Annotated in this window: 97 protein-coding genes, 1 tRNA gene and 1 pseudogene; 46 read left to right on the top strand and 53 right to left on the bottom strand. The window is 67.1% G+C overall.

Going from position 1 to position 115,343, the window contains the following annotated elements; translation table 11 throughout:
• The first annotated feature begins 522 nt into the window (after positions 1–522).
• Positions 523–1,605 carry an ATP-binding cassette domain-containing protein gene (locus IEY68_RS22555; protein WP_082681340.1) on the top strand — a complete coding sequence of 361 codons (1,083 nt, stop codon included), beginning with the start codon at positions 523–525 and terminating at the stop codon, positions 1,603–1,605.
• Between the two features lie 59 nt (positions 1,606–1,664).
• The gene (locus IEY68_RS22550) at positions 1,665–2,459 is read left to right on the top strand and encodes an ABC transporter permease (protein WP_058854875.1); all 795 of its coding nucleotides are present in this window, start codon (positions 1,665–1,667) and stop codon (positions 2,457–2,459) included.
• Between the two features lie 6 nt (positions 2,460–2,465).
• On the opposite strand, the gene IEY68_RS22545 is transcribed toward IEY68_RS22550, so the two are convergent.
• A complete protein-coding gene (locus tag IEY68_RS22545; protein ID WP_058854843.1) occupies positions 2,466–2,672 on the bottom strand; it encodes a hypothetical protein in 207 nt (68 codons plus the stop codon).
• 190 nt (positions 2,673–2,862) lie between these two features.
• Here IEY68_RS22545 and IEY68_RS22540 point away from each other — a divergent pair, with 190 nt between their 5' ends.
• Complete coding sequence (locus IEY68_RS22540) at positions 2,863–3,741, top strand: rhomboid family intramembrane serine protease (protein WP_058854874.1); 879 nt, start codon at positions 2,863–2,865, stop codon at positions 3,739–3,741.
• 117 nt (positions 3,742–3,858) lie between these two features.
• Here IEY68_RS22540 and IEY68_RS22535 read toward each other — a convergent pair whose 3' ends face one another.
• The 3 genes from IEY68_RS22535 to IEY68_RS22525 all read right to left on the bottom strand — a co-directional run bounded on the left by IEY68_RS22535 (position 3,859) and on the right by IEY68_RS22525 (position 4,934).
• The gene (locus IEY68_RS22535; RefSeq protein WP_058854842.1) at positions 3,859–4,320 is read right to left on the bottom strand and encodes a PH domain-containing protein; all 462 of its coding nucleotides are present in this window, start codon (positions 4,318–4,320) and stop codon (positions 3,859–3,861) included.
• A gap of 93 nt (positions 4,321–4,413) precedes the next feature.
• The gene (gene crgA / locus IEY68_RS22530) at positions 4,414–4,680 is read right to left on the bottom strand and encodes a cell division protein CrgA (RefSeq protein WP_058854873.1); all 267 of its coding nucleotides are present in this window, start codon (positions 4,678–4,680) and stop codon (positions 4,414–4,416) included.
• A gap of 38 nt (positions 4,681–4,718) precedes the next feature.
• Positions 4,719–4,934, bottom strand: a complete 216-nt coding sequence (locus IEY68_RS22525) for a hypothetical protein (protein WP_058854841.1) — start codon at positions 4,932–4,934, stop codon at positions 4,719–4,721.
• Between IEY68_RS22525 and IEY68_RS22520 the strand changes: the two genes are divergently transcribed.
• Positions 4,933–5,574 carry an aminodeoxychorismate/anthranilate synthase component II gene (locus IEY68_RS22520; protein ID WP_058854840.1) on the top strand — a complete coding sequence of 214 codons (642 nt, stop codon included), beginning with the start codon at positions 4,933–4,935 and terminating at the stop codon, positions 5,572–5,574. The two genes, IEY68_RS22525 and IEY68_RS22520, sit on opposite strands and share 2 nt — an antisense overlap.
• Before the next feature lie 85 nt (positions 5,575–5,659).
• Here the strand turns inward: IEY68_RS22520 and pknB are convergent, their stop codons facing one another.
• The 7 genes from pknB to IEY68_RS22485 all read right to left on the bottom strand — a co-directional run bounded on the left by pknB (position 5,660) and on the right by IEY68_RS22485 (position 15,578).
• Positions 5,660–7,564 carry a Stk1 family PASTA domain-containing Ser/Thr kinase gene (gene pknB / locus IEY68_RS22515; protein WP_058854839.1) on the bottom strand — a complete coding sequence of 635 codons (1,905 nt, stop codon included), beginning with the start codon at positions 7,562–7,564 and terminating at the stop codon, positions 5,660–5,662.
• Positions 7,561–9,054, bottom strand: coding sequence for a serine/threonine-protein kinase (locus tag IEY68_RS22510; RefSeq protein ID WP_058854838.1), 1,494 nt, complete (start codon positions 9,052–9,054; stop codon positions 7,561–7,563). The genes pknB and IEY68_RS22510 overlap by 4 nt, the downstream gene beginning before the upstream one ends.
• A 37-nt stretch (positions 9,055–9,091) precedes the next feature.
• Positions 9,092–10,558 carry a peptidoglycan D,D-transpeptidase FtsI family protein gene (locus IEY68_RS22505; RefSeq protein WP_058854837.1) on the bottom strand — a complete coding sequence of 489 codons (1,467 nt, stop codon included), beginning with the start codon at positions 10,556–10,558 and terminating at the stop codon, positions 9,092–9,094.
• On the bottom strand, positions 10,555–12,033 hold the full coding sequence (locus tag IEY68_RS22500; RefSeq protein WP_058854836.1) for an FtsW/RodA/SpoVE family cell cycle protein: 1,479 nt from the start codon (positions 12,031–12,033) through the stop codon (positions 10,555–10,557). Before IEY68_RS22500 ends, IEY68_RS22505 begins: the two co-directional genes overlap by 4 nt.
• Positions 12,033–13,517 (bottom strand): PP2C family protein-serine/threonine phosphatase, encoded by a 1,485-nt coding sequence (locus tag IEY68_RS22495; protein ID WP_058854835.1) that lies wholly within the window; start codon positions 13,515–13,517, stop codon positions 12,033–12,035. Before IEY68_RS22495 ends, IEY68_RS22500 begins: the two co-directional genes overlap by 1 nt.
• Positions 13,514–13,981 (bottom strand): FHA domain-containing protein FhaB/FipA, encoded by a 468-nt coding sequence (locus IEY68_RS22490; RefSeq protein WP_030524421.1) that lies wholly within the window; start codon positions 13,979–13,981, stop codon positions 13,514–13,516. The genes IEY68_RS22495 and IEY68_RS22490 overlap by 4 nt, the downstream gene beginning before the upstream one ends.
• 202 nt (positions 13,982–14,183) lie before the next feature.
• Positions 14,184–15,578, bottom strand: coding sequence for an FhaA domain-containing protein (locus IEY68_RS22485; protein ID WP_062999111.1), 1,395 nt, complete (start codon positions 15,576–15,578; stop codon positions 14,184–14,186).
• A gap of 249 nt (positions 15,579–15,827) precedes the next feature.
• On the opposite strand from IEY68_RS22485, the gene IEY68_RS22480 reads away from it, so the two are divergent.
• Both IEY68_RS22480 and IEY68_RS22475 read left to right on the top strand, forming a co-directional pair.
• A tRNA-Leu gene (locus IEY68_RS22480) sits at positions 15,828–15,910 on the top strand.
• A gap of 211 nt (positions 15,911–16,121) precedes the next feature.
• On the top strand, positions 16,122–16,889 hold the full coding sequence (locus tag IEY68_RS22475) for an SDR family NAD(P)-dependent oxidoreductase (RefSeq protein WP_058854834.1): 768 nt from the start codon (positions 16,122–16,124) through the stop codon (positions 16,887–16,889).
• Positions 16,890–17,725: 836 nt separating this feature from the next.
• On the opposite strand, the gene IEY68_RS22470 is transcribed toward IEY68_RS22475, so the two are convergent.
• On the bottom strand, positions 17,726–18,715 hold the full coding sequence (locus IEY68_RS22470) for a stage II sporulation protein M (protein ID WP_058854833.1): 990 nt from the start codon (positions 18,713–18,715) through the stop codon (positions 17,726–17,728).
• Positions 18,716–18,893: 178 nt separating this feature from the next.
• On the opposite strand from IEY68_RS22470, the gene IEY68_RS22465 reads away from it, so the two are divergent.
• Positions 18,894–19,694 carry an RDD family protein gene (locus IEY68_RS22465; RefSeq protein WP_058854872.1) on the top strand — a complete coding sequence of 267 codons (801 nt, stop codon included), beginning with the start codon at positions 18,894–18,896 and terminating at the stop codon, positions 19,692–19,694.
• 16 nt (positions 19,695–19,710) lie between these two features.
• Here the strand turns inward: IEY68_RS22465 and IEY68_RS22460 are convergent, their stop codons facing one another.
• The 5 genes from IEY68_RS22460 to IEY68_RS22440 form a co-directional block, all read right to left on the bottom strand.
• Entirely contained in the window at positions 19,711–21,006 is a 1,296-nt protein-coding gene (locus tag IEY68_RS22460; protein ID WP_058854832.1) for a DUF58 domain-containing protein, read from the bottom strand.
• Positions 21,007–21,009: 3 nt separating this feature from the next.
• Positions 21,010–22,014 (bottom strand): AAA family ATPase, encoded by a 1,005-nt coding sequence (locus tag IEY68_RS22455; protein WP_058854831.1) that lies wholly within the window; start codon positions 22,012–22,014, stop codon positions 21,010–21,012.
• Positions 22,011–23,033, bottom strand: coding sequence for a DUF4129 domain-containing protein (locus tag IEY68_RS22450; RefSeq protein ID WP_058854830.1), 1,023 nt, complete (start codon positions 23,031–23,033; stop codon positions 22,011–22,013). Before IEY68_RS22450 ends, IEY68_RS22455 begins: the two co-directional genes overlap by 4 nt.
• Positions 23,030–23,944, bottom strand: a complete 915-nt coding sequence (locus IEY68_RS22445) for a hypothetical protein (protein WP_082681337.1) — start codon at positions 23,942–23,944, stop codon at positions 23,030–23,032. Before IEY68_RS22445 ends, IEY68_RS22450 begins: the two co-directional genes overlap by 4 nt.
• A 134-nt stretch (positions 23,945–24,078) precedes the next feature.
• Positions 24,079–25,746, bottom strand: a complete 1,668-nt coding sequence (locus IEY68_RS22440) for a DUF4407 domain-containing protein (RefSeq protein ID WP_229718925.1) — start codon at positions 25,744–25,746, stop codon at positions 24,079–24,081.
• Between the two features lie 915 nt (positions 25,747–26,661).
• Between IEY68_RS22440 and gltB the strand changes: the two genes are divergently transcribed.
• From gltB to IEY68_RS22425, 3 genes are all read left to right on the top strand, one after another.
• Positions 26,662–31,314, top strand: coding sequence for a glutamate synthase large subunit (gene gltB / locus IEY68_RS22435; RefSeq protein ID WP_058854828.1), 4,653 nt, complete (start codon positions 26,662–26,664; stop codon positions 31,312–31,314).
• A 56-nt stretch (positions 31,315–31,370) separates the two neighbouring features.
• A complete protein-coding gene (locus tag IEY68_RS22430) occupies positions 31,371–32,840 on the top strand; it encodes a glutamate synthase subunit beta (protein ID WP_058854827.1) in 1,470 nt (489 codons plus the stop codon).
• A 387-nt stretch (positions 32,841–33,227) separates the two neighbouring features.
• Entirely contained in the window at positions 33,228–34,127 is a 900-nt protein-coding gene (locus tag IEY68_RS22425) for a cutinase family protein (RefSeq protein ID WP_058854826.1), read from the top strand.
• On the opposite strand, the gene IEY68_RS22420 is transcribed toward IEY68_RS22425, so the two are convergent.
• The 3 genes from IEY68_RS22420 to lysX form a co-directional block, all read right to left on the bottom strand.
• A complete protein-coding gene (locus IEY68_RS22420; RefSeq protein ID WP_058854870.1) occupies positions 34,128–34,739 on the bottom strand; it encodes a histidine phosphatase family protein in 612 nt (203 codons plus the stop codon).
• Between the two features lie 149 nt (positions 34,740–34,888).
• The gene (locus IEY68_RS22415; protein ID WP_156426168.1) at positions 34,889–35,314 is read right to left on the bottom strand and encodes a hypothetical protein; all 426 of its coding nucleotides are present in this window, start codon (positions 35,312–35,314) and stop codon (positions 34,889–34,891) included.
• A 130-nt stretch (positions 35,315–35,444) separates the two neighbouring features.
• Positions 35,445–38,780 (bottom strand): bifunctional lysylphosphatidylglycerol synthetase/lysine--tRNA ligase LysX, encoded by a 3,336-nt coding sequence (lysX, locus tag IEY68_RS22410; RefSeq protein ID WP_082681335.1) that lies wholly within the window; start codon positions 38,778–38,780, stop codon positions 35,445–35,447.
• Between the two features lie 257 nt (positions 38,781–39,037).
• Between lysX and IEY68_RS22405 the strand changes: the two genes are divergently transcribed.
• A complete protein-coding gene (locus tag IEY68_RS22405) occupies positions 39,038–39,259 on the top strand; it encodes an RNA-binding S4 domain-containing protein (RefSeq protein WP_058854825.1) in 222 nt (73 codons plus the stop codon).
• 48 nt (positions 39,260–39,307) lie between these two features.
• Here the strand turns inward: IEY68_RS22405 and rraA are convergent, their stop codons facing one another.
• The 8 genes from rraA to IEY68_RS22365 form a co-directional block, all read right to left on the bottom strand.
• Positions 39,308–39,796 (bottom strand): ribonuclease E activity regulator RraA, encoded by a 489-nt coding sequence (gene rraA / locus IEY68_RS22400; protein WP_058854824.1) that lies wholly within the window; start codon positions 39,794–39,796, stop codon positions 39,308–39,310.
• A gap of 80 nt (positions 39,797–39,876) precedes the next feature.
• On the bottom strand, positions 39,877–40,239 hold the full coding sequence (locus IEY68_RS22395; RefSeq protein ID WP_058854823.1) for a DUF5313 family protein: 363 nt from the start codon (positions 40,237–40,239) through the stop codon (positions 39,877–39,879).
• Between the two features lie 56 nt (positions 40,240–40,295).
• Positions 40,296–40,673: a DUF5313 family protein gene (locus IEY68_RS22390; RefSeq protein WP_058854822.1), complete on the bottom strand. Its 378-nt coding sequence runs from the start codon at positions 40,671–40,673 to the stop codon at positions 40,296–40,298.
• Positions 40,674–40,682: 9 nt separating this feature from the next.
• Positions 40,683–41,609 (bottom strand): CopD family protein, encoded by a 927-nt coding sequence (locus IEY68_RS22385; protein WP_063916347.1) that lies wholly within the window; start codon positions 41,607–41,609, stop codon positions 40,683–40,685.
• Positions 41,606–42,160: a copper resistance CopC family protein gene (locus IEY68_RS22380; RefSeq protein WP_058854821.1), complete on the bottom strand. Its 555-nt coding sequence runs from the start codon at positions 42,158–42,160 to the stop codon at positions 41,606–41,608. Before IEY68_RS22380 ends, IEY68_RS22385 begins: the two co-directional genes overlap by 4 nt.
• Entirely contained in the window at positions 42,157–42,810 is a 654-nt protein-coding gene (locus tag IEY68_RS22375; protein ID WP_058854820.1) for a YcnI family copper-binding membrane protein, read from the bottom strand. Before IEY68_RS22375 ends, IEY68_RS22380 begins: the two co-directional genes overlap by 4 nt.
• Complete coding sequence (locus IEY68_RS22370; RefSeq protein WP_156426167.1) at positions 42,771–43,400, bottom strand: hypothetical protein; 630 nt, start codon at positions 43,398–43,400, stop codon at positions 42,771–42,773. Before IEY68_RS22370 ends, IEY68_RS22375 begins: the two co-directional genes overlap by 40 nt.
• Before the next feature lie 147 nt (positions 43,401–43,547).
• Positions 43,548–44,186, bottom strand: a complete 639-nt coding sequence (locus IEY68_RS22365; RefSeq protein WP_058854818.1) for a DUF6474 family protein — start codon at positions 44,184–44,186, stop codon at positions 43,548–43,550.
• 265 nt (positions 44,187–44,451) lie between these two features.
• Here IEY68_RS22365 and IEY68_RS22360 point away from each other — a divergent pair, with 265 nt between their 5' ends.
• From IEY68_RS22360 to IEY68_RS22350, 3 genes are all read left to right on the top strand, one after another.
• Entirely contained in the window at positions 44,452–46,140 is a 1,689-nt protein-coding gene (locus tag IEY68_RS22360; RefSeq protein ID WP_373293002.1) for a TM0106 family RecB-like putative nuclease, read from the top strand.
• Between the two features lie 15 nt (positions 46,141–46,155).
• Positions 46,156–48,114, top strand: coding sequence for a molecular chaperone HtpG (htpG, locus tag IEY68_RS22355; protein WP_058854866.1), 1,959 nt, complete (start codon positions 46,156–46,158; stop codon positions 48,112–48,114).
• A 76-nt stretch (positions 48,115–48,190) separates the two neighbouring features.
• Positions 48,191–49,009, top strand: a complete 819-nt coding sequence (locus tag IEY68_RS22350; protein ID WP_058854817.1) for a class I SAM-dependent methyltransferase — start codon at positions 48,191–48,193, stop codon at positions 49,007–49,009.
• 1,068 nt (positions 49,010–50,077) lie between these two features.
• Here IEY68_RS22350 and IEY68_RS22345 read toward each other — a convergent pair.
• The 5 genes from IEY68_RS22345 to IEY68_RS22325 all read right to left on the bottom strand — a co-directional run bounded on the left by IEY68_RS22345 (position 50,078) and on the right by IEY68_RS22325 (position 54,505).
• Entirely contained in the window at positions 50,078–50,845 is a 768-nt protein-coding gene (locus tag IEY68_RS22345; protein ID WP_058854815.1) for an SDR family NAD(P)-dependent oxidoreductase, read from the bottom strand.
• 112 nt (positions 50,846–50,957) lie between these two features.
• Positions 50,958–51,698, bottom strand: coding sequence for a TMEM165/GDT1 family protein (locus tag IEY68_RS22340; protein WP_058854814.1), 741 nt, complete (start codon positions 51,696–51,698; stop codon positions 50,958–50,960).
• A gap of 541 nt (positions 51,699–52,239) precedes the next feature.
• Entirely contained in the window at positions 52,240–52,767 is a 528-nt protein-coding gene (locus IEY68_RS22335) for a hypothetical protein (RefSeq protein ID WP_058854813.1), read from the bottom strand.
• 172 nt (positions 52,768–52,939) lie between these two features.
• Positions 52,940–53,563 (bottom strand): superoxide dismutase, encoded by a 624-nt coding sequence (locus tag IEY68_RS22330; RefSeq protein WP_058854865.1) that lies wholly within the window; start codon positions 53,561–53,563, stop codon positions 52,940–52,942.
• A 303-nt stretch (positions 53,564–53,866) separates the two neighbouring features.
• Positions 53,867–54,505, bottom strand: a complete 639-nt coding sequence (locus IEY68_RS22325) for a hypothetical protein (protein WP_058854812.1) — start codon at positions 54,503–54,505, stop codon at positions 53,867–53,869.
• 490 nt (positions 54,506–54,995) lie between these two features.
• Between IEY68_RS22325 and IEY68_RS36365 the strand changes: the two genes are divergently transcribed.
• From IEY68_RS36365 to IEY68_RS22305, 4 genes are all read left to right on the top strand, one after another.
• Positions 54,996–55,358, top strand: a complete 363-nt coding sequence (locus tag IEY68_RS36365) for a rhodanese-like domain-containing protein (protein WP_058854811.1) — start codon at positions 54,996–54,998, stop codon at positions 55,356–55,358.
• An 81-nt stretch (positions 55,359–55,439) separates the two neighbouring features.
• Positions 55,440–56,432, top strand: a complete 993-nt coding sequence (locus IEY68_RS22315) for a DUF4328 domain-containing protein (protein WP_082681333.1) — start codon at positions 55,440–55,442, stop codon at positions 56,430–56,432.
• On the top strand, positions 56,429–57,214 hold the full coding sequence (locus IEY68_RS22310; RefSeq protein ID WP_058854809.1) for a glycerophosphodiester phosphodiesterase: 786 nt from the start codon (positions 56,429–56,431) through the stop codon (positions 57,212–57,214). The genes IEY68_RS22315 and IEY68_RS22310 overlap by 4 nt, the downstream gene beginning before the upstream one ends.
• A 50-nt stretch (positions 57,215–57,264) precedes the next feature.
• Positions 57,265–58,185, top strand: coding sequence for a DUF5926 family protein (locus IEY68_RS22305; protein ID WP_058854808.1), 921 nt, complete (start codon positions 57,265–57,267; stop codon positions 58,183–58,185).
• A gap of 273 nt (positions 58,186–58,458) precedes the next feature.
• Here IEY68_RS22305 and IEY68_RS22300 read toward each other — a convergent pair whose 3' ends face one another.
• The 5 genes from IEY68_RS22300 to IEY68_RS22280 form a co-directional block, all read right to left on the bottom strand.
• A complete protein-coding gene (locus tag IEY68_RS22300; protein ID WP_058854807.1) occupies positions 58,459–59,010 on the bottom strand; it encodes a ferritin in 552 nt (183 codons plus the stop codon).
• Between the two features lie 92 nt (positions 59,011–59,102).
• Positions 59,103–59,657 (bottom strand): ferritin, encoded by a 555-nt coding sequence (locus IEY68_RS22295; protein ID WP_062999117.1) that lies wholly within the window; start codon positions 59,655–59,657, stop codon positions 59,103–59,105.
• 919 nt (positions 59,658–60,576) lie between these two features.
• On the bottom strand, positions 60,577–61,953 hold the full coding sequence (locus IEY68_RS22290) for an LCP family protein (protein ID WP_082681611.1): 1,377 nt from the start codon (positions 61,951–61,953) through the stop codon (positions 60,577–60,579).
• A gap of 105 nt (positions 61,954–62,058) precedes the next feature.
• On the bottom strand, positions 62,059–62,835 hold the full coding sequence (locus IEY68_RS22285; protein ID WP_058856579.1) for a CPBP family intramembrane glutamic endopeptidase: 777 nt from the start codon (positions 62,833–62,835) through the stop codon (positions 62,059–62,061).
• Positions 62,836–63,499: 664 nt separating this feature from the next.
• Positions 63,500–64,264, bottom strand: coding sequence for a DUF2470 domain-containing protein (locus IEY68_RS22280; RefSeq protein WP_058856605.1), 765 nt, complete (start codon positions 64,262–64,264; stop codon positions 63,500–63,502).
• A 184-nt stretch (positions 64,265–64,448) separates the two neighbouring features.
• Between IEY68_RS22280 and IEY68_RS22275 the strand changes: the two genes are divergently transcribed.
• From IEY68_RS22275 to IEY68_RS22265, 3 genes are all read left to right on the top strand, one after another.
• Positions 64,449–64,862, top strand: coding sequence for a hypothetical protein (locus IEY68_RS22275; RefSeq protein WP_063916348.1), 414 nt, complete (start codon positions 64,449–64,451; stop codon positions 64,860–64,862).
• 156 nt (positions 64,863–65,018) lie between these two features.
• Entirely contained in the window at positions 65,019–65,936 is a 918-nt protein-coding gene (gene pheA, locus IEY68_RS22270) for a prephenate dehydratase (protein WP_058856580.1), read from the top strand.
• Between the two features lie 64 nt (positions 65,937–66,000).
• Complete coding sequence (locus IEY68_RS22265; RefSeq protein WP_058856581.1) at positions 66,001–66,663, top strand: histidine phosphatase family protein; 663 nt, start codon at positions 66,001–66,003, stop codon at positions 66,661–66,663.
• 7 nt (positions 66,664–66,670) lie between these two features.
• Here IEY68_RS22265 and IEY68_RS22260 read toward each other — a convergent pair whose 3' ends face one another.
• From IEY68_RS22260 to IEY68_RS22240, 5 genes are all read right to left on the bottom strand, one after another.
• The gene (locus tag IEY68_RS22260) at positions 66,671–67,501 is read right to left on the bottom strand and encodes an ESX secretion-associated protein EspG (RefSeq protein ID WP_058856582.1); all 831 of its coding nucleotides are present in this window, start codon (positions 67,499–67,501) and stop codon (positions 66,671–66,673) included.
• Positions 67,498–68,664 (bottom strand): PPE domain-containing protein, encoded by a 1,167-nt coding sequence (locus IEY68_RS22255; RefSeq protein WP_058856583.1) that lies wholly within the window; start codon positions 68,662–68,664, stop codon positions 67,498–67,500. The genes IEY68_RS22260 and IEY68_RS22255 overlap by 4 nt, the downstream gene beginning before the upstream one ends.
• 107 nt (positions 68,665–68,771) lie before the next feature.
• Positions 68,772–69,104, bottom strand: a complete 333-nt coding sequence (locus IEY68_RS22250) for a PE family protein (protein ID WP_058856584.1) — start codon at positions 69,102–69,104, stop codon at positions 68,772–68,774.
• Positions 69,105–69,271: 167 nt separating this feature from the next.
• A complete protein-coding gene (locus IEY68_RS22245) occupies positions 69,272–69,622 on the bottom strand; it encodes a metallopeptidase family protein (protein WP_058856585.1) in 351 nt (116 codons plus the stop codon).
• Between the two features lie 12 nt (positions 69,623–69,634).
• Entirely contained in the window at positions 69,635–70,882 is a 1,248-nt protein-coding gene (locus IEY68_RS22240) for a septum formation family protein (RefSeq protein ID WP_082681607.1), read from the bottom strand.
• Positions 70,883–71,029: 147 nt separating this feature from the next.
• Here IEY68_RS22240 and serS point away from each other — a divergent pair, with 147 nt between their 5' ends.
• The 4 genes from serS (at position 71,030) to IEY68_RS22220 (ending at position 76,780) form a co-directional block, all read left to right on the top strand.
• The gene (gene serS / locus IEY68_RS22235) at positions 71,030–72,292 is read left to right on the top strand and encodes a serine--tRNA ligase (RefSeq protein ID WP_058856586.1); all 1,263 of its coding nucleotides are present in this window, start codon (positions 71,030–71,032) and stop codon (positions 72,290–72,292) included.
• A 159-nt stretch (positions 72,293–72,451) separates the two neighbouring features.
• Positions 72,452–74,227, top strand: a complete 1,776-nt coding sequence (locus IEY68_RS22230) for a putative bifunctional diguanylate cyclase/phosphodiesterase (protein ID WP_229718923.1) — start codon at positions 72,452–72,454, stop codon at positions 74,225–74,227.
• 167 nt (positions 74,228–74,394) lie between these two features.
• Positions 74,395–75,738 (top strand): MFS transporter, encoded by a 1,344-nt coding sequence (locus tag IEY68_RS22225; protein WP_373293001.1) that lies wholly within the window; start codon positions 74,395–74,397, stop codon positions 75,736–75,738.
• Positions 75,739–75,808: 70 nt separating this feature from the next.
• A complete protein-coding gene (locus IEY68_RS22220; RefSeq protein WP_058856589.1) occupies positions 75,809–76,780 on the top strand; it encodes a DMT family transporter in 972 nt (323 codons plus the stop codon).
• 53 nt (positions 76,781–76,833) lie between these two features.
• Here IEY68_RS22220 and IEY68_RS22215 read toward each other — a convergent pair whose 3' ends face one another.
• The 4 genes from IEY68_RS22215 to IEY68_RS22200 all read right to left on the bottom strand — a co-directional run bounded on the left by IEY68_RS22215 (position 76,834) and on the right by IEY68_RS22200 (position 82,561).
• Positions 76,834–79,122: a heavy metal translocating P-type ATPase gene (locus IEY68_RS22215; protein WP_062999121.1), complete on the bottom strand. Its 2,289-nt coding sequence runs from the start codon at positions 79,120–79,122 to the stop codon at positions 76,834–76,836.
• A gap of 22 nt (positions 79,123–79,144) precedes the next feature.
• Positions 79,145–80,083, bottom strand: a complete 939-nt coding sequence (locus IEY68_RS22210) for a DUF8832 domain-containing protein (RefSeq protein ID WP_058856590.1) — start codon at positions 80,081–80,083, stop codon at positions 79,145–79,147.
• Between the two features lie 827 nt (positions 80,084–80,910).
• Positions 80,911–81,651, bottom strand: a complete 741-nt coding sequence (locus IEY68_RS22205; RefSeq protein WP_058856591.1) for a lysophospholipid acyltransferase family protein — start codon at positions 81,649–81,651, stop codon at positions 80,911–80,913.
• 139 nt (positions 81,652–81,790) lie between these two features.
• Positions 81,791–82,561 (bottom strand): lysophospholipid acyltransferase family protein, encoded by a 771-nt coding sequence (locus IEY68_RS22200; protein ID WP_058856592.1) that lies wholly within the window; start codon positions 82,559–82,561, stop codon positions 81,791–81,793.
• 140 nt (positions 82,562–82,701) lie between these two features.
• Here IEY68_RS22200 and IEY68_RS22195 point away from each other — a divergent pair, with 140 nt between their 5' ends.
• From IEY68_RS22195 to IEY68_RS22160, 8 genes and pseudogenes are all read left to right on the top strand, one after another.
• Positions 82,702–83,634: a hypothetical protein gene (locus tag IEY68_RS22195; RefSeq protein ID WP_058856593.1), complete on the top strand. Its 933-nt coding sequence runs from the start codon at positions 82,702–82,704 to the stop codon at positions 83,632–83,634.
• A gap of 44 nt (positions 83,635–83,678) precedes the next feature.
• Complete coding sequence (locus IEY68_RS22190; RefSeq protein WP_058856594.1) at positions 83,679–85,256, top strand: Rieske 2Fe-2S domain-containing protein; 1,578 nt, start codon at positions 83,679–83,681, stop codon at positions 85,254–85,256.
• Between the two features lie 176 nt (positions 85,257–85,432).
• On the top strand, positions 85,433–85,699 hold the full coding sequence (locus tag IEY68_RS22185; protein WP_058856595.1) for a type II toxin-antitoxin system Phd/YefM family antitoxin: 267 nt from the start codon (positions 85,433–85,435) through the stop codon (positions 85,697–85,699).
• Entirely contained in the window at positions 85,696–85,950 is a 255-nt protein-coding gene (locus IEY68_RS22180; RefSeq protein ID WP_058856596.1) for a Txe/YoeB family addiction module toxin, read from the top strand. The genes IEY68_RS22185 and IEY68_RS22180 overlap by 4 nt, the downstream gene beginning before the upstream one ends.
• 377 nt (positions 85,951–86,327) lie before the next feature.
• Complete coding sequence (locus tag IEY68_RS22175; RefSeq protein WP_058856597.1) at positions 86,328–87,212, top strand: helix-turn-helix domain-containing protein; 885 nt, start codon at positions 86,328–86,330, stop codon at positions 87,210–87,212.
• A complete protein-coding gene (locus tag IEY68_RS22170; RefSeq protein WP_058856598.1) occupies positions 87,209–87,400 on the top strand; it encodes a DUF397 domain-containing protein in 192 nt (63 codons plus the stop codon). The genes IEY68_RS22175 and IEY68_RS22170 overlap by 4 nt, the downstream gene beginning before the upstream one ends.
• A 53-nt stretch (positions 87,401–87,453) precedes the next feature.
• A complete protein-coding gene (gene hemC / locus IEY68_RS22165) occupies positions 87,454–88,380 on the top strand; it encodes a hydroxymethylbilane synthase (RefSeq protein ID WP_058856599.1) in 927 nt (308 codons plus the stop codon).
• A 577-nt stretch (positions 88,381–88,957) separates the two neighbouring features.
• A pseudogene (locus tag IEY68_RS22160) lies at positions 88,958–89,245 on the top strand (PIN domain-containing protein); the annotation flags it as partial.
• Positions 89,246–89,329: 84 nt separating this feature from the next.
• Here the strand turns inward: IEY68_RS22160 and IEY68_RS22155 are convergent.
• The 5 genes from IEY68_RS22155 to IEY68_RS22135 are packed head-to-tail and all read right to left on the bottom strand — an operon-like array spanning position 89,330 to position 95,654.
• Positions 89,330–89,986, bottom strand: a complete 657-nt coding sequence (locus tag IEY68_RS22155; protein WP_229718922.1) for a hypothetical protein — start codon at positions 89,984–89,986, stop codon at positions 89,330–89,332.
• Positions 89,987–90,024: 38 nt separating this feature from the next.
• Complete coding sequence (locus IEY68_RS22150) at positions 90,025–91,701, bottom strand: ABC transporter family substrate-binding protein (RefSeq protein ID WP_058856602.1); 1,677 nt, start codon at positions 91,699–91,701, stop codon at positions 90,025–90,027.
• Positions 91,702–91,744: 43 nt separating this feature from the next.
• Positions 91,745–93,652 (bottom strand): ABC transporter ATP-binding protein, encoded by a 1,908-nt coding sequence (locus tag IEY68_RS22145; protein WP_082681610.1) that lies wholly within the window; start codon positions 93,650–93,652, stop codon positions 91,745–91,747.
• Entirely contained in the window at positions 93,649–94,620 is a 972-nt protein-coding gene (locus IEY68_RS22140) for an ABC transporter permease (protein WP_058856609.1), read from the bottom strand. The genes IEY68_RS22145 and IEY68_RS22140 overlap by 4 nt, the downstream gene beginning before the upstream one ends.
• A 56-nt stretch (positions 94,621–94,676) precedes the next feature.
• Positions 94,677–95,654, bottom strand: coding sequence for an ABC transporter permease (locus IEY68_RS22135; RefSeq protein ID WP_058856610.1), 978 nt, complete (start codon positions 95,652–95,654; stop codon positions 94,677–94,679).
• Positions 95,655–95,785: 131 nt separating this feature from the next.
• Between IEY68_RS22135 and IEY68_RS22130 the strand changes: the two genes are divergently transcribed.
• The gene (locus IEY68_RS22130; RefSeq protein WP_058856603.1) at positions 95,786–96,652 is read left to right on the top strand and encodes a Cof-type HAD-IIB family hydrolase; all 867 of its coding nucleotides are present in this window, start codon (positions 95,786–95,788) and stop codon (positions 96,650–96,652) included.
• A 105-nt stretch (positions 96,653–96,757) separates the two neighbouring features.
• Here IEY68_RS22130 and IEY68_RS22125 read toward each other — a convergent pair whose 3' ends face one another.
• Positions 96,758–98,806: an N-acetylmuramoyl-L-alanine amidase gene (locus IEY68_RS22125; protein WP_062999123.1), complete on the bottom strand. Its 2,049-nt coding sequence runs from the start codon at positions 98,804–98,806 to the stop codon at positions 96,758–96,760.
• 304 nt (positions 98,807–99,110) lie between these two features.
• On the opposite strand from IEY68_RS22125, the gene IEY68_RS36360 reads away from it, so the two are divergent.
• The 12 genes from IEY68_RS36360 (at position 99,111) to IEY68_RS22060 (ending at position 115,233) form a co-directional block, all read left to right on the top strand.
• Positions 99,111–100,685 carry a SpoIID/LytB domain-containing protein gene (locus IEY68_RS36360; protein WP_229718921.1) on the top strand — a complete coding sequence of 525 codons (1,575 nt, stop codon included), beginning with the start codon at positions 99,111–99,113 and terminating at the stop codon, positions 100,683–100,685.
• Positions 100,686–100,779: 94 nt separating this feature from the next.
• Positions 100,780–101,553 carry a MerR family transcriptional regulator gene (locus IEY68_RS22110; RefSeq protein WP_058853049.1) on the top strand — a complete coding sequence of 258 codons (774 nt, stop codon included), beginning with the start codon at positions 100,780–100,782 and terminating at the stop codon, positions 101,551–101,553.
• Positions 101,554–101,693: 140 nt separating this feature from the next.
• Positions 101,694–102,371 carry a hypothetical protein gene (locus IEY68_RS22105; protein WP_058853050.1) on the top strand — a complete coding sequence of 226 codons (678 nt, stop codon included), beginning with the start codon at positions 101,694–101,696 and terminating at the stop codon, positions 102,369–102,371.
• A gap of 163 nt (positions 102,372–102,534) precedes the next feature.
• Positions 102,535–103,764, top strand: a complete 1,230-nt coding sequence (gene glf, locus IEY68_RS22100) for a UDP-galactopyranose mutase (protein ID WP_058853051.1) — start codon at positions 102,535–102,537, stop codon at positions 103,762–103,764.
• Positions 103,761–105,695, top strand: coding sequence for a glycosyltransferase (locus IEY68_RS22095; RefSeq protein ID WP_058853052.1), 1,935 nt, complete (start codon positions 103,761–103,763; stop codon positions 105,693–105,695). The genes glf and IEY68_RS22095 overlap by 4 nt, the downstream gene beginning before the upstream one ends.
• Before the next feature lie 5 nt (positions 105,696–105,700).
• Complete coding sequence (locus IEY68_RS22090; RefSeq protein WP_058853057.1) at positions 105,701–106,276, top strand: phosphatase PAP2 family protein; 576 nt, start codon at positions 105,701–105,703, stop codon at positions 106,274–106,276.
• Positions 106,269–107,195: a decaprenyl-phosphate phosphoribosyltransferase gene (locus tag IEY68_RS22085; RefSeq protein WP_058853053.1), complete on the top strand. Its 927-nt coding sequence runs from the start codon at positions 106,269–106,271 to the stop codon at positions 107,193–107,195. The genes IEY68_RS22090 and IEY68_RS22085 overlap by 8 nt, the downstream gene beginning before the upstream one ends.
• Complete coding sequence (locus IEY68_RS22080) at positions 107,173–109,131, top strand: arabinofuranosyltransferase AftB family protein (protein ID WP_058853054.1); 1,959 nt, start codon at positions 107,173–107,175, stop codon at positions 109,129–109,131. Before IEY68_RS22085 ends, IEY68_RS22080 begins: the two co-directional genes overlap by 23 nt.
• 170 nt (positions 109,132–109,301) lie before the next feature.
• Positions 109,302–110,387: an alpha/beta hydrolase gene (locus IEY68_RS22075; protein WP_082681083.1), complete on the top strand. Its 1,086-nt coding sequence runs from the start codon at positions 109,302–109,304 to the stop codon at positions 110,385–110,387.
• Positions 110,388–110,748: 361 nt separating this feature from the next.
• Positions 110,749–111,738, top strand: a complete 990-nt coding sequence (locus IEY68_RS22070) for an alpha/beta hydrolase (protein WP_229718920.1) — start codon at positions 110,749–110,751, stop codon at positions 111,736–111,738.
• Between the two features lie 439 nt (positions 111,739–112,177).
• Positions 112,178–113,200 (top strand): alpha/beta hydrolase, encoded by a 1,023-nt coding sequence (locus IEY68_RS22065; RefSeq protein ID WP_082681084.1) that lies wholly within the window; start codon positions 112,178–112,180, stop codon positions 113,198–113,200.
• A gap of 182 nt (positions 113,201–113,382) precedes the next feature.
• Complete coding sequence (locus tag IEY68_RS22060; protein ID WP_082681085.1) at positions 113,383–115,233, top strand: alpha/beta hydrolase-fold protein; 1,851 nt, start codon at positions 113,383–113,385, stop codon at positions 115,231–115,233.
• Positions 115,234–115,343: the final 110 nt, after the last annotated feature.

The following is a 115,343-nucleotide window of genomic DNA, read 5'->3' as shown; positions in this document are numbered from 1 at the left end:
CGCCGATCACAGTGCCCTGAGCGGGTCGGCGGCTCGATCTCGGCCTTGTTCAAAGCTGTTGCCGGGCAATCGAATTGACCTTCTGAACGGGTGTATTCCGCCCAGCGGAACAAGGGTCCGCGGGGGACTCTTCCGGAGCCGTTGCGCGGCGCTGCCGACGCCGGCTTGTCGGACCTCGCTGTCACTATGCCGTTGTGCACTGTGAGCGTGCGCACGGCCACCCCGACCGTCCGTGCTCCATCGCCGGATCGAGTAGTGCGCTACGCGCGATCCGGCGACCGGTTGTGGTGAATATGGAGGCCGCTGCACCTCGTACCGGCTCCCCCGACCAGGCCGGTACGAGGTGCGGTCCGCTGTCGGGCGGGGAGGTCGCCGCAGAACTGGATAAATCGGATGAAAACGTCGGCAGCCGCGACGATACTGCACAGTGTCGGCACGGTTGCCGAAGCGCCCGAGGTCGGTGGCCGATCCGCCACCGGCGATATAAGACTCGTCCTCGACACATACCCATTCAGGAGAATCATGCCCGACGCAATAGTCGCCGAGGGTCTCGTCAAACACTACGGCCGCCGGGTACGCGCACTCGACGGCCTCGATCTGACCGTCCCAGAGGGGACGGTCACCGCTCTGTTGGGACCCAACGGAGCCGGCAAGACCACCACCGTGCGAGTGCTCACCACTCTGCTGGTGCCCGATGCGGGCCGGGCGATGGTCGCCGGGATAGATGTACTCACCCGCCCGCGCGCACTGCGGTCCCTGATCGGTACTTCGGGCCAGTACGCGGCGGTCGACGAATATCTGACCGGTTTCGAGAACCTCGAGATGGTCGGGCGGCTTTACCACATGGGTACGCGGCGCAGTAAGGAACGCGCCCGCGAACTGCTGGAGCGGTTCCGCCTCAGCGATGCCGCCGACCGCCCGGTCCACGGCTATTCCGGCGGTATGCGCCGCAGGCTCGATCTGGCCGGTGCGCTGGTGGCCAATCCGCCGGTGCTGTTCCTGGACGAACCCACCACCGGCCTCGATCCCCGGGCCCGGCTCGACCTCTGGGACGTCATCGAAGAACTCGTCGCGGGCGGGACCACCTTGCTGCTGACGACTCAGTACATGGAAGAGGCCGATCGCCTGGCGGACGCCATCGCGGTGATCGACCGGGGACAGGTGATCGCCCGTGGTACCGCCGACGAACTGAAGAGCATGGTCGGCGGTGACCGCATCGAGTTGACGGTAGATCACGCCGACAACCTGGCCGTGGCACAACAGGCCCTCGCGCCGCTGGCCGACGGCGATATCCATCTCGAACCGGGCCTGCGCCGGCTGGTGGTTCCGGTGAGCGACGGTTCCCAGGCGCTGGTGGCCGCCATCGGCAAGCTGTCCGACAACAAAGTGAAGATCCAGGACGTAGGGCTGCGCCGGCCTTCGCTCGACGATGTGTTCCTCACCCTCACCGGACACGAGGCCGAGGAATCCGCGGCCGGCGCCGCCGAGTACGCGCAGTCGGGCGGCAACCGGCCGCGGGAGCCGGCCGGAGCCGGTAACGACGACGATGTCGATCCCGCGGGCGCGGTGGAAGTAATCGAGGCTATGGAAGGGAAGAGCAGATGACCGCGCTGGCAACCGTCGGCGATATCGGGGAGAACCCCGCCCTGGCCGAACGGCTGTCCATGGTGATCAGCGACAGCCTGACCGTCACCAAGCGCAATGTGATCAAGATAAAGCGAGTACCGGATGTGCTGATCTTCAGCACGCTCTCGCCGATCATGTTCGTGCTGTTGTTCGCCTACATCTTCGGCACCGCCATCAAGGTGCCCGGGATGGAGGGCGGCTATCGCGAATTCCTGGTCGCGGGCATCTTCGCGCAGACGGTGGTGTTCGGGTCCACGTTCACCGGTCTCAGCCTCGCCGAGGATATGCAGAAGGGCATCATCGACCGCTTCCGCTCGCTGCCGATGGCTCCGTCGTCGGTATTGATCGGGCGCACCGTCAGCGATGTGGTGATCAACGTGGTCAGCCTGGTGGTCATGTCACTGACCGGACTGGTGGTCGGCTGGCGGATCCGTGGATCGGTACTGGACGCGGTCCTCGCCTACATCCTGCTCCTGCTGTTCGCCTACGCGATCTCCTGGATCATGGCCGTGGTCGGGCTGATCGTGCGCACCCCTGAGGTGTTCAACAACGCCAGCTTCATGGTGATCTTTCCGCTCACCTTCGTGGCCAACACTTTCGTGCCGATGACCGATCTGCCGACTCCATTGCGCGTGTTCGCGGAATGGAACCCGGTCTCGGCCGTTGCGGAGGCCACTCGCCAGTTGTTCGGGAACACCGGTCCAGTGTCCACGCCCTCGAACGCATGGTCGATGCAGCATCCGGTGGCGACCACGCTGATCTGGGTGATCGTCATCCTGGCGGTATTCGTACCACTGGCGTTGCGGCAGTACCGCCGGACCGTCAGTCGCTGAGAACTGTCAGCTCTCGGTGGTTTCGGTATCGGCCGGAGCCACCGAGGCGCCGTTGCGCGTATAGCCGATCCGGGGCGGTGCCGGAGCCGGATCGGGTGGTTGCGGGCGCTTGCTGCGCACCAGCCACGCCGTACCGCCCGCCGCCGCCACCGCCGCGGCGGCCAGCAGCCGATAACGCGAACGACCGGATGGACGCAGTGGCCTCGAGCTCATGGCTCAACTCTGGCACAGCCTGGCGGATAACGCAGATCGGCAGGTCAGAGCATCGGACTCGGGTCCGAGTCCACAGCCTGCGACCCACAGGCCGCAGAACCTCGTGGCACGATGGGCACGTGAGTACGACACGCCCGGCCAGGCCGGGAGCGCGCCGCGGGACAGGTCCGACGATGCAGCGGAGTTCGCGGTGAACCCTCAGGAGCCGTCGCCCCCGGCCCAGGTCTGCGCCCGGCACGCCGACCGCCCGACCGGCCTGTCCTGCACCCGGTGCGGTCGTCCGGCCTGCCCGGAATGCCTGCGTCCGGCCTCGGTCGGACAACACTGTGTGGATTGCCTGCGTACCGATCAGCGCAGTACCCCGCAGGTGCGGACCGTATCGGGATCGGTCGCGGCACGCAGTTCGGTCCCGTTCGTCACCTACACCCTGATCGCGCTCAATATCATCGTCTACGCCGTCACCGCGGCGCAGTCGCGCAGCCTGATGGACAACCAGCGCGGGTCGGCGCTGTTCGTGGACTGGGTCATGTACCCACCGGCGGTAGCCGGGGGTGAACTGTTCCGGGTGGTCGGCTCGGGATTCCTGCACTACGGGCTGATTCATCTGCTGCTGAACATGTTCGCGCTCTATATCGTCGGTCGCGATATCGAACTGGTGCTGGGCCGCGCCCGCTACCTGGCCGTGTATCTCATCTCGCTGCTCGGCGGATCTGCCGCGGTGATGCTGCTGGCCCAGAACAGTCTCACCGCGGGAGCCTCCGGTGCGGTGTACGGGTTGTTCGGCGCGATCACGGTCATCCTGATCCGGCTGCGGCAGAGCCCGAACAATATGCTGATCCTGATCGCGATCAATGTGTTCATCAGCTTCTCGCTGCCCGGAATTTCGCTGTGGGGTCATCTCGGCGGGCTGGCCGCGGGCACACTGGCCACGCTCGGGATCATGTTCCTGCCCGGCTGGGTGCGGGCTCGGACACCGGAGCGGGCCCGGCTGGTCGGCGTGGTCGCGCTCGTGGCACTGACGGTCGTGGCCGCGGCGGTGATAGTGCTGGCGTCTTCGTCGTTGCGCTGACTCCCGGCACGCGAAGTCTTTTCGCACGGTATCCCGCTGGGCCGGAAGTATGTTTTACGTGAAACATGCTTCTGCACTCGGATGCCGGGTCGGCGGGACCATCGGTCGCCGGATCGCTCAGTGCGCGGAGCTTCCGTGCAGCCGCAGTTGCGTGCGCAGGGTGTCGTAGACGTCCTCGGGGTTCGTACCCAGATCCCAGCGTCCGAAGATCAGCAGTCGTTCGTAGCCCAGATGATCCACGTCGATCTCCAGCATCGGCGATTTGCGGCCGAGCCGGCGATAGCCCACCACCCGCGCCCGCAGGATCTGATCACGGGTGTACTCGGTGACCCCGGTGAGCGTGCGGAGCACCAGCCGCGGGTTCTCGCCGGGCACCACCGACAGCCGCGGCCGCTGCCGCAGTCCGAGCGCGGCGAGTCCGACGAGTGCCAGTGCGGCGAGACCGAGCAGGAATTTGCCCGGCACCTCGGTCGTCAGTACCGCCGCGATCGCGAGAACCACTCCGCCTCCGGCCGCGGCGATCAGCGCGGGCAAGGGGGTTGTCCAGGCAAGACGCGGTTCAGCGCTCTCGGACTGCACGCGGTGTCCTCCCCATTCCGGGTCGAGAGTTATCCACAGGCTTATCCACAGGTGTGTATTAATTACACCGGTGTAATCCCGGACGCGGTGCCGCTAGCGCCACCGCATCGTCATGATCAAACCGACCACCATCAGGCCGAATCCGATCAAGAAGTTCCAGGCGTTGAGGCTGCTCATCCAGCTGATCTGGTCGGCCGCGAGGTAATAGACAAGCAGCCATACCAGGCCCGCCAGCATGAAGCCGAGCATGATGGCGACGTACCAGACGGGCGATGGGCCAACTGCCTTCACCTTCACCGGCGTGCGGCTGGCGGGGTTGATCGTGTAGTCGGTCTTCTTCCGGACCTTCGACTTGGGCATGATGTCCTCGTGTTCAGCGTGCAGGTCGTATTCCAAGGCTATCCCACCAGGTAATCGGTGTGATGCCCAGCGGCCGAACCGCGCGTACCGGGCAGGTGGGGGATCCGCACCGCGTGGCTCGCCAGCCGGTGCGGCGCACTCGTGCGCGGCAGTGGCACGGTGCGGGCGGCCGAGCGGAGTTCCGGCACCCCGAACGAGGGTGACCGCAGGCCGGGCAGGGTGTTCCGGTCGGCGAACACGTAATCTTTGGGCATGCGTGTACTGGTCGTCGACAACTACGACAGCTTCGTGTTCAACCTGGTGCAGTACCTGGGCCAGCTGGGTGTCGAGGCAGTGGTCTGGCGCAACGACGACCCGGAACTGACGGACCTCGCAGCGGTGGCCGGCGATTTCGACGGAATCCTGATCAGCCCCGGCCCCGGCACCCCGGAACGCGCCGGTGTCAGTATCGACCTGGTACGTGCCTGCGCCGACCGCGGTACCCCGCTGCTGGGTGTATGCCTCGGGCACCAGGCCATCGGCGCGGCCTTCGGCGCCACGGTGACCCGGGCTCCGGAACTCCTGCACGGTAAGACCAGCTCCGTATTCCATGTCGGCACCGGGGTCCTGGCCGGACTGCCCGATCCGTTCACCGCGACCCGCTATCACTCGCTGACCGTGGTGGAGAAGACGCTGCCACCCGAGTTCGATGTCATCGGCCGCACGGAGAGCGGGATCGTGATGGCTCTGCGCCATCGCGATCTGCCGATCCACGGTGTCCAGTTCCATCCGGAGTCGGTGCTCACCCAGGGTGGTCACCGGATGCTGGCCAACTGGCTGGAGGTCTGCGGCGACCGCCCCGAGGAGGGGCTGGTGCAGATGCTGGAAGCGGAAGTCGCCTCCCTGGCCGTCTGACGCAGAAACCGGGCGGCCGATTCACGGCCGCCCGGTTTCTGCGTTCGGTAGCTCACTCGAGGTAGGCCCCGGGAGTGGGTCAGGGTTATCCCAGCGGCAGTACGCCGGTATTGACCGTCACCGTCGTCGAGGACGGGACCGTGGTTCCGGCGGAGGGCTGCTGGCTGAGCACCTTACCTGCCTGATCGGAGTTCAGCGTGATCTGCGTGATCTGCCGGACCTGGTTCACACTGCCCTGCCAGCCGCTCTCGCGCAGCTTGTCCACGACTTCGGCAGCGGTGAGGCCGACCAGGCTCGGCATCGAGATCCGATCGCTCTGTGCCACCTGGACCGTCACGGTGGAACCCTCGTCGGCGGTCGAACCGCCCGCCGGGCTGGTGGACAGGACCTCGCCGCGCGGCCGTGCGGACTGGACCTGCTCGATCACGATCTTGAACCCGGCACCTTCCAGATTCGGCTGCGCCACGTCGATCAGCTGACCGACCACATCCGAGACCCGGATCTGCTTGGGCCCGGTGCCGACGGTCAGCGTGACCTGGCTGCCCGCGTCCATCTCGATACCGGGCGAGGGATCCTGGCCGATCACCTTGTCCTTGTCCTGTGTGCTGGACGGTTCCCGCTTGACCTCCGGGCTCACCTGCAGACCGGCGTTGTTGAGTTCCTGTTCGGCGTCCTGCTGGGAAAGGCCGGTCAGCCGGGGTACCGGCACCTGCTGCGGTCCGGTGGACACCTGCACGGTGATGGTGCTGCCCTCATCGGCACGAGAGCCGCCCAGCGGCTGGGTCGCGATCACCTTGCCGGCACTGATCTTGCCGTCGGGTTTCTCCTGGACCGCGACATCGAACCCGAGCGAATCGAGCTTCTGCTGAGCCTCGCTGGCGGTGGTGTTCGACAGGTCCGGGACGGCCACCTGATCGGGCCGGCTACCCGGGCCGATCAGCATCCAGTAGATCCCGAAGGCCGCCACCAGCGCGGCGACCACACCGGCTGCGATATAGGCCGTCCGCCGCGAACGGCCTCCGGAATCGTCGTCGTCGTAGTCGTCGTAGTCGTCGTCTTCGCCCCGGCGATAGCCGCGGCCGGAGCCGTCCGCGGGGCCGAGCATGGTGGTGCGGTCCTCGTCGGTCATCACCATGGGCGCACCGGGTTTCTGGCCGCCCAGCACCCGGATCAGATCCGCACGCATCTCCGCGGCACTCTGGTAGCGGTTCGCGGGATTCTTGGCCATGGCCTCGAGTACGACCGAATCCAGTTCCCGCGGAACCCCCTCGTACACGAGCGAGGGCAACCGGGGATCCTCCCGGACGTGCTGATAGGCGACCGCGACCGGTGAATCACCGGTGAAAGGGGGCTGCCCCGTGAGGATCTCGAACAGCACACAGCCCACGGAGTAGACATCCGAGCGGGCGTCCACCGTCTCGCCGCGCGCCTGCTCCGGTGACAGATACTGGGCAGTGCCGATCACGGCCGCGGTGGCGGTCATCGGATTGGCGGCATCGGCGATGGCGCGTGCGATACCGAAATCCATCACTTTCACCGCACCGGCGCGGTTGATCATGATGTTGGCCGGTTTCATATCGCGGTGCACGATCCCGGCCTTATGGCTGAAATCGAGCGCCGCGCACACATCGGCGACGACTTCCATCGCACGCCGCGGCGCGATCGGGCCCTCGTTACGGACGATATCGCGCAGCGTATCGCCGTCCACGTACTCCATCACGATGAAAGGCAGTGGACCGCCGTCGATCTCGGCCTCGCCGGTGTCGTATACCGCGACGATCGCCGGATGGTTCAGCGCCGCCGCGTTCTGCGCCTCACGTTTGAAACGCAGATAGAACGTGGGGTCGCGGGCCAGGTCGGCGCGCAGCACCTTGATCGCGACATCGCGGTTGAGCCGCAGATCGCGGGCCTTGTGGACTTCGGACATACCGCCGAACCCGATGATCTCGCCCAGCTCGTAGCGAGAGGAGAGATTCTTCGGGGTCGTCATGGCTGTCCTTGCGGCTTATCGGCCGGCTCGATGATGTGGGTGTGGTTCCCGACCGTCGGGAAGGGGATATCGATATCGGGAACCGGCGGGCGGCGACGCGTGGTCGTCTCCTCTTCCTCGTCGGTGGTCTCTTCGCTGGCCGTCGTCTCGGTGGTGCTCGGCGTGGCCGACGTGGTGGTCGGCGGCTGGGTGGTGGTAGTGGACGGCGGGGGCGGCGTGGTCGTGGTGACCGGCGGCTGGGTGATCGTGTACTCCGGTGTCGGCGTCCAGACCGGGGGTTCGGTCACCTCATAGGTGGTGGTGACCGGTGGCGGGAGCTGGCGGGTGGTGGGTGCCGTGGACGAGGTGCCCGGCGGGGTTCCGTCCGGGTTCGTGTCACCGCCGAACAGCAGCCACAGCACAACACCGCCGAGCAGCAGCGCGCCGATACCCAGCGCGATCATCCACTTCTGGTTCTTGTTGAGGCCGCCGCCCGGATCGTCTCGATAGTCGTTGTCCCCGGGGGCGTTCATCCCGCGGTCGATCGCGGTGGTCGGCCCGGCCATCGCGGCGGGCGGCGTGTTGTAGCGCACGGTCGCGCCCTCGTCGAAACCCGGTTGCGGCGCGGCGATCACGCTGGTGGGCCCGGCCGCGGGGAGATTGCGCGGCGGGGGTGGCCGGCGGCCGGAGCGTACCGCGGCGACCGCCTCGGCGAATTCGCCGCCGTCGGTATACCGCTGGGAGGGGTCCTTGGCCAGGGTGATCTCGACCAGTTCCCGCACATTCGGCGGCAGGTCCGCGGGCATCGGCGGCGGCAGATCGCGGACATGTTTCATCGCGACGGTGAGCGCCCCGTCGCCGGTGAACGGCCGCTGACCCGCGAGGGCCTCGTATCCGACGACACCGAGCGAATACACATCACTGGCCGCGGTGGCGTCTTCACCGACTGCTTGTTCGGGCGCGATGTACTGCGCCGTACCCATCACCATGCCGGTCTTGGTGACCGGTGAGGCGTCCACCGCCTTGGCGATACCGAAATCGGTGATCTTCACCTGTCCGGTAGGGGTGACCAGGATATTCCCCGGTTTCACATCGCGGTGCACGACACCGGCCAGATGCGCCACCTGTAGCGCGCGACCGGTCTGTTCCAGCAGGTCCAGCCCCTGGGCCACCGACAACCGGCCCAGCCGGTTCAGCACGGTGTTGAGCGGTTCACCCTGAACCAGCTCCATCACCAGGTAGGCCGTCTCGCCGCCCTGCGGGTCATAGGTTTCGCCGTAGTCGTAGATTCCCGCGATACCGGAATGGTTCAGTTGCGCGGTGGTCTTGGCCTCGGTGCGGAACCGGTGCCGGAAGGTCGGGTCCGCCGAGAACTCGGATTTGAGGACCTTGACCGCGACCCGTCGATCCAGCCGGGTGTCCAGGGCTTCCCAGACCTGGCCCATCCCACCGGTGGCGATGAGCCGGTGCAGCCGGTAGCGGTCCGCGATCAACGCGCCGTTTGTCAGCATCGGGTTCCCCGCAGATTCACTCGCACATCCATCTCGTTCAGCGACCTCGCAGACCTGCGTCCAGGACCGCCCGGGCGACCGGCGCGGCGACCGACCCACCTGTTGCCGCCAGCGCCCGGTCACCGCCGTTCTCCACGATGACCGCGATGGCGATCTTCGGGTTCTCGGCCGGGGCGAAGGCTATGTACCAGGCATGTGGTGGTGTGTTCCGCGGATCGGCGCCGTGCTCGGCCGTACCGGTCTTCGATGCGATCCGATAGGACGTTCCGCCGCTGCCCGCGGTGTTCTCCTCCGAGGCGACCATCAGGTCGGTCAGCGTAGACGCTACATCGGCGCTCACGGCCTGGCCGACCGAGACCGGTTCGGTGGTGGACAGTTCGCTCAGGTCCGGGTTCTGCAACTGGTCGACCAGGTAGGGCTCCATCCGGACACCGCCGTTGGCCACGGTAGCGGCGATCACGGCGTTGTCGAGCGGGGTGAGCGCGACATCACGCTGACCGATGCTGCTCTGCGCGAGCGCGGCGTTGTCCGGGATATTGCCCACGGTGCTCTCGGCGACCGGCATCGGGATACCGCGGTGCGGTCCGATCCCGAACGCCGCGGCCTCGTCTTCCAGCGCCGCCGCTCCGACATCGACCCCGAGTTCCACGAACGCGGTGTTGCACGAACGCCGGAACGCCTCGTAGAGGCTGGCGGTGGCGCCGGAGCCGCAGGTGGAACCGTTGTAGTTCTCCAGAGTCGTGCTGGTGCCGGGCAGGGTGATGTTGGGGGCCGCGGTGAACTGGGACTGCGGATTCGCCTTCCCGTTCGACAGCGCGGCCGCCGTGACGACCACTTTGAAGGTGGACCCCGGCGGGTAGGTCTGCGAGATCGCCCGGTTGATCATCGGCTGGTTCTCGTCGGCGCTCAGATCCTCCCAGGCCCGAGTGCCCTGGGCGCCGTCGTGTCCGGACAGCAGATTCGGGTCGTAGCTGGGGGTGGACACCATGGTCAGGATCTTGCCGGTGCTCGGTTCGATCGCCACCACCGAGCCGGTGTATCCCTTGCTGGTGAGTTCGTTGTAGGCGACCTGCTGCATCGCCGGGTCGATCGTGGTGACGACATTGCCGCCGCGGGGGTCGCGCCCGGAGATCAGGTCGATCAGCCGGCTGCCGAACAGTTGTCCGTCCGAGCCGTTGAGCACCGGATCCTCGGCCCGTTCCAGTCCGGTGCTGCCGTATTGCATGGAGTAGAACCCGGTCACCGGGGCGTAGGCCTGCGGATCGGTGGGGTAGACGCGCAGGTATTTGTACCGGTCGTCGGTGGCCACCGAACTGGCCAATACAGTGCCGCCGGCGGAGATCTGGCCGCGCTGGCGGGAGTACTCGTCGAGCAGCACCCGCGAGTTGCGCGGATCGGCTCGGTAGTCGTCGGCCTTGATGACCTGCACGTAGGTGGCGTTGAGCAGCAGAGCGACGATCATCGCCATGACGGCCATGGCCACCCGGCGCAATGGTGTGTTCAACGCGGGAGACCTCCTTGTCGTCGCGACACCATCACTGTCTGGGCTTCGGCCAGCGGCGCGGGGGCCGGCTCCCGGCGGCGGGCCGGAGCGGGTTCGCGCGCCGCGTCGGAGATCTTGATGAGCAGGGCGATCAGGACATAGTTCGCCAGCAGCGAGGAACCGCCGTAGGAGACGAACGGCGTGGTGAGACCGGTGAGCGGAATCAATTTGGTCACCCCGCCCACGACCACGAAGACCTGGATGGCGATGGTGAACGACAGTCCGGCGGCGAGCAGTTTGCCGAAACTGTCCCGGATCGCCAGTGCGGTGCGCATACCGCGCAGCACGAGCACCAGGAACAGGATAAGGATCGCGGTCAGACCGATGAGACCGAGTTCCTCACCGATGGTCGTCACGATGAAGTCGGTTTTGGCGAACGGCACCTGCGACGGACGCCCGGCGCCCAGTCCGGTACCCGCCAGCCCGCCGGTGGCCAGGCCGAACAGCGACTGCACGATCTGGTAGCCGGTGTTGTTGTAGTCGTCGAACGGGTTCAGCCAGGTCTCCACGCGCACCCGGACGTGCCCGAACATCTGGTAGGCGAAAACGAAACCGAGGGCGAGCAGCCCGCCGCCGATCAGTAGCCAGCCCACCCGTTCGGTGGCGATGTAGAGCATCACCAGCACCGTGCTGAAGATCAGCAGGGAGGTGCCGAGGTCCTTCTCGAAAACCAGGACGCCGATGCATACGATCCACACGGCCAGGATCGGGCCCATATCGCGGGCACGCGGGAATTCCATGCCCAGGAAGTGCCGCCCGGCCGCGGTGAACAGTTCGCGTTTCGAGACGAGTACCGAGGCGAAGAAGATGATCAGCAGGATTTTCGCGAATTCACCGGGTTGCAGACTGAGACCGGGCAACCGGATCCAGATCTTGGCACCGTTGACCTCGGACAGCGAACTGGGGAGGATCGCCGGGATCGCGAGCGCCACCAACCCGGCCAGGCCGAGCGTGTAGGCGTATTTGGCCAGTGTCCGGTAATCGCTCAGCACGATCAGGATCGCGACGAACAACACGATGCCGAACGCGGTCCACAGGATCTGCTGGTTCGCGTCCGGGGAAGGTATTTCCCACGAGTTGTAGGCGGCGGTCTGCTGATCGGCCAGATCGAGCCGATGGATCAGCACCAGGCCGACTCCGTTGAGCAGCGCCACGATCGGCAGCAACAGGGGATCGGTATAGGGCGCGAAGCGGCGCACCGCCAGGTGCGCGACGGCGAAAAGGCCGAGATAGGCCAGACCGAGCTTCGCGATATCCCAGGTCAGCGATTCTTCTTGGCTGGCTTCCACCAATGCCAGTGCGGCGGTGGTGATCAGTGCCGCGAATCCGAGCAGCATGAGCTCGGTATTGCGCCGGGTCGTCGGCGACGGCGCCGGAGCGAAACCGCCCGGGGGGCTCGGAAAAGCCCCGGCGGACGGTGGTGCCGGTGCGGACATCAGTCCGTCACCCGGCAGTTCTCCCCCGCGATCTGGGGCTGAGCGGTGGTCGTCGGAGCCGGGACGGTGGTGGTCGGTGGCGCGGGCGGCGCCGGATTGTCAGCGGGCGCGGGCGGCTGGGTGGCCGGGGCGGGAGCCGCCTCGGTGGGGGTCGGTGCGGCCGGGGCGGGAGCCGGCGCGGGCGTGGTGGTGACCACGCCCGGCTGGGCGGCCGAGGCGTTCTTCTTGCACACCGGCAGCAGTTCGCGGTCGGCCAGGACGGCCATCTGTTCGCGGGCCTTGTCCAGGGTGCCGGGCGGCAGCCCACGCTCGACCTGATCACGGCCGGTCTGTTCCAGATCGCTGACCTTCAGGACTCGACAGCCCTGCGGCAGCGCGACGCCGCTCTCGACAAGGCTGAGCTCGCCCTTGGTGGTAACGCAGCCGACGAGGTTCACCTCGTGGATGGAATAGCCGAGAATCGATCCGGGCAGCCCCTGCATGACCACGACGCTGTCGTTGTCCGCACCGACGTAGTAGTTGGTCCGGATCATCTTGTAGCCGACGGCCAGTCCCACCACGACCGCGAGGACGAGGGCGACCGCGAGCAGAAGCCAGCGGAGTTTATGGGATTTCTTCGGCTGCGGCTCGGGTTCGCCGGCGGCGCGGCGCGGCGCGGCAGCCGGTGGGCGCATGGCGGCGGCTCGGCCGGCCGCGGTGTTCGGTGGCGGATTGTCCTCCGCCTCACCGGATGCGGCGCCCGCGACGATCGGATGGCTCTGGCCGTAGTCGAGATCGATGACATCGGCGACGACGACGGTGACATTGTCGGGTCCGCCGCTGCGCAGAGCGAGTTCGATGAGCCGGTCGGCGCATTCGTCGGTGCTGCCCTCGCGCATGGTGTTCGCGATGGTCTCGTCACTGACGACGTCGGACAGGCCGTCCGAGCACAGCAGATAGCGGTCCCCGGCCCGGGCTTCGCGCATCACCAGTGTCGGCTCGATCTCGTTACCCGTGAGCGCGCGCATGATCAGCGACCGCTGCGGATGGGTATGAGCCTGTTCCGCGGTGATCCGGCCTTCGTCGACCAGCGACTGTACGAAGGTGTCGTCGCGGGTGATCTGGGCCAGTTCGCCGTCGCGCAGCATATAGGCGCGCGAGTCGCCGATATGGACCATGCCGAGTTTCTTGCCCGCGAACAGGATGGCGGTGAGCGTGGTGCCCATACCGTCGAGTTCGGGTTCTTCCTCGACCTGTTCGGCGATGGCGGCGTTACCGGCGTGGGTGGCCCGGTTCAGTTTGCCGAGTAGATCCTCGCCGGGTTCGTCGTCGTCGAGATGCGCCAGGGCGGCGATCATCAGTTGCGACGCCACTTCGCCGGCCGCGTGGCCGCCCATGCCATCGGCAAGGGCCAGCAGGCGGGCGCCGGCGTAGACGGAATCTTCGTTGTTGGCGCGGACGAGGCCGCGGTCGCTGCGCGCTGCGTAGCGGAGAACAAGTGTCACGATCGGAGCTCGATCACTGTCTTGCCGACCCGGACAGGAGTGCCGAGCGGAACGCGGACTGCGGTGGTGACTTTGGCCCGGTCGAGGTAGGTACCGTTGGTCGAGCCGAGGTCTTCGACGTACCAGTCGTCACCGCGTAGGGACAGCCGGGCATGTCGGGTGGAGGCATAGTCATCAGTGAGCACCAGCGTGGAATCGTCCGCACGGCCGATCAACACCGGTTGGGTACCGAGCGTTATGCGGGTACCGGCGAGAGAACCTTGAGTCACCACAAGATATTTGGCGCCCTTCTGGCCTCGGCGCATGGACGGCAGCACCGCGGAACCACGTGGTCCCCGGGTCTGGAGTCGTTTGCCGGAGGCCGCGTAGATATCACTGCGGAGGGTACGCAGGATTGCCCACACGAACAGCCACAGCAGCAGGAGGAACCCGGCACGGGTCAGCTGCAAGATCAATCCCTGCACGGCGCTCCACCTCCTGTTCGACCGTGTGTCGGTGCCGTAGGAGTGGTGCGACCCACCCCACAACGCTGCTCGTCCCCGCGGACCGCTGTGCGGTGCCGCGCGTGTGTTGGCACATCATAGGGCCGTCGGACGAGACCGATCACGATTAGGCCGCCTCATTATGCGAGAGGCACCTCGTGATCCGCACGGCGAGCCTACGGCATCAGACAATACGGATGAGGATCTCGGAGTGCCCGGCACGGATCACGTCGCCGTCGGCGAGTTGCCAATCCTGCACGGGGGAGCCGTTCACCAGCGTGCCGTTCGTGGATCCGAGGTCGGACAGCATCGCGGTCTGGCCGTCCCAGCGCACCTCGATATGACGCCGGGATACACCGGTATCGGGAAGTCGGAAATGCGCGTCCTGACCGCGGCCGATGATATTGCTGCCTTCCCGCAGCTGGTAGGTCCGGCCGCTGCCGTCGTCGAGCGCGAGCGTCGCGGAGAAGGCGGTTCCGCCCGCCGGGGCGTATCCGGCCGGGGCGCCGTAGCCGGGCTGCTGGCCGCCCTGCTGCGGGTAGCCCTGGCCCTGGCCCTGGGGCTGGCCGTAGGCCTGCTGGTCGTAACCCTGGTCGTAGCCGGGCTGTTGCGCGTAGCCCTGCTGGTCGTAACCCTGGTCGTAGCCGGGTTGCTGGGCGTAGCCCTGCTGGTCATAGCCCGGCTGTTGCGCGTAGCCCTGCTGGTCGTAACCACCCTGCTGGTCGTAGCCGGGCTGGCCCTGGTAACCCTGGTCGTAGCCGGGCTGGCCCTGGTAGCCCTGGTCGTAGCCGGGCTGTTGCGCGTAGCCCTGCTGGTCGTAACCCTGGTCGTAGCCGGGTTGCTGGGCGTAGCCCTGCTGGTCGTAACCGGGCTGCTGCGCGTAGCCCTGCTGGTCGTAACCACCCTGCTGGGCACCGTAGGCCTGCTGGTCGTAGGCGGCGCCGCCCTGCTGATAGTCGTAGCCGTTCTGATAATCCTGGCCGCCGTTATAAGGCGCGCCGGGACCGTAGTCCTCGGGGTACGCGCCGTTCTGCGGCCCGCGTCCCGCGGGTCCGGGAGCGTACCCGCGATTGCGTGGATCGGACTCCGCGTGCTCACGGCTCGGGTCGTAGCCAGAGTTCTGCGTCATGGGGCCAGCTCCTGGTTGCGGGTTAGCGGGTCGTTGTAGCGGTTCCGGGCGGCGAGCCGGTGCAGCTCCACGGCCGGCGTCGGGGTCGACGCGACCGCTCGTCCTGAACATTCCGGTGTGCAGCGTAGGTGATGCCTCGAACGCCACGTGCACTTCGCCATACGTCTGCCAGCCTTGATCGCGGATGTAATCCTGCAGATGTTTGGCGAAAGCGCGGGTGGTGAGGTCGTGATCGGCGTCGAGTTGCCGGTGGTCCGACGAGTTGATGATGATCACGTAACTGTTGGGTGCGAGCAGATGCCCACCGCCGACATCTCGGACGTTGTCGGCGGCCTCACGCTGCAGCGCTGCCTCGACCTCCTGAGGAACGACGTTCCCGCCGAATGCTCTGGCGAAGACGTCACCGACGGCGCCCTGTAGGCGACGCTCGAAACGCGAGACGATCCCCATGTGGGCCCTCCCTTCGGTGAGTCTCTCCTCATTCTTTACGACGACACGCGTATACGGCGTGTCGCACTACGAGCACGTTCTCTGCATGATATCCACGTTCGGCTATACCTGTAACTACCGGAACCGTGCCGGAGTTCCCCTCGGCCGGAGAATTCGCGCTCGAACCCTGGTCAGGAAGCCTTTCTGTAGGCCCGTGACCATGCGATTTCGTTCGCCGGACATCCCCGTGTTAGTGTCTTTCCGTCGCTCGGGCGAGTGGCGGAATGGCAGACGCGCTGGCTTCAGGTGCCAGTGTCCTTCGGGACGTGGGGGTTCAAGTCCCCCTTCGCCCACCGAGAAGAAGCCGTGGATCACATAGATCCACGGCTTCTTCTGTTTCCCCGGAAGCGTGGGTGGCGGGACCACCATGAGCGGCCGTCGGTGTGGCAGTGGTCACGTACGGTTCACACCTGCCGGGCAGGTGCCTGGAACGTGTTACAGAAACCTGCCACAAAATGGGCGGAACCCGTTGACTCTCTATTCGAACCTGTTCTAATTCACTCCATGCGGAGATATGAAGGCCGTCGAGTGCTGGTGACAGGTGCGGGTTCGGGAATCGGCCGGGGTGTGGCCCTGCGGCTGCTGGACGAGGGAGCCCACCTCGTCGCCGCCGATATCAACGAACCAGGTCTGGCCGGCACGGTGGAAAAGGCCGGCGACGCGGCCGACCGACTCAGCACAGTCGTCGTGAACATCGCCGATATCGAATCCGTGCGCGCGGCCGCCGATGCCGCGCTGCGGGATTTGGGTGGGCTGGACGTGCTGGTCAACTGCGCGGGCATCCTGAAACCGGCCCGGACGCACGAGATGCCGCTCGACGAGTGGAACCGGGTTATCACCGTGAATCTCACAGGTACGTTTCTGATGACCCAGGCGCTGCTGCCACCGCTGCTGGAATCCGGCCGGGGTGTGGTGATCAACCTGTCGTCGACCTCGGCCTTCCAGGCGGCCCCCTATCTGGCCGCCTACGCCGCGTCGAAGGGCGGTGTGGCCTCCTTCACCCACGCGATCGGCCTGGAGTACGCGAAGCAGGGATTGCGGGCGGTCAATATCGTCCCCGCCGGGATCACGAGCGGGATCACCACCGAATCCATCACCGAACAGCCCGAGGATGCGGACTGGACCCTGTTCGCCCGGCTGACCGGATGGCTCAACGGTGGCGCACTGGGGAATCCGGAGGATATCGCCGGGGTGGTCGCGATGGTGGGTTCCGATGACGGCCGCTACATCACCGGTACCGAGATCCGGGTCGATGGCGGCGCGCTCATGTGATCTCCGACGATATATCCCGGGCCGCAATGGGGCCACGCCGAGCGTGACCCCCATTGCGGCCCTTTTTCTTCTGTCGTCCCGGAGTGAGCTGTGCCAGAGCACGTTCGGCCAGGTCTCGCGGGGTCCTTCTCGACGGGGGAGTGAACCGCGAACAGCTCACCGTACTCTCGGTATGCCTGAATGAGACCAAGGTCACACAAGAACTTTCCGGTTGCGGCGCCGGTGCTGAGGTTTGCCTCAGTAGGCGCCGCCGGTGACCCAGTTCACGTCTTGGAACCACCTTGGTTAACTACCGCGAGGCGCCTCCGGGCCTGTTGTTCGGGGGGTGCGGCAGGTTTGTCCGCAATAAACAAACTCTGGGTATTTTTCGGTTCGATCGCCTGTCCGGCAACCGTGTTAACGGCGCGCGAATGCGCTGGTAGCCGTTGGGACGGTCGAGTTAACGGGGGTTCGGGCGAACGTCTCGGCGAACCCGGCACCGATTGCACGTAACCACGGTTACGGATATGTCCGTGACCAGTAAAAACCAAATGTACTTGCAAATGAAAGCACCGTTGCAAGTCTGCGGGTGCCTGCTGAAAGTTAGCTGAGAGAGGTCCAACCGGGGGGTTTCTGGATGTTTGCTCAACCTCGACACATACCTGTGACCTCAGCCGCAACGGGTTGCGTAGGGGTAACGATTGTGTAGAGTCGACGGTAACGCTGGCCGCAGCTAGAGCGGCGACTCGCTGCGGCCAGCGGAATTCAATGGGGGAATTCACGCAGGTCATCCAATTCGCGTTGCTGTCATCTCACAAACTGGGCTCGAGCGCTGTGTGCTCGAGGTTGTCTATCCGTTACCGCGCGAGATACGAGACCTCGGCTACCGCTGTTGTCGGGCCTGTCGGGCGTGTGGCCCGTCGTCCGGCGATGAGGATATAGGCGAGAAAGGCTGATTCGGCGAGCAGTCCGATCGCGATCCGGGCCGGGGCGGCTAGGGCGCTCGGGGTCACGAATCCCTCCAAAAGCCCCGCCACCAGCAGCGTAGGGACCAGGCCGAGTGCTATCGCGGCGGTAATACGTCCTTGACGGGCGACGGCCTCGGCGCGGCTCAGCCGGCCCGGATCGATGAGGGTCCAGCCGAGTTTCAGTCCGGCGCCGCCCGCGATGAAAATGGCTGTCAACTCCAGCATTCCGTGCGGAAGCAGGAAACCGAAGAACGAGTCCAGCCGTCCGGCCTCGGCCATCAAACCCGCTGTTATGCCGATATTCAGGGCATTCATGAAGAGCAGGTAGACCACGGGCACGATGAGCACGCCCAGGAACAGGGCCAGTGCGGATACCCAGGCATTGTTGGTCCAGACCAATGCGGCGAAAGCGTCGTTGGAATGCTCGGTGTAATAGGTCTCGAAGGCCCCGCCCGGCGCGGTGAGCGCACCGGTGTTCCCTTGGAGCCCAAGAGTTTCGCGAGCCGACGGGTCGTAGGTGATCCAGGTCGCGAACCCGGCCGCGACACCCAGGAACGCCACGGCGACGCCCAACCACCACCCGAGGACGCGGTACACCGCGCCGGGGAAGCCGTGGGTGAAGAACCGGATGATCTCGGTCCACGTGTTCGGCGCGCTGCCGACGATCTTGCCGCGAGCACGGGCGATCACCGCGCTGAGTCCGGCCACCAGTTCGGGCTCGGGACTGTGGGTCTGTAACCGGGCCAGCTGCTGAGAGGTACGCCGGTACAGCAGCACCAGTTCGTCGGCCTCTGCGCCGGTGAGTGTGCGCTTGCGCGACAACGTATCCAATCTGGCCCAGGTGGGCCGGTGCCTCGCGCTGTATGCGTCCACGTCCATGGGCTCGCCTCCCGCTCCCGCCTGTACCGTCGTCGCGTTCGCAGCGCCGGCGCCCGCCGAGGATCTCCCGAGCGCGACGACAGCCGTGGCTCGTGCTCGGCGCTCTGATGGGTGCCCGGACCCCGCGCCACCGACTACCGGGTCGGAAACCGGTCGCCGTGGAAGAATGCTATGCGATATGGCCGAATTCACGACGGGCGAAGCCGTGGCGATCGAGCTACCGGTCGCCCGCATCCCGACCCGTGCGGCGGCGTTCGTGCTCGACCTGATGCTGCAGGCCGTGCTGGGGACCGCGTTGTTCACCGGTGTGCTGCTGCTGCTCGGTGGAAACGACTCCAGCCCGTGGTCCACCACCCTGACACTGGTTTCGCTGGTCACCGTGCTCGTCGGATACCCGGTCGCGTTCGAGACGCTGCTGCGCGGCGCCACACCGGGCAAACTGGCCCTCGGGTTGCGCGTGGTGCGCGCCGACGGTGGACCGGTGGACTTCCGGCACGCGTTGACCCGCGGCCTCACCGGCGCGATCGTGGATTTCTGGATGCTCGGGCTCTTCGGCGTGATAGCCGTGGTGAGCTCGATATGCTCACCGAATGCGCGCCGGGTGGGCGACGTACTCGCGGGGACCGTGGTGGTACATATCCAGCAGCGGCTCTCGGTGCCCGCGCTGGCCGTGCCACCGGCTTGGCTGACCGGCTGGTCGGCCGAACTGGATCTCACAGACCTTCCGGAGGATCTGGCCCTGGCCGTGCGGCAATATCTGACGCGGATCAACGCGTTGACCCCGGCCGCGCAGTACGAACTCGGTGGCGCGCTCGTCGCCGCGGTGTGCGCTCGATTGCGGGTCGCCCCTCCGGCCGGTTATCCGCCCGTGCAGATCCTGGGCAGTGTTATCGCCGAGCGTCAGCGGCGCGCGCTCCCGGCGCCCCCGCCTTCGTGGCCGCTCGCTTTCCCACCTGTCTCATTCGCTGCCACACGCTGAGGCTGCCGCGGCGGAGTCAGAGTGCGCCGGACTGTTTGAGTTCCAGGTATTCGTCCGCCAGGGCCGCGGGCAGATCCGCTCCGGCCGCGGCCACCACCGCGATCCCCCGCCGGCGCAGCGACTCCTGCAGTACCGCCTGCTCGGCGATCCTGGACTCGGCGGCGGCGGCCCGGTACAGCTCCGCCAGGTTGCCGCGCTCGGCTGCTGCTGCGGCAATACCCGGATCGGTCACCGAGACGATCAGCACGCGGTGCCGTTCGGCGAGAACGGGCAGCACCGGCAGCAGGTTCTCGGTCACCGCGGCACCATCCAGGCTGGTGAACCAGACGATGAGACCGCGCCGGCGGGCACGCTGGATCGCGGCCCGGACCAATCCCTCGGCGTCGGTATCGACCAGCGCGGGCGTGACCCCCGCCAGGGCGTGCATGAGCTTGGGCTGGATCCCGCGGCCGATACCGGTACGTACCTCGGCGCGCACCTCCCGGTCGTAGGCGAGCAGGCCGACCATATCGCCGCCGGCCGCGGCCAGACTGCCGAGCAACAGCGCCGCCTCGATCGCCGTTTCGAGCCGGGTGCCCTCGCCGACCCGGCCCGCGCTGATCCGGCCGGTATCGAGGAGCATGAGCACCTGCCGGTTGCGTTCCGGGCGCCAGGTGCGGACGAGTACATCGGTGGCTCGCGCGGTGGCCCGCCAGTCGATGGTGCGGACGTCGTCGCCCGGCACGTACTCGCGGAACGAATCGAATTCGGTGCCCTGACCGCGTAGATCGGCCAGGTTGCGGCCCTCCAGATGTTGCAGCCGTTTCACTTTGGCGGCGAGCAACCGCTCGCTGCGGAACGGCGGGAGGGCCCGGACCCGGGCGGGGACGGTGCGGTGGAACTGATGACCGGCCAGACCGAGCGGCCCGAACAGGCGCAGCGTCACCGGGCCGGCGGCGCGGTCGCCGCGGTAGGCGGGAGTGAGGGTGGTGTACAAACGGATCCGACCGGACACGGGCACGGATATGCGATGTTCGCGCTCGGTGGCCCCGGCGCTGGCGGGCCAGTCGTCCCAGATCAGGCCCCGCAGCCTCCGTTGCCCGGTATCGGTCACCGACAACTCGACCTCGACGCTCGCGCCGAGGCGCAGTACCGACAACTCCGGGCGGTGCAATGCGACCTCGTCGGGGCGGGCCGCCAGCAGCCGATCGGTCACGGCGAGCACGAGGATCAGCACGGTGGCCGCCAGGACGCCGATCCAGGACGGGGCCAGTAGCGCGACCGCCGCCGCCGCCGCGGCAGCGACGGCGACCAACCGGCCGGTGACGACCACGGCCTACACCGGGACCGGGATCGAGTGCAGCAGTGACGCCATGACCTGTTCCCCGGTGACCCCGTCCAGTTCTGCTTCCGGGCGCAGTTGCAGCCGGTGCCGCAGGGCCGCCACGGCAACCGTTTTCACATCGTCGGGTGTGACGAAACCACGTCCGTTCAACCAGGCCAGGGCGCGGGCAGCGGACATGAGCGCGGTGGCGCCGCGGGTGGACGCGCCGTGCTGGACGGCCGCAGCGGCCCGGGTGGCGCGGCACAGATCGACGATATAGGCCAGCACCTCCGGACGGACGGTGATCCCGGCGATCGCGGACCGGGCCGCCGCGATATGCGCGGGACCGGCCACTGGCCGCAACCCCGCCGCGGCGAGGTCGCGGGGATCGAAACCTTCGGCATGCCGCTGTAGTACGCGGAATTCGTCGTCACGGTCCGGGAGGTGGATATCGACCTTGAACAGGAACCGGTCCAGCTGCGCCTCGGGCAGCGGGTAGGTGCCTTCCTGTTCGATGGGGTTCTGGGTGGCGATCACGACGAAGGGATCGGGCAGCGGCCGGGGGCGACCGTCGACCGAAACCTGCCGCTCCTCCATCGATTCCAGCAGCGCCGACTGGGTTTTCGGTGGGGTGCGATTGATCTCGTCGGCCAGCAGCAGATTGGTGAACACCGGACCGTCGCGGAAGGTGAACTCGGCCGAATGCGGATCGTAGATCTGTGAACCGGTGACATCGGCCGGCATCAGGTCGGGGGTGAACTGCACCCGGCTGTGCCGCAGGTCGAGTGCGGTGGCGAGGGCACGGACCAGCAGCGTCTTCGCCACGCCCGGGACCCCCTCGAGCAGGACATGGCCGCGGCACAGCAACGCCAGTACGAGATACATGACGGCTGTGTCGTTACCCACCACCGCCTTGCCGATCTCGGCGCGCAACGCCGCGAACGCCGCGGCTGCCTCGGCCGAGGTAGGAGCCGCGGGATTTCCCGCGGCTGCCTTACCGGTGTCAATGCTGGTCATCCGACCTCCGCTTCGATCCATTCGAGTTGCGCGGCAACGAGTTCCAAGGTCTGCGCGTCGGGCACCGGACCGTACAGTGCCGCACCGACAGTGCCCGGATCGGCGCCGATACGCGCGGCGACCGCCGCTGTCAGTTCTTCCGGGGCGGCTCCGGCGCCGAGAGAGCGACGCAGTCTGCGCACGGTCGCGGCGCGCAACACACCCGCGATATGCGCGTAATCGCCGGACCGGCGGTAGAGACCCGCCTGACCCGACAGCAGTTCATCCGCCGCGACCTCCACCGGCCGGGGTTCGCCCACCACTGTGCCCCGGCGCCGCGCCCGCCACCACACCAGCAGGGCTCCGGCGATCAGGAACTGGAGCCCGCCGAAGGCGAGCCGGTCCGGACTGCGGTCGAAGATGGAATCGCCGCCTGTGGGCCGGGGGAGGTCGGGGTCGTAATCACCGTCGGGTGGTGGGTTCATCGGCGGCGCGTCCGGTGGACGCGGCGCACTGGGGCCGCTGCAGCCCTGCAGTACCGCGTACAGCACCAGCAGGATCAGGGCCAGCGCGGCGACTCCGCCCCAGAACCGGGGGTCGCGCAGGATCGTGGCCCATTCCCCGGACTCGCGTCGCGACCGCGATCTGCGCCGGGCGGATTCGATATCGACCGGCTCGGGCGCCGGAGGCGGTGCCGCCGCGGAGAACCGGTCGGCCTGCGTCAGGCGGCGGTATTCGTCCTCGCTCGCGGAACGGCCGCCGTAGACGACCTCGTCGAAAGCCTGCGCGGCGGCGGGGAGTTCGCCGGAGTGTGCGGTGGGCAGGCTCGCCGACGCCTCATGCGAAGTCTCCCGGGCCGTGCGCGACCGGCGTACCTCGAGCAGTCCTCGCTGTTCCATGCCGCGCAGCACCGCCCGGAAACGCTCGCGCAGCGCGGTATCGAAATCGCCGTGCGCGGCGGCCCGTTCGGCGGCGCTCCCGTGTACCGCGGCGGCATCCAGCCCGGGTTGCTCCGGGACGGTCCGATCGGGATCGGTCACCGTCGACCTCCGCTGGCGGTGGGGATCCGGATATCGGCGCCCTCACGGCGGCAGCGCAGATCCAGGTAGCCGACCACTCGGGCACTGGATTCCACGACCTCGGCGAACGCGGCCAGGAGTAGTCCGGTGGTAGTGACCAGTACGAGGAATGCCCACCGGTGGGTCCCGGAGATATCAGCGACGAAGAGCACGAGGCCCAGCAGCGGTGCCGTGAGCAGTGCGAACAGCAGGTGCTGGCAGATCCGCAGTCCGGCTCGCCGCATGCGCATGTTCCCTACCAGCAGTCCCGACCGCGTCAGCGCCGCGCCGGCACCGGCCCCCTCGGCGAACAGCACCGGCACGGCCGCGAGATGACGTGCCCGCAGCCATGCGAGCCAGAGCAGACAGCACGGGTAGGTGACCAGGAACCAGAGCAGACCACCGAGGTAGGTGAGCGGGAAGAGCAGCGCGCTGATACTGAGCACGGCGACCCCGATCGCGGTGAACGACAGCTGGGTGATCAGTAGCGGGCCCAGCCGCGTGACGGTCCGGCGCAGGCTCTCCCGCAGTCCGATCGGTCTCCGGGCGGCCCGGGCCAGGCCCGCGGCGACCGTGACACCGCGCAGGGTGAACCGGACGAACCATGCGGCGGCGAGCGTCGCGAACAGCGCGGCGAGGGCGGTCCCCGTATCCGAACCTCCGGTGAGGTGGGAGACCAGCCCGATCGAACCGGCCACCACCAGTTCACCGGCCACCAGCAGCACCGCAGCACAGCCCGCGAGTATCCGGATATCGGCCTGCATCAGGGCGAAAGGCACGTCGAGCAGCTCCCGGAAACTCAGCGGGCGGATCGGTACCGTCGCAATCTGGGGTCGTTCTTCCGGATGTTTTCCCGCCCCGACGGAACCGGCCGTATCAGCGGCAGGCTGCACGCGGCCGAGTCTAATGGCCGCAGTCGGGCCAAGCCCATCCGAAGCGCGCGCACGGCCGCGAATACGGAAGCACACCTGACCGGTGTGGCGGGTCGCGGTGCCGCGATGTGCGGCCGGAACGCGTTACGCGGTGATCAGCTGCCCGGAGGCAGCTCGCGGGGGCCGGACTCCGCCGCCACGCTGCCCGTGGGCAGCGCGGCCGTCGTCGCCGGTTCCAGGTGGGTCGTGGCGGAGACGATGGCGTCGGAGTCCAGGGTGATCTCGGCGTCCACCATATCGTCGCGGTGGCCGGTGGATGGGTGTCGAATCGATCGGGGACCGTCGATATCGCTGTCCACAGTGACTTTTCGTACCCGGCGCAGGGTGAAGGTGATCTCTTCGGCCTCGGTGAGCACATGGCGAGCGGTACGCAGCGGCTGACTCGCGGTATCGATGGCGGTATCGATGGCCGAGCTGACGAAATCCGGGACGAGCGGACGAATCCAGCGGGCGGCGGTATCGGTGAACGGGATGGTGCCGATCAACGGAAGTTCCAGACCCGCGGGCTGCCGGATCGCGATCTCCTTACCGAGCGGTACCGGTAGATCAGGTTCGCCGGGCGGCAACGCGTTGTCCCGGGCCGGTGGCAGCGCGGCGGATTCCGGGTCGCGTTCGGTGACGCCGATCTCCAACCCGCCGAGTGCGGCGATGACCCGGGTGCGCTGCCGTTCCCGATCGATAGTGGTGTCGGCTTCGGCCTCCAGCTTGGCCGCGGTGAGCTGCTGTTCGGCCCGGACGGCGGCGGTATCGGCCCGGACCGAGGCGGCTTTCTCGGCGATCGCCGCGTCGGCGGCGCGTTCGGCGCGGTCGCGGACGGCCTCGGCGGCTCGGCGTCGCTCCTGCGCGGTCTCACCGCGCCACCAGCGCAGAACCAGTGGCAGCAGTGCGAGCAGCGCGAAGACCGCCCAGGTGAGCAGACGCAGCGCCGATGCCCCCATCTGGCCGGTGGTGTACTCGTGTATCGCCGACCATCGAGCTCCGAACCCGCGGTCACCATCGGCGACCGCCGCCCGCGCGTTGTGCAGGGCCAGGCGGGTGTCGGTTACGTGCTGGTCGAGCGGGGCGACGCGCTGCTGCGCGGCGTCCAACGCGGTGCGGGCGTCGTCGAGCATCTCGTTGGCCGTCTGCGCCTCCGGCCCGCGGCCGGGCACTCCGGTGATCTTGGTTTGCGGGCACTGAGCGGTCGGATTGAACTCACATCGCGCGATGATCAGGGCGTTGTCGATATCCGTGGTGGCCGACGCGATGGTTGCGTCCAGCGCCGTGCGGTCGGCGACGGCACGGTCGAGTTCGTCCTGGGCGGTACGGACCGCCGGTGCGAGGGCGACCGCGTCCGCCGCGCGATCGTCCAGGATCCGGTCCACGGTGCCGCCGAACAGCACGGTGACAGCCATCTCGGCCACCACCACGCCGGCCAGGACGGCGCTGCCGACCCGGGCGGCGACGGCCGGGAGGTTGACGGTTCCGGCGGGCCGGTCGGGACGGGCTGTCGTTTCGGCCCCGGCCAATGCCCGGCCGAGCAGGCCCGCGAGGACTCCCGCCGCCAGCCCGATCGCCGCGACCGCGGCGGGGGGTTGATCGGCCGCGCCCATGGCGGTGGCAGTGACCGCGCCCGCGACGAGCGCGAACAGCGCCACGCCCGCGCCGGTGACGAGGTAGCCGGTGCGCTCGTAGCCGTCGGCGGTTTCGGCGGGCTGTCCGCCGCCGAGCCAGATGAGTATGCCGGTGACGCTCATGGGGCTCATATCCTCTGCAGCTGTCATCGATTCGTTGTCTCAGCGTGACAGGCCGCACGCCTGTCCATCGACCCTTGGCGATCGGGTGTGGGGATCTTCACAAGAGGTGTCGATCAGCATTCCACGGAGGCCCCGCGACCGTACTCCGGGCGCTTCGGTGGCAACGCCGAAACCCGCGCTGCCGCAATGGGAACGGTGCGCAATCGTGCCGGAAAAGTGTGTTGTAAACCACTCGATACGCGGTTTGCTGATCATGTGCTGGGGGTGCTGAAGGCAAAAACAGTCCGGACGGTCGGATCATGTTCTGTGCTTGTCACGACGCTGTCACGAACATCTCATCCGGGTGCGCAACAGTTAGCCGCAGGCTGATGGGTTTGCCTTCCGGCGTCGCCGGGAATTCATCTTCGATGCAGGTGAGCGTGGGTTCGGTGGATGCGGCGTGGCATCGGGAAAGGCTCGGAGCCGACGGATCGCCGCTGTTCGGAGGGTGGATCCGGGATCGATTCGCCCCCGAATGCTGCTTTACACTAGAAAACGCGCATATGTGGAGGAACGATTGAAGAAGCCCAGCTAGATCCGATTATTAGGGCAACCTTGGTTGGTTGGGTCCTGGACCTGGCTTATCGTTTGCTCTTACGCCGCACATACCAATGTCCGGCCGAGGGCATGCTCGGGCGACCACCGATCAGGCCAGCCTAGCGGGCGAAATCCCGCTCCCGAGTTCCGAACGCGTAAGCGTTTCGTTACCGGCGGGCACCTGCGCACAGCGACAGGTGAAAAAACTTCAGACGTGACTGCACGCCGAACACCATCAGCGCGGCTGGTGTCGGCCAACGTACGAACGCAGTCCAAGCAGGGAGCGTTCGACAGTACCGGCGTTCGACAGGGCGTACTCACCACAGGCCGCACCACGTCGAGGTCGACTTTTTCGAAGGCAGAGGCATGACGCAACTACCTGGCCACAGGTCCCCCGGACCCATCGGGCTCTACGACCCGGCGAACGAACACGACGCCTGCGGTGTCGCGTTCGTCGGTGATATGCACGGCCGCCGCAGCCGTGACATCGTCGACAAGGCTATTACGGCCCTGTTGAATCTGGAGCACCGCGGTGCCGCGGGCGCCGAGCCGAACTCCGGCGACGGCGCGGGCATCCTCATCCAGGTACCCGACCGGTTCTTCCGGGCAGTCGTCGATTTCGACCTGCCGGCGGAGGGCTCCTACGCCACCGGTATCGCTTTCCTGCCCCAGGCCCGCCGCGAGGCCGCGCGCGCCTGCTACGGCGTCGAGAAGATCGTCAAGGAAGAGGGCCTGGCGGTACTGGGCTGGCGTGAGGTCCCGATCGACGAATCGTCGCTCGGCGCGCTCTCGCGTGATGCCATGCCGCTTTTCCGGCAGCTGTTCATCGCCTCTCCCGCCGATACGGCCCAGCCGCTCTCCGGGATGGATCTCGAGCGGCGCGCCTATGTCGTACGCAAGCGGGTCGAGCACGAGCTCGGCCGCGCGGGTGCGGGTGAGGGTGCGGTTGGCCGGGAGTCGGTCTATTTCCCGAGCCTGTCCGGTCAGACCTTCGTCTACAAGGGCATGTTCACCACCCCGCAGCTGCGGGCCTTCTACCTGGATCTGCAGGACGACCGGGTGGAGAGCGCCCTGGGCATCGTGCACTCCCGGTTCTCCACCAACACCTTCCCGTCCTGGCCGCTGGCCCACCCGTTCCGCCGGGTGGCGCACAACGGTGAGATCAACACCGTCGCCGGTAACGAGAATTGGATGCGCGCGCGTGAGGCGCTGCTGCGTTCGGATATCTTCGGCAAGGATTCGGCCGGAAAGAACCGGCTGGAGAAGATCTTCCCGGTCTGTACCCCCGGAGCCAGCGATACCGCCCGCTTCGACGAGGTGCTGGAGCTGCTGCACCTCGGTGGCCGCACCCTGCCGCACGCGGTGCTGATGATGATTCCCGAGGCCTGGGAACGCAACGACAACATGGACGCCGAACGCCGGGCGTTCTACGAGTACCACTCGATGCTGATGGAGCCGTGGGACGGTCCCGCATCGGTGTGCTTCACCGACGGCACCGTTATCGGCGCTGTCCTGGACCGCAACGGGCTGCGCCCGAGCCGGATCTGGGTCACCGATGACGGCCTGGTGGTCATGGCCTCCGAGGTCGGCGTTCTCGATATCGACCAGTCCAAGGTCGTCCGCAAGATCCGCCTGCAGCCCGGTCGCATGTTCTTGGTCGACACCGCCCAGGGCCGGATCGTCGGCGACGACGAGATCAAGTCCACACTCGCCGCCGAACACCCGTACCGGGAATGGCTCGACGAGGGCATCAAGCACCTCTCCGATCTCCCGGACCGGCCGCATGTCCATATGTCGCACGATCGGGTGCTGATCCGGCAGCAGATCTTCGGGTACAGCCTCGAAGAACTGAATCTGCTGGTCTCGCCCATGGCCCGGACCGGCGCCGAGGCGCTGGGTTCGATGGGCACCGATACCCCGATCGCCGTGCTCTCGGCGCGGCCGCGACTGCTGTTCGACTACTTCTCCCAGCAGTTCGCGCAGGTCACCAACCCGCCGCTGGACGCCATCCGCGAAGAGGTGGTCACCAGCCTGCGCCGCCATATCGGCCCGGAATCCGATCTGATGCACCCCAGTCCGGAGTCGTGTCGCCAGATCGTCATCCAGCAGCCGATCATCGACAACGACGAACTGGCGAAACTGGTCCATATCAACGACGACGGCAGCCAGCCCGGCCTGCGCTCGGTGGTCGTACGCGGCCTGTACGAGGTCGCGGCCGGCGGCGAGGGCCTGCGCCGTGCGCTGAACGCGATCAACACCCAGGTCTCGGCGGCCATCGACGGTGGCGCCCGGATCATCGTGCTGTCCGACCGCGAATCCAACGAGAAGCTCGCGCCGATCCCGTCGCTGCTGCTCACCGCGTCGGTGCACCACCACCTCGTCCGCGAGCGCACTCGCACCATGGTCGGCCTGGTGGTCGAGGCAGGTGACGCCCGCGAGGTGCACCATATGGCCACGCTGGTCGGTTTCGGTGCCGCGGCGATCAACCCGTACATGGCCTTCGAATCGATCGAGGACATGCTCGAGCGGGGCGCCCTCGAGGTACCCGGCAGCACCGGCGACCTCCCGGCCGACTACCGCAAGGCTGTCGCGAACTACAACAAGGCCGCGAGCAAGGGTGTGCTGAAGGTGATGTCCAAGATGGGCATCTCCACCGTCGCTTCCTACAACGGCGCGCAGCTGTTCCAGGTGATCGGCCTGTCGCAGGAGCTGGTGGACGAGTACTTCACCGGTCTGCGCTCGCACCTGGACGGTATCGGCCTGGACGAGATCGCCGCCGATGTGGCGGCCCGGCACGCGGTCGCCTTCCTGGAGAACCGTAACGAGCGCGCGCACCGCGAGCTCGAGGTCGGCGGTGAGTACCAGTGGCGCCGTGAGGGCGAATACCACCTGTTCAATCCGGACACGGTCTTCAAGCTGCAGCATGCCACCCGCAGCGGGCAGTACTCGATCTTCAAGGAGTACACCAAGCTGGTCGACGACCAGTCCGAGCGGCTGGCCTCACTGCGCGGCCTGTTCAAGTTCAAGAAGGGCGCGCGCTCCCCGATTCCGATCGAGGAGGTCGAGCCCGCCGCCGATATCGTGAAGCGCTTCTCCACCGGCGCCATGAGCTACGGCTCCATCTCGGCCGAGGCCCACGAAACCCTGGCCATCGCGATGAACCGGATCGGTGGGCGTTCCAACTCTGGTGAGGGCGGCGAATCGCCGGCCCGGTTCGAACCGGAGGACAACGGTGACTGGCGGCGCAGCGCGATCAAACAGGTGGCCTCGGGCCGCTTCGGCGTGACCGCGCACTATCTGACCAACTGCACCGATATCCAGATAAAGATGGCTCAGGGCGCGAAGCCGGGCGAGGGCGGCCAGCTGCCCGCGCACAAGGTGTACCCGTGGGTCGCCGAGGTCCGCCACTCCACCCCGGGTGTCGGCCTGATCTCACCGCCGCCGCACCACGATATCTACTCCATCGAGGATCTGGCGCAGCTCATCCACGATCTGAAGAACGCGAATCCGCAGGCGCGGATCCACGTGAAGCTGGTCGCCGAGCCCGGTGTCGGCACGGTCGCGGCGGGTGTGTCCAAGGCGCACGCCGATGTGGTGCTCATCTCCGGCCACGACGGCGGGACCGGTGCCTCCCCGCTCACCTCGCTCAAGCACGCCGGTGGCCCCTGGGAGCTCGGCTTGGCCGAAACCCAGCAGACCCTGCTGCTCAACGGTCTGCGCGACCGGATCGTGGTGCAGGTCGACGGTCAGATGAAGACCGGCCGCGATGTGATGATCGCGGCCCTGCTGGGTGCCGAGGAATACGGTTTCGCGACCGCGCCGCTGGTGGTCTCGGGCTGCATCATGATGCGGGTCTGCCACCTGGACACCTGCCCGGTGGGTGTGGCCACCCAGAACCCGGTGCTGCGCGAACGTTTCACCGGCAAGGCGGAGTTCGTCGTGAACTTCTTCATGTATATCGCCGAGGAAGTCCGGGAACTGCTGGCGGAACTCGGGTTCCGCACCCTGGACGAAGCCATCGGCCGGGTCGATCTGCTCGACACCGCTAAGGCCAAGCGGCACTGGAAGGCGAGCAAGCTGGACCTGTCGCCCATCCTCGACGATGTCGAGACGGCATTCATGTTCCAGGATCGCCGCCGGACCAAGGAGCAGGATCACGGCCTGGACAAGGCGCTGGACAACGAGCTGATCGCGCAGAGCCGCGACGCGCTCGAATTCGGCAAACCGGTCCGGATCGATACCAAGATCACGAACGTGAACCGGACGGTCGGCACCATGCTCGGCCACGAGGTGACCAAGCTCTACGGTGGCGCGGGTCTGCCCGACGACACCATCGACATCACCCTCACCGGGTCGGCCGGTAACAGCTTCGGCGCGTTCGTCCCGGCCGGTATCACCCTGCGGGTGCAGGGTGACGCGAACGACTATGTCGGCAAGGGCCTTTCGGGCGGCCACCTGGTGGTACGCACGGCGCCCAACGCCCCGGCCGATTTCCGGGCCGAGGAGAACATCATCGCCGGCAACGTGATCCTGTTCGGCGCGACCAGCGGCCAGGCTTTCATCGGCGGTGTGGTCGGCGAACGGTTCGCCGTGCGCAACTCCGGTGCCACCGCGGTGGTCGAGGGTGTCGGTGACCACGCCTGTGAGTACATGACCGGCGGGCGGGTCGTCATCCTGGGCGATACCGGACGCAACTTCGGCGCCGGTATGTCCGGTGGCCTGGCGTTCGTCTACGACCCCGACGGCACCTTCGCCGGCCGGGTCAACCCGGAACAGGCCGAGGCCGTCGAAGCGCTGTCCGGTGACGATTTCACCTGGCTGCGCGACATCATCGGCCAGCACCGCGAGCAGACCGGCTCGGCGGTGGCCGAACGGATCCTGGGCGACTGGTCGCAGCAGGTCAACCACTTTGTAAAGGTCATGCCGCGCGAGTACAAGAAGGTGTTGCTCGCCATCTCCGAAGCCGAGAAGAGCGGTAAGGACGTCGACGAGGCGATCATGGAGGCCGCTCGTGGCTAGTAAGACAATTCCGCAGGTGGCGTCGACGAGGCGCTGTGACTATTCGGGGGCCGCTCATGGGTGACACCCAAGGATTTATGAAGCACACGTCCCGGGAGCTGCCCGAACGCCGTCCGGTGCCGTTGCGGTTGATGGACTGGAAAGAGGTCTACCAGGAGGGTTTCCCACATCAGACCCTGCAGCGGCAGGCGAGCCGCTGTATGGACTGCGGTATCCCGTTCTGTCACAACGGCTGTCCGCTGGGGAACCTGATCCCCGAATGGAACGACCTGGTCTACCAGGACCGGTGGCGGGAGGGCATCGACCGCCTGCACGCGACCAACAACTTCCCGGAGTTCACCGGGCGGCTCTGCCCGGCGCCGTGTGAGGCATCCTGCGTGCTCGGGATCAACCAGGATCCGGTGACCATCAAGCAGGTCGAGGTCGAGATCATCGAGAACGCCTTCGACGAGGGTTGGGTGACCCCGGTCTACGCGACCCGCCTCACCGGCAAGAAGGTCGCGGTCGTGGGGTCCGGCCCCGCGGGCCTGGCCGCCGCGCAGCAGCTCACCCGGGCCGGGCACACCGTCACCGTTTTCGAGCGGGCCGACCGTATCGGCGGTCTGATGCGGTACGGCATTCCGGAATTCAAGATGGAGAAGCGGTTCATCGATCGCCGGCTGGCGCAGATGGAGGCCGAGGGCACCATCTTCAAGGCCGGCGTGAACGTCGGTGTCGATATCACCGCCGACGAACTGCGCGAGCGGTTCGACGCGGTGGTCCTCGCCGGTGGCGCCACCCAGGCCCGTGACCTGCCCATCCCGGGTCGCGAGCTCGACGGTATCCATCAGGCCATGGAGTTCCTGCCCTGGTCCAACCGGGTGCAGCACGGCGACCCGGTGACCGACGGCAACGGCCTGCCGCCGATCCACGCGCACGGTAAGAAGGTCGTCATCATCGGCGGTGGCGATACCGGCGCCGACTGCCTCGGCACTTCGCACCGGCACGGCGCGGCCAGCGTGCACCAGTTCGAGATCATGCCGCGGCCGCCGGAGGAGCGCGCCGGCTCGACCCCGTGGCCGACCTACCCGCTGATGTACCGGGTGTCCTCGGCGCACGAAGAAGGCGGCGAACGGGTGTTCTCGGTGAACACCGAACGTTTCGTCGGCGCGGACGGCAAGGTCACCGGGCTCGAAGCGCACGAGGTCAAAATGGTCAACGGCCGGTTCGAGAAGGTCGAGGGCACCGATTTCACCCTGGAGGCGGATCTGGTGCTGCTGGCCATGGGCTTCGTCGGTCCGGACAAGCCGGGTCTGCTCACCGATCTCGGCGTCGGCTACGACCAGCGCGGCAATGTGCAGCGGGACAAGAACTGGGCCACCAATATTCCCGGTGTCTTCGTCGCCGGCGATATGGGGCGCGGTCAGTCCCTGATCGTCTGGGCGATCGCCGAGGGGCGGGCCGCCGCGTCGGCGGTCGACAAGTACCTGGAGGGTGAGACCGCGCTTCCCGCGCCGATTCCGCCGACCGCTGTCGCCCAGCGCTGATTCCGATGCGGCGGCGATGAACCGCTGAGTCGGCGGCTCCGCGGCACAATCGAATACCTTACGGCGCGGTGTTCCCGGTAAATTTCCGGGAACACCGCGCCGTTTTGTTCGGGGTTCGGGAGGAATCGGCGCTCCTGTCCTCCGATGAATCGCGCCCTCCGCGCATCTCCGGAGGTCGGAATGGGGACTGGGCTGGCGATACCAAGATCGTCGCTCTATTGTTATTTCCGGTGTGTCCCGGTACGAGATTGTGATCCGATCGTGTAATTGTGACGCGAGGTTGTTGTTCACCTGTTACACACATCGGTGTCATCGGCCGGGTTCAGCATCTTGGCGATGACTTAAACGGGAGTGTCCCGATCAGGGGCCAGGGTTGACTGGAGCAGAATGCAGTTCAAAAGGGTTGCCGCGGCGCTGGGCGCCTGCGCGGTCGTTGCGTCGGGATTGGCTTTCGGAGGGTCGGCGGCTTCGGCCGATCCCGGATGCCCGAGTCTGTATGTAGTGGCGATTCCCGGGACCTGGGAAACCGGCCACGACAAGCGTCCCACCCCGGGGATGCTCGCGAGGGTGACCAACGGCCTACCGTCATCGGCCGAGGTCGACTACGTCACTTATGCGGCTACCGCTTTCCCGTGGGAAGGCGATATCTACGCCGACTCCAAGAACGAGGCCGTGAGCAACGCGCGCGGTCTGATCACGAATATGGCCGAGCGCTGTGGCGCCACCAAGGTCGCGATCGTGGGTTACAGCCAGGGTGCCGACGCCGCCGGTGATCTCGCCGCCGAGATCGGCACCGGACTGGGCCCGATCCGACCGGAACGTATCGCCGGCGTCGGCCTCATCTCCGATCCGCGACGTGCCCCCGGCGATGTCCAGGTCGGCCCGCCCGCACCGGGCGCCGGCGCCGGTGGTCCCCGGGTCGGCGGATTCGGCTGGGTCAGCGACCGCACCCGCACGGTGTGCATCCCCGACGATCTCTACTGCGCCACCGCGTCCGATGATTTCATCACCCGGTTCGCCGGTTTCCTCGCGCAGAGCTCCGACGCCAACCCCGCCAATATCTGGCGCTACCAGATGGAAGTCGGCGCAATCGTCAGCGATCTGATGGCCAACGGCGGTCTGCCGACGCTGCAGGCACAGCTCACCGAGGGCGCCAACGAGAAGCGGGTCAAGGACCTCGACACCTTCTACAAGTCCGAGTCGCATATCTCCTACGGCAGCTACAAGGTCGGCGGCGGCCAGACCGCGCTGTCCTGGATGCACAACTGGATCTCCGATATGGCCTGATCAGCCGGAGATATTACGCGGGAGCAATTCCCAGACGTGTCCGTTCTCGTTCACGGTCGCCGCGGTGCGGCGACCGGTACGAGAGAACAGGATCCGGGTGATCGAGCAGTAGTCGATCGGGAAGGTCAGCGGCCGGGCCAGACCGAGGATGTCCTGCAGGGTGATGTTGATGACGCCGCCGTGCGCGAAGACCACCACTGTATCGGCCGCGGGCGTGGTGGAGGCGATCTCGGTGACGGCGTCGTGCACCCGGTGGCGGAAGGCGTCGGGGTCGATTTGCGGTGGCAGATGGCCGGCCTTGATCCGGTCGTAGGCGTCCCGGAATTCCACCTTGGCGTCCTCGATCGGGATATACGTCGGTAATTCCCGGTCGTATTCGGCCAGATCGTCCATGATGTCCACGTTCAGGCCCAGCTTCGCGGCAGTCGGCGCGGCGGTTTCCCGGGCCCGGCGTTGCGGGCTGCTGATCACCCGGACGATGCGATGGGGTTCCAGGGCGGCCGGCACCCGTTCGGCCTGCTCCACCCCGATGGGCGCCAGGCCGGGGTCGGCCGCCCGCTCGGCATTGTCGACCCGGAGCGGCTGGCCATGGCGAACGAGTATCAATTGCACGGGTCCACTCTGCCGCATCGGCCCGGCGGATCGTCAGTCGAGGTCGCGGTGCCGGGCCGCGGTCGAACCGGACCCGGAGGTTTCGCCGAAAGCGCAGGGCCCGGCTCGCCGAGACAGTGGTGGCGAACCGGGCCCTTGTGCTGGTGGAGTTACTGCCCGGAGGGCGGGTACGGTGGCTGACCGCCCTGCGGGGGGTTGGGGTAGTTCGGGTCCGAGGGATATCCACCCTGTTGTGGGTAACCACCTTGCTGCGGATATCCACCTTGCTGGGGGTAACCGCCCTGCTGTGGATAACCGCCCTGCGGAGGATAACCACCCTGCGGTGGCTGGCCGGGCTGCGGGAACTGACCCTGGGAGTTGTTGTCGCTCTTCTTCTTGCGCGCGAGCAGGATGACAGCCACGATCACGACCACCACGAGCACGCAGCAGATGATGCCGAAAAGACCGAATCCGCCGCCCTTGCCCTTGCTCTTCTTCCGAGCGGTCAGATCGATGGCGGACGCCAGCGTATCGGTGCTCGCCCAAGCGGAATAGTCCACCTGGCCGGCGTGGGTGAGCAGCTCCACGTAACTCAAATCGAACCCCGTTCCAAGAGTTGGCCCCTCCTCCCGGGGCCGAAGTGATTACACCGTACTTCCCCGAGCGGCAGCTGGGAAACATTCGATATGACCACCCGGCCGGCTCCGGTGGCCACCTCTCGAATGATCACCGCGGCCTGACCAGTGGGAACGTCTGGGTTTCGCGTAGTGGCCGGCCGGTCAGCAACATGATCACCCGGTCCACACCGAGCCCGAGCCCGCCGGTCGGCGGCATGGCGTGTTCCAGCGCGCACAGGAACTCCTCGTCGAGTTCCATCGCCACCCGACCGCCGTCGGCCGCGATCCGTGATTGGGCGGCGAGGCGCCGCCGCTGTTCCACCGGGTCGGTCAGTTCGCTGGACCCGGATGCGAGTTCGATCCCCCACGCCACGAGATCCCAGCGCTCGGCCAGTGTCCCGTCATGGCGGTCCGGCCGGGCCAGCGGCGAGACCGAGCTCGGAAAGTCTGTGTAGAAGGTCGGCTCCCGGGTGGCTTCGACGACCAGCCGCTGGTAGAGCGCGTACGCGGTGCGGCCCGCGTCCCAACCGGGTTGGGGCACGATATCGGCCTTCTCGCAGAGTTCCCGCAGCTCCGGCAGTGGGGTCCGTGGGGTGATCCCGATCCCGATCTCCTCCGCCAGCGCCCCGTACATCGACCGCACCCGCCACTCCCCGGAGATGTCCACCGCCGCCAGCGAACCGTCCGGAGTCGGGCGCATGGCGATCATCGAATCGTTCGCGGCGAGTGCGGCCTGCTGGACCAGTCGTCGGCACAGGGTCATCATGCGCCGATGGTCGCTGTGTGCCTCGTAGGCCTCCAACAGGGTGAATTCGGGCAGCTGGTGTGTATCGGCGCGGGTGTTGCGGAAACCGGGGCCCAGCTCGAACAGTTTCTCCACACCGCCGACGCACAATCGTTTCAGCGACAGCTCGGGCGCGACCCGTAGATGCAGATCGGTGTTGTCGGCATCGATCTGGGTGCGCAGGCTGTGGGTGGCCGAGCCACCGGGCCCGTGCTGCAGGACCGGCGTCGTGACCTCCAGGAAACCGTAGTCGTGCAGGGCATCACGCAGGGTACGCAGCACCGCGCTGCGCCGGGCCAGCAGTTCACGTGCCTCCCGGTCGATCATGAGGTCCAGATAGCCGCGGCGCATCCGGACCTCCGGATCGCTCAGGCCGCGCCATTTGTCGGGTAGCGGATGCAAGCATTTGCCTAGCATCCGCCAATCCGCCACCAGCAGGGACAGTTCACCGCGTCGGCTGTAACCCAGCTGTCCGCTGACCGACACCAGATCACCCAGATCGACGAGATCGCCGAATTCGTCCAGGCGTTGCCGACCGAGCCGGTCGCGGTCGAGCAGCAGCTGGATATCGCTGGTCCAGTCCCGGACCACCGCGAAGATCACGCCACCGTAGTCACGGCGGCGCAATAACCGCCCGGAAACCCGGACGGTGGTACCGCGCGGTGTGCGCCGGGCCGCGGCCACGGTATGCGTCGGGGGATAGGGCAGCGGGTAGGGGTCGATATTCGCGTCGGCGAGCCGCTCCAGTTTTCCGGTCCGCACCCGGACCTGTTCGGGGCGGTGCGCGGGGGCGGGCTCCGGATCGGACTCTCGAATCGCGGCGCTCGTGCCGGGTGGTGCGGGGGACGGGTGTTCCGGTGCGGTGCGATGGCGGCCGGTGTATGTGAACGCCGTGGATCTCGCGTCCGATCCGGGCATCAGGCCTTCGGCGTATGCCGCGGCGACGGCGATTCGCGCGAGATCACGCGGGGTATCGCACAGGACGTAGCGGGGTACCCATCGCGGCTGATATCGCATACTCGCCCGATGCAGCCGGGCCTGCTGCCACCAGCGGGAAAACGCCAGTGGCAGAGTGCGTGCGCTACGCGCGATCCCGGCCGCCGTGCGCAGTACCGCCAGCGGTGCTCGCGACACCGTGGGTGTGTATACGCGGTCCACCGCTTCGAATACCGACCGGAACAGTGTGAAGCTCAGCGATACCTGATGGATACCGTGCTGTTCGGCGCGTAATGCGAATTCGGCGATCAGCAGGTCCGTGGTCTCCGCGGGGCTGTCCGGCGCCCGGCGGAGCAATTCCATTGTCGCCCCGGTCTTCCCCCACGGAACCAGCGACAGCAGGCCCAGTACCCGCTCGTCGGGATCGACCGCCTCGATGAGCAGGCAGTCGCCGTCACGGCGGTCGCCGAGCCGGCCCAGGGGCAGCGGATAACCGCGTTCGGTCTCGCTGTGCCGCCAGTCCTCGGCGCATACCGTGAGCCGGGCGAGTTCACTGGTCCCGATATCGCGGTGGCGGCGGATCCGCACCGTCACACCTTGTTTGCGGAGCCGGGCGACGGACTGGCGGACCGGTTGGAGTTCCGGTGCGGCCAGGGAGAAGCTGCGGGTGTCGAGTACAGCCTCCGCCCCGGCGGTCATCGCGGTGAGTCCGGCACGCTGGTAAACCGATACAGCGGCTTTGCTCGCCCCGATCACCGCGACCCGCCAGCCGAAACCGTGAGCGTAGCGCTGCCAGGTCTCGACGGCCTGCGGCCAGGAGTCGCGCGCCCCGATCGGATCGCCGAGGGCCAGGCAGATCCCGTGCTCCACCCGGTAGCCGATGGCCGCCCTGCCGTTCGGCGTGAAGATCAGCTCCCGGTCGCGGCGGGTCGCGAGATAGTCGATCGAACCGGTGGGGTCCGGGCCCTCCAACAGATCGCGTAACGCGGCCTCGTCCGCGTCGGTGAGCGCGTATTCCGCGCGCCGGGTGCGGTGCAGGACCAGTACCGCCGCCGCGAACGCCAGCGCACCGAACAGTCCGACCAGGAACTGGGCCGGGAACGGCGGTGTCCCGGTCGATACCGATGTACCCGGTAGGAGATTCGCGGTGAGCTCGGAGACGACCCACAGCGCGCGCTGCGCCGCCGAAGGTACTGATCCCGGAAACACCTGGACCACACCACAACCGGCGACCGCCGCTATCAGCAGGCCCGCGGCCAGTGATAACGCGGCCGGCCGGGGTGCGCAGCGCCGGAAACGCGCGCCGAATTCCGAGCGGCTCAGGATCAGCAGCAGCAGTACGGCCGAATGGGCCAGTGCGGCGATCGCGGCGTGCCTGTCGTGTGCGCGCACGACATCGGTCAGGTTCACCGGGATCCAGCTCGCCAGGTAGAGCACCATTGCCCACCAGGCCACCCGCTTATGCCCGGTCAGTCCGATCGCCAGCCAGCCCGTCAGCCCGGCCCACAGCAGATTGGTATCCGGCGCGTACAGGTAGTACCGGTCCAGGTAGTGGCGGACTCCGCCGAGTGCCGCCGAAAGCGCCGGGGACAGGCTCCAGAGCAGGCAGGCCGTCGCGAGGACACCCGATATCAGTGCGGCGACACGCGGTATCGCCGCGAACCGCCCGGGCGTGCCGGATCGGCCGGGTGATTCGGGGTATCGCGGTTCCTGCGTGGATATCACCGCTCCAGTCTGCCGCCAGGAATCGCCGAATCATGGCTGTGGCCCGGCGTGTTAGCGGTATGTCCGGCCGGAAACACAGGTATTTCCCTGTGCGCGGGCACGGTTGGCCGATATGGGAAACCGGGCCCCGGGCGTGGCGTGCGAATCGGCTCCGAAATGTCGTAAAAGTCTTGTTGTTACATGACCGGGCACGTCGGCCGGCCCAGTTGACGGGGTCGGTCGGTACGCGCTGTGACCGGGGGAGTAAGCATGAACCTATGTCGGATCCAATCGATGTGCCAGTCGACGACGGCGCCATACGGCTCGGACAGTTCCTGAAACTGGCCAACCTGATCGAATCCGGGGCGGAGGCCAAGACAGTGATCGCGGCCGGGCTGGTGCGCGTGAACGACGAGGTCGAACTGCGCCGCGGACGGCAGCTACAGGCCGGTGACGTGGTCGCCATCGCCGGTCATTCCGCCAGGGTGAGCGCCGGTTAGTACCCGGGCGGAGCGCCGGGCCGCGTTCCACGGAGAGTGGTTCGCGTATCAGGGCTCGGCGCGGACCACGATTCCGTCGTGGTCGCTGTAGAGCATCTCGCCGGGGTTGAAGGTCACGCCACCGAACTCCACCGCGATGTTCTTCTCGCCGCTACCGGTCTGGGTGCTCTTGCGCGGATTGGTCCCCAGGGCCTTCACACCGATACCGAGAGTCCGCAGAATCGCGGAATCGCGGACCGCGCCGTTCACCACGACTCCGGCCCAGCCGTTGTCGACCCCGCGGCCGGCGATGATGTCACCCACCAGGGCGGTGTGCACACTCGCCCCGCCGTCGACGACCAGTACCTGCCCGGCACCGGGTTCACCGAGCGTCTGCTTGACCAGCAGGTTGTCCTGGAAGCAGCGGATCGTGGTGATCCGGCCGGAGAAGACCTGGTGGCCGCCGAACTGGATGAACTGGGTATCGCAACTGCGGATATCGGGCCCGATCTCGTCGGCGAGATCCGCGGTGGCTACCTGCTGCTCTGATTCGGTCACGTTTGACGATTGTGCCGGGTGGAACGCGGCTGCGGGCACCGACCCCGCCGCCGGGCGTGCCGCAGGGCGTGTGCGCAAAGCTAATGACGGTAGCGAAGGTTGTAGATCTCACGATCGAGCTGAGAGAACTTTGTTTCGTCGACCAGGTTCGGGTCCAGACCGTGCTGGACGAAGCGGAACCGGCGCCACACGTAACTGAGGGCGATTCCGAAGATGATCAGCGGCACGATCATCATCACGATCAGACCCAGCTTGAGTGTCATGGGCCCCGGGAACAGCAGGATCAGCACAAAGAAGGGAATGATCGGTATGAGGAAGCGGATCATGTACCGTCGCATGGCCCCGCGGCCGATGAGGTCCTGAACTACCCACTCATGCAACTCCGGGGGCAGTTCGAAGCCCACATCGTAGACGATCCGTTGCCTGAAGGTCGGCTTGTCCATAGCTCCAGGCTATGCCGGTGTGATATCTCTCACCAGGGGTAATTCGTCGCCCGGGTTCACGCGCGACCGTGCCGCTTCTCGTAGGCGGCGCGTTCGATCGCGGCGCGGCGTCGGACATCGGCGTCGGCCAGGGCCGGATCGAGCCCGTGTCCGACCAGCCGGTTGCGCCGGAAGACGTAGGTCAGCGCCACGGTGAAATAGATCAGCGGGAGCAGCAGCAGCGCCATCATCGATGCCCCCATCCACAGCGGTCCCGGTACCAAGAGGAACAGCAGCAGGACGAGCACGATCGGCACCAGCATCCGGACCAGATAGCGCCGGGTCGCCCCCGGTCCCGTGAGGTCGTTCAGTACCCAGTCCGAGTACTCGGTGGGCAGGGTCCGGCCGCAGATGTACCCGATCCGCTGAAGGAGATTCGGAGTCCGGGCAGGCATGAATCCAGCCTATCCGGTGACGGCGAGGGAGGCCGCCAGCCCGAAAACCACGGCCATCACCGACACTTCCAGCACCGCGCGACGTAGTGATGCCTCCGCGGAGATCCGGTGCGCGGCCGCCGCGACCACCCAGCTCCGGCGCCACCACCAGCCCAATAGCACCAGTGCCGCCAGCAGTAGCGATTTGGCCAGCATGATCCGCCCGTAACCGGTGGTGAAGAACGGTTCGACCCCGCCCAGGCGAACCAGACCGTTGATCACCCCGGTCAGCGCCACCGCCGCGATCATGGGCAGCGCGACCGCCGAGTACCTGGGCAGCGCGGCCGCCCAGCCGCGGCGACCACGGACCACCAGCCCCAGCGCCAGCAGCAGGCCCAGCCAGGTAGACGCCGCCAGGGCGTGCACCCCGGCCAGTACCGAACCGGCCAGCTGCTGCGACATATGGCCGGTAATCGGGCGCAGGGTCACGCTCACCGCCGCGAAGACGAGAACGAGATCGGGGGAACGCTGACCCGGCCGCCGGAAGGCGACGGCGGCATACACCGTGATCGCGGCCGTGGCGAGCAGGATGGCCAGGCCTATCTGGCCGGCGCTGATCCGCATCAGATAGGTGCCGAAATCGGCCGGACTCAGCGCCCGAACCCCCGAACCGACCACGTCACCGGCAGCGAAGGCCAGCGTCGCGAATTCGAGGCAACACCAGAGACCGGCCAGCACCGCCAGCATCCGCCAGGGCACCTCGATCCGGTCCGCCAGCCGGGGCAGGATCGTCAGCCCCAGCACGGCAGCGCCCGCGATATCGGCGCCGAACCGCACCGCCGCGGCCGCCGGGACACCGCCGAGCGCCCAGGCCAGCAGCACCCCGAGCAGGCCCGTCGGTATCACGAGTCCGAGCGCGATCCGTTCGTCGGTTCCGCTCGGGACGCCGTTTCTCACCGCTGGTTCTTACCCTTGCCCAGGTTCGAGCCGAACAGCGCGAACGCGAGACCGCCACCGAACAGCACGATCGCCCCCACGATGTACACCCACACCGGGATACCGTCGCCCGAACCGCCGTTCCCGCCCTGTGCGTTCGCCGCCGGGCCCGGAGTGCCGTTACCGGCCCTGCTCAGCGTGAAACCACGCTCACCGTCGACGACGTGGCCGTCTGCCGAGGTGACGCGGTAGGCCATCCGGTATCGGCCGGCCGGGCCGAGTTCACCGACCGCGACACTGAGCGTGCGGCCGTCGACGATCGGCTCGCCCTTGGACCAGAGGTTCCCGTCCGGGCCCACCACGGTCATGGCCGGGAAGTTCGGCTGCAGGGGTTCGTTGAAGGTGATGGTGGCGCGCTGTGGCCCCACCTCGACGGTCGCGCCGTCGGCAGGGTCGCTGCTCACCACCGCGGAATGCGCGGCTGCCGGTCCGGCCGCCGCGCCGAGGGTCACCATGAGGAGGGTGGCGACGAGCGCGAAGCGCCGGCCCCACCGGGTCGTCCCACGGATCATCGCCGGCTCCGGACTACGGCGCCGACTCCCGCGCCCAGGGCCAGCGCACCGAGTGCCAGCCCCAGACCACCGAGCCAGCGGGCTGTGGTGTCACCGCCGTTGTCGGCGGGGGCCGCGGACGCTTCGTCGCCGTGCGTACCGTGAGCGGCTTCCGCACCGGTCAGTGTGACCACGGGCGCGGGATGTTCGACCGAATCGTGATCGCCGGTTTCGTTCCAGCGCACGACGGTGCCGTCGCTGTAGGTCTGTTCGGCCGGGAAAGCGACCGAATCGGATTCCGGGAACGGTCCGAGCGAGACCGCGAAACGCTGGAACTCGCCCGGACGGATGCCGGTGCTTCCCGGATTCGCGGTCCACGTGACAGCGGTGACCTGGTCTTTGCCGTTGCGATCGATCTTCGCGGTCCAGCCGGGCACCGGTTCGGTACGGGCGGTGGAGAATTCCGGCACGGTGATCCGCACCGAGGTGGTGGCGGCGTTATCCGATTCGGTCGGCACGCTGAAGGTGGCGACAGCGCCGTGCCCGGGTTCGGCATCCGGTGCGGAAACACTCACGTGCGCGGCGGCGGTACCGGCTCCGGCCAATACGAAACCGGCGGCGCAGGTCGCGGTCAGACCCCGGCGCAGGACGGGGGAGATCCCGTGGGACATGTGTTGGAAGCTTTCTCTCCGAGGGGAACAGGGGTGTCGGGGGTGGGGCGCGCGGGCGGGGCGCGCGGACCCGACGATCCGTTCGGAGAGTGGTGGGCCGCGAGCGCGCCGGTCGTGGCGACGCGGACCCGAGGTGCGGCCGGTACGAGGCGCGGCGGTTCGAGTAGCGCTCGGACAACCGTGGACGCCGATCGGTAGAGCCGCTCGGCCGCGGTGATGGCCAGCGCGCAGACCGCGACGGCGACCAGATGGGCGGCGGTCATCGTTCCCGACGACAGCACGTCCGCCGTTGTATCACCGATGGTGTCGTGATGGCCGGTGAGCCCGGTCAGCGCCCAGTGCCCGGCGAACTGGCCGGTCGCGAGGAGGGCCAGGATGCTCCGGCCCGGTGCTGCCCACCGACCGGTATCGCCGATGATCGACCCGGCGGCAGCCCCGGTCACCAGCGCTGTGAGCAGCAGCAGCGCCGCTCCGGCGGAGGTGGGGTATCCGCCGCCCGCGGCGCCGTGCGCGGCAACGGCCAGCGCTCCGGTCGTCGTTCCCATCACGCAGCCCCGCAGTAGCGCGGGAGTCGAGTACGTGCTGGGCATCGCGAGCTTTCGGATTCGCCGACCTGACCGGGCCCGGCTGGTCGGGGAGTGGGCAGGGCAGAGTCAATAGTCGCCGACCGGGCCGCGGCCCGCGCACCCGGGCCGGGTATCCGGCGAGGCAGCGGGCCGATCGGTGCCGGGTCGCGGTCAGGCGACGCCGAGGCGGGCGAGTACGTCCGCTTCGATCCGGGACAGTTCCGTGGTGATGGAGGCGTACACCGCGCGCCGCCGGGCGGCGGGCATCTGGTCGGCGGTGCGTACGGCCGCGGTGAGGGCGTCGAGCCGGTTCCGGGTGCCGGTGACGAACTGCTGGGTGTCCTTGCCGTTCTTCCCGTCCGCGATCTTGCCCAGCGCGGCCTCGGTGTTGCCGATACGGGCCTGCAGCCGGCCACCGTGCCCGGCATAGTCGCCGAGCCGATCCACCCCGACACCGAGCTGTTTTGCCCGCCGGGCGTCGAGCTGTCCGCGCAGATAGGTCGCGCCGCGGTAGGCCAGCGGGGCGAGCACCGGAACCAGCACCCGCGCCACCCCGATGTACTTCTTGATCTGGCCGGGGCCGAACGGATCCCGCTCGGCCCGCGCGGCGGCTTTCAGCGCTGCCTTCTCCTCGGCCTGCAGCGTGGCGACCTGGGCTTTGGCGACCTTCTGCTGGGAACGGGCATCCGCGCGTTGCCGTTTCCGATCGTTCTTCGCGCCGAGTTTGGCCTCCATGGCGGCCTTGTGTTTGAGAGCCTTGGCCTCGGCCCGCCGACTCGGCCGCCGTTTGCGCTTGGTGAACAACCCCATCGAAGGCCCTCCGTAATGCTGGTTCGCTACGGCGATACGACACGGAAAACCGCACCGTCCACCCGTGTCACACGGTTCGCCGACACCCTATCGGGTTCGCGCCCGAACCGGCGAGAGACTCTGCCCGCATCGGTGCGGCGACGCTGTCCCCGGATGCTCGATTGGGTGGACTGTCGGGGTCAGGGACCATACTGCTTGCGTGCAACCGGGCAGTGTCGACAGCGAAGACCCCTCCGACGCCGAGAGCGAGCGGCGGGAGTCTCCCGTGCCCTCCGGGCGGATAACCGCCGGTGCGGGCCGGACGGCGTTCCTCGACGCCCGGGGCCTGATCGGTTGCCGCCATCGGCTCGGGCTGGATGCCGCGCATCCCGATCAGCTCGCCGAGGTACGCGAGGACACCGGGGTCCAGCAGCGGCGTGAATCGGCGCAGGCCCATCGCGAACGGGTGCGCGAAACCCTCGTCGCCGCCGACCCCGGCAGCTGGGTGGTCATCGACCCGTCGCTGCCCGCGAGCGCCCGCGCCGCCGCCACTCTGCGTGCTTGTGCGGCGGGCGCCGCCCGGATCTGGGGCGGGCTGCTCCCGCAGGAGCCCGATACCGGCCGCCGCGGTGGTGCCGAGATCCTGCTGCGTGATGTACGGAACGGCGGTTATATCCCGGTCATCGTCGTCAATCACAAAGTGACCGATCCGCGCCGCCCCGAACCGGCCGAATTCCATCCGCTGACCTCCGATCTGTTCGATTGGCACCCAGTCCCCGATCGCGCCCGCAAACTCCGCCAGCAACCGCGTGACCAGCAGCGGCTGGCCCATGTGTACCGGATGCTGGAACGTCACGGACTGGCGCCGGCCACCGCGATCGGCGGGGTCGTCGGGTTCCATTTCGACCGGATCCTCGTCCACGATCTGACCACCGTTCTCCCCGACTACGACAGCCGTTTCGCCGACCGGATCGCGGTGGTTCGCGGACAGGTGGAAACCGTTCCGTCGAAGGTTCCCGAATGCCGTCAGTGCATCTGGTGGACCCGGGGCGCGGAAGGCGGCTGCCAGGCCTGGTTGAACACCCACCGTGATGTGAGCGTGGTGGCGCCGGGTTCGCGCGCCGAGGTGCTGCGCGGGCACGGGGTAACGACCATCGACGAACTGGCCGCCTGGTCGGGCCCCGAACCCGAGGACTGGCAGCACGGCCCGTTCGAGGAAACCGTGGTCACCGCACGGGCTTGGCTGGTCCAGGCGCCGCTGGTACGCCGGTTCGACCGGGTCTGGGTGCGCCGGGCCGATGTCGAGGTGGACGTCGATCTGGAGAGCTATCAGGAGGACGGCGCCTACCTGTGGGGCACCCTGCTCGACGGGCGGTACCGGGCCTTCGTCACCTGGGATCCGCTGCCCACCGAGGACGAGGGCCGCTCCTTCGGCGAATTCTGGACCTGGTTGATGGAGATCAGGGCGCAGGCTCTGACAGCCGGGAAGACCTTCGCCGCCTATTGCTATTCGCGCAGTGCCGAGGACAAATGGCTCTACGAGTCGGCGCGGCGCTTCGCCGGGCGCCCCGGAGTACCGACCGAAAAGCAGGTCACCGAGTTCGTCGATTCGATCCAGTGGGTCGATATGTTCCAGGCGGTCACCGATCAGTTCATCTGCCCGAGCGGTAAGGGGCTCAAGAAGATCGCACCCGTGGCGGGTTTCGCCTGGCGCGATTCCGAGGCCGGGGGCGAGGCCTCGATGAGTTGGTACCGGCGGGCGGTCGGTTACGACGCCGAATCGGACCTCACCCAGCGCACGCGGCTGCTGGAGTACAACGAGGACGATGTCCGGGCCACCGCTGTGCTGCGCGAATGGATGAATCCGCGGATCCCCCAGGAGCACAGCGCCGAGCGTGAGGTTCCCGCGCTGAGCGATTTCGCGGCGGCGCCCGGAACACCGCCCGACCTGTGGACGAGTCCCGCACAGGCTTGATTACCATTGGCGATCGTGACTGAGCACGTCGAACAACTCGAGTTCCAGGCCGAAACCCATCAGCTGCTCGAGCTGATGATCCACTCGGTCTACTCCAACAAAGACACGTTCCTGCGCGAGCTGATCTCGAACGCCTCCGACGCGCTGGACAAGCTGCGGCTGGAGTCCTACCGGGATAAGGATCTACATGTCGACACCGATGACCTGCACATCGAGCTGGAGGTCGACGGAGCCGCACGGATCCTCACCGTCCGGGACAACGGCGTCGGCATGTCGCGTGCCGAGGTGGTGGACCTGATCGGAACCCTCGCCAAATCCGGAACCGCCGAGGTACGCCGGAAGCTGAACGAGTCGAAGTCCGAGGCCGCGACCGAGGAACTGATCGGCCAGTTCGGTATCGGCTTCTACTCGACCTTCATGGTCGCCGACAAGGTGGTGCTCACCAGCCGCCGGGCGGGCGAGACCACCGGGACCCGCTGGGAGTCGGCTGCCGGATCGGGCACCTACACCATCGAAACCCTCGACGAGGCCCCACAGGGCACCGCCGTGACATTGCACCTGAAGCCGGCGGATCCCGACGACCATCTCTTCGACTACACCCAGGAGCACAAGCTCCGCGAAATCGTGAAGAAGTACTCCGACTTCATCGCCTGGCCGATCCGGATGCAGGTCGAGCGCACGGTTACCGAGGGGGAAGGTGAGGAGAAGGAGGAGAAGACCGTCGTCGAGGAGCAGACGCTCAACTCGATGAAGGCCCTCTGGACCCGTCCGCGCAGCGAGGTATCCGATGAGGAGTACCTGGAGTTCTACAAGCACGTCAGCCACGCCTGGGACGAACCGCTCGAGATCATCCCGCTCAAGGCCGAGGGGACCTTCGAGTATCAGGCGCTGCTGTTCCTGCCCTCGCAGGCGCCGTTCGATCTGTTCACCCGCGAGCACAAGCGCGGTGTCCAGCTCTACGTGAAGCGCGTGTTCATCATGGACAACTGCGAAGAGCTGATGCCGGAGTATCTGCGCTTCGTCAAGGGTGTGGTGGACGCGCAGGACCTCTCGCTGAACGTCTCCCGCGAGATCCTGCAGCAGGATCGCCAGATCCAGATGATCCGCAAACGTCTGGTCAAGAAGGTTCTCAGCAGCGTCAAGGATCTGCAGCGTGCCGAGGACCAGGCGAAATACCGCACCTTCTGGCAGGAATTCGGCCGGGTTCTCAAGGAGGGCCTGCTCTCCGATTTCGACAACCGGGAAACCATCCTGGAGGTCTCGTCCTTCTCCTCCACCCATTCCGATACCGAGGCGACCACGCTGGCGCAGTACGTGGAGCGGATGCCCGAAGGCCAGGACGCGATCTACTACATGACCGGCGAATCCCGGGATCAGGTGGAGCGGTCGCCGCATCTGGAGGCATTCCGCGCCAAGGGCCGCGAGGTCCTGATCCTCATCGATCCGGTCGACGAGATGTGGGTCGGTTCGGTCACGGAGTTCGACGGCAAACCGTTCCAGTCGATCGCCAAAGGAGAGGTCGATCTGGAAACCGAGGAGGAGAAGAAGGAATCCGAGGCTCTGCGCGAACAGCAGGACAAGGATTTCGGCGAGGTGCTGACCTGGCTGGGGAAAACCCTGGAGGACAGCGTCAAAGAGGTCCGGCTCAGCGCGCGGCTGACCAGCTCTCCGGTATGCCTGGTGGGTGATGTCTTCGATATGACCCCGATGCTGGAGCGGATGTACCGGGCCTCGGGCCAGGAACTGCCGCAGTTCAAGCGCATTCTGGAGCTCAATCCGACTCATCCGCTGGTGACCGGTCTGCGCGATGCCTACGACACCCGCAAGGACGATGCCGACGCGGGCAAGGTCCCCGAGCTCACCGAAACGGCCGAACTCCTGTACGGCACGGCGGTTCTGGCCGAAGGTGGCGAACTGAAGGATCCGGCCAAATTCGCACAGATCCTCGCCGACCGCCTGACACGTACCCTCTGATCGGGACGGAGGCCGCGGTACGTCCGCGGCCTCCGTTCGTCTATCAGCGGCGAACCGAAGAGAACGGATACCGCTCGTGCCCGACAACCCGCTCGCCGCCGTGGACCCATGGGATCTGGTGGCCGAGGATTACGCCGGTTCCACGATCTCGGTGATGCGGCCGTTCGCGGTCCGGGCGTTGGAACTGGCCGGGCTCGCGGACCGACCGGTGCCGCCGCGGGTCGTCGATATCGCGGCGGGGCCGGGCACGCTGAGCCTGCCGGCCGCCGAATTCGCGGAACGGGTGGAGGCACTCGATTTCTCCGGGCCGATGATCGCGCAGTTGGAGAGCGCGGTGCGGGCGGCCGGGCTCGGGAATGTGGCGGCCCGGGTCGGCGACGGCCAGGCGCTGCCGTTTGCCGACGCCGAGTTCGATGCCGGATTCTCCATGTTCGGGCTGATGTTCTTCCCGGATCGGCCACGCGGGTTCGCCGAACTGTTCCGGGTGTTGCGGCCCGGTGGGGTCGCGGTGGTATCGAGCTGGGCGTCGCTCGAGCGGTCCACCTGGATGCAGATCTCGTGGCGTGCACTGGGCTCCGCCGATCCGGATATCCGGACACCGGCGCCGAACCCGGAGAGTTTGGAAAACCCCGAGGTGTTCGAGCGGGAAATGCGCGCGGCGGGATTCGAACAGGTGTCTGTCGTGCCACACACTGTGGAGATGGTCTTCGCCGACGCCGACGAACTGCTGGCCCGGCTCACTCGCGGTATCGCCCCACTGGAGTTGATGCGGCGCGCTGTCGGTGAGCGGGCGATGGCCGATCGCATCGAAGCCATGCGTTCCTACCTGACCGAGCACTACCGTCCGGGCAGCCCGCTGACCACCACCGCCTATCTCGGGGTCGGCCACAAGTAACGCCTTTCGCACAATCGATCCCGCGCATTCGCGAGCTGTACGGAGCGGGTCGCCGCCGGGTTCGATCGCTCGGATGCGTTGTGTGCCTGGTGATCCGACCGTTGGGCGTTCGGATTTCTCCAGGGGGCCGTTTACCTGCGGTTTGTAAACCGTCAGGGGGTATGAACGATAGATCGTCCGGAATGCGCGAATCGTGTTCCGGACAGGAGATCGATCATGTCGACCACTACCGTGCCGCGCCGCGGAGTGCGCAACTCATCGCTTCGGATCGCGTTGCTGGGCGCGCTGATATTCGCCCCCGTCGTGGCGGCGACGCCCGCGTCGGCGGAGCCGGGCGAGGTGCCGATCACGACGCGCCCCGCCCCCGCGGTCCCCGGGGCCGGTCGACCGGAACCGGCAGCACCGGCCACTCCACTGCCCGGGGCCCCCGATGTCACGCAACCGAGCGCCCCTGGTACCACCGCGCCGAGCGCCCCTGTAACGACTGCGCCGAGTGTTCCTGTAACGACAGTGCCGAGTGTTCCCGGAACGACAGTGCCGGGCACGCCACCGGAAGCGCCCGTACCACCCATCTCGTGTCCGGGCGGCGTGGTGCCCCACGGCGCGAATTGTCCCGCGCCGCAACCGCAGGATCCGTTCGGCCCCGACGGCTATGACGATTTCGGTTACGACTGCGCCGGTTTCGATCGATTCGGTTTCGATCGATTCGGTTACGACCGCGCCGGTTTCGATCGATTCGGTTACGACCGGCTTGGACGCGACCGGTTCGGAATCGATCGGTGGGGCTACGACCACGCCGGTTTCGACCGCTCGGGCCGTGACCGCGCCGGTTTCGATCGCGCCGGTTTCGATCGCGATGGATACACACGTGCGGGATGCAGTGCCGATGGTAAGGACCGGCCGTGGGCGGACCGCGCGGTCTGCGATGTATGGAGGGCGCGTCCGGCGACAGGCAGCGCCGGATGATCCGGGCGTGGTGCTGTCAGGCCACGCCCGGCCCCCGCAATACGAACGCCCGCCGTCCCGGCTTTCGGCCGGGCGGCGGGCGTCGTACGAAGGAGTGGCGGACTACCGCGGCGCCATACGCAGGGCGCCGTCCATGCGGATGGTCTCGCCGTTGAGGTAGTCGTGCTCGACGATGTATTGCGAGAGCTGCGCGTACTCGTCGGGCCGGCCCAAGCGGGACGGGAACGGCACACCGGCCTCGAGGCCCTGGCGGTATTCCTCGGTGACACCGGCCAGCATCGGGGTGTCGATGATGCCGGGGGCGATGGTGTTGACGCGGATACCGAACTGCGCGAGGTCACGCGCGGCCGGAACGGTCATGCCGTGCACGCCGCCCTTGGAGGCCGAGTACGCGATCTGGCCGATCTGGCCTTCGAACGCCGCCACCGAAGCGGTGTTGATGACGACGCCGCGCTGGCCGGCTTCGTCCACCGCGTCGGTCTTGGCGATGGCGTCGGCGGCCAGGCGCATCACGTTGAAGGTGCCGAGCAGGTTCACGGTGATCACCGTGCGGAACAGCTCCAGATCGTGCGGGCCGTTCTTGGACAGGATGCGTCCGGCCCAGCCGACACCGGCGCAGTTGACCACGATACGCAGCGGCGTGCCCGATTCGACCACCTTGGCGACAGCGGCGGCGACGTCTTCGTGGCTGGTGACATCGGCGGCGAGCAGGGTGACCCCGTCGGGCACGTTATCGCCGGCGCGCTCGATCGACTGCGGTACGTCGAGCCCGAAGACAGTGGCGCCCAGATCGGCGAAACGCTTGGCGGTGGCGGCGCCCAGACCGGACGCGCCCCCGGTGACGATGGCGGCGGAACCCGAAATCTCCACGATGGTCCTCTCGTTCGTGACAAGCCAGTTGGCCTAACGTCAATTGCACCCTAACCGGTGCGTATGGAGAGGGTTGTGGACGGTCCCCTTGCGCTGAGCGGCCAAATGATACTCAGTAAAGGTCCTCGGCCCGCTGCCCCGGGAACTCGGTGGCAGCGGCCCCGGTAGAGGGCCGATTCGCCGCCGCTCGGCGGGTCCGCAGCAGCCAGAGCGTGAGAGCTGCCATAGCCGGTACGAATAGGGCGATACCGGCCGCACCGGCGAGTCCCAGGGCGGGAATCGCGGTATCGATGCCGGTGAGCGTGCCGATGAAGAGGAACAGCAATCCGGAACCGAAGCCGATGGCGCGTTCGGGCAGGTGCTTGCCCACCAGGATGCCCACTCCGATGGCCAGGGCGTCGGCCGCGACCATCCCGATCGTCGAGCCCAGCCATACCGCCGCCCAGTTGTTGTCGGTGGCCAGGGCCGCGGTGGCGAACATGGTGCGATCGCCGAGTTCGGCCAGTAGGAACGCGGAGAGTACGACGAAGAAAGGCGCTGTGGTGGCGAACCGCGATGGTGCTGGTTCCTCGTCTTCCTCTTCATCGGTGACCAGTTCGCGCAGGGTCCACAGGCCGACGGCGAGGAAGGTGAGCGATGCCACCGCGGCGATGGCCGTGGTCGGCAGGGCCGATCCGAGGAAATGGCCGATCGCGACCGAGATGACATGTACCGCGGCGGTGGCTGTGGCGATTCCGCCCAGCACCACCCACCAGCGATAGCGCAGGGCGAACGTCAGGGCCATGAGCTGGGACTTATCGCCCAATTCGGCCAGGAAAACGATGCCGATGGCGAGCCCGATGGTGGCGATCATCCGACGAGTGCTCCCGATCCTCCGGTTCGCCGGCCGGACGGGTTCGCCTCCGGCCGACAACGAAATTGCTGTTCGGCCGAAGGTCTCGCCCACCGGTAGGACCGGTTCACGCGACCGGACCCACCGATGAGCGGCGGGTCAGTATGTCGACCGCGTGATTGGGGGCTACTCCCCTTCGCTGCTGGCAACTTTACCGCAGCGCGCGGTGAGCGGCAACAATCATGGTGCGAAAAACGTTTCAGGCCAGTAAGTTTGGGTCCGCTGCCATAAGATTCAGGTTACCCTTAATGCTCGTCATCGGTGCGCCGGAACGAACTGTTGGCATCGATCCCGCAAACAATATGGGAGTAGGAAACCACCGCTTGGGACACCCGGTGCCCGGAGTGCCCGGCGGATCGGGTCGGCGGACGTGACGAATTCGTCACGCCGGGCCGGGACGATGATCGGATAGCCGGAAATGACAGGCTTCGATCGTTCGGCGGATGGTCTCCGAGCGATGAGACAGATCCCCGGCGGGCCTACCCACCGCCCGGCGCCGGTATCAGGCTGCCAGCAGCATGGCCAGTACAGCGGTATCCGGGTCGCTGATCGGATCGAGTCCTACCCGGCTCACCAGCGAGGTGACGGTACCGTCCGCTTCCGCCTCGGCCCAGGCCGCACGATGTTCGAGCCCCAGATGCGGGATCCCCGGCAGCAGCACGCAGCCGGAGGCGGCGCCGGTGCACTCCGGCAGGGAGGGGTTGGTCTCGGCGGGCGGGTGGAGCATGAACAGGGCAGGCGGGATGTGCTCGGCGAATCGGCCGGGCCGCACACCGTCCTCGCCGAGTACCGGGCCCTCGGCTATCACCAGGCCGACCGTATCGGGCTCCGGCTCGTCGGGCAGTTCCTCGCGCACCCCGAAAACGGTGGAGGTGGTCAGCAGGCCGGGCATGGACGCGACCCGCACGGCCAGCACCAGCATCTGTGACCATTCCTTGGTGGTATCGGGCCAGCGCCCGGAGATGACGAACCCGCGCAGCGTGCCACCGGCATGAAACGGTGTGACGCCGATCGGACTGTTGCTGCGCATGATGCCTCCCGTGCGTTACCGGGGGCGGCTTTGCCCGTCCTCGAACTGTTGTGAAAGACGAGGATCGCGCACAAGTCATCTGGCACACAAGTACCAGAGAGTGCCAATTCGGGCAGAAAAGACGAAAGACCCGCGGAAACGGGTCCGCGGGTCGTTCGTAGCGTTCGATCGCTCAGCCGAAGATAAGGCCCTTCGCCTGGCTGGTCGCCTTGGCGAAACGCTCCTGAACGTCGGCCCAGTTGACCACGTTCCAGAACGCCTTCACATAGTCGGCCTTGACGTTCTTGTACTGCAGGTAGAAGGCGTGCTCCCACATATCGACCTGCAGCAGCGGAATGATGCCGAGCGGCACATTGGCCTGCTGGTCGTAGAGCTGGAAGGTCAGCAGTTTCTGGCCCAGGGTGTCGTAACCGAGCACCGCCCAGCCCGAGCCCTGCAGGCCGTTGGCGGCAGCGGTGAACTGCGCCCGGAACTTGTCGAAGGAGCCGAACTGATCGTCGATGGCGGCGGCCAGTTCACCGGTCGGCTTGTCGCCGCCGTTGGGGGAGAGGTTCTTCCACCAGATGGAGTGGTTGACATGGCCACCGAGGTGGAAGGCGAGGTTCTTCTCGTTCAAGAAGATGGCGCCGTGATCACCGGCTTCGCGCGCGGCTTCGAGCTTCTCCAGCGCGGTGTTCACCCCGGCCACGTAGGCGGCGTGGTGCTTCGAGTGGTGAATCTCGTTGATCTGCCCGGAGATATGCGGCTCCAGGGCGCCGTAGTCGTAATCCAGATCTGGCAGCGTGTACTCAGCCACGAATGTCCCTTCCTTGTCGGGTCGAGTGCGTCCTGTGCGGGATGCTCCCGACCATTCGTACACCCGATCGGTCCAACTCGCCCCGACGCCCCACCATTCCACATCGGGCAGAAACCGACCATCCGAGATCGAACCGGCGCCCGTGCCGGGTCCGCTTCGATCGGGCTCTGACCGGGCGGGTGTCCGATTTTCACACCATTGCCCAACCGTGCGCCCCGTCAACTGTTACCCCGCCGCCACCGCGGTGGTATCCGGCCGACACTCGGGCACGAATACCACCGGGACGCGTTCCGGCGCGGACCGCTACAGCGGCGGTGCGATATTGGGGTGGGTGGCCCGCGGGTCGCCCTTGGCGTGTGCGCGCCACCAGCGTGCGGATCCGGAGACAAGCTCCGGGAGCGGGATGACCCTACCCCCGGTGGTCTGCGCGGTGACCGTGTCGAACCAGACCCGGATATCGAGTTCCCGGGGATCGACGCCCTCCTCCTGGGAGAACTCCAGCACGTGCCGGGCGATCCTGGTGTCGATGGTGGTATCGAAACTGAGCAGCTCGCTCCACAGCGCCCAACCGCTGTCGTCCAGGTCGACGAACTCCCACCCGTGCAGACGGCTACCGCCGAAACTCGCGACGGCGGCGGGTAGTCCCGGCAGTTCCAGCGGCAGGATTCGCGGTTCCAGATCATCCCACCGCTGTATCCGCAATGATGCGGCAATCCTGGTGACCCCCTGGAAGACCAGCCGCACCCGCCTGCAACCGGTGCCCGCTTCCGGTGTTTCTTCCGATATGCCGGATATTTGCTCCGGCAAGCTCAGGACCTCGAGATCGAGTTCCAGTCGTTTGGCCTCGGAATCGACTTCCAATGCCAGACATCCGGCCTCCGACAGCGCCTTGTCGAGGCCGGCCGCGTCCAATCCGTCGAGTAACCCCCTGGTCGATGTCATGGCGCCAGATTACCGAGGTCAGTGCCCAGATCATGGGATTTTGCCGATTTCCGATCCGGTGGAACCGATCCGGGATGTCCCGCGTCCAAGTTCATATCGGGTCACGCAACGGCGCGTGACCCGATCGAGAGGCCGGACGGCCGCTCCGGGATTTTTGGAGGGGAGTACCGGATCGGCCGTACGGTAACACCATTACCGCAGGTCAGGCCTCTTGCGAGTGAGTGCCTGGGACAATCGTGCGCTGAATGATAGCTGATACCAGCGGGTTACGTAGTGGGTTATGCGTATAACTCATCAAAGATCACCGGCATCGCCATCGCATCGGGCATCTCCGCGGCGCGTGGCCCCGCCCGGCGAATCCGCCGCATCGTCCGGCGTGTCGGCATCGGCGGCTCCGAGCCCGTGGGGCCCGCACCGGGAGTTCGCGCCCGATCGCGCGCTCCCACGAGAGCCGGGCCGCCGCCCAGGCGGTTATGGCAGGATCAATGAGGTGACGAGCTTCGGAGTCCCGTCGGTACCGGTCGAGGCCGTACCCACTGAATTCGACCATCCGCCCGGGGAGGCGGCTGCCGCCGTCCTGCTCGATGTACGCGAAGACGACGAATGGCAGCTCGGCCACGCACCCGGCGCGGTGCATATTCCGCTCGCCGATGTGCCCGCCCGCTACGGCGAACTGGATCCCGACGCCGAGCTCTTTGTGGTGTGCCGGCAGGGCGGCCGTTCGCTCGAGGCCGTGAAGTTCCTCGCGAATGTGGGTTATGAAGCGGTGAACGTGGTAGGCGGAATGGTGGCCTGGCAACAGACCGGCCGTCCACTGACCGCCGAGGGTGACGAGCCCGCGAAGATCTACTGACGAAAAGCGAGGTGCGCGGTGAGTACGGTGGTGCAGCCATGTGCCCGCTGCGGTACACGCTGGGCGGTGCAGGGTCCGCCGATGCACTGGTGCCCGCGTTGCCGCGGCGTACTGCTCTCGCCGGGGCCGATCGACGCCCCGCCCGAACGCCGCAACTACCGCTGGGTCGCGCGCCGACCCGGCCGGCTCGATCGATCCGCCCGTACCTCGGAGGGCGGTCGCCGCGCCGCCGGGACGCCGCGGTACTCGGAGATCCCGCGCTGGGGTCTGCGGGATCGACCCGTTCCGGATCACGAATCGGACGGGCACCGGGCCCGCCCGCTGAGCGCGCTGACCCGCTGGACTCATGCCGCCCTCTTAGCCACCGCGGTCCTCTTCGCGGTATCCGCACTCGCCGAAGCGGGCCGCTACCTGATCCTGTTGCGCAACCGCACTCGCCTCATCGAACCGCCGCTGCTGTGGTTCTCCGACGCGCTGGTGAACACCGCGGCGCTGTTCGCGCTGATCATGGCTCTCGTTGCCGCGTTCGCCACTCTCGGATGGCTGATCGAAGCGAGGCGGGTCACCTTCGCCGCGGCGGGCGGTAGCGACCCCCGGTCGCCGCGCATGCTCGCACTGGGCTGTCTGATCCCGGTGATCAACCTGATCTGGCCCGGGGTATTCCTCACCGAGGTGGTGTCCGGCCACGCCGATCCCCGCGCCCGCACCGCCGTCCGCATCTGGTGGGCGGCCTGGGTGTTCGGCGGCATGGTCACCGTGGCGGCGCTGTACTGGCGGACTGCGGATTCGCTGCAGGCGAAGGCCGACGGTGTGCTCTTCACCGCATTCACCGATGTGGCCGCGGCCGGCGTCGCGGTGCTGACCCTCTGGGTCGTGCGCACGATCGAGGGTCGGGACCTGCGCGGTCGTAACCGGCTGGCCCGGCGCTGGGTGGTCGCCGTCGACCCGGCGACGCCGTTGATCGAACCGGTGCATCCGGGACCGACCGCTACGGTGAGCACCGCGGCGGACGCCGACGGCGCCGATTCCCCCGACGGCGCCGACCGAGCACCACAGGAGGTTGTGGCCAAGTGAGCGAGGGCAGTGACGAGTCGGTCCAGAACGGCCGTGCGCCGTTCGTGGTCGCGCACCGGGGCGCGTCGGCGGCGCGTCCCGAGCACACCCTGGCGGCCTACGAACTAGCTTTGGAAGAGGGCGCCGACGGGGTGGAATGCGATGTCCGGCTCACCAGGGACGGCCATCTGGTGTGTGTCCACGACCGGACGGTGGATCGTACGTCGTCCGGCAGCGGTCTGGTCAGCGAACTGACGCTGGCCGAGTTGAAGGATCTGGATTTCGGTGACGGCGCCCCGTCCGGTGTCCTCACCCTGAGTGAATTGATCGGCCTCGTATTGGACTGGCGCAGCCGTCCGACCAAACTGTTCATCGAAACCAAACATCCCGTCCGGTACGGCTCCCTGGTGGAGAGCAAGGTGCTGGCCGAACTACAGCGTTTCGGGATCGCCACGCCGGCCTCGGCGGCCCATTCCCGTGCGGTGGTGATGTCTTTCGCCGCCACCGCGGTCTGGCGGATCCGCCGGGCCGCACCCCTGCTGCCCACGGTGCTCCTGGGCGAATCATCGCGCTATCTGGGTGGCGGCGCGGCCACGACGGTCGGGGCGACCGCTGTCGGCCCTTCGGTGAAAACGCTGCGTGAGCATCCTGATCTGGTCGACAAGGCGGCGGCCGCCGGCCGGGCGACCTATTGCTGGACGGTCGACGAACCCGACGATATGCAGTTGTGCGCGGATCTCGGCGTGAGCTGGGTGGCGACCAATCATCCGGGCCGCGCGAAAGCGGTGCTGGCCAACAGCTGAACGTGTGGCCTGCGGCTGATCCGGTGGTGTGCCGTGTAGTTTGACCAGCCGTGGGTAAGAGCAAACGCAATAGTCCGAAACCCGGCGGCAACCGGGCTCAGCGTCTGGCCGAACGCCGCGCGGCGCTGCAGGAGGCCGAGCAGACGGTCGCCCGGCCCTTCCAGGGTCTGGCTTCCGAATGCGATCTGGTCGCACTGCGGGAGTTCGTGCCGTCGGCGACCGCCGAGCTGAAGCTGGCCGAGGGTGTCGCCGCCGAACGGACCGTGGTGCTGGCAACCGTTCTGCCCGGCGCGGTTTCCGCACTGGTACGTGCGGGTGATTCACCCACCGGGTACGTCGGTGTGCAGGTGCAGGCGCCGAGTTCGGATCCGGCCGCGGATATAGCCGCGTCCATCCTGTGGACCCAGTCGGCCGATCCGGGCGATTCGCTGGCCGTGGCGCACGCCGCGCCCGGCGGTCCCACCCTCGCCGATGTGCTGGTGACCGACGCCCCGCTCGAGCTGACAGTCCACCAGGATTTCGACTGGTGGGTTCCCGAAGGGGTACAGCCGGATCCGCAGATCGCGGCGACCATCGAGCAGGCGAAACAGGCCATCATGCCTTCGGATCGGCTGGATCTCGGAAAAGACAGCATCGGGGCCGCTTGGTGGGTCGATGCCGGGGACAAGGCGCATCTGCGCTGGGTACGTCCCGAGTCCGAGGACGATCTGATGCTGGCGCTCGCCCGGCTGCACGCCGCCGGCGGGCTGAACCTGGGGGAGGGGTCGCGTTTCGCGGGATCCTTCCGCACCCATGGGCTGCTGGTTCCGGTGTTCGATCTCGACCCGGACCGGCATGTGAGCGAATGGGCTTCCCCGGCAGCGGAATTCGGGGACAGGCTGGCCGAAGCGCTTGCCGTGGAAACCCCCCTGACCCCGGAACAGCGGCGCTCCCGGGACGGCCTCCGGTCGCGGCAGGTCACCCTCCGCTGAATAAACCGGAATATTTTTAGAAAAACTCTTCTTTCCGACGGCGATCTCGGCTAGGTTTCAGAGGTCGCCGTTTCTGGAACCCCCCGGCGACACACACGTCAGCCGACACAACGACCCGGCGCCGGCTGACGTAACGGAGCATCGGCCGCCCGACCTCGGCGCAGTGGGCCGGGACGGCCGATGCTCCAATCAATCATCACCCGGGACCGACGTCATCCCGCCTGGTTTCGTGTTCACGGAACTCATCGGCGGGTGGACGCGGGCCGTTACCGATCAGACATGGCCTCCGGCGGCCGACGGCGCACCCGAAACCTTCGAGGGGTCATCGCTCATCTCCCGGGCGATGAACTCCTCGAGATCGAACAGGTTCGAACCCGCCCGGTCGGCGACGGTGAGCAGAGTGGTCATCTTCGCGACTTCCTCCACCTGCTCCTTGAGGAACCACTGCATGAACTGCTCGCCCAGATAGTCGCCCTCTTCGCGGGCGGTGCTGGCCAGCTGGACGATCTGATCGGTGACCGTCTTCTCCTGATCGAGTGCCATGGCGATCGGCTCGCGGGCGTGCTCGAAATGCGACTTCGCCGCATCGATGCCCGTGAGATCGACGCTGATGTCCCGATCCAGGAAGTACTGGACGATCATCATCGCGTGATTGCGTTCCTCTACGGCCTGCGCGTAGAAACGCTTCGCGAGCTGCGGAAGGTCGGCATTGTCGTACCACACCGCGATGGCGATGTACTGGTGCTCGGCGTTGAACTCGTGCCGAATTTGATCGTGCAGCAATCCGTGGAATTTGCTGCGGGGGCTCTCCGGATGATTGGACATGCCTTGACATTAACGCTGAAAAGTGGCGCTGTCATGCAAGTGCAACCTTATTGAGGATAGTGTTGCCTTATCGAATTGAGGATAGTGTTGCCTTATCGATTACGGCCCGTTCCAGCCATTTTCGGAACGGAGCGGTTCTCCGCGGGAACGGTCGGTCGCAGTTCCCGCGCCACGAACTCCTCGACGTCGAAAAGGTTCCCGGCCGAGCGATCGACCACTGCCAAGAGTGTAGACATACCGGCCACATCCTGTTGCTGGCATTCGAGAAGCCAGCTCATGAATCGCTCCCCCAGGAAATCGGTCCATTCCCGCGCCAACCGTGCCAGCTCGGTTACCTGATCGGTCAGCGTCTCCTCTCTGGCCAGCAGGAAAGCTATTGCCGTACGCGGGGATTCGAAAGTCTGCCGGACCTCCTCCAAACCCCCGATGGTGATCTCGAGATCTCGATCGATCAGATACTGCACAATTCGCAACGCATGCCCGCGGTGCTGCTCGGAACGCAGATAACAATGACCGGACAATTGTGGTAACCGTTGAATATCGAAGTACACCGCGGCCGCCAGATACTGCTGCGAAGCGGTGAGCCCGTGCCGGACCTGCGCGCGCAGCTGGGCGATGAAGGGCTGAGCCAGATCGCTGTCGTGCATGTGATCGACGTTACTGTATTTTCGGCGTCGCCTGCGGCGCCGCGGGGCGGGGCCCTATTAACCCCGGTTCTTCACTCCTTCGCTCAGTCGCTGCGCTCCTTCGCTACGTCGCTCCAGAACCGGGGCGGGCCCCGCCTACTGAGGCGGACCGTCCGGAGTGGACGGGAGCTTCGTGTGGAGGTGCGCCTTGATCAGCCTGGGCAGGCTCACGCTCTGTAAGTGCTCGATGTTCGCGGATCTCTGGGCGGCCGACTGCACGCATTGGTCGCTGCGCTCCTTCGCTTCGTCGCTCCAGAACCGGGGCCGGGCCCGCCTACTGAGGTCGACCGTCCGGAGTGGACGGAAGGTTTGTGTGGAGGTGCGCCTTGATCAGCCTGGGCAGGCTCACGCTCTGTAAGTGCTCGATGGTCGCGGATCTCTGGGCCGCCGACTGCACGCATTGGTTTCGCTACGTCGCTCCAGAACCGGGGCGGGGCCCGCCTACTGAGGCGGACCGTCCGGAGTAGACGGGAGCTTCGTATGGAAGTGCACCTTGATCAGACCAGCGAGAGTGGACAGGAAGTTCGAGTGGAGGTGCGCTACGACCGGCCTGGGTAGTTATCTCGCCTTCGCGAGTGAGTCGGCTTCCGTGCCGAAGCCGGCCGGCGCTCCACCCCGCCGAGTCCGCTACACGCTTCGGCGGCCCGACATCGGTTGTGCCTTGCTCCACCCGGCCATCGGGCCGCCACCACCGTTGTCGTTTATGCCCACTTCTCACCTTCGGCAGGCGCACACAGATCTCCCCATGGCGGGAATCGATTGCGCACCCTTCGGAGGCGGGCCGACTGCCGGTGCCCGTTCGACCGAAGGCCGGTCGGATACGTGCACCACAGTGGCGTGTCGGCCCGGCGCCCGTACCTATGACCGGGCGCCTCGGCGCTCATTCTCCGGCGAGGTCTGCCGGGATCGGGTCGCCGTTGGCCAAAGCCTCGAAGAACCGGCCGGCGTCGGGGTCGGCCCACAGCAGTACATTTCCGCTGTCGGTGTCGGTGAAGCCGCCGACCGGGACTGTGGTCGCGAGGGTGTCGCCGCGCAGTGCCCAGGCGAGGCGGGCGAGGTCCCAGATGTGGTCGCCCTTGTCGACCGTCAGGGAGCCGGCGGTATCGCTGAGCATGGGCCACAGAGCGAACGGGTTGGCCAGTGTGGTGGGGCTGGTCGCCTTTTCGAGCAGGGCCGACAGGAACAGGCGCTGGTTGTTCATCCGGTCGATATCGGCCAGCGCGGTGGCGCGGCTGCGTACGAACCCCAGGGCCTGCGGGCCGTTCAGTTCCTGGCAGCCGGCCTGGATATCGATACCCGCCAGCGGGTCGTTGATGGCCTGCGGTACGCATACGTCGATTCCGCCCAGCGCGTCCACGACGCTCGCGAAACCGGCGAAACCGATTTCGCCGTAGTGGTCGATCCGCAACCCGGTGGCGGTCTCCACCGTCTGTGTCAGCAGCGGGGCACCGCCGAAAGCGAAGGCGGCGTTCAACTTGTCCTGGCCGTAGCCCGGGATATCGACATAGGAATCGCGCGGCAGGCTCACCAGGGTGGTGCGGCCCGATGGGGGGATGTGAACCAGGATGATGGTGTCGGTGCGCGGGTCGCCGACCTCGCCGCCGGTCGCCAGACCGTTGGTCTGCTCATCGGAGAGTCCGGCCCGGCTGTCCGATCCGACCAGCAGCCAGTTGGTGCCGGCGGTGCTGCCGACCCTGTCCTCGTAGTCGGAGAGCGCATCGATCCGGGTGAGCGAACCGTCGAGTTTCACGACCGCGTAGACCAGCAGGATCACCAAGGCCAGCAGGACGGCCAGAAACCAGCGACCGATATGACGTTTGCGCCGGGGCCGGCGGGGTGGGGGAGCGGCGGGCCTGCGTCCCGGGGGGTTCCCGGTCGGCGGTGGCCTGCGGCGGCCGTCGTGATGGGGGACCGGTCGCTGCGTGGCCGCGTATTCGCCTTCGCGGTACGGCATCGGTCGTTGCGTGGGTGCGTGCGTGGGCGGGTGCGGTTTGCCGCCGCGGCCGGGTGCGGGCGGGCGGGCAGGGGGAGCGTTGCGGCCCGGTGGCGCCTGCGACCAGGCCCGCGGCGGCTCGTAGCGTTCGGTGGGACGGCCGGGCTGCCCCGGACCGGGATTACGACGCATGACCTGCGGAGGTTCGGCCGGTGGACGACCACCCTGCGGGAGTGGCGGAGGTGGAGGGCGGCGCGCGCCGGATCGCCCGGGTCCCCCGCTGTGCGGCGGCACCCGGCGCATACGTGGGTCGTCGCCGTTCATCATCATCAGACTCTACTTATCGATCGGGGCCTGTTCTGTTATCACCGGTTGGCATCCGCTCGACCGCAGGTGAGCACACTGCCCCGGTATAGACGGCTTACCCCATCAGGGCAGCCAGGACACCCGGCCGTGCAACAGCCCATATCCGACATAGGCGACGATATCGATCACAGCGTGCGCGATGATCAGCGGCCACAACCGCCCGGTGCGCTGCCAGTACCGGGCGAAAACCACCCCCATCACCACATTGCCGAGCCCGCCGCCCAAGCCCTGGTACAGGTGATAGCTCCCGCGCAGCAGCGCCGACGCGGCCAGCGCGGAATTGTCCGACCAGCCCAGTGCCCGCAGCCGCGTCAGCAGGTATGCCACTACCACGATCTCCTCGGCGGCCGAATTCGCGCAGGCCGAGAGCACGAGGGCGGGAATGCGCCACCAGTGATCGCTCAGCGCGTCCGGCACGATTGTCACATTCACGCCGACCGCCTGAGCGGCGAGATACAGCCCGAGCCCCGGCAGCCCGATGACCGCGGCGAGGGCCAGACCGTGCAACCAGTCGGGCCGGAAGCGGGCCCGCGCCAGACCGATCGCACGCGGACCGATACCGCTGCGCCACAGCAGGTAGAGGGCCAGGCCCGCCCAGGCCACGAGCCGCAATACACCGAGCAACTGGAAGAGCAGGTCGATGAACGACTGGGTGGTGCGTGAGGTGTTGAGTGCGACGGTCCGCTCACCGACGCCGCCGGGCGCCAATGCGCTCTCCAGCAGCGACAGGGCCGCGTTCATCCCGCTCAGACCGAAGGTCACACCGAGGACGACCAGGATTTCGAGCCGGATCCCCCGCTGTTCCCGGATCCGGTCGTCGACCGGGCTGCTCTCACGCATTACCTGTGTATATTGCGTCGTCTTCGGCGCCGCGGGGGCGGGGCCCTGTTAACCCCGGGCTGTGTTTATTTGCGGCGCCTTCGGCGCCGCGGGGCGGGGCCCTGTTAACCCCGGTTCTTCACTCCTTCGCTCAGTCGCTGCGCTCCTTCGCTTCGTCGCTCCAGAACCGGGGCGGGCCCCGCCTACGGAGGTGGACCGTCCGGAGTAGACGGAAGGTTCGTGCGTACGTGCTTCGGCAGACAGAGCCGCCGCGGGCTTGAATCGCCGCCTGAGCACTTCAGCATGTGATATCGCCCGTCGACACCTGGAATACGTCCGGATGCGCGGCGACCGGATCATGCGGGGGTCGAACGCCGACTCGGTCGCCCGGCGGACCTCACATGTGCCGCCTTCACGAAACGCCGCATCCTCCCGGCGCCGAGCCTTACGAGGCGACCCGCGACGCCGCAGGCGGCGCCAGGAACACAGCACCTTCACGAGCCGGCCGCCTTCTTACCTTCACGGACCGTCTCACACAGCGGGTGGTGGCTTTCGGCATCTGCCATCGGAGCCGGGTCGCAGAGCGGTATTCACCTCGGCCGGATGCTTGCCCGGTTCCGGTGGTGGGTTTTCCGGCGGCACGGCGCCGGATCCGGCCGCCCGTTGCGGCGGGGTCCGGCGTATTTCAGCTGCGGCGGAGGCCGTTGAGGAAGGGGCAGCCCGCCAGGGTGCGGACCGCGCGTCCCAATGCGTCGATATCTTCGGCCGGGGCCGCGAAGGGGAGCCGGAAGTCGTGGTCGCCGTCGATGCTCTCGATCCGCAGCGTGAGGCCGTAGCGGTCGATGGCCAGGGGGTGGATGCGGCCGTGGCGCAGTTTCGCCGGCAGGTGCCGGGCGAGTTGGGCCACCACATCGGCATGGTCGGCATCGAGGTGTTGTAACCAGGCCGATTCCATACCGCAGAACGGATCGGGGGTGGCCAGGCGCAGTTCGTCGACGCAGACCGATTCGGCGCCGGAGGAGTCGGCCACCACGGCCGAATTCAGGACCAGTCGCAGCAGGGTGGTGGTGTGGCCGATATCGAGGAGGCTGGGGTGCGGGTGTTCCTCGGCGACGGCGGTGACCAGTGTGCGCTGAGCGCGGGCCGGTACGCCGCGGACCCAGCCGCGTAGCCAGACCAGGGCCCGAACCGGTTCGCGCAGGGGTAGTGGGGCGTGGTCGGTGAGTTCGAGAACGGCGGGTGCGCCCGCGATGGCCGTGCCTGCCGCGTACACCGCCGCGCTGTCGTTCGGTACCGCGATCACCACATCCCCGCACTGGCGCAGGAAGTGCACCGACACCGGAGTCGGGTCGGCGCCGGGCAGGGCGAGCACCGCCTGTTCGGCGTGCGCGCAGGCGCTGCGGACTCGTTCGGCGGTTGACGGGGCGGGTGCGGGGGCGGTCGGCGCCATCGGTACCTCCATTGCGGGGCGTGCCCGATTTCACAGGCGGTAATTAGGTTAACCTAAGCTAAGTTAAAGTCGAGTGCGGCGCAAGAGCGTCGGCCTCGCATCGCGGCCGGTCATCCGTGATCGGTGCGGAGAGGCAGTTGCGGGCGCGAGTCGGCCGGTACCGGCCGGCGCTTACGATCGGGGTGTGGTGACTGGTGAATCTCAACCGGTACTTGTCGAACTGACCGTCCCGAAGCGCGCAATCGAACGCGGACTCGTCGACGGCTTGGTGGTGCCGACCGGGACCTTCGCCGGGAAACGCATGGTCGAGCCGGCCCTTTCGGATGAGGGGGTCGCCGATCTGCTGGCAGAGGTCGCGCACAGCCCGGACGGTTTCGCCGCGCGCGGCGAAACCGGTGCCCGGGCGCTCGCGATCGTCGCCGCCACCGCGGCGGCGCTGTGCGGGGAGGATATTCGCGCCGCGCTGCGCGGTCCCGATATCGACTTCCTGAAAGGGCTCTCCAGCGGCGCGATCGACGCGGTACGCGAAATGTTGCTCGGTATCGAGAGCGACGAACCCGCGGTACTGGAGAATGCACTTCGCACCGCACTGAGCTGATGGGGGCACGGGTAGTCACACCCGCCGGGCGAAACGCGTGGTGGTGGCGGGCCGTGGATCCAGTACACCGCTGGGCCCCGGGGCTGAGCGGTTGTCCCCGATCTCCCGGATTCGGTGACCGGCGAGCCCGGCGTGCGCACCAGTAGTCTCGTAGACGTGCCGCGTATCGCGTATTTCGGTCCGTCCGGAACTTTCACCGAGATGGCCCTCGCCGAATTCGAGAACTCGGGGTCCTTCGACGGGCCCGTCGAGCGGATCGCCGCGCCCAGCCAATCCGCTGCCCTGGAACTGGTCCGGGCGGGCGAGGTGGTTGCGGCCGTGGTGCCGATCGAGAGTTCGGTGGAGGGCTCGATTTCGGCGACCCTGGATTCGCTGGCGATCGGACCCCGGTTGCAGATCATCGCGGAGGTCGAACTGGAGGTCACCTTCACCATCGTCGCGCGACCGGGTACCGCGATCGACGCGGTGCGAACAGTCGCGGCCTATCCGGTCGCGCTCGCGCAGGTACGGCAGTGGGTGCAGCGCACCTGGGGCGAGGTGACGCTACACACCTCGATTTCCAACGCCGCCGCCGCCGAGGATGTAGGGGCCGGGCTGGCCGATGCCGGGATCTCCACCACTCTGGCCGGGGAGCGGCTCGGGTTGGTCGCGCTCGCCACCGGAGTCGCCGACCACGAGCAGGCGATCACCCGGTTCGTACTGGTCACCGCCCCGCGGGTGGCGCCCGCTCCCACCGGCGCCGACCGGACCTCGATAGTGCTCGAGGAGCTGCCGAATATGCCCGGTTCGCTGATGCGCGCCTTCGCCGAATTCGCGACCCGCGGAATCGACCTGACCCGGATCGAATCCCGGCCGACCCGTACCGGTATGGGCACCTATCGCTTCTACCTGGACTGTGTCGGCCATATCGAAGACGCCGCGGTGGCCGAGGCGCTCAAGGCGCTCCACCGCACCGCGCGGATCCGGTTCCTCGGATCCTGGCCGGCCACCTCGGCGACCGGCACCCCGCCGCCGTCGGACGAGGATGCCGCCCTCTGGTTGACACAACTTCGCAAAGGGGTGGCCGACCTGTGATGCGATACCTCCGCGTTCGCTGCGGCCTCCGCGGGCCGCATGTACCGGCTTCGAAGGAGGCGCTATGACTGCGAAGCTGATCCTGGTGCGGCACGGCGAGACCGAAGGCAATGTCGCCAAGATTCTGGACACCAAACTTCCCGGCCTCCCGCTGACCGAACGCGGCGCGGCGCAGGCCAAGGCATTCGGTTCGGGCCTGCACACCCCGCCGCAGGCACTCTTGCATTCGCAAGCGCTACGCGCCCGGCAGACGGCCGGGTATATCGAGGCGGCGACCGGAGTGATCGCGATACCGCGCGACCACGTCCACGAGGTCCAGGTGGGTGATCTGGACGGGTCGAACAGTCAGGAGGCCCACGACCGGTTCCAGGCGGTATACCGCCTGTGGCACGAGGGCCGACTGAACGAACGTATCGACGGCGGTGAATCCGGACAGGATGTGCTGGACCGCTTCGTCCCCGCTGTTACCGGCATTCGGGCCGAGTTCCTGGACGGCAGCGACAGCGGGGATGTGCTCGTTGTCACTCACGGTGCCGCCATGCGGTTGGTCGGTAGATACCTGGCCGGGGTGGCGCCACCGTTCACCACCAACAACCATCTGGACAACACCGAAACGATCGAACTCGTCCCGCTGCCGGACGGCGGCTGGGAATGTGTCCGCTGGGGCCACTTCACCCCGCCGTTCGGTGTGCAGGCCGAAGCCGGCGCTGACGATCCGATGGGCTGAGGGCCCGTCAGACGAGTTTCGGGTGCCGCGGGAACGCGGCGCGTTCGGGCAGCGACTGGATCAGATCCTGCAGTGCGATCCGGAGCCGGGCGTCGGTACCGCTGCTGAACGAGGTCCATTTCGTGCCGTCGTCGGCCACGCTGGCCGTCGCGATGAAACGGCCCGCCCGGGTATCGAATACGGCGATATGGTTTTCCGCGATATCACGGCTGGCATCGCCGTACACCACGCCGACGATCTCCGCGTGCGATTCGCAGTGCGCCATCGCCGAGGCGATCGCCTGCGCGTCCCGCGGGGGATTGCCGACCTCGGCCAGCCGGGCCGCGGTGGCCGCCGGATCACCCGGGTCGTCGAAAATCGGCACCAGCTGTTCGGTGGGCGCGTTCATCCCGGTGAGTTCCAGCGGCTCGGCCGGGCCGAGCGCCATGATGACGGGGCCGGGCAGATCCTCGCCCGCCTCGTCGATCACGAAGGACTCCGGGCCGCGGAGGGCGACGGTCACGAGATCGTCACCCTTCGCCAGGCACATCCGGCTCGCTTGCCCCGCGACGAACAGCCGCAGCGCGACCACCCAGTGCGGCCGGTACAGGCCGCGTAGGCGATCCTCCAGCTCCGGATGGATTCGCTCGCCCTCCAGCAGATCCCGGTCGGTGAGCGATCGAGCCGCGGCATCCATCGCGGCGTCGTGGTCGACCTGGTTGTCGTAGCGACCTCGCGCGTCGAGTACGACGGGTACCTCGTCGATCTCCAGCGCCTCCAGGAGATACTGCATTTCGTCGAGGGACAGCGTGACCGCCGCGAGTGTCGACGGTCCGCGCCCTGCACCCAGCACTGTCACTTGTCCGCTCGTGGCGGTTCGCCGCCGATCACGCCGTCCGCGATGAAGCGACCGTCGGCGAAATGGTCACCGCGCAGGTACTCGGCACCGTCGTGTTCCTGATCGTCCTCGCCGGCAGTGCCGCGCGAGTTACCCAGCAGCGGGCTCGAGGACGAGCCGGTGCCGACCGGGCGAACCGGTGCGGTTTCACCGCGTGCCACCGCGATGCTCTCGGTCGCCGGGGCAGTGGCATTCGCGGCCGGGCCGCCCCAGCCCTCGGGCACTTTCAGGCCGCCGTTGTTCAGGCCGAGCGCCGAAGCACTGGGCATACCGCCCGCACGGGTGGTGGCCGCGGTGGTGGCCGCGACGGCCCCGGTCACCATCGAGGGCGCCAGAGGCGCCATGGCGGCCGGTGCCGGGGCGGAGCTGGTCGCCGCGACGAGGGCGTTGGCGCCGAGATTTCCGACGGTGGTGACACCGGTGCTCGCCACCGAGCCGGCCACATTCGCCGCCTGTGTTGCGGCGCTGGCCAATCCGGGGTTCTGCGCGAGCGCGGTTCCGGCCGCGGCCAGCATCTTCGCCGGATCGCCGTTGGCTTCCTTCATAGCGTCGTCGGCGGCGGAGGAATCGACCCGGCCGGCGCCGTTGGCGATCGGCGGCGGAGTGAAGAACTCACCGGGTGTGAGCACGGTGGCGGTGACAGCCGCCTCGTAGGTCTCCATGGTGAGCGCGGCACGCAGATCCAGTGCGACTTTGGCGGCCTCCGCGATCTCGGAGGTGCCGTTCAGGACACCGCCGGTGGAATGCGCCGCCGCGCGAGCGGTGTTCACCGCGATGATCTCGGGCAGGCTCGGCATGGCGATCGAGGCGACGGTATAGGCGGTGGCCTGCGAGGCGGCCTTGGTGCCGAGGGCGGCGGCCATGGTGCCCTGCTGCTCGGCCCATCCGGTGAACCCGACCAGCCGTGCGAGGGCACCGATACCGTTGATGCTCTGCATACCGACGCCGAGTTCGGCCATCACTCGGACGACAGTGGCCGTGGCGTCCACCCAGGCGCCGGTGAGTCCACCCCATGCGCCCGCGGCCGCGCTCATCGGAATAGCGTGCGAGCCCGCGTTGAGCGCGATCGAATTCCCCTCGGCGAGTCTGGGCAGCCAGAACACCCCGGTGATACCTGCGGTCATGCTTGTTTCTCCCCTTGTGAACTATCGATGGTGAATCGGCGGTCTCGCCGCATATTCGTCGTGGTCACCGTGCTCTGCTCCTCGGCGCCGGTCCGCGTCGCGACCGGCTATACGGCGATCGACCCGAACGGCGCACCGGTGAGCGCCAGAACACCCGCCGAGGACGCGTCCTGGACCAGGTACTGGGCCAGCTGGGTGCGCAGGATCGCGGCGGTGTGGTGCAGTTCGAGGACGGCCTGGGCGAGCGAGGTCTGATGGGTGGCGGCGGCTTTGTTCATATGCATCGCACCGTGTATCGAGGCTTCGTCGGCGCCGGACGGCACGACGTAGGTGGTGGGTACGGTGACTGCGGCTACCCCCGACAATCGGTCGGCAAGCAGGTCCAGCTCCACCGCAGCGGCAAGGATGAGCTCCGGTGTGACATCGACATTGCCAATCATGTCCTCGACTCCTTCTGGTGGCGGCTCTTGGGCGGAACCACGAGAATTCCCCCTACGAGTAGATCGGACGCGATACCCCCGCTAGCGGTTCCATCGAATCCAGAACTTCTTCGGCCCAGCCCCGCCCTTGCATCCCCTGCCGGCTGGTTGCGTGGACCAGACTGAGCTTAACCCCATCCCAGCTGATGGAGACGCTCTTCGTCAATCCCGAAATAGTGTGCGATTTCGTGGATCACGGTGATCCGTACTTCTTCGACCACCTCGGTCTCGTCGGCGCACACTTCGAGCAGGGTGTCCCGGTAGATGGTGATGGTGTCGGGGAGCGAGCCGCCGTAGTGGCTGTCGCGTTCGGTCAGCGCGATCCCGTGATAGAGCCCCAGCAGATGTGGCTCGTCGAGATGACGAGGTTCGATCAGGATCACCACATTGTCGATGGCGCGGGTCAGCTCGGGCGGGATCTGGTCCAGCGCATCACCGACCAGCTCCTCGAATCGGGCCTCGGACATGTGAACCGGCATCGAGGCGCTCTGTTACCGGGGCACCGGACGCGGTTCCGGCTGCGGGGGCAGCGGCGCGGCACCGGGCAGCGGTTTGGGGGTGGAACGTCCGGAGTTCGGCGGCGGGACCGGTTCCTGGCCGTTGATGAGCAGCCGGCCCCGTGCCGGGCCCACGATCGGTGCGAAACCCTCCTGGTCGGCGCCCTTTCCGATCATGCAGTCGAGGTTGCGGCTACCGGCCAGCCAGCTGCGTACGTCGATGAAGTCGAAGAACACCGTGAGGGTTTTGTCCCGCAGCACATGTGGGCCGCCGAGGTAATCGTTGGTGAGTCGGCCACACTCTTCTTCCAGGAACCGGTCCTGGTCCTGCTTGGCCGGCGGACCACCGGGAAAGTGTTGCGACAGATCCACGGTGGCCGCGATCTCGACCGCGTGCTCCTGGCCGCAGTCGATCGGATCGGTCGGCAGATTCTGGCTGATACCGAGGCAGACTCCCGGTTCGTAGACCTTGGACTGATCGCCGTCGGCCACCCGGCCGGTGGTGGCGACGGGGTTGCCGCTGAGCCCCGGAACCTGCAGCCCGCAGCGCAGGATACGGTCGCCGGATTTGAGCCAGCCGTCGTTGCTCGGGTACATCAGCCCGACGGCGTAGCGGCCGCGCGGATCGAGTTTCCCGTTCAGATACCGCTCGGCGGCGGGTTCGCAGTGCTCCTCGCGGAGTTCGGTGAGTCGCAGGGAATCGGGCCACGGCGCGTCGGGGCCGAATTCGGACCCGGGGTACACGCTCAGATCGATGGTCTCGGTGACCTCGAAGAGATGGTCGTCGGCGCAATCGAGTTCGACCAGATCGGAATGGTCGGGTCTGGTCCAGGTGAGGCAGTCACCCGTGCCGACCGAGGCGAACACTTTGTCGGCCTTGGCCACCGAACCGCCCGGGCCGCGGGCCTGCAGATTGGAATCGTTGTCGAATCCGCTCACCAGCATGGTGCCCAGTGCCGCGACCACCGCACCCACGGCCACCGCGAGCAACCCCCAGCGCAACCTGGGCGCCGGGATCCGCCGCGGTTTACCACCGGGCCGGCGGGACGTGCCCGGCGTCCGGGAGCGGGCCCGGCGCTGCTCGGCCGCCGAACCCCGGCCCGGGGTGTCGGATGCCGGACCGTCGGACCGCCGCCGCGCGGAATCGGTCCTGCGACCGCGGCCCGGACGGGCGGCACGCGAGCGCAACGATTGGGCGCCGCGGGGGCCGCGCCGGTTGGTGGGCTCAGTTTCGGAGGACATCGCGGTCCATCATGGCAGCGCAGTACCCGAACATGCCACGAACCCGGCCGATCGATATGGCGTGTGTGTCGCGAGAGCCGGGTCCACGCCGGGCGGGGGCGATACTCGGTTGAGGCGCAGAATCCGCGACCATTACGCTGGTCAGCCATGATCGACCTCCGCCTCCTGCGCGATGATCCCGAGCTGGTCCGCGCCTCGCAGCGAGCCCGGGGCGAGAACCCGGCCCTCGTCGACGCGCTGCTCACGGCCGATATCGCGCGCCGATCCGCTATCGCGACCGCCGACAAGTTGCGCGCCGAGCACAAGGCCATGGGTAAGCAGGTCGGTAAGGCGAGTAAGGAGGACCGCCCGGCCCTGCTGGCGCAGGCGCAGGAGATGTCGGTCCGGGTCAAGGAAGCCGAGACCGCGCAGCACGCCGCCGAGGCCGAACTGCAGGACGCGCACCGGGCGATCTCCAATATCGTCCAGGACGGCACGCCCGCGGGTGGGGAGGACGATTTCGTCCTGCTCGAGACCGTCGGCGAGCTACCCGAATTCGATTTCACGCCGCGCGATCACCTGGAATTGGGTGAGGCGCTGGGGCTGATGGATATGGAGCGCGGGGCGAAGGTCTCCGGTTCGCGGTTCTATTTCCTCACCGGCTACGGCGCCCTGCTGCAACTGGGCCTATTGCAGCTGGCGGCGCAGCGGGCGGTGGCCAACGGCTTCACCATGATGATCCCGCCGGTGCTGGTCCGGCCCGAGATCATGGCGGGGACCGGTTTCCTGGGGCAGCATTCGGCCGAGGTGTACCACCTGGAGGAGGACGATCTGTATCTGGTCGGTACCTCCGAGGTGCCGCTGGCCGGCTATCACGCCGGCGAGATCCTCGACCTCGATGCGGGCGCCAAGCGCTACGCGGGCTGGTCGTCGTGTTTCCGGCGCGAGGCCGGTAGCTACGGCAAGGACACCCGCGGCATCATCCGGGTGCACCAGTTCGACAAGGTCGAGATGTTCGTCTACACGCGTCCCGAGGATGCCGACGCCGAGCATCAGCGGTTGCTCGCCTGGGAGCGGGAGATGCTCGCGGCCCTGGACGTGCCCTATCGGATCATCGACGTCGCGGGCGGTGATCTGGGCAGTTCGGCCGCCCGGAAGTTCGACTGCGAGGCGTGGGTCCCCAGCCAGGGCACTTACCGCGAGCTCAGTTCGACCTCGAACTGCACGACCTTCCAGGCGCGCAGGCTATCGGTCCGCTATCGAGACGAGAACGGTAAGCCGCAGATCGCCGCGACTCTCAACGGGACGCTCGCCACCACCCGATGGCTGGTGGCGCTGCTGGAGAATCATCAGCAGGCCGACGGTTCGGTACGCGTTCCCGCAGCTCTGGTGCCGTTTGTCGGTACCGAGCTACTGACTCTGCCCGGCTGATGAGGTTCATTGGCGAGAAATCGGGGTACTCGATATCCCCGGTTGGGTCGCCGGTGAGCTGATCAGTTGTTTAGGCTGTTCATCGTGCGAGGAAGCGGGTCTCGCGGCGATACCCGAACGCGGGTACGGGCCGCGTCTGGTGTAGCAACTGCCATGGTCATGTCCAGGACCACCGGGGCCTTCTATGTCATGGGTGGTGTGCTCGGTCTGCTGGTGACCGCCGTCGCGCCCACCCAGGTGCTGTACTCGGGCGACGAGGGCAACCGGATGCTGGTCGGTTCGGCCGCGGCGGTCGCCCTGTTGCTGGGGATAAGCCTGCTCGGGTGGGGTCGCCGGATGCCGCATTGGCTGCACCATGTCTATGTCGTGCTGGCGACGGTTCTGGTGACTGTCGCCGTGCACTCCTTCCCGAATACCGTCGCGGCGATCACCCTCGCTTCCTTCTATGTTTTCGTGGCCTGCGACGCCGCGCTGTTCTTCGCCTGGACGCAGGCGGCGGCCCATATCGCGCTGTGTATGGCGCTGTGCCTGTGGGTGCTGCCGACCCGTGCCGGGTTGCCGTGGTGGGCCGGTGTCATCCCGGCGGGTATCACCTTCGGCGTCGGGGTGGTGGTGGGCATCCTCACCCGGATGGCGTCGGAAGCCGATATCGACACTCTCACCGGGCTGCTGAACCGCCGCGGTTTCGATCGTGCGCTCAACACCGCGCTCGAACAGGCCGACCGTTCCGGGCAGGCGCTGGCGCTGGTGCTGGTCGATCTGGACCGCTTCCAGAAGGTCAACGATCATCTCGGCCACCGTGCCGGTGACGCGGTGCTGCAGAAGGTCGCGGATACGTGGGCCGCCCTGCTGGGGCCCGAGCAGCGCCTGGCCCGCTACGGCGGTGACGTGTTCGCGGCGCTGCTGCCCAACACCACCGAACAGGCCGCGATCCTGCTCACCGAGGAACTACGCGCCGCGGTCAGTACCGGATGTTCGGCCGGTGTCACGTCCTGGCAGTCGGGTGAATCGGCGTCGCTGCTGGTCAGCCGGGCCGATGTGGGTCTGTATCGGGCCAAACAGTCAGGGCGCAACCGGACGGTGCTGGAGTCCGGGCACCGTACGCCGCTGGCGGAGGAACTGCGCGAAGCCATCGATAACGGCAGCCTGGATGTGCACTACCAGCCGATCGTCAGCCTGGGCGACGGCGGGGAGAAGGCCGTGGGTGTGGAAGCCCTGCTCCGCTGGTCGTCCAGCGCGCAACCCGATGTCACCACCGAGGGACTCATCCGCGTCGCCGAGGAATACGACCTCATAGCCGACCTGGACGAACTGGTACTGCGGCGAGCATGTGCCGATGCCGCGCAGTTGCAGGACACCTTCGCCGCACTCGAGCTGACCCTGAACGTGAACGTGAGCGGTCTGGAGCTGGCGGAATCGGGATACGCGGACAAGGTGGCCGGGATTCTGGAGAGCACCGGCTGGCCCGCGGGCCAATTGGTGCTCGAGGTGACCGAGACCGAACTGGCCGCCGAATCGGATACGGCCATAGCGAACTTGCACGCCCTGCGCGACCGGGGTGTGCGTATCGCCATCGACGATTTCGGTACCGGGTACTCGTCGCTGAGCCGGTTGGCCACTCTGCCCAGCGATATCATCAAGGTCGACCAGTCGTTCGTGGCCGCCATCCGCTCCGATTCGCCCGCGCCGCCGCTGCTCGGGGTGATCGCGGCCCTCAGCAAATCGCTGGATCTGCAGGTCATCGCCGAGGGTGTGGAAACCGAACATCAGGCCGCCGTGCTGACCGAACTGGGTTTCGCGCTGGCCCAGGGCTACCACTACAGCGATTCGCATCCGGTGGCCGATCTGATCGGCGATATGAACAGTCTGGGCTCGCTGCACCCCCGCGCGCTGGGCGACGCCCCGGCCGACGAGAACGGCTGGGTACCACTGTGAGCCCGCGGGCCACCGGCCGGTAGCCGGCGACGCCTGCGGTCCGCACGGAAAATTGCTTGACCCGTCGTCGCGCGGCGCGGATGCTGATCGCTATGCGATTGGTCTTCTACCACTGTTGAGTCGGGTCCACGGGTTCCGGCCGGGAGTCAGGACTACGCGCGCTCGCCCTGCGAGCGACCCTGTTCGCTGCCACCGGTGACCTGGTTCCCTACTACGCGCTGTACGCGCTCCTCTTCGCCGACCACGGCTTCGGACCCGGGCAGATCTCGTTGCTGCTCGCTTTCTGGTCGGTGACCGCGTTCCTGTTCGAGGTTCCTTCGGGCGCTTGGGCCGATACCGTGTCACGCCGCGGTTTGCTGATCCTGAACGGCCTGTTGATGGCGTCCGGTTTCGTGGTGTGGACGGTGGCGCCGTCCTTTACGGGATTCGCGCTCGGGTTCGTGCTGTGGGGTGTGGCGAGTTCGCTGCGATCCGGAACTTTCGAGGCCCTGGTCTACGACGAGCTCGCCGCCCACGGCGAGGCCCGGTCCTATGCCCGGGTGATCGGTTACACCCGCTCGGCGAGCGAGTCGAGTGCGGTGATCGCGATCCTGGCCGCCACCCCGCTGTATCTGTGGGGCGGCTACGAGCTGGTGGGCTGGGTCAGTGTGGGGTGCGCCGCGGTGCACACCGCGCTGGCGGCGAGCCTGCCCGCGGCGCCGAAATCCGTTTCGGCTGCCGAAGTGGGTGAATTCGACGATATGGATGCCGATACCGTGCCCGCTGTGGCCACGACCCCGGTGGTCATCACGCCGAGCCCGCGACCGGCGACCACCGGACCGGGGGCCGCGGCCGATGCGCCGGCCGGGAGCGAACAGGGAACGCTGCGCCGCTATCTGTGGATGCTGCGTACCGGAGTCGCCGAGGCCGTGCGAGTCCGGATGGTGCGGCGCGGCGTGGTGCTCGGTGCACTGCTCTACGGGATCACCGCCTTCGACGAGTACTTCGGCTTGGTCGCCGGGGAATCGGGTGCGGCCACTGCGTTCGTACCTGTTCTGGTGGGCGTGACCGTACTCGGCTCGCTGCTCGGTTCGCTGCTGGCCGGTCGTACCGAGGCGGTGTCCGCGCACACCCTTGCCCGGGCGCTGGGAGTGGCCGGTGTGCTGTTCGGGGCCGGCGCACTCGTGGCCGGTCTCGCGGTGCGCTGGCCGGGTGCGGTCTACGTGTGCACCGGGCTGGGGTTCGCCGCGATCGCCGCCGCCTACGGAGTGGTGTACAACGTGTCGATCGTGGCCGAGGCCCGGCTGCAGGACGCCATCAGTGGTCCCGCACGGGCTACGGTGATGTCGGTGTCCGGGCTGCTGGAGGAACTGGTATCCCTGGCCGTTTTCGGATTCGTCGCACTGGCCACGGTGTGGTTGTCGGTCTCCTCCACGATCGCGCTGCTCGGGATCGCCCTCGTCGCTCTGGCCGGTTTGACCCCGTTCTGGCTGCCGCCACGGCCGGAACCCGAGGTCGATCCGGATACGTGAACACCCGAGGCGGCACGGCCTTCGAGTTTCGGCAGACCGGGTGCAACGACTCCATCGGTAGGGTTCGGTCATGGTTTCGCGGCGTTCGGGTCTGGGTTTCGGGCTGTTGATCGGAGCCGGGGTCGCCGTCCAAGGACGGATCAACGGGGAGCTGGGGGTGCGCCTGCAAGACGGTATCGCCGCGGCGGTGGTGAGTTTCGGCAGCGGGTTCCTGGTACTGGTCGTCGCGGTGCTGCTCAGTTCCCGGCTCCGCGCGGGTCTGCGGGAAGTTCGCGCAGCGCTCGCCGCGGGTGAACTCCGCCACTGGCAGTTGCTCGGCGGGCTCTTCGGCGCCCTGTTCGTGGCGAGCCAGTCGTTGACCGTCGCCGCGCTCGGAGTCACCGCGTTCACCGTCGCGGCGGTATCCGGTCAGTTGCTGAGCAGTCTGCTCGTGGACCGGCTCGGCGTCGGACCGGGCGGCCGCACCCCGGTCACCGTGGCTCGCCTCGGTGGCGCCGTATTGGCCGTGGCCGCGGTATTGCTGGCCGGTTCCGGCGGCTCGGCGCCGCTATCGCTGCGTACGTCGTCCTGGCTCGAAGGTGTACCCGGGCCGGTGCTGCTGGCGCTGCCCGCGGCGGCCGGGATCGGGCTGGCCTGGCAGCAGGCGTGGAACGGCCGGATCGGTACGACAGGTAGTCCTTTCGCGGCCACGGTGATCAACTTCGCCGTCGGACTGGTGGGCCTGCTGATCGTGGAAGCGCTGGTGGTGGCCCGGGTCGGACCACCGGCCGAATTCCCGCGCCAACCGTGGCTGTACCTGGGTGGGGTGATCGGCGTGCTGTTCATCGCCGCCGGGGTGCTGGTGGTGCGGTGGGTGGGGGTGCTGCTGATGGGGTTGAGCACGGTGGCGGGCCAGCTGACGTGCTCGCTCGTCCTGGACTGGGCGTTGCCCACCGGCGCGGAACTGTCCGCGGTGAAACTGCTCGGTTGTGTGCTGACCCTGGCAGCGGTGGTCGTCGCGGCCCGGGCCCCAGTGGCGAGCGAACGGGAACAGGTGGGCTGAACGGCCGCGCCGGGCTCCGGATGCCCGGAGCCCGGCGCAGTGCCTGCGTGCGCTCAGTGCGTCGGACGGAAGCTTCGCAGTCGCAGACTGTTGCTGACCACGAACACCGAGGAGAACGCCATAGCGGCACCGGCCAGCATCGGGTTGAGCAGACCGGCCATGGCCAGCGGGATCATCGCGACGTTGTAACCGAAGGCCCAGAACAGATTGCCCTTGATCGTGCCGAGGGTGCGGCGCGCCAGCCGGATGGCGTCGGGAGCGGCGGTGAGATCGCCCCGGACCAGGGTGAGATCGGCGGCCTCGATGGCGATATCGGTGCCGGTGCCGATGGCCAGACCCAGATCGGCGCGAGCGAGCGCGGCGGCGTCGTTCACACCGTCACCGACCATGGCGACACGTTTGCCCTCCCGCTGCAAGCGTTCGATCACCGCGACCTTGTCCTGCGGTAGCACTTCCGCGATCACCTCGCCGATCCCGACCTGCTCGGCGATGGCGGCCGCCGCGGTGGCGTTGTCGCCGGTGAGCATGATCGGGGTCAGACCCAGGTCACGTAGCCGGGAGATCGCTTCGGCGGAGGTGGGTTTCACCGTATCGGCGACCACCAGCACCCCGCGGGCGCGACCGTCCCAGCCGACCGCCACCGCGGTGCGGCCCAGACTTTCGGCCGCTCGCATCGCCTCCTGTAACGATTCGTCCAGGTGCAGTGCGTAATCCGCGAGCAGCGCCGGGCGGCCGACGATCACCGCGTGGCCCTCCACGACGCCCTCCACGCCGAGTCCGGCACTGTTGCGGAAACTCTCGACAGGGGACAGTCCGGTGGTCCGCTCGCGGGCACCCTCGGCGATGGCCCGGGCGATCGGATGCTCCGAGGAGTCCTCCAGCGATCCCGCCAGCCGCAGCACCTCGTCGGTGTCCTCGCCCGCCGCGGTGACAACGTCCAGCAGCGCCATCCGGCCAGTGGTCACGGTGCCGGTCTTGTCCAGTACGACCGTATCCACCTGCCGGGTGGATTCCAGCACCTCCGGTCCCTTGATCAGGATGCCGAGCTGGGCGCCGCGTCCGGTGCCGACCATCAGCGCGGTCGGGGTGGCCAGTCCCAGCGCGCACGGGCACGCGATGATCAGTACGGCCACCGCGGCCGTGAAAGCGGCCGCCACCGAACCGCCGGTGCCGAGCCAGAATCCGAGGGTCGCGACCGCGAGCGCGATGACGATCGGCACGAAGACTCCGGAGATCCGGTCGGCCAGGCGCTGCGCCTGCGCCTTCCCGGTCTGCGCGTCCTCGACCAGTTTCGCCATCTGGGCGAGCTGAGTATCCGAGCCGACCCGGGTGGCGCGCACGGTGATCCGGCCGCCCACGTTCACCGTGGCACCGGTGACCGTATCGTCGGGCCCTACTTCCATGGGCACGGATTCACCCGTCAGCATCGAGACATCGACCGCCGACGCACCGTCCACGATCACGCCGTCCGTCGCGATCTTCTCACCCGGCCGCACCACGAACCGGTCGCCGACGGACAGCTCGTCGACCGGTATCCGCTGTTCGGTCCATTCGTCCTGGCCGGTCTTGCGCAGCACCGAGACCTCTTTGGCGCCGAGTTCCAGCAGCGCCCGCAGCGCCGCGCCCGCCCGGCGCTTGGACCGCGCCTCGAAATACCGGCCGGCCAGGATGAAGGTGGTGACTCCGGCCGCGGCTTCCAGATAGATGCTGCCGGTGCCGTCCATCCGGGTGATCGTGAATTCGAAGGGGTGCGTCATCCCGGGGGTACCCGCGGTTCCCCAGAACAGTGCGTAGATCGACCAGCCGAACGCGGCCAGGGTGCCGAGCGAGACCAGGGTGTCCATGGTCGCGGTGGCGTGGCGCAGATTCGTCCAGGCCGCCCGGTGGAACGGGAGCGCGCCCCACACCACGACCGGTGCGGCCAGCGTCAGCGACAGCCACTGCCAGTTGGTGAACTGCCACGCGGGGATCATCGCCATGGCGATCACCGGCACGGTCAGCACCAGCGAGACCAGCAGCCGGGTGCGCAGCAGGTCGGCGGGATCGGACGGTTCGGTGGCCTCGGGTACCGCGGCGGGCGGTTTCGGCAGGCTCGCGGTGTAACCCGCCTGTTCGACCACGGCGACCAGCTCGTCCGGGGCGAGGGTATCCGGATAGTGCACCCGGGCCTTCTCGGTGGCGTAGTTGACCGTCGCGGTGACGCCGTCGAGCCGGTTCAGTTTCTTCTCGATGCGATTGGCGCAGGACGCGCAGGTCATCCCGCCGATCACCAGCTCGACCTGGGCGGTCGGCGCGGTCGCGTTATCGGCCGGTGCGCTGGCCGGTGAAGTCTGTGTGCTCATCGTTGGCTCCGTTGGCCGGGGCTCAGTGCCCATGGCCGTGTCCGGTGGGTTCTGGGGCGGTCTGCGTGCCGGTCGGGGTATGACCGGTCGGGTCGCCGGCAGTTTCCGCGACGGGCACGGTGAACTCGGCTCGGTGCACGGTTCCGTTGTGGCGGAACTCGAAGAACAGCCGGTAGTCGCCCGTGCCGGGCGCCGTCACTGCGAAGGTTACGCCTGGTCCGGCCGCGGTATTCCCGTCGCCCGGGTGACCGGCCGGATGGACGTGTAGATAGCCGAGGTCGGCGGCACGCAGCGCCACGAGATGACCGTACGCCCCCAGATAGGGCTGCAGGTCCGTGACCGGTTTCCCCGCGCGGGTCACCGTGAACGTCACGTCGGTGGTGCTTGCGGGAGTGACGGCACCGTTCATGTTCACGGTGTAGCCGTCCACCGTGGCGGTGGTGCCGGTGGCCGGTAGCGGTTGCGGTGTGTACCGCCCGGCGACCCGAAGGTCGGCGCCGAGCGTGAACGGCTGCCCGTCGGCGGTGACGAAATCGGCGAATACCCGCTGGTCACCGGCTCGGGTGAGATCGACCGGGGTACTCCAGGTGCCGTCCGGCCCGAGCGTCGGATGCAGATGCTGGTATCCGGCCGTATCGCGGCGCACCAGGATGAGATGCAGGTCCTTCTCGTGGTTCGGCGTATAGCGCGTCACCGGGCGGCCGGTGCTGTCCTCGATCCGGAAACGCAGAGTCGCTTCGCGGGTCGCGGTGGTGATCGGGTCGGCCAGGACCAGGGTGTATCCGCCGTCGCTGCTGGCCAGCCCGCCGGGTCCGGTGTTCGTGGCCGGTTTGTCGGCTCTGACTTCGTGGGTTTCCGGTTCGCTGTCGTCGGTTCCGGCGAGGGCGCCGGCGCCCAGCGCGACCCCGAACAACGCGACGAGGCCGAGCGCGAACCCCGCGAACTTGGTCGGCGTATTCATTCGATGCTCCGTTTCCGTGGAGGCTCATGCGGCTTTCTCGATCCCGCCGCTCCTGTGGTTACGGTACCCCCCTAGGGTATTTTGTCAACAGGCCAGGTGAGGCCATCGGTCTGGTTTTCCCAGAAGATATGAGGCGAGGCCGGACCCGCGGCTGGACATCACCTCGGCGTCGTGCGGCAGACGAAAAGCAAGCCGATAGCACCCCCTCACGAACCGGTCCACATACCGATCCGGCCGTCGAATGCCGCCGCAACCGCATGCGTCGAGTCTTACGAGACACCTCGAAGGGTTGAGGCCCGTCTCGCCGTTCAGGCCTCGAAAGCGCATGCGCCGAAGGCGCGAGTCTCGAGGCCCGAACGGCGAGACCGAGGGGGCCTCAACCCCGCGACGCCGCAGGCGGCGCCAAAAACACCGCACCTTCACGAGCAAGGCACATCTCCCAGCCTCGGTTGGTGGGCTGGTTTGCGGAGGTGTGGGTGTGGGCCGCGGCCCCGTCAAAAGTGTGAAGGGCCGGCCCTGTGGCGATGCCGGGCTCACTCCCGAAGGCGAAGACCCGGGCCAACACTCGCAAAGGTGCTGTTTCGGCGCCACCGGCGGCGTCGAGGCCCTGAGGCCCCCGCCGCTGCGCGCCCGAGTCTCGCGCTTCGCGCATGCGAAGTGCGGCCGACCGTTCGCGGAATGCCGACTGTTGACCACTTCCGGTCAAGGGCGGGACGGGACTCGACCTTTGTAAGCCTCGCTGAACTCGGCACCGAGAGACCGCGGCTGTTTGGTGAAGGGGACCGTCCCTGTGTGACCCGCGTCCCGGCTAGCGTCGAGTCGCCATTTCAGGGGCGTTGAATCCGCCTGCGCGCGTACTCCTCGGCTTCCAGAACCGCCGCCTGTTCCATCGTGGGCGCGCTCCCGCCCAACCGAGCCGGGACCCACGGTTGCCCCGCGGGCATCGGGTAGCCCTCCTGCGCCGCCGTCAGGAGTTCACTCATCCGCCCGCGCAGTGTGGTGGTCACTTCGTCGACCGAGCCCGTGGCGGCCAGCGGTTCGCCGATACGGATCTGAACCGGGAAATTGTGGCGGCCCAATCGTTTCGGGAAACCCTTGGTCCAGATCCGGTGGGCACCCCAGATGGCGAGCGGCACGATCGGTGCCCCCGACTCCAGCGCCATCCGGGCTGCGCCCGATTTGAATTCCTTCAGCTCGAAGCTGCGGCTGATGGTGGCCTCCGGGTAGACCACGACCAGTTCACCCGCCCGCAGGGCCGCTACGGCCCGGCCGAACGATTCCGCGCCCGCCGTCCGGTCGACGCCGATCGCCTTGCAGTGCTTCATCAGGAAACCCACGACGCCGTGCTCGAGTTCGGCTTTCATCATGTACCGCACATTGCGGCCCGACCGGCGTCCCACGACACCGACTTCCATGAAGTCCAGGTAGGAGGTGTGGTTCACCGCCAATACGGCACCGCCCTCGCGCGGGATGTTTTCCTGGCCGCCGATATCGATGCGCACACCCTGCAGGAAGAACACCGTGTGCACCAGCCCGGCCAGGGCATCGAAAACCGGCTCCCGTGCCATCGCAACTCCTGCTCACTGCCTGCGGATATTCCGCTCCTCGCCCGACCTGCCCCGCCCGCGGTGGCTATACGCTCTCTGCGTACCTCCGCATTCGCTCCGGCCGTGCGCGGCTGCGGATGGGCTCCGTCCGACAGCGCCGTCAGGCGCCGGTGTCGTCCCGGCCCGCGAGCTCGGCCCGTCTGCGGGCGACTCGTTCCGCGGCTTCGGCGGCGTCCATCGCATCGGCTTCCTCCAGGGTAGGCGCCCCACCCCCGAGTCGTGCCGGAACCCAGAAGGCGCCGGATTCGTGCGTGTAGTTCTCCTGCAATCCGTGCAGTAGTTCCTGCATGTTCGCCTTCAACTCGGCGGTGAGCTCGGCCGCCGGTTCATAGGGCTGGATCGGTTTGCCGACGGCAATGAATATCGGGGTATTGGTGCGGCCCAGTCGTTTCGGATGGCCCTTCGTCCATACCCGCTGCGCGCCCCAGATGGCGATCGGGATGATCGGCACATGCGCCTCGAGCGCCATCCGGGCGGCACCCGATTTCAGGTCCTTGATCTCGAAACTGCGGCTGATGGTGGCTTCGGGGTATACGCCGACCAGTTCGCCGCTTCGGAGATATTCGACGGCGGCTTTGTACGAGTCGGCGCCCGCGGCCCGGTCCACCGGAATGTGTTTGAGGGCTCGCATGATCGGCCCGGAGATCTTGTTGTCGAAGACCTCGCTCTTGGCCATGAACCGGATATACCGCTTGGGGGTGCGCACCGGCAGCCCCGCGTAGGTGAAGTCCATGTATCCGGTGTGGTTGACCGCCAGTACCGCGCCACCGGCGGCGGGAATGTTCTCATCACCGGTGACGGTGAACTTCAGGCCTTCGAGAAAGAAGACGGTCCGGGCCAGCCCGATGATCGTCCGGTAGACGGGTTCCACAAGTCAGCTAGCGTAGTCGCTGCCATGATGACCGGCAGCGTCCGGCCCGCCGCGCGCGCCCCGAGTGCGCCGGACCCCGGGCCCCCGCGGCTCGGTCGGGCACCGGTGTCTCGACCGAACTCGTATGTACCGCAGGAAAGGTGATCGTCGAAGTGGAACGCGCCCGCCTCGTACCGTTGTGCCGAACCGGCCGTGACACCGGGCGCCGCGCCCGGGTGCGTGCTCTCGCTGTGGGGCTCGCCGTATCCGGGGTGCTGCTGGGTACCGGATGTGATTCCGTCTCCGGGATCCCGGGCGATTCCGGTAGTACACCGGCGCGGGAGTCCGCGGGCAGCGCGACCGGCACGGAGCCGCAGGCCACCGCTGCCGGCGCGCCACCCTCGGTGCCCGCTCTGCCACCGGTCCCGGCCGACGCGCCCGCGGTCGGTGCAGTGCCCGGAGTCCCCGGCGCCGCGCCCGCGCTGCAGCGGTTCGCCGCGGATCTGCGGTCCGGAGATACCGCGATCCTCCAAGACTCGTGCTGGACCATTCCGCCGCTCACCGTGCAGGCCATGTACGCCGACCCCGGCGCGGCATTGAGCGCGCTCGCCCAGCCGGGTACGGCGGTGGACGGCACCCTCACCTGGACGGACGGCATCACCACGGTCAGCGTCGACGAGCACCGGGTAGCCGCCGGATACGCCTGCGGCCGGGTGTCCGCCGCGGGTGCGGAACCGGTCTACGACGCCGCCGACGCCCGGCACACCGTGCGCCGCTATCTGGCCCGCTCCATCGGGCAACCGCTGGATCCCGCCGACCAGGAAGACCGATACCCCCTGGTCTGCGCGGCCGACCCGGCGGCCTGGGATCCGCAGGCGAGCGGCGCGCCGGTGGTCGCACCGCTGGCACAGAATCCCGGTACCCTCGACGGAATCACCGGATTCGCCGATCAGCAGATCAGTTCCCAGCCGTTGACGACCGGATACATGGCCGTGGCGGTGCCGGTGACGAATGCGTCGGGAATCACGCAGAACCGGACATTTCTACTCGAACAGGGTGACGACGGCTACTGCATCGGGGATATCTCGTCCTGACGCACTACCCTGGAGGGCCGTAAACGGTCAGGAGGAGCGAGCTCGTGCAGATCACCAGCGTCGGACATGCGGGATTTCATATCCGGACCGCGGCAGGTTCGATCCTATGCGACCCCTGGATGAACCCCGCGTACTTCGGATCCTGGTTCCCTTTTCCGGACAACACCCAGCTCGACTGGGAGCAACTGGGTGACTGCGATTTCCTCTACGTATCGCATCTGCACCGCGACCATTTCGACGCTGCGCATCTGGCCGAGTACGTGAACAAGGATGCCACCGTTCTCCTACCCGACTACCCGGTCCCGGATCTGCGCCGTGAACTGGAGAAACTCGGTTTCCACAAATTCTTCGAGACCGAGGATTCGGTCAAGCACGAGATCAACGGATCCATGGGGAACGGCGGTGGCGATCCGGCCGCCGAACTGGAGATCATGATCGTCGCGCTGCGCGCTCCCGCGGACGGGCCGATCGGTGATTCCGGACTGCTCGTTTCCGACGGTGAAACCACCTGTTTCAATATGAACGACGCGCGGCCGGTCGATATGGATGTGCTGCACGACGCGTTCGGCAAGATCGATATTCATCTGCTGCAGTACTCGGGCGCGATCTGGTACCCGATGGTCTACGACATCCCGGCCCGCACGAAATCGAATTTCGGTAAACAGAAGCGTCAGCGCGGAATGGACCGGGCCCGCAGCTATATCGAGCAGGTCGGCGCGACCTGGGTCGTCCCGTCCGCCGGCCCGCCGGTATTCCTCGACGACGAACTGCGCTATCTCAACGACGACCACGGCGACGAGGGCAATATCTTCCCCGATCAGATGGTCTTCCTCGAGCAGATGCGCGAGCACGGTCACGATCGTGGCTTGCTGATGGTGCCGGGTTCGACCGTCGATGTGCACGGCGATGAACTCGAACTCGCCCACCCCTATGATCCGGCGACCATCTGGAGCGACAAGGCCGCCTACGTCGAGAAAATGGCGCAGCGGCTGGCGCCCGTGCTGGTCGCGGAGAAGAAGACCTGGGCTCCGGCCGAAGGGGAGCCGCTGCTCGAACCGCTGCGGGCCCTGTTCGAACCGATCATGGCGCAGAGCGATCTGATCTGCGACGGGATCGGGTACCCGGTGGGCCTGGTCATGGGCGAGGAAACCGTGGTCCTGGACTTCCCGAAACGGGCGGTGCGCGCTCCGCTCGAAGGTGAGGGCAGGTACCGCTACGGTTTCCGGATCGCACCGGAACTGGTGCGCACTGTCCTGCGCGATCAGGAACCGGACTGGGTGAACACGATCTTCCTGTCGACCCGGTTCCAGGCATGGCGTATCGGCGGGTACAACGAGTACCTGTACACCTTCTTCAAATGCCTCACCGACGAGCGGATCGCCTACGCCGACGGCTGGTTCTCCGAGGCGCACGACGATTCGGCGTCGGTGGAGGTGGCCGGCTGGGAGATCCAGCGGCGCTGCCCGCATCTGAAGGCCGACCTGTCGAAATTCGGTGTGGTGGACGGCAACACGCTGACCTGCAATCTGCACGGCTGGCAGTGGGATCTGGAATCGGGCCGCTGCAAGACCTCGAAGGGGCACGAGCTGCGTTCCCGGAACTTGTCCGAGCCGGCGGGGTAGCGCGGCGGCGGTGCGGTCGATCGACATGCCCGGAACCAGCGAAGATCTACCGCTCTGCGTGGCGGCCTTCGCCTGGTCCTGAAGCCGATGGCTATCCACCAGCTCGGCCAGGTTGCTCGACAAGTCGTACCACAATCCGGTACCATTCGGGAGCGATCCAGGGAAGGGAACCGCCGATGACCAGCATGTCCGCCAGCGAGGCGCGCGCGAACCTGTACCCACTGATCGAACAGGTCAATGACGACGCTGTCGCCGTCCATATCACCAGCCGCAAAGGCAACGCCGTACTGATCTCCGAAGACGAGTACAACTCCCTCCACGAGACTCTCTACCTGATGCGTTCCCCCGCCAATGCCGCACGCCTCGCCCAGGGAATCGCCCAACTCGAAGCCGGTGATTCTGTCGAGATGGATATGGAGCAGCTCCGCGAAGAGCTCGAATGAAAGTCACCTTCGCGAAGGTCGCATTCGAAGATCTCGGCCACTGGATCTCCACTGATCGCAAAATGGCGCTGCGAATCATGCGTCTGACCAACGATATCGACCGTGATCCGTTCACCGGGCTGGGCAAGCCCGAGCCATTGAAAGGCGATAAGTCCGGGTACTGGTCTCGCCGGATCAACGACGAACATCGCCTGGTCTATGCCGTCTCCGGAGACAATATCCTCATCGCTCAGGCCCGCTACCACTACTGACCTACACCCGGCCGTAACCGGGACCGCCCGGCGCTGGATCAGGACCTGAACAGCGGCTCGCAGCGATGGCCCAGCCACCCGGCAGGCCGCCGGGGCGGATCTCCGTACGAAATATTTTTCATCGCAACACCTCTGATGAAATCGGGGGTACTGTTGGCGCGCCCGGTCCCGGTGGAGAGTAAGGGGCACCGGATGGGGAAGCGGGGGCTTGGCGGCAGCTTCTCCGTACCGGGCGCATATCCAGCACAGCACCGAGGGTTGGTGCTGTGCGAGGTGCGATCGAGAAATCATCCGAATCACCACGGTGTTTTTCATCCTGGGCGGTGCACTTGTTCGAGGATGAGAATGCCGGGTCCCCTTCGAACGGAGATAGGCGAATGGCCGAGTGCGCTGGATCGACCCTTCCCCGGCGGCAGCTTGGTAAACACCTGCGCAATGGTCGGGAGGCAGTGGGCTTGACGCTGGCCGACGTGGGCGCGTTGATGGAGTGGAGTATCAGCACAGTCCAGCGGCTGGAGGTCGGTAAAACAGGGCGAATCCGACTGGTGGATGTGGAGGCGCTGTGCCGGATCTACGAGTTCAGCGACGAATTCACCGAGGTACTCAAAGGTCTGGCCTGCCAGGCGGCCGGACAGAGTTGGTGGCACGAGTACGGCGACCTCATCCCCGAGCATTTCGATGTATTCGTGGATCTGGAGTCGTCGGCACACGCACTGACCTGGTACGAGCTGGAACTTGTGCCCGGCATCGTGCAGACTCCCGCGTACGCGAGTGCGTTGATCCGGGCTGGGTACCCCGCTGAGCCCGCCGGGGAACATGATCGACGCGTAAAGCTGAGGATGCGAAGGCAGACTCTGATCACGCGAAGTAACGTGCCGGTCCAGATCGATATAACCCTCCGGGAATCAGTCCTCCGGGGTGTCGTCGGTGGTCCCCGCGTCATGGCAGGTCAGCTGCGGCACCTTGCGGACCTCAGTACTCGACCGAATGTGACGGTCAGGATCTTGCCCTTCGCTGCGGGATTTCCGATGGGTGTCGCCATGGGGCCGTTCGTGATCATCGAACCTCGTAAGACCACGCGCCGCCAACCTCCCGAACCGACGGTGGTTTATGTGGAGAGCTACACCGGGGACCTCTATTTGGAAAAGCCGGTGGCAGTGGCACGGTATGCTCAGGCGCACCAGAAGCTTCGGCAGGTAGCGCTTGATGACGAGCGGAGCCGGGCGCTGCTGCGGCGGGTCGCAAAGGAGTACGGGACGTGAACGATCGTCTATCGGGTGCGGAATGGTTCAAGAGCACGTACAGCGGCGCTGACAAGGCCTGCGTCGAGGTCGCGTTCCTGGCCGGCGGTGCGGTCGGTATCCGTGATTCGAAGAATCCCGCTGGTCCGGCCCTGGTGGTCGACCCGGCGGTCTGGGATTCCTTCCTCGACTCCGTCGCCGGTCGCTGATCCGGATACCACCGCGGCTATTGGCCGATATCCGGCGGCGGTAGAGTCTGCGCATGGCTTTGCGCATCATCCGGATCGCCACCCGCTCCAGCCCTATGGCGGTGGCCCAAGCCGAGCAGGTGGCCGCCGGTCTCGCCGAGTTCGGCGTGGAAACCGAGCTGGTCAAGGTGACCTCCGCCGGTGACCGCTGGATGGGGGATCTGGCGAAACTCGGCGGTAAGGGGGCTTTCGTCAAGGAGATCGACGATGCTCTGCTCAATGATCAAGCCGATCTGGCGGTGCACTGCCTGAAAGATATACCCGGGGATATCCCGATTCCCGAAGGTATCGCTTTCGCGGGTTTCCCGGCCCGTGACGATGTACGTGACGCGATCATCACCAAGGACGGCCGGCCGCTGGCCGAGCAGCCGGCCGGGACCGTGGTGGGTACCAGTTCGGTGCGCCGGGCCGCGCAGCTGCGCCTGCACTATCCCGGGCTGGAGATGAAACCGCTACGCGGAAATATGAACACCCGGCTGCAACGCCTCGAGGATGGGTACTGCGATGTGCTGATCGCGGCGGTATCCGGGATGTACCGGATCGGTCGCGAGGACCGGATCACCGAGATCCTTCCGGTGGACGTGATGTGCCCGCCGATCGGTGCCGGTGTCCTCACTCTCGCCTGCCGCGTCGACGACGAGGAGGTCCGTGAGCTCGCGGGCCGCCTCGACCATGCCGAGACACGCCGGGTCGCCGATGCCGAACGCGCCATGCTGCATGCCCTGCAAGGACACTGCAACTCGCCGATCGCCGGAGTCTGCGTGATCGAACCCACCGGGCGGCTCTCGTTGCGGGGCAAGGTATTCGACCTCGACGGCACCCAGTGGCTGGACGCACATCACTGGGGTGTGCCGGAAGATCCGCAGGCACTGGGCTTCTTCGTCGGCGCCGATCTGCTGCGCCAGGGCGCCCGCGCGATAATCGACTCCATCCCGCACTGAGTTCTGCCCATGGGCGGGCCGCGGGAATCGCTACGGTCCCGACGGACACCGACGATGGGGGCAGGCGCACGACCCACCCCCATCGCGTGGACACACTGCCGCGTCAGTGCGGCGGGGTGCTCGATCCGTTGTAGCCCGCGGAACCGATCAGCTCTCGCAGGCGAACTGCGAACTCGGGGTTCCGGATTGGTGCGGTCGCGTATTCAACTGTGGCGTGGCAACAGGGTTTGGTGCGACTGGTCGCAGCCATCTCTCGCCCATCGATGCTGCCTGTGCCTCTGGAGCACCAGCTGCGAGCCGCTCACAACCCAAAACAGCGCGCTGCCAGACCCAGCCACGAGCAAGCCGCGCATTCGCAGGCCGATAAGGACTGCGGCCGCGACAACGGCCCAGCGCTGTGATGACCCATAACCCCTGGTCTGCCGTGATTCGGCCGCACCGGTTCGATATCAGCGTGTGACCAGTTCGGGCTCGACATGTCCAGCCGGACCCAGCGAAGGTGCGCGAGCAGCTGCGCGAGGTCCGCCATCTCGTTGCCGAGCGACGCCGAAAAGCCAAGGGCTGAAATAAACCCGGCATGTTCGCCGCCGTCTTGGATACGTGTGTTCTGTGGCCCGGCCTCCAGCGTGACTTTCTGCTGTCGCTGGCGATCGAGGGCCTGTATCGGCCGCTGTGGTCCCACGCGATCCTCGAAGAGCTGGAGACCCATGAGGCTAGCAAGCTCACCCAGCGATATGAGGTCGACCCGGAGGAGGCCGCAGCGCGAGCAAAGCGGCTCACCTCGCAGATGCAAAGCGCATTCGATGATGCCCTCGTGGAAGGCTGGGAGCCCCACGAGGGCACCTTCGGTCTCCAGGACCCCGACGACGAACATGTGCTCGCCGCCGCGCTCGTCGGCGGAGCAGGGGCCATCGTGACCGACAACTGGTCTCGCCCCGCAGCGCGGAGCTCAGCTCGGGTCCGACCCGCGGATCGCGCTGAGCCAGATACCGGCCGCGGCGGCCACGCACAGCGCTGCGGTGAAGGCTGCCGTGCCTCCGTCCATCACGTATACCCACAGCAGACCCGCGAACGGTGCCGCGACCACGGACTGGGCGTCCAGCAGCAACCTGCGGGTGACCTTCGTGGCGGCGGCCGCCCGGGTTTCCGCTCCGGGATCCACCCGGGTCGGGTTGTCGACCAGGCGTCCGGGTGGTTCGTCCTCCCGGGCCCGGCCGGCCGGGAGCACGCGGAATTCGAGGTCCGGTCCGTCCGGCGGATCGGACCCCGGGTCCTGTCGCAGCACGATCCGCCGCTCAGCGCACAGGGCGGTGCCGCCGGTGAAGCCGATCAGCTCCGGTGTGAAGTACACCGGGATCCAGCGCTGTTCACCGGCGTCGCGCAGTTCCAGCCAGGAGCGGCTGAGCAGCTGGTGTTCCTGTCGTACCCGCCGCACGGCCACCGCCTCCGGCCCTCCGGCACGGTAGGACAGCACCCCCAGCGCTACCGCGAACCGGTATCCGCTGTAGCCGATCATCCCGAGTCCGACCACCGCCAAGGCGCTGAGCTGGTCCGGATCGGCGAACGGCGCCCACGCGGTGAGTACCGCGAGGGCGCCGATGGTCACGCACAGCGGATAGGCCAGGGGGTGGCCTATCCGGGATCTCACTTCAGGAAACCGATTTTCGTGTAGTCCAGCGAAGCCAGCCCCGCGGCACCGTAGTTGGCGAGGTTGTCGCGGACGCCGACATTACCGGCCGACTGCACCAGCGGAATCGAATGACCCTCGGCCCACACCGCCTGGTCGACCTGATTGGCCAGTTCGATGGCCTTCTGCGGGTCGAGTTCGGTCAGGGTCTTCTCGATGAGGTCGTTGAGCTCCGGCGAACCGATCCGGCCGTAGTTGCCCTGCAGATTGTCGGGGTAGTAACCCCAGATCTGCGGGATGCTGCTCAACGGGAACGCGTCACCGGCCCAGACCCACTGGCCGACATCGAAGTTGCCGGGCTGGATATTGTCGGTGAAGAAACCGCTACCGGGTTTGGTCTCGATACTGAGCTCGATCCCCACCTGCCGCAGGTTCTGCTGGATGATCTGCGCGACCTGCACCCAGGTCTGGTCGTTGTACATGACATCGCGGATCACCAGTTTGCGGCCGTCCTTCTCCCGGATGTCGCCGTTCAGTTTCCAGCCGAGCGCGTCGAGTTCCCGCGCGGCGGCCTCGGGATCGAAAGGCAGGCTGTTGTCCTGATACCCCTTCTGGCCCTGGATGAAGATGTGGTTGTTCAGCGGTTTCGGGTCCGCCACCAGACCGTTCTGCATGGCCTTGGCGATACCCGCCCGGTCGATCGCCTTGATGATCGCGACCCGCAGTTCCGGGTTCTCCAGCAGCGAGCCCGGGGCACCGTTGAAGGTCAGATGCGACCAGCTGTTACCGGGAGCGCGCCGGATCGCGACGCCGGGCGTCTTGCGGGCCGTCTGCATATCGTCGCGAGTCGCCAGGCCGATGGCGTCGATCTCGTTGTTGGCCAGTGCCGGCACCATGGCCTCGCTGGAGAGCACGCTGAACGTGATGGTGTCGAGCTTCGGGGTGGCGCCCCACCATTTCGGATTGCGGCCCAGCGTGATCCGGCCCTGTCCCCGGTCGGTGGACTGGATGATGAACGGCCCCGAAGTCTTCCCGGGCGCGTTGCGCCAGCCCTCGTTGAACGCCTCCGGTGTCGCGGTGGCTTCCTTGGGCATGAGCATGGAGTTACCGGAGAACTGCCCGGCCCAGTCCGCGTAGTGGCTCTTGAAGGTGATGATCGCCTGGCGATCGTCGCTGCCGCGTTCGACCTTCTCGATCCGGTCGAATCCGTTGGTGTTCCCGATGAGGAAACGCGGATCCTTGCCGCTGAGGGCGTTCGCCTGCGAGGAGATGTCCTCCCACGTGATGGGGGCGCCGTCGGACCACACCGCTTTCGGATTGATGGTGTAGGTGACCTGCTGAGGCTCGGTACTCGTCAGTTCGACGCTGGTGAAGAAATCGGTGTTGACCGAGGTGGCTCCGGCCGCGTCGGTGGCGAATGCGCGCGGCATCATCGTGCGCATGATGCCCGCCGACTCGCCGTCACTGTCGATCTGCATCGGGTTCCAGTGCTCCGGATACGACGTCGTGGCCAGCCGTAGGTTGCCGCCGTCGCGCAGTTCGCTCACATCGTGGGGGTTGATGTCGTTGATCGTGCCCAGTTCGGCGACCGCGCCCTCGGGTGCCCCCGCGTCGTTCGCACCGCAACCGGTCGCGAGCAACGCGACGGCGCACAGCGGCACCGCCAGCCGGACCCCCAGTGATCGAATTCTCATGGCCGATACATCCTTCCTGCCGGTGGAACCCCGAACACGTCTGTCAACCCTCTACCACGGGTACGGGCACGGCATCGATCAGTGATCGTGTGTATTCGTGTCCCGGATCGCCGAAGATCTGTTCCGCCGGTCCCGCTTCGACGATCTTGCCCCGGTACATCACCGCGATATCGTGGGCGAGATTGCGTACCACGGACAGGTCGTGGGAGACGAAGAGGTAGGACAGTCCGCGTTCGGCCTGCAGATCGCGCAGCAGATTCAGCACACCCGCCTGGATGGAGACATCCAGCGACGACACCGGTTCGTCGAGCACCAGCAGCTCCGGGTCGAGAGCCAGCGCCCGGGCGATGCAGATGCGCTGCTTCTGGCCACCGGAGAAATCACCGGGATAGCGGTCGGCGTGTTCCGGGCGTAATCCCACCTGCCGCAGCAGGTCCGGGACCCGCTGGGCGATCTCGGATTTCGGCCGCTTCGCGATACGCATCGGCTGGGAGACGATATCGGATACCGGCAGTCGCGGATCCAGTGAGGCCGTGGGGTCCTGGAAGACTATCTGCAGTTTGCGACGCAGATCGCGACGTTCGGCGGCGCCGAGTGTGGCGGTGTCACGGCCCATGATCTCGATGGTCCCGGACTGTGGTTTCACCATGTCCAGGATCTGGGTGAGCGTGGTGGATTTACCCGACCCGGATTCACCGACCAGGGCCAGGGTGCGCCCGGCCCGGACCTCGAAACTGATTCCGTCCACCGCGCGGACCTCGCCTTTGCGCCGCCGCAGGATCACCCCGGAGGTGATGGGGAAGGTCTTGACCAGGTCGGTCACCTTCAGCACCGGCTGCGCGTCGGCCGCCGGGGCGGCTTCCGGTTCGCCGATCTCGCGGCGGTAGGCCTCGAACAGTGCCGGTGAATCGACCTCACCGGTGCGGATACACGCCGCGTCGTGGCCCGGAACGGTTTCGGCCAGCGGCGGTTCCGTGGACCGGCAGTTCTCGATCGCGACGGGGCAACGCGGCGCGAACGAACACCCCGGCGGCAGCGCGTGCATCGCCGGAGGCGCGCCGACGATGGGGATGAGCGGAGCCCGCGCCGGTCCGTCCATCCGCGGTATCGAGCCGAGCAGGCCCACGGTGTAGGGCATCCGCGGGCTCCGGAAAACCTCTGCGGTACCAGCGGTTTCCACGACCTTGCCCGCGTACATCACGGCCACCCGATCGGCGAGTGTGGCCGCGATGCCCATATCGTGGGTGATCATGACGACGCCCGCGCCGGTGATATCGCGGGCCTTGCGCAGCAGGTTCAGGATCTGCTTCTGCACCGTCACATCGAGGGCGGTGGTCGGTTCGTCGCAGATGATGAGCGCGGGATCGTTGGCGATCGCCATGGCGATGACCACGCGCTGGCGCATCCCGCCGGAGAATTCGTGCGGAAATGCTTTGGCGCGCAGTTCCGGATCGGGGATACCGACCAGATCCAGCAGTTCGACCGCGCGTTTCGCGGCTTCGGTCTTGTTCATGTTCCCGTGCGCGAGCAGCGCTTCGGCGACCTGATCGCCCACCCGGTACACGGGGGTGAGCGCCGAGAGCGGGTCCTGGAAGACCATGCTCACCGCGCTCCCGCGCAGTTTCGACAGCTCCTTGTCACCCAGGCCCAGCAGTTCGCGCCCGCGCAACCGGATCGAACCGGTGACCCGGGCCTGATCCGGTAGCAGGCCCATCACCGCCAGTGAGGACACCGATTTACCGGACCCGGACTCGCCGACGATTGCCAGTACTTCGCCGTCGGCGACGGTGTAGTTCACCCCGCGTACCGCGTCGATGCGACCCTCTTCGCTGGGGAAGGAGACGCGCAGATCCGATACTTCCAGCAGCGGCGCACTGCCTCGGCCGGGACCGGTTCCGCCGGGTCCGGTCCGGTTCGCTGCCGCTTGCACCGTGGTGTTCTCTCCGGTCATATGAGCGCTTCCTCCGCCTGCCGGGACTTCTCCGCGCGCGCGGCCTTGCGCGCCTTGCGGGACGGCCGGGACCGGGCGCGTTTCGCGCCGGGATCGAACGCGTCGCGCAAGCCGTCACCGATCAGGTTCGCGCAGAGCACGGTGGTGATCAGCAGACCGCCCGCGAAGAGGAACAGCCACGGATAGGTCATAGCGGAACTGGTGCCGCCGGCGATCAGCGACCCGAGCGAGACATCCGGCGGCTGCACCCCGAATCCGAGGAAGCTGAGCCCGGTTTCGGCCATGATCGATGCGCCGACGGTGAGCGTGGTGTCGATGATCAGGATCGAGGCGATATTCGGCACGATATGGGTGAGGATGATCGTACGGGTAGGGGCGCCCATGTATCGGGCGGCCCGGACGAATTCGCGTTCGCGCAGGCTCATGGTCAACCCCCGCACGATCCGCGCGCTGATCATCCAGCCGAACACGCTGAGCAGGATGATCAGCAGCACGATCGAGCTACTGCCCTTGGTGCGCGGCGCGAACAGGGCCACGATGATGAAACTCGGGACCACCAGCAGCAGATCGACCACCCACATGATGGTCCGGTCGGTCCAGCCGCCGAGCAGTCCGGCGACCGCGCCGGTGAGGGCCGCGATGGTGGTGGAGAACAGCGCCACGCACAAACCGATGATCAGTGATTTCTGCAGGCCGCGCAGCGTTTGCGCGAGTACGTCCTGGCCGATCTCGGTGGTGCCGAAGGGATGCTGGGGGCTGGGCGGTTCGAGCAGCGCCGTGTAGTCGAGTTCCTGGTAGTCGTAGGGCAGGAACGACGGCAGTAGGAAACTGGCCAGGAACATCAGGATCAGCACCGCTGTCCCGACCAGGGCGGGTTTGTTGCGCAGGAAGCGGCGCAGGATCAGCTTGCGCCGCCCGGACGCGGCCGGTTCGGGTGCGCCCTGGACCAGGATCTCGGTTTCGTTGATACTCACGCTGTGCCCTCGGGGGATTCGCGGGGACCTCGGTAGCTACGCATACTCGCTCACCCCACCCGCACCCGCGGGTCGAGAATCGCGTACACGATATCGGAGAGCAGGCCCGATACCAGGACCACCAGACCGGCGAACGCGGTGACGGTGGCGACCACGTAGATGTCCTGGGCATTGATCGAGTCGACGAGCCATTCCCCGACACCGTGCCAGCCGAAGATCTTCTCGGTGAAGGTGGCACCGGTGATCAGCCCGCCCAGGCTGTAGGCGAACAGGGTGGCCATCGGAATGAGGGCGGTCCGCAGACCGTGTTTGTACAGCGCCCGGTTGCGAGTCAGACCTTTGGCGCGGGCGGTCCGGATGAAATCGCTCTGCAGAACGTCGAGCATGGCATTGCGCTGGTAGCGGCTGTATCCGGCCATTCCACCCAGCGCGAGGGTCAGGGTGGGTAGCACCAGATGCTGCAGGCGGTCGAGCAGCTGTGCGCCGAATCCCTCGACACTGGTCGCCGATGTCTCACCGGTATAGAGGAAGATCTGCTGACCGGTCGCCGAGTTGATCTCGAGCGCACCGAATTTCAACAGTGTCGCCAGCAGGAATACCGGGGTGGACAGGATCAGCAGCGATACGACGGTCGTGAAATAGTCACTGAATCTGTACTGGCGGATCGCCCCGGCCGCGCCGATCAGCACGCCGAGCACTGTGCCGATGATCGAACCGAGGATGAGCAACCGCAAACTCACCGCGACCCGTCTGCCCAGTTCCTCGCTCACCGGCTGCCCGCCGAGGGTCTCCCCGAAATCGCCGTGCACCACGCCCGTCATCCAGGTGACGTAGCGCTGCGGAATCGGCTCGTCGAGATGCAGTTCCTCGGCCTTGGCGTCGATCACCGACTGCGGCGGGCGCGGATTGCGCTGTTCCAGGCTGTCCAGCGGCCGGAAGGTCAGCGAAGCGAGGCTGAAGGTGAGAAAGGACGCCAAGAGCAGCAGCACGACGTAATTGAGCGTCCGTCGTAGCAGAAAGCCGGCCATCATTCCCCTCGATATCAGGTGTAGCCCCTGATCATAGGGAGCGATCCCGCTGGATGCTCGACGGACGGTCGGCTGCGTGTTCGTCCGCGGGCGGGTATGCCCGGCGAGGAGGCCGCGGCCGACCCAGCAGAATGGAACGGGTGAGCGCAACGCGGCAGACCCGACCGGAACTGGTGGCCTCCGATGTGGACGGCACCCTGATCGATCCCTACGAGCGGGTCACCGTGCGTACCCGGGCGGCGGTGCGGGCGCTGGTCGCGGACGGGGTGCCGTTCGTGCTGGCCACCGGGCGTCCGCCGCGCTGGATCGCCCCGGTCGTGGCCGGCCTCGGATTCGCACCGCTGTGCGTCTGCGGGAACGGCGCCGTGCTCTACGACGCCGAGCACGACAAGGTGCTCGGGACCACCACGCTGGATATCGGAACGCTGGCCTGGGTCGCCGATATCGCGGAGAAGGTACTGCCCGGTTGTGGTCTGGCGGCCGAACGGATCGGCGCCAGTGCGCACGACGCGGCGACTCCGCAATTCGTCAGTTCACCGCAGTACGAGCACGCCTGGCTGAACCCCGACGACACCGCCGTGGCCCGCGACGAAGTGATCGACAGCCCGGCGATCAAGATGCTGATCCGGCTACCGGGAGCCCGCAGCGGCGATATGGCGGTGACCCTCGCCTCGCATATCGGCGACCGCGCGGATATCACCTACTCCACCGAACAAGGCCTCATCGAGATCTCCGCCCCCGGCGTCACCAAGGCGCAGGGGTTGCGGATCCTCGGCGCGCGGCTCGGTGTCGCCCCCGCGAACATGATCGCTTTCGGCGATATGCCCAATGACATCCCGATGCTGCGCATGGCCGGGCTCGGAGTCGCGATGGGTCACGCCCACCCGGACGCCCTCGCGGCCGCCGACGAGATCACCGGGACCAACAGCGAGGACGGAGTCGCGCAGGTGCTGGAACGCTGGTGGCCGCGCGCGGATCGGGCATCCGGGAAGCGATAACGAACGACCGGGCTCCCCGCGAATCGCCGGACGCCGGCCCGGTACGGCAGACGACCGCGCCGAACCGGCTGGTGCACGGTTCGGCGCGGAGGCCGGGACTCCGGGTCAGGCCGCCGCGGGTGGCGGTGCCGCGGGCTCGGCCGGCGGCACCGGACCGGGCTCGGCGGCGGGTTCCGGCGCGTACTGCGGGACCGGCGACTGCCCTTCCGATATCCCCGCGGGTGCGGGCAGCCTCGCCGCCTGCGGTACCGGGCCGGGGCCGGGCACCACATGCGGGGCCGTGCCGGGCTGAGCTCCGCCACCCTGCGATTGCTGCTGGTAGGTGTCGTTGTAGGTCTTCCAGAGAGTGATGACGATATCGGCGGTCTGGTTCAGGATCAGCGAACCGTTCTGGAAGTCGGTACGCAGACCCTCGGGAACCGGGTAGGCGTCGGTGAGCGGCAGTCCGAGCGCGCCCGCGTCGGCGCCCAGCTCCAGGAACCGGTCCAGGACTTTGCCGGCGATCTCGTGCACCTGCCCGTCGGGTGTGGTGTAGACGTATCCGTTCACGAATTTCGCGTACTGCTGCCCCTGAGCCGCGGGCAACGGCTCCGAGGCCGCTTGACCGAGTGGGCCGTCCGGGCCGCCCTTGGAAACCCAGTACTTGGCGATCACGTTGTCGTTCACCATGGTCAGCAGTTTGGCGGTGAGATCGGCCAGTGCGGCCAGATCCGACCTCGACGCCTGGCTGCGCGGTGTCGAGGATCGAGTCGCCCCCGCCTCGCCGGCGGCGATTGTGCGGATGCGGTCCATCTGCGCGTACGCGGCATCACCCGGGCAGCTGGTGTTGCCGACGTCACGATGCGCGAAGACGACCGGCAGATGCACCTCCTCACCCTGCGCGTACGGGGTGAAATCGGTGCCCTCCGAATACATGGTGGTCTGGCCCTTGGGGTCCAGCCCGGCGATCCGGGCCCGCCAGCCGATGAATTTGCCGGCCGCCTCGATCGACGCGTCGGTGGGCTGTTCGACCTGGTAGTCGCCCATTATCGCGAGGCCGGAGGTGTTCTCGTTGAACCCGCCCGCGTGCGCGCCCTGCACTGTCTTGTCCAGCCCGCCGTAGCGGCCCTCGAATATCTGTCCGTACTTGTCGACCAGCGCGTTGTATCCCATATCGCACCAGCCCAGGGTCTGCGAGTGATAGGCGTAGATGGCGCGGACGATTCCGGCCGATTCGGATTTGCTGTAGTCGTTGCGCCCGGCCGTGTGATGGACCGTGATCCCGCCCAGACCGTCGTCGTAGGTGGGCTCCTGGCAGCGGATCGATTCGTCGGCGCCCCACTGATCGCGGGTGATGACCCGAGGCCCGCCCCCGGGCAGGGCGGCGGCGATGTCCTGGAGTTGATCGTCGACCGCGCCGCGGCCCGGATCGATGAGGACTGCGGTGAGGTCGGGCGGCTGCTGCGGGCCACCCGCGGCCGCGGGGGTCGGCTCGAGCGGATTGCCCTGGTGCTGTTGCGGCTTCCGGGTGACCAGCACCTGGACCGCCGTGGTGTTGCCGACATAGATCGGATCGGTACCGGTGGGGGCGCCGGTAGCCACACCGTCGGCACCGTCGATCGGATTGGCCTCGTACCACTGACCCCAGCCGCCGTCGGGCTGCCGGGCCCGGATCATCACGGTGGTGTTCGCCAGATCGGGAGCGGTCAGCGCGACCATGCTGAAGGGCTGATCCCTGGAGAGCTCTTTGACCTGCGCACCGACCGCGTCCATGAATTCAGGGGGGATGACGCCGGGGGTGAGTGCGGGTGTGTCCGCGGACGGGGTGCCACCCTCGGTGACGAAACCCAGGCCGGGCTGCCGCCCCGGGAGCCGGCGGCTCGGGTCGGTGGGTGTGGTCGTACCGTTCGGGCTCAGCCCGGGCAGGCCCAGTGCCTGCAGATCGGCAAGGCGTAGATCCGGCAGGTCGAGGCCGGTGAGTTCGCCCAGCGGCAGCACGATATCGGGCGCGGTCCGCAGCGCGAGTTCGGTGAGCTGGGGCGGCACCGCCGTGAGTTCGATCTGCTCGGCGGATCTACCGAGGTCGGTGACGGTGGGTATGAGGATCGGACCCGCTACCGCCACTAGCGCGACAACCGGCAGTACACAGGAACGCTTCGGTTTGCGGTAGGGCACGAGCGTCTCCAATCAGGATTGCAACCAGTGATCGGTGAGCAAGTCATGCTTGCGAACTTCCGTCCCACGGACCACACTAGCCACATTCGTCACAAATCTAAACCTGAGGTTGAGGCTTTCCTGTTCGCTCGAATGTAGCTCCCGGAGCGTGGCCGGTCGAAACGACATGCCGACGTCGTACCGAGTCGAAAACGTCCGGGCTGACGATGGGAGTGCTCGTATGTCATATCGAAAGCGCATGACTCGCCCGAAAACCTCAGGGATTCTGAGGAATCCGCTGGTTATCCCTGGTATGCCGAATTCGATGAAAGGCCGGCGAATCCGTCCAGGCCCATTACTCGCCTGTGGTGCGACCGCGTTGGCCATCGGCGCCACGATGCTGGTGCCCCCCGCGGACGAGGTATACCGGATGCTTGCCGAGGCCGGTGGCCCGGGACACGGCCGAGGGCTGAGCCAGCACGGTGCACTGCACAACGCCGACAACGGGCAGAACAGTGACCAGATCCTCACCTACTACTACCCAGGCGCCGAACTGGGCACCATCGGCCCGGCTTCGGTATCGGTCCGGCTGCAGGAGCAGGACAATGCCGACCTGGTGGTCACCTCCGACGCCGGAATGCGGCTCGCCGGGCAAGCGCTGCAGGCGGGCGAAGCCGTCCGGCTCACCCCGCTGCCCGACGGTGGCGCGCAGGCGGTGGTCACCCAAGGGTGTGACGGGCCCGTGCTGTGGGAGAACCCGGTCCAGGACCCGTGGATCTATCCGATCGATCCCACTCCCGGCCGTCCGGCGGCGGAACATCTGACGCTGTGCGGAGGCGGCGCGTACCGCGGGTCGCTGGGCGTGGCCGCCGAGAACGGGGAGACCCGCACGGTGAACCGGCTGGATATCCAGGACTATCTGCTCGGGGTCGTCCCGGCGGAGATGCCGCCGGACTGGGCGCCCGCCGCCCTGGAAGCGCAGGCTGTCGCCGCCCGCTCCTACGCCCTGGCCGAAACACGCTGGCCCTACGCGCAGACCTGCGATACCACCGACTGCCAGGTCTACAGCGGAACCGCCCAGGAAGACCCGCGCACGACCGCCGCGGTGGAGGCCACCGCGGGCCGAGTGCTGCTGCGCGACGGACGGATCCTGCGCGCCGAGTACTCCGCCGCGCCCGACGGTGGCTCGCCCGCCGATATCCAGACTTTCGAGGTGGGCCCGACACCCGCCGAACTCACCGTCACCACACCGATGCCCCTCCCGCCGCCGGTGAACCCCGATGTGGCCACCGGACTTCCGGAAGGCACCGGGCCGGAAACCCCAGGGCCGTGGAGCGAGGTCTCGCCGGAGGGGACGAAATCGGGTGTCCCGGTGCCGCGTACACCGGAAGGGTCGCTTCCGGTGTCTCCGGGTGGAACGCTGCCCGCGTCCCCGGGGATCGCGCCCGGCTCCACCCCGTCGCCGATCGAAACCGCCTATGCGGAGATGGGCGGCGCGCACGGCGCACTCGGTATGCCCGTCACGCCGGAGCTGCCGCTGCCCGAGGACGCGGGCAGATACCGGCTGTTCGAGAACGGTGTCATCGTCTACACCGCGGAGCTGGGCGCGCAGGTCGTGGACTTCGACACCCTGATGCAACTGGTGCCGAGCCTCACCGACGGTGCCGGAAGCGCGGAGACCGATGGTACGACGCCCGGCGGTACCGAATCGGGCAGTTCCGAGCTGGGGGCGGGCGATTCCGGGGCGACCACGCCGCCGGGGCGGATGCCGGCCGGCCGGGCTGTGCCGGAGGCCGAGACCCGTCCCGCCGGTTCCGGGGCGGTCGACGGTGACCGGCCCGCGCCCGTGCCCGGTGCCCAGCGGATCCCGACGAGGATGGAGACGACCGAGGTGTTCTAGAACAAGAGCCAGCACGGGCCGCGAAGGCTTGACCTTTACGTTGCGTCAACTTGCACGCTGGTGGTACCGACGCGATACGGAAGAGGTGAAGGTTGTGGGCGCGGGCTCCCATAACGACGAGTGGTCCATCCAGGATCTGGCGAAGGCGGCCGGAACCACCAGCCGCACGCTGCGCCACTACGGGCAGCTCGGGCTGTTGCCGCCCTGCCGGATCGGCGCGAACGGCTACCGCTACTACGACGAGCGCTCACTGGTCCGGTTACAGCGGATCCTGCTGTTGCGCGAGCTCGGCGTGAGCCTGCCGGTGATCGGGGAGATCCTGGCGGGGGAGCGCGACGCGGTCACCGCCCTGCGCGCCCAACTGGACCTGCTGCGGCAGGAACAGGACCGGATCCACCGCCGGATCGTGTCGGTACACACCACATTGGACAAGTTGGAAAGAGGTGAGCGACTCGTGGCGGCGGAAGTTTTCGAGGAATTCGACCACACGCAGTACAAGGACGAGGTGACCGAACGCTGGGGCAAGGATGCCTACGAGAGCGCTGACCGGTGGTGGCGCTCGCTGAGCGCCATGGAGAAACAGGCGTTCCAGCAGACCCAGCTCGATATCGCCGCGGCCTTCGGGCGGGCCCGCAAAGCCGGTCTCGCGCCGGACAGCCCGGAGGTCCAGGAGGTCACCGCGCGCCACTACGTATGGATGACCGGCAGTTGGCAGGGCCGCAGGCCCGGCGCCCAGGAGTTCACGAATCTGGGTGAGATGTATGTCGCCGACCAACGTTTCGGCGCCAATTACGACGTGCACGCAGAAGGCACGGCGGAATTGATCCGGGACGCGATGCGTATCTACGCCGAGAACAATCTCGAATAACCTGCGATCGGCCCCCTGGACGCCCGCGCACGAATACGTGTGCGGGCGTCCGCGTTTCACATTCCGGGGGAATCAGCGCATCGGTGTCGGCCGGCGATGCGCGGTAGAGTGCCCGGCAACTGTGACAAGGGGGAGGTCCCGTGAGTTATCCGTATGGTCAGCCACCACAACAACCGGCATATCCGGCGCAGTACCCGCCGCCCGGTCCGGCCTACCCGGCGCCCGCTCCCGGATACCCGCCAGCGGGTTATCCGCCCGCCGGCGGCTACGGACATCAACCGGCCCCCAGTGGCGGCACCGGTATCACCGCCGGCATTCTCGCCCTGCTGGGTGGCGTCGCGAGCTCGTTGTCCGCGGTCGGGATGTTCATCCTCGCCGCGGCCACCTCCGAGAGTTCACTGACGAACGGCGCCGTGCTGGCCACGGGCGCCCGGCGCCGCAGCAGTTCCAGTTCGAATTCGAGCTCGAGTGATACCGATATCGACTTCGATTTCGACCTCGCGGGCACCGGTGTGGTGCTGGGAATCGCTTACAGCATCCTCGCTCTGGTGCTGTTGATCGGCGGCATCATGCTGCTGCGGCGCAGCAATACCGGGCGGGTGATGGTCATCCTCGGCTGCGTGCTGTCGATCGTGCTGACGGTGGTGGTCGTCGGTGTGGTCACCGCCGGTGGCGGTGTCAGTGTTCTCACCGCTCCACTCTTCGCGCTCCTCACCCTGGTTCTGGCCGCGATCGCCCCCACGAAGCGGTGGATCGAGGCCGCACGCGCGCCGTTGCCCGCCGGTGGTTACGGCGTCGCACCGTACGGCTACCGCTGACCACGCCCCCGGCAATCGCCACTTCAGGACCCCTGGGGCCGGAGCTCACCGGCCCCAGGGTGTTCTCCACCCCCGCCGGCGAAGAAAGCCGCTCACCAGGTGATACCCCCCACCTTCCGACTCCGACTGGCGCCGGGAAACGCTTCCGATACGCTGGGCTCCCGTGACCGCCGCATCGTCTCCGGGTAACTCAGATAACTCCGAACAGTTCGACTTGATCGTCGTCGGCTCCGGCTTCTTCGGGCTGACCATCGCCGAGCGCAGCGCCAATTTACTGGGCAAGAGAGTCCTCGTACTGGATCGCCGCCCGCATCTCGGTGGTAATGCCTATTCCGAACCCGAACCGGAAACCGGTATCGAGATCCACAAATATGGCGCGCATCTGTTCCACACCTCGAACCAGCGGGTCTGGGACTATGTCACGCAGTTCACCGAGTTCACCGGCTATCAGCATCGTGTTTTCGCCCTGCACAAAGGCCAGGCGTACCAGTTCCCGATGGGGCTGGGTCTGGTATCGCAATTCTTCGGCCGGTATTTCACCCCGGACGAGGCGCGTGCGCTGATCGCCGAGCAGTCCGCCGAGATCGAAACCTCCGACGCGCAGAATCTCGAGGAAAAGGCCATCTCGCTGATCGGCCGTCCGCTGTACGAGGCGTTCGTCCGCGACTACACCGCCAAACAGTGGCAGACCGACCCGAAGGAACTTCCTGCCGGAAACATCACCCGGCTCCCCGTCCGCTACACCTTCGACAACCGCTACTTCAACGACACCTACGAGGGTCTGCCCAAAGAGGGGTACACGAAGTGGCTGGAGAACATGGCCGCCAGTGACCTGATCGAGGTCCGGGTGGACACCGACTGGTTCGACGTCCGCGACGAGCTGCGCGCGCAGAACCCGACTGCTCCGGTGGTGTACACCGGCCCGCTGGACCGCTACTTCGACTATGCCGAGGGCGAGCTGGGCTGGCGCACCATCGACTTCGAGACCGAGGTGCTGCCCACCGGTGACTTCCAGGGCACCTCGGTGGTGAACTACAACGACGCGGATCCGGCCTACACCCGGATCATCGAGCCGCGTCACTTCCATCCGGAACGCGACTACCCGACGGACAAGACGGTGATCATGCGCGAATACTCGCGTTTCGCCAAGACCGGCGACGAACCGTACTATCCGATCAACACCCCTGAGGACCGCGCCAAACTGACCGCGTATCGCGAGCTGGCCAAGCAGGAGACCGCCGCGTCCAAGGTCCTGTTCGGCGGCCGCCTCGGGACCTACCAGTACCTGGACATGCACATGGCCATCGCGAGCGCGCTGAACATGTTCGACAATGTGCTGCGCCCGCACCTGGAGACAGGCGCGACGCTGGCCGAGGAGAACAACGACGTATGACCTCTGCATCACTGGCGCACAGTACGTCCGCCACCCGTGCGAAATCGCTGCTGCAACGGGTGATCCTGCCCCGGCCGGGTGAGCCGCTCGATGTGCGCACCCTGTATCTGGAGGAGTCGGCGACCAACGCGCGGCGCGCACACGCCACCACCCGGACCTCGCTGTCGGTCGGTGCGGAGTCCGAGGTGTCGTTCTGCACCTACTTCAACGCGCTGCCGGCCAGCTACTGGCGGCGCTGGAGCATGCTCGACTCGGTGGTGCTGCGGCTGGAGCTGGCCGGGCACGGCCGGGTCGATCTGTACCGCTCCAAAGCCGACGGTTCCCGCATTCACGTCCAAGGCCGCGAGTTCGCGGTCGAATCCGGTGCGGAGACGGTATCGGTCGAGATGGAGGCCGATTTCGGTCCCTTCGAGGACGGCGGCTGGCTCTGGTTCGACATCACCACCGATACGGCGGTGACACTGGTGTCCGGTGGCTGGTACGCGCCGATCGAGGCGCCGGGTGAGGGCCGGATCGCGGTCGGTATGCCGACCTTCAACCGTCCCACCGACGCGGTCACGACATTGCAGGCGCTGGGCGCCGATCCGCTGGTACTCGCGCAGATCGACGCGGTGATCATTCCCGACCAGGGCACCCGCAAGGTCGTCGACGAACCCGGTTTCGCCGAGGCCGCCGCCGTCCTCGGCGATCGGCTCGCCATTCACGATCAGCCGAATCTCGGCGGGTCGGGTGGATACAGCCGGGTGATGTACGAGGCGCTGAAAACTACCAGCGCCGAATTCATCGTCTACATGGACGACGATATCGAGATCGAACCGGATTCGATCCTGCGCGCGCTGGCGTTCGCCCGTTTCGCGAAATCGCCGGTGCTGGTGGGCGGCCAGATGCTCAACCTGCAGGAGCGTTCGCATCTGCATGTGATGGGTGAGGTCGTCGACCGCAACATCTTCATGTGGTCGGCCGCGCCGAATGTCGAATACGACCACGATTTCGCCAAATACCCGCTGCGCGATCGGGACAATTCGAAACTGCTGCACCGGCGGATCGATGTCGATTTCAACGGCTGGTGGACCTGCGTCATCCCGCGGCAGGTCGCCGAACAACTCGGTCAGCCGCTGCCGCTGTTCCTGAAATGGGACGACGCCGAATACGGGTTGCGCGCCCGGGAGGCCGGATATCCGACGGTCACCCTGCCCGGCGCCGCGGTCTGGCATATGGCCTGGAGCGATAAGGACGACGCGATCGATTGGCAGGCGTATTTCCACCTGCGCAACCGTCTGGTCGTCGCCGCCCTGCACCAGCCGGGCACCGGCCGGGCCATGGTCGCGAACACGGTCAAGGCGACGCTCAAGCATCTGCTCTGCCTGGAGTACTCGACCGTCGCCATCCAGAATCTGGCGATCCGTGATTTCCTGGCCGGCCCGCAGCGCCTGTTCGAACTGTTGCCCAGCGCCCTCGGCGCGGTGCACGAACTGCGCAAACAGTATCCGGACGCGGTGATCCTGCCCTCGTCCACCGAACTTCCGCTGGCCAGCGGTATGGGCGTCGGCGCGGTGGGCGAACCCGCCAACCCGATCGCCAAGATCGTGCGGCTCGGCAAAGGCCTGCTGCACAACCTGCGTCCGGCCCATGAGGAACACCACGACCGGCCGCAGTTGAACGTGCCCACCCTGGACGCGCGCTGGTACCTGCTCTCGCAGGTCGACGGTGTCACCGTCACCACCGCCGACGGTCGCGGCGTGGTGTACCGCAAACGCGATCCGCGTCAGGCCTACGGCCTGCTGCGCGAGGCACTGCGGCTGCGCAAGGAACTCGCGGCGCGACTTCCGGAGATGCGGCAGCGCTACCGGTCGGCGCACGCCGAACTCACCGGCACCGCCGCGTGGGAGAAGGTTTTCGGGATCGACAGCAGCGAGGAGACCCAGCGGTGAACGCGATGAACCCGAGCCTGCGGGATTCGGGTGGCGATCGGACTCCGGCGGAGGTCAAGATCCTCGAAGCGGTCCAGGGCGCCATCGCGACCCCGCCGGTGATCTCGGCCGCACGCGGTATGTCGCATTTCGGCGAGCACGCGCTCGGCTGGGTCGGTATCGCCGCGATCGGCGCCCTGGTCGACAAACCCCGGCGCCGGCAGTGGTCCGGGGTCGCCGTCGGCGCCGTGGGGGCGCACGCGGCGTCCATCGTGATCAAGCGGATCGTGCGCCGTCGTCGTCCGCACGCACCGTCGGTGCAGGTCAACGTATCGACACCGAGCAAGCTGAGCTTCCCGTCCTCGCATGCGACCTCGACAACCGCGGCGGCGGTGCTACTCGGAAAATTGACCGGGCTACCCTTGCCTGCGGTGCTCGTACCGCCGATGTTGCTGTCCAGACTCGTGCTCGGGGTGCATTACCCCTCCGATGTGCTCGCCGGTTCCGCGCTCGGTGCCGCGTCCGCCGCCGCCCTGCTCGCCGCCGAAAAGAGACTCGACAGTGACCGCACAAGACGAAAAGGCGCTGCCCGCCATGAGTGAAGAGCCCACCGGCGCCGACCTGGCCGATGCCGAAGTGAAAGGGCCTCCCAAAACACTGGTCGGTGGCCTGATCAAGGCGGTCCGGCCGCGCCAGTGGGTGAAGAATGTCCTGGTCCTGGCGGCGCCCATGGCCGCGGGTTCGGTCACCGATCTCGATGTGCTCGGCAATGTCGCCATCGCCTTCGTCGTTTTCTGCATGGCGGCGTCCGGTATCTATCTGACCAACGACGCGATGGATGTCGAGGCCGACCGGGCCCATCCCACCAAGCGGTTCCGCCCCATCGCCGCCGGCGTGGTTCCGGTGAACCTGGCTTTCGTGCTCTCGTCGGTACTGCTGCTCGCTTCGCTGGGGCTGTCGTTCCTGGCGTCCTGGCAACTGGCCGTGACGATGGCGGTGTACATCGGCGTGCAGCTGGCCTACTGCTTCGGGCTCAAACACCAGGTGGTCCTGGACATCTGCATCGTGTCGTCCGGCTTCCTGTTGCGTGCGGTGGCCGGTGGTGTGGCTGCCGGAATCCCGCTGTCGCAGTGGTTCCTGCTGATCATGGCGTTCGGATCGCTGTTCATGGCGGCCGGTAAACGGTATGCCGAGCTACAACTGGTGCTGTCCACCGGCGCGAAGATCCGTAAATCGCTGGAGTACTACACCCCTACTTACCTACGGTTCATCTGGAGCCTGGCCGCGACCGCGGTGGTGGTCTTCTACGGTCTGTGGGCCTTCGAACAAGGTGCGGCCAAGGACACCGAATGGTTCGCCCTGTCGATGATCCCGTTCACCATCGCGATCCTGCGCTACGCCGTGGATGTCGACGGTGGTGAGGCCGGAGAACCGGAAGAGATCGCGTTCGGCGATCGCGTCCTGCAGTTGCTCGCCATCGCCTGGATCGGAGCGGTAGGTGTCGCTGTCTATCTCTTCTGACGAGATCGCGGTAGCGGAAACAGAACAGCCCGACGAGCGCGCTGCCACCGAGCAGCCCCGCTCGTCGGGTCGTTCCGCCAGGATTTCGCGGGGGATCTTCGCCGGCGGGATCGTGGTGACGGTCGCCCTGTTCGCCTTCGGCGGCTGGGAGCGGCGCTGGATCGCCGATGACGGACTCATCGTGTTGCGTACCGTCCGTAACCTGCTGGCCGGGAACGGTCCGGTCTTCAACCCGGGTGAACGGGTGGAGACCAACACCAGTACGGCATGGACCTATGTGGTCTGGTTCTTCAGCTGGCTCACCCAGGGCCGGCTGGAGTACGTGGTGCTGGGTGTCGCGCTGACGCTATCGCTGCTGGCAGTGCTGTTCGCCATGCTCGGCACCGGAAAACTCTGGGGTCCGGCCTCGTCCACCTTGCTGTTCCCAGCCGGGGCGCTGGCCTATATCGCGGTGCCGCCGGCCCGCGACTACGTGACCTCGGGCCTGGAGAACTGCCTGGTCATCTGCTGGATCGCGCTGCTGTGGCTGCTATTGGTGCGCTGGAGCAAGGCCGAAGAGCCGAAGGTGCCCGGGTTGCTGGGCCTGGCCTTCCTGGCCGGTCTGGCGCCGTTGATCCGTCCCGAGATGGCGGTGGTGGGCGGTCTCGCGTTGCTGCTGATCTTCTTCGCGCCGATGCCGCGGTCGCGGCTGCGGCCGTGGTTGCTGCGGGGTCTGCTGGTGGCGGTGGCCGGTGTCGTTCCGCTGCTGTACCAGATCTGGCGGATGGGCTACTACGGCCTGCCCTACCCGAACACCGCGGTCGCCAAAGACGCGGGCGGCGCGAAATGGGGCCAGGGTTTCACCTATCTCTGGGATCTGGCCGGCCCCTACTACCTGTATGTACCGCTGGCGGTTCTGCTGGTCGCGGGTCTGGTGGCCGCTCGATCGCATCACGCGCGGCCCGATGTGGGCACTTCGGCGGATCCCGAGGCCGGCCGGTTCCGCCGGTTCCAGGACCGGTTGCGGTCGCCGTGGGCGGTGGTCGCGCTGGTGCTGGGCGCCGCGGCGATCCTGACGATCTACGCGCTGCGGGTCGGCGGAGATTTCATGCACGGGCGGATGCTGCTGCCGCAGTTGTTCCTTTTCCTGCTACCGGTCGCGGTGATCCCGCTGCGGTTGCCCGAAGGTGGACTGCGGGCGCTCACCCGCCGCGACGCCCCCGCTTTCGTGATCCTGGTCGTCGCGTTGGTGGGGACGGTTGCCTGGGCGCTGCTGGCTTCCGGTACCACGGCAATCAAAACCGGTACCAAGATCAACAAGTCCGGCATCGTGGACGAACGGATCTACTACGTCCTCAATACCGGTCACGACCACCCCATCCGCGCCGAGGACTACCTCGACTACGCCAGGATGCGTCCGATGGTGGAGGCGATCGACAACACGCCCGACGGCGGCCTGCTGCTCAATTCGCCGTCGTTCATGATGTGGTATATCGCCCCGCCGCCGCTGCCCATCCCGCCGGATGGTGCCGGGCATACGGTCTACTTCCTCAACCTGGGCATGACCAGCATGAACGTGCCGCTCGACGTTCGTGTCATCGATCCCATGGGTCTGGCGTTCCCGCTGGCCGCCCATACCGAACGACTCACCGACGGGCGGATCGGGCACGACAAGAGCCTGTATCCGGACTGGGTGATCGTGGAGACCGGCATGGTGGACATCAAGCCCTGGCTGCCCTGGTACATGGACGAGGACTGGGTCGAACAGGCCCGGGTGGCGATGTCGTGCCCGGATACCTATGCGCTGATGCTCTCGTACCAAGGACCGCTGACGATGGAGCGGTTCAAGCACAATCTGCTGCACGCTTTCGATTTCGCGTCGTACCGGATAGACCGGGTTCCCGAATATGAGATTCAACGCTGTGGTCTCGTCGATCCGATTCCGCCGGTGCGCTGAACTGCGCTTTCCCGGACGGTAGTTCGGTTGCCCAGCACGTTTACGTATTCCTGGTAGGCGTGTGATCTGCGGTCGGGTTAAAGTGCTGGCGTCCGGTCCCGGCTAGTCCGGGCCGGGAGACCGGTAGTCGTACTGCGCGACCGTGGGTCGCACGACGGAGGGCGGGAACAATGCGAGGGGTTGTCGGCGGTGGTGTCCGGACCGAGCGTCCGCGACGCCTGGGCAATCGGCTGAAGCGAACGGTGCTGCTGTCGCTGGCGGCGCTACTCCCGGTCGGTGTCTCGGTGGCCGGTCCGGCCGCGCCGGCTTCAGCGCAGTTCGATCCCAGTGGTATCGATTTCTGGGTCGATTCGGAGATGGGCCCGATCAAGTCCCGGGTGTTCCGCGCCGCCGACGGCAATACCGGCCGGGTCGTGTACGCGCTGGACGGTATGCGCGCCCGCGACGACCTCAGCGGCTGGGAGATCGATACCGATATCGCCCGGGAACTGACCAAATGGAATATCAACGTGGTCATGCCCGTAGGCGGCCGCTCCAGCTTCTACGCGGACTGGAACGCCCCCAGCGATTTCTTCGGGCTGGGCAGCTCCGGTAGTGCGAGTGGCGCTTCCGGGTCGGCGGCCGATTCGGGGTCGGGCCTGGCATCGGGTTCGGCGGCCGGAGTCGGCCGGACCACCACGTACAAGTGGGAGAGCTTCCTGACCCGCGATTTGCGCTGGGCGCTGCGGGACCGGCTCGGTTTCAACCCGAACGGCAACGGTGTGTTCGGATTGTCGATGGGCGGCAGTGCCGCGCTGGCCCTGGCGGCCTACCATCCCGACCAGTTCCGTTACGCCGGCTCCTATTCCGGATATCTCAATGTGTCCGCCCCCGGTATGCGGGAAGCGTTGCGGGTGGCGATGCTCGACGCCGGCGGCTTCAATATCGATGCCATGGCTCCGCCGTGGAGCCCGCAGTGGCTGCGGATGGATCCGTTCGTGTTCGCGCCGATGCTGCGCATCAACAACACCCGGCTGTGGGTCTCGGCCGGCAGCGGTCTTCCGGCCGCCACCGACGGCCTGGATTTCAACACAGTCAACGCTATGGGCCTGGAAGCGCTCGCGCTGGCCAATACCCGGGCGTTCCAGGTGCGGATGATGTCGCTGGGGGCGAGTAACGCCACTTACGATTTCCCGGCGGTCGGTGTGCACAACTGGCGTTACTGGGCGACCGAGGTATATCGGATGATCCCCGATATGTCGGCGAACATCGGCTGATCCGGTCGGAGCCGCGGCCCGTCATCGACGAACAAACCGGTCGGCCTCGTTGCGGGATCGTTGCCGACGGTGATCGTTGCCGTACTCGGCAACGAATGAGCTCATAGCATGCCCGATCGGGTGTGACCTATGACACTATCTGGCAACATGAACGTGCGGTTGCCCGATTGATCCAGCAGGAACATGTATCCAGATAACGGCCTCCGGTTTCGCTGGGCGCCGTGGTCTATGTATCCGAGATGGGGCCGGTAATATAGCTCGTAATTTGCTGTCCGGCTGTCCAGGCGAAAGGTCTAGTCGAATGCGAAGTGCGCGCAGGCCCGGATCGGTGCGAACCCGCCGCTGGGCACAGCGGTGGGCAATGGGGGTGGCCGTGGCGCTACTGGCGCCCCTGGCGGTGGCGTTGTCGGATGTGGCCCCCCGGGTCGCGGCGGCTCCGAATCCCGCGGGTTTCGATTTCTGGGTCGATTCCCCGGAGATGGGGCCGATCAGATCGCGGGTTTTCCGCGCCAAGGACGGCAACACCAACCGGGTCGTCTACGCCCTCGACGGTATGCGCGCCCCGGAAACCCACAGCGGGTGGGAAAACGACACCAATATCGCCAACGCGCTGACCGACTGGAATATCAATGTCGTCATGCCGATCGGTGGTATGTCCAGCTTCTACACGGACTGGAACGCGCCCAGCTCGTTCGTCGGCCTCCCGCCGACGGGTTCCTCTTCCGGTTCCGGCGCCCTCAATGTCATCTCCGAAGGTCCGGGTAAGAGCTACCGGTACGCCTGGGAGACGTTCATCAACCAGCATCTGCGCTGGGCCCTGAACAGCCGGCTCGGATTCAACCCGAACCGCAACGGCGTATTCGGTCTGTCGATGGGCGGCAGCGGCGCACTCACCCTGGCCGCCTACCATCCCGACCAGTTCAGCTTCGCCGGGTCGTACTCCGGCTATCTGAACATCTCCGCGCCCGGTATGCGTGAGGGCATCCGGGCCGGCATGATCGACGCCGGCGGCTACAACGTGGATTCCATGGCACCGCCGTGGGGCCCGCAGTGGCTGCGGATGGATCCCTTCGTGTTCGCACCGCTGCTGCGCGACCACAACACGCGATTGTGGATATCCGCCGGTAGCGCCCTGCCCGGCCCGGCCGACGGGTTCAACGGCAATACGATCAACGGGATGGGACTGGAGGCGCTGGCGCTGGTGAACACCCGTGCGTTCCAGGTGCGCATGATGACGCTGGGCGCGAACAATGTCACCTACTCGTTCCCGGCGACCGGTATTCACTCCTGGACGTACTGGGAGGCCGAGGTGTATCGGATGCTCCCCGATTTGTCGGCGAATATCGGATAAACGCAGTTCGGGGTCCCGATACCGGGGTCCCGAACCGAGTGCACATGTGCCCGCCCCGAAGCATTCCTTCGGGGCGGGCACACTGCTGTCGATAGGAATTCGTCCTCGGTTCGTATTCCGTTACACAACCCAGGTCGGAAGGCGATTTCGATAACGGTCGAATATCCCGGCCCGCCGAGACATCAACGCTCGGGCAAGGTATCGTCACGGGGCGATCACAGCGTTCTCGCGGCGGATTTCGGCCATCCGATCAGCACGGCCTTGCCTAGGCTCGATGAGGTCGAATAAGGTCCACCGAGCACATCTGTGACCAGATCGTTGTAGCGCTGTCGGCCCAAGGGTAGGTCGGGACCGGCCGCCGGCGCCGCCGAGGAAAACGGGGTGTTGTCCGCGCAGCGGTAGCGAACAACACCACAACAGCAGAAAGAGAGCAGAATTCATGCGTTTCGGCAGGGCAGCCGGCCCGAAGAGAAGTACCGGGCCCTCGCGGGCACCCCGCGGTTGGCGTAACCGGATTCTGGCTATCGGCGCGGCAGTGCTCGCGCTACCGGTCGCCGCGGGTATCGCGGCACCGACCGCCGCGCTGGCCTCGCCCGCGGCACCGGTCAAGCGTGGCGCCTTCGAGGAACTGCTGGTTCCATCCAGCATGGGACCGATCAAGGTCCAGGTGCAGTGGGCGGCGCGCGGCGGTAACGCCGGGCTCTACCTGCTCGACGGCCTCCGCGCCCGTGACGATCGCAACGCCTGGTCGTTCGAGACCAACGCGCTGCAGCAGTTCGGCAACGACAACATCTCCCTGATCATGCCGGTCGGTGGCCAGGCGAGCTTCTATGCCGACTGGTACTCGCCCAGCAACACCAACGGTCAGAAGTTCACCTACAAGTGGGAGACCTTCCTGACCCAGGAACTCCCCGCCTTCCTCGAGGGCCACGGCGTCTCGCGCACCAACAACGCGATCGCGGGTCTGTCGATGGGTGGTAGCGCCGCGCTGGCCCTGGCCGCCTACCACCGTGACCAGTTCCGCTCGGCCGCCGCCTACTCCGGCTACCTGAATATCTCGGCGCCGGGTATGCGCGAGGCCATCCGTATCGCCATGCTGGACGCGGGTCGCTTCAACGTCGACTCGATGGCCGCCCCGTGGAGCCCGGCGTGGCTGCGGATGGACCCGTTCGTCTTCGCCCCGCAGCTGCGCGGCCTGCCCATGTACATCTCGGCGGCCAGCGGCCTGCCCGGCCCGTACGACAAGCCGGCCGGCGCGGTCGGTGCGTTCAACACCGGTAACGCCATGGCGCTGGAAGCGCTGTCGCTGGTGAACACCCGGGCCTTCCAGGCGCGACTGAAGACGCTGGGCATCAACGCCTACTTCGACTTCCCGAACGTGGGCACCCACTCCTGGAAGTACTGGGAGAGCCAGCTCTTCGCCTCGCGCAAGATGTTCCTGGACTCCACCAACGGCTGGTGATCGAAGGTAAGCCATTCGGTTGCCGCTGAACCGATAGATCTCCCCAACGGCGCCACCCGCTTCGTATCGAAGCAGGTGGCGCCGTTGGCGTAGGCGGTCACGACCGGGGTGAACTGATTTGCCGTCCGCGCGTCTTACCGGGTATCCGCATGCCACGGCGGTACAAACAGTGGGTGGCAGGGATGACACGCGTAAACGGGGGGAAGACAGGCCGGTCCCGCGGACGCGCCAGGCGGCAGCTGACGGCCTGGGCGGCCGCGCTGGTGCTTCCCTTCGCCGCCTCCCAGGCCCCGGCGCTCGCCCAACCGGCCGCCGCCGCGGCGCCCGCGACAATACGCAGCGTGGTCTGGCACACCGACCGGGATGTGGCCGTCTGGGTGAACTCGCCGGCCATGGGCGCCCCGATCCAGGTGCGGTTGCTGCTCGCCCGCGACTGGAACACCGCGCCGGACGCGAAATTCCCGGTGCTGTACATGCTCGACGGATTGCGTGCCACCGACGACGAGAACGGCTGGATCAAAGACGCCGGCGCGGTGGATTTCTTCGCCGACAAGAACGCGACTGTGGTTCTGCCGGTCGGCGGTCGAGCGAGTTTCTACTCGGACTGGCTGCGACCGGACAACGGCAAGAACTACAAATGGGAGACCTTTCTCACCAAGGAACTCCCCCCGCTGCTGGAGAGTCAGTGGCGCGCCACCTCCACCAGGGGAATCGCCGGACTGTCCATGGGTGGAACAGCCGCAATGTTCCTGGCCGCGCGCAATCCCGAGTTCGCGAAATACGCCGCCTCCTATTCGGGTTTTCTCACCACCACCAGTCTCGGGATGCCGCAGGCTATTCGGCTGGCAATGGTCGACGCCGGCGGGTTCGACGCCGCGGCGATGTGGGGCCCGCCCGGCAGCCCGCAGTGGGAAGAACACGATCCACTGCTGATCGCCGATCGGTTGAAAGGTAAATCGCTCTACATCTCCAGCGGAACCGGTGCCTCCGGCAAACACGACGAGGGCAGCGAAATACCGGGGGTGAGCACGAATATGTTCGGTATGGGCCTGGAGACATTGGCCCTGCTGACCTCACAGAACTTTGTGGAGAAACTCGGCGAACTGGGAATACCCGCGACGGTGAACTATCGGGCGGCGGGGACACACACCTGGCCGTACTGGGATTTCGAAATGCGCCAGTCCTGGTCCCAGGCCGCCGGTGCGCTCGGGGTGCCCGCCGCGAAGCCGGTCTGTGCGGTCGGCGGCGCCATCGCCGCGGTCGCCGGTGGCAACGGCTGGCTCGGCGACTGCCTCACCGGCGAATACCAGGTGCCCGGCGGCCTGGCCCAGGACTTCCGCCACGGTCGCGTCTTCTCCTCCCCGGACAGTGGCACGCACCCGGTGGCGGGTCGGATCGGCGGCGGCTACCAGGCGGTGGCCGGGCCCCGTGGCGGCCTGGGAATGCCGTCCGGTGGCGAACAGCCGCTACCGGACGGACGCGGCCGTTTCCAGCCGTTCCAGCACGGCTCCCTGTACTGGACGCCGGAAACCGGAGCACAGATGGTGAGCGGGGCGATACTCGACGAATGGGGGCGGCAGGGTTTCGAAGGCGGTCCCGCCCGCTACCCGGTCGGGCCCGAGGTGAAGACACCCAACCGGGACGGCGCGGTCCAGTCGTTCGAAGGTGGGCCCTTCTACTTCAGCCCGGCGACGGGCGCACACCGTGTCGAAGGCATGATCCTGGGCAAATACGCCGAACTCGGCTTCGAGAACAGTTGGCTGGGCTTCCCGGCCGCGCCCCAGATTCCGCTGAAGGACCTCGGACAGTTCACTCGGTTCGAAGGCGGGTCCGTCTACTGGAGCCCACTGTCCGGGGCGTGGGCAGTACGCGACGGGCTCATCGCGGATGCCTGGCGGGACACCGGATACGAGAACAGCCCGATCGGGTTCCCGACCAGCGACGAGTTCGCGATTCCCGGTGGAGTGCAGCAAAACTTCCAGCGGGGATACATAACTGTCCGGGACAATCGAGGTGAAGTTCACGGAGGATGAGCGGGCCCGCATGCCGATCCGGCCGTCGAATGCCGCCGCAACCGCATGCGTCGAGTTTTACGAGACACCTCAAAGACATCCCAGGAGCTTGGATGTCAAGCGGTTGACCT

Origin of the sequence: Nocardia jinanensis (genome assembly GCF_014645735.1) — a bacterium.
Classification (GTDB): domain Bacteria; phylum Actinomycetota; class Actinomycetes; order Mycobacteriales; family Mycobacteriaceae; genus Nocardia; species Nocardia jinanensis.
This window is presented reverse-complemented; position numbering and strand designations above follow the sequence as displayed.

Bases quoted from the DNA above. Each gene is read 5' to 3' on its own strand.
- IEY68_RS22210 (WP_058856590.1), bottom strand. From the start codon at position 80,083: ATGAATACGCCGACCAAGTTCGCGGGGTTCGCGCTCGGCCTCGTCGCG.
- IEY68_RS22290 (WP_082681611.1), bottom strand. From the start codon at position 61,953: ATGAACGGCGACGACCCACGTATGCGCCGGGTGCCGCCGCACAGCGGG.
- IEY68_RS22145 (WP_082681610.1), bottom strand. From the start codon at position 93,652: ATGACCGGAGAGAACACCACGGTGCAAGCGGCAGCGAACCGGACCGGA.
- IEY68_RS22130 (WP_058856603.1), top strand. From the start codon at position 95,786: ATGGAACGGGTGAGCGCAACGCGGCAGACCCGACCGGAACTGGTGGCC.
- IEY68_RS22485 (WP_062999111.1), bottom strand. From the start codon at position 15,578: ATGGGGATCGTCTCGCGTTTCGAGCGTCGCCTACAGGGCGCCGTCGGT.
- IEY68_RS22285 (WP_058856579.1), bottom strand. From the start codon at position 62,835: ATGCGTGAGAGCAGCCCGGTCGACGACCGGATCCGGGAACAGCGGGGG.
- IEY68_RS22380 (WP_058854821.1), bottom strand. From the start codon at position 42,160: ATGATCCGTGGGACGACCCGGTGGGGCCGGCGCTTCGCGCTCGTCGCC.
- IEY68_RS22230 (WP_229718923.1), top strand. From the start codon at position 72,452: ATGTCCAGGACCACCGGGGCCTTCTATGTCATGGGTGGTGTGCTCGGT.
- IEY68_RS22180 (WP_058856596.1), top strand. From the start codon at position 85,696: ATGAAAGTCACCTTCGCGAAGGTCGCATTCGAAGATCTCGGCCACTGG.
- IEY68_RS22295 (WP_062999117.1), bottom strand. From the start codon at position 59,657: ATGCACGACAGCGATCTGGCTCAGCCCTTCATCGCCCAGCTGCGCGCG.
- hemC (WP_058856599.1), top strand. From the start codon at position 87,454: ATGGCTTTGCGCATCATCCGGATCGCCACCCGCTCCAGCCCTATGGCG.
- IEY68_RS36360 (WP_229718921.1), top strand. From the start codon at position 99,111: ATGAAAGGCCGGCGAATCCGTCCAGGCCCATTACTCGCCTGTGGTGCG.
- IEY68_RS22510 (WP_058854838.1), bottom strand. From the start codon at position 9,054: ATGCTGACAAACGGCGCGTTGATCGCGGACCGCTACCGGCTGCACCGG.
- IEY68_RS22300 (WP_058854807.1), bottom strand. From the start codon at position 59,010: ATGTCCAATCATCCGGAGAGCCCCCGCAGCAAATTCCACGGATTGCTG.
- IEY68_RS22425 (WP_058854826.1), top strand. From the start codon at position 33,228: ATGCAGTTCAAAAGGGTTGCCGCGGCGCTGGGCGCCTGCGCGGTCGTT.
- IEY68_RS22205 (WP_058856591.1), bottom strand. From the start codon at position 81,651: ATGGCACGGGAGCCGGTTTTCGATGCCCTGGCCGGGCTGGTGCACACG.
- IEY68_RS22060 (WP_082681085.1), top strand. From the start codon at position 113,383: ATGACACGCGTAAACGGGGGGAAGACAGGCCGGTCCCGCGGACGCGCC.
- IEY68_RS22335 (WP_058854813.1), bottom strand. From the start codon at position 52,767: ATGCGCAGCAACAGTCCGATCGGCGTCACACCGTTTCATGCCGGTGGC.
- crgA (WP_058854873.1), bottom strand. From the start codon at position 4,680: ATGCCCAAGTCGAAGGTCCGGAAGAAGACCGACTACACGATCAACCCC.
- IEY68_RS22250 (WP_058856584.1), bottom strand. From the start codon at position 69,104: ATGATTGGCAATGTCGATGTCACACCGGAGCTCATCCTTGCCGCTGCG.
- IEY68_RS22455 (WP_058854831.1), bottom strand. From the start codon at position 22,014: ATGACCAGCATTGACACCGGTAAGGCAGCCGCGGGAAATCCCGCGGCT.
- serS (WP_058856586.1), top strand. From the start codon at position 71,030: ATGATCGACCTCCGCCTCCTGCGCGATGATCCCGAGCTGGTCCGCGCC.
- IEY68_RS22465 (WP_058854872.1), top strand. From the start codon at position 18,894: ATGGCCGAATTCACGACGGGCGAAGCCGTGGCGATCGAGCTACCGGTC.
- IEY68_RS22470 (WP_058854833.1), bottom strand. From the start codon at position 18,715: ATGGACGTGGACGCATACAGCGCGAGGCACCGGCCCACCTGGGCCAGA.
- gltB (WP_058854828.1), top strand. From the start codon at position 26,662: ATGACGCAACTACCTGGCCACAGGTCCCCCGGACCCATCGGGCTCTAC.
- IEY68_RS22220 (WP_058856589.1), top strand. From the start codon at position 75,809: ATGGTTTCGCGGCGTTCGGGTCTGGGTTTCGGGCTGTTGATCGGAGCC.
- IEY68_RS22370 (WP_156426167.1), bottom strand. From the start codon at position 43,400: ATGCCCAGCACGTACTCGACTCCCGCGCTACTGCGGGGCTGCGTGATG.
- IEY68_RS22520 (WP_058854840.1), top strand. From the start codon at position 4,933: ATGCGTGTACTGGTCGTCGACAACTACGACAGCTTCGTGTTCAACCTG.
- IEY68_RS22315 (WP_082681333.1), top strand. From the start codon at position 55,440: ATGCACTGGTGCCCGCGTTGCCGCGGCGTACTGCTCTCGCCGGGGCCG.
- IEY68_RS22500 (WP_058854836.1), bottom strand. From the start codon at position 12,033: ATGTCCGCACCGGCACCACCGTCCGCCGGGGCTTTTCCGAGCCCCCCG.
- IEY68_RS22375 (WP_058854820.1), bottom strand. From the start codon at position 42,810: ATGTCCCACGGGATCTCCCCCGTCCTGCGCCGGGGTCTGACCGCGACC.
- IEY68_RS22550 (WP_058854875.1), top strand. From the start codon at position 1,665: ATGGTGATCAGCGACAGCCTGACCGTCACCAAGCGCAATGTGATCAAG.
- IEY68_RS22175 (WP_058856597.1), top strand. From the start codon at position 86,328: ATGGCCGAGTGCGCTGGATCGACCCTTCCCCGGCGGCAGCTTGGTAAA.
- IEY68_RS22085 (WP_058853053.1), top strand. From the start codon at position 106,269: ATGAGTGAAGAGCCCACCGGCGCCGACCTGGCCGATGCCGAAGTGAAA.
- IEY68_RS22095 (WP_058853052.1), top strand. From the start codon at position 103,761: ATGACCTCTGCATCACTGGCGCACAGTACGTCCGCCACCCGTGCGAAA.
- IEY68_RS22555 (WP_082681340.1), top strand. From the start codon at position 523: ATGCCCGACGCAATAGTCGCCGAGGGTCTCGTCAAACACTACGGCCGC.
- IEY68_RS22525 (WP_058854841.1), bottom strand. From the start codon at position 4,934: ATGCCCAAAGATTACGTGTTCGCCGACCGGAACACCCTGCCCGGCCTG.
- IEY68_RS22215 (WP_062999121.1), bottom strand. From the start codon at position 79,122: ATGAGCACACAGACTTCACCGGCCAGCGCACCGGCCGATAACGCGACC.
- IEY68_RS22430 (WP_058854827.1), top strand. From the start codon at position 31,371: ATGGGTGACACCCAAGGATTTATGAAGCACACGTCCCGGGAGCTGCCC.
- IEY68_RS22255 (WP_058856583.1), bottom strand. From the start codon at position 68,664: ATGACCGCAGGTATCACCGGGGTGTTCTGGCTGCCCAGACTCGCCGAG.
- IEY68_RS22405 (WP_058854825.1), top strand. From the start codon at position 39,038: ATGTCGGATCCAATCGATGTGCCAGTCGACGACGGCGCCATACGGCTC.
- pknB (WP_058854839.1), bottom strand. From the start codon at position 7,564: ATGACGACCCCGAAGAATCTCTCCTCTCGCTACGAGCTGGGCGAGATC.
- IEY68_RS22185 (WP_058856595.1), top strand. From the start codon at position 85,433: ATGACCAGCATGTCCGCCAGCGAGGCGCGCGCGAACCTGTACCCACTG.
- IEY68_RS22280 (WP_058856605.1), bottom strand. From the start codon at position 64,264: ATGGCGCCGACCGCCCCCGCACCCGCCCCGTCAACCGCCGAACGAGTC.
- IEY68_RS22265 (WP_058856581.1), top strand. From the start codon at position 66,001: ATGACTGCGAAGCTGATCCTGGTGCGGCACGGCGAGACCGAAGGCAAT.
- IEY68_RS22150 (WP_058856602.1), bottom strand. From the start codon at position 91,701: ATGAGAATTCGATCACTGGGGGTCCGGCTGGCGGTGCCGCTGTGCGCC.
- IEY68_RS22135 (WP_058856610.1), bottom strand. From the start codon at position 95,654: ATGGCCGGCTTTCTGCTACGACGGACGCTCAATTACGTCGTGCTGCTG.
- IEY68_RS22365 (WP_058854818.1), bottom strand. From the start codon at position 44,186: ATGGGGTTGTTCACCAAGCGCAAACGGCGGCCGAGTCGGCGGGCCGAG.
- IEY68_RS22065 (WP_082681084.1), top strand. From the start codon at position 112,178: ATGCGTTTCGGCAGGGCAGCCGGCCCGAAGAGAAGTACCGGGCCCTCG.
- IEY68_RS22090 (WP_058853057.1), top strand. From the start codon at position 105,701: ATGAACCCGAGCCTGCGGGATTCGGGTGGCGATCGGACTCCGGCGGAG.
- IEY68_RS22070 (WP_229718920.1), top strand. From the start codon at position 110,749: ATGGGGGTGGCCGTGGCGCTACTGGCGCCCCTGGCGGTGGCGTTGTCG.
- IEY68_RS22245 (WP_058856585.1), bottom strand. From the start codon at position 69,622: ATGCCGGTTCACATGTCCGAGGCCCGATTCGAGGAGCTGGTCGGTGAT.
- IEY68_RS22340 (WP_058854814.1), bottom strand. From the start codon at position 51,698: ATGATCGCCACCATCGGGCTCGCCATCGGCATCGTTTTCCTGGCCGAA.
- IEY68_RS22075 (WP_082681083.1), top strand. From the start codon at position 109,302: ATGCGAGGGGTTGTCGGCGGTGGTGTCCGGACCGAGCGTCCGCGACGC.
- IEY68_RS22475 (WP_058854834.1), top strand. From the start codon at position 16,122: ATGCGGAGATATGAAGGCCGTCGAGTGCTGGTGACAGGTGCGGGTTCG.
- IEY68_RS22240 (WP_082681607.1), bottom strand. From the start codon at position 70,882: ATGTCCTCCGAAACTGAGCCCACCAACCGGCGCGGCCCCCGCGGCGCC.
- IEY68_RS22440 (WP_229718925.1), bottom strand. From the start codon at position 25,746: ATGACAGCTGCAGAGGATATGAGCCCCATGAGCGTCACCGGCATACTC.
- IEY68_RS22545 (WP_058854843.1), bottom strand. From the start codon at position 2,672: ATGAGCTCGAGGCCACTGCGTCCATCCGGTCGTTCGCGTTATCGGCTG.
- IEY68_RS22395 (WP_058854823.1), bottom strand. From the start codon at position 40,239: ATGGACAAGCCGACCTTCAGGCAACGGATCGTCTACGATGTGGGCTTC.
- IEY68_RS22390 (WP_058854822.1), bottom strand. From the start codon at position 40,673: ATGCCTGCCCGGACTCCGAATCTCCTTCAGCGGATCGGGTACATCTGC.
- IEY68_RS22325 (WP_058854812.1), bottom strand. From the start codon at position 54,505: ATGACATCGACCAGGGGGTTACTCGACGGATTGGACGCGGCCGGCCTC.